A 113,186-nucleotide genomic window follows, 5' to 3' on the forward strand; every position below is an offset into this window, starting at 1 on the left:
CTAGTGTCGGCCAGCTGGCAGGATCTCGGCGGTGGTTGTTTTGTGCTGCCCAGCAGTGCCGCCAGGGCGCTGGTCAACATCGGATTAGTGGTGGGCGCGGAGCGGGCCCTTGTTGTCGACACCGGGTGCGGTCCCCGTCATGCCGCCGAGATCCTGACGGCCGTGCGTGAAGTCACTGGTCTACCGCTTCTCCCGCTGGTGGCCGTCAACACCCACGCGCACTGGGATCACTTCTTTGGAAACGCAACGTTCAAGGCTGCCGGGGTCACCGAGTTTTGGGCACACGCCGCCGCGGCCCTGGCCATGGCGGAGACAGGGGAGTGGCAGCGGCAGTTTGTCGCCGGCCACGAACCCGAGATGGCCGAAGGCATCGCTCCCCAGGCGGAAATTGTGGCGCCAACTCATCACATGACGGATGAAACCGTGGTGCTGGATCTTGGCGGTGTTGAGGTGAAGCTGTTCACGCTCGGTCGCGGACATAGCAGCGGGGATCTCATGGTCGGTGCGCCCGGCGTCTTGTTTGCCGGAGACGTTTTGGAGGAAGGTGCAGAGCCCGACTACGAGGACGCCTACCCTGGCGAATGGGTTGCCGTGCTGCACCGTCTTGCCACCATGGGCGGAACTTATCCGGTGATGGTGCCCGGTCACGGACGTCCGGTGGATGCCGCATTCGCAGCAACGATGGCCACGGTAGTGGCTGCCTCAATGCTGCCTCAAGGGAGGGGTGGACGGGTCTAGAGTTGGGCCAGTGAGTAAAACAGCTGACCCCGGAGACTTCAATCTGTGGTCCATCGCCGTTCCGGCGTTTGGGCCATCCTTGCTGTTTGGCATTGGTGAGGGCGCCATCTTGCCCGTTATCCCGCTCAGTGCCCGTGACATGGGGTCCTCCTTGGCCGGCGCCGCCTTGGTGGTTTCACTGATCGGCATTGGATCCCTGATTAGCAACATTCCGGCGTCAATCTTTACCGCCAAATTTGGCGAACGCCTCGGCATGCTGGGAGCGTCGGCCTTGAGTCTCGTGGCCATGCTGATCTGCGTGTATGCCCACAACCTCTTGATATTCGGGGCCGGGGTGTTCCTGATCGGCGTCGCCTCCGCAGTGTTCCATCTGGCCCGCCAGAGCTACCTCACCGAAGCAGTGCCGCCGCTGATGCGGGCCCGGGCCATGTCCACGCTGGGCGGGGTAGGGCGAATCGGACTGTTTGCCGGGCCCTTCATCGGGGCGCTGGTGATTCATTTGGCGGGGCTTCCCGGCGCGTACTGGGTGGCGGCGATCGCCGTTGCCGGCGCCGGGGTTGTGGCCTGGTGGCTGCCGGATCTGGTCAGCGCAGACGGCGCCACATCCGTGGGCCCCAAAGCCACTGTTTCATCATTGTTGGCCACTCACCGGAAGGTGTTTTTGACCGTGGGGATGGGCGTGCTGCTGGTCAGTTCGGTCCGTTCCTCACGCCAGGTGGTGGTGCCGCTGTGGGCCGACAACCTTGGGCTCAACCCGGCCGTGACATCCTTGATCTACGGACTCTCCGGCGCCATCGACATGCTGGTGTTTTATCCGGCAGGCAAGGTCATGGACAAGAAGGGCCGGATTGCGGTGGCCGTCCCCTCCATGGTGCTCATGGGCGTTGCACTTCTTCTCATGCCGCTCACCACCGGCGCCGTCTCGCTGCTGCTGGTGGCGCTGCTCATCGGCTTCGGCAATGGCATTGGTTCTGGATTGATCATGACGTTGGGAGCCGATTACTCACCGCGCAACGGCCGGGCCCAATTCTTGGGTATCTGGCGGTTCATGGCGGACACCGGCGGCTCGAGCGGGCCAGCGATTCTTGCCGGGCTGACGGCCGCCGTAACGCTTCCGTTCGGCATCGCCGCTACCGGTTTGCTGGGCCTTGGTGCTGCGGCAATGTTGGGATATTCGATCCCCCGCAACAAGCCTGTAGAGCGCTAGTGAGCTAGCGCTAGCTCCGGCGTCGTATCGGCAGGGTCAGCAACAGCGTGCTGGCAAACGTCAGGCCGTAACCAACCATGACTATTTGGCCCACGCCCACGAGGAAAAAGCTCGTAGTGCTGACGGCTTCGGCGCCCGTGACCTGGCGGTAGACCAGGGCGGCAGACGCCCCGGCCAGCACGGCGAGAATCCCAGGCAGGAAGGTCCACCAGCGAGCCGAGGCCCAGTGCTCGTTTGCGCCGAGCCATACGTTCCACTTGGGCCCGCTGCGCATGATCACCAATGCTGCCAAGGCGGTCCAGAAGGCCACAACGAAGAAGGCGGCAACGACGTCGGCCGGGCGGTGCCACTGGTTGATGAGCGTGGAGATGCCGGCCATGATGGCGTAGCTGCCACCCACCATTGCTGCGGCGGGGCGCCACCGCGGGGACACCACAAGGAATACGGCGGCCGCGGCGCTGGCGGCGAGCGTGCTGTGTCCGGACGGCAGCGAGTTTAGCGTGAGGGTGTTCACGCCAAGGTCGGGGCGGTCCGGCAAGAGGGCCTTGATGAGTTGGGTTGAGAGGTTCGCTGCGGCCATGGCGGCGATGGCGATGCCGGCTGCTTTCCAGCGGCGCCGGGCCAGGGTGACAAATAAAACCACCAGCGTTGCGAGGACCACGGAGGTTGCCGGCAGCAGATCGAGCACCTGTGCGGTTTGCGTACCGATCCGTTCGCGGGCCACGACGGCCTCCACCAACGCGGATTCGTCAATGAACTGGCCCGTCGTGGTTTCGACGAAGAATCGGTAGCTCAAGACCAAGGCGGCCAGACTTATGAGCGCCGCGACCAGGAATGGCCAGGCTGCAAGGCGCGCGCCAACACGGCCCGGGAGGCCTGAACGGTGGGATGCGGCGTGGTTAGTCATCGATTCTAGGTTCCCACAGATTCATGGGAGCTTGCTGACCTTGGGGCTACAGTGAAGACATGTTTTCACTCCCCCCGCTCGATGCCCTTCTCTCCGCAGCCCACGTAGTCTCCCTGCCGATGCGCGTGAAGTTCCGGGGTGTGGAGACCCGCGAGGTCATGGTTTTCGAAGGCCCCGCCGGGTGGGGTGAGTTTGGTCCGTTCCTTGAGTACGACGACGAAGAGTCCTCCCGCTGGTTGGCCTCGGCACTGGAGGCTGGCTGGCTTGGGCACCCCGAACCGGTGCGCGACTGGGTTCCGGTGAACGCGACGGTTCCGGCAGTTTCCGCGAACCAGGTGCCCGCCGTGCTGGATGCTTTTGACGCTGTGGACACCGTGAAGATCAAGGTTGCCGAGGCCGGCCAGTCCATGTCCGAGGACGCGGCGCGGGTGGGCGCGGTGCGGCATCTGCTGCCCGACGCCAAGATTCGGGTGGACGCCAATGGTGGCTGGGGTGTGGATCAGGCTATCTCGGCCCTGCGCATGCTGAGCGTGTTTGGGCTGGAATATGCCGAGCAGCCAGTTGCAACCATCGCCGAGATGGCGGCCGTGCGGAAGGCGCTTTCGGGATCGGTCCTGATCGCCGCCGATGAAAGCGTGCGCAAGGCCACCGACCCGCTCGCCGTGGCCCGTGCCGGAGCAGCAGATCTGATCATCGTCAAAGCCGCGCCACTTGGCGGAGTTCGGCGTGCACTGGAGATCGTCGCGGAAGCTGGCCTGCCCGCCGTCGTCAGTTCCGCCCTGGATTCCTCGGTGGGCATCAGTACCGGTCTGGCACTCGCGGCCGCCCTGCCGGAACTGCCGTTCGCTTGCGGCCTGGGCACGGTGTCGCTCATGGCCGCAGATGTTGCCTCCCCGAGCCTCGTGGCCGTGGCCGGTGGCATGGATGTGCGCAGCGTTGTGGCCGATCCGGATCTTTTGGCACAGTTCGCCGCACCCGCCGAGCGCCGTGACTGGTGGCTTGACCGCCTCCGCCGCTGCTACGCCCTGCTCTAACGCGAGGGGTGGATAGAGTAGGAGCGTGACTTTACTTAGCTCCATGGATGCTGCCCGCTACGTTGTCGACGCCCTGGAACGCGCAGGGATTGGCCATGTGGTCGTGGCACCTGGCTCCCGCAGCGCCCCGCTTGTCTACGCCCTGGCCGAGGCGGAAGCCGATGGCAGGTTGAGCGTCCATGTGCGCGTGGACGAACGAGTTGCCGGTTTTACGGCACTGGGCCTGGCCCTGGGCTCGGGTGTGCCAGCAGCCGTTGTCACCACCTCGGGAACGGCCGTGGGCAATCTGCTTCCGGCCGTGATGGAGGCAAACCACAGCGGAACCCCGTTGTTGGTCTTGTCCGCGGACCGGCCCGAGGAACTGCGTGGCACGGGCGCCAACCAGACAACGCACCAGCTGGATCTCTTCGGCGACCACGTGCGTTTCGCCACGGATGTCCCTGCCGGGGTGGACCCCAGCAGCGCCATCGCTACAGCCATGAGCGCGGCACGTGGTCGCCTTGATGGCATCTCCGCCGGTCCGGTGCAGGTCAACCTTGCCTTCCGAGACCCTTTGACGCCTGCTTTGGACGGCTCCGAATGGGAACGGCTCCTGCCGACAGTTGACGCACCGAAGGTGCCTGATTTGCCAGAGTTCGCGGACAGTGATTCCGACGGCGGCGCAATCGAGCGCGGCGACGTGGCCGGAGCCCTTCCCCTTCCATCGGGCGGTGTTCCGGAGCCCTTGGCGTCGAGCAGCCACAGGACTGTGGTTGTGGCCGGACATGGGGCCGGTGCGGACGCCGAATACTTTGCGCGAATGCTGGGACTTCCCTTGTTGGCAGAGCCCTCCTCCAATGCCCGGTTTGGCCCCAATGCCGTTGGCCCCTACCGCCTGCTGTTGGACAAGTTCGGTCCGGACAGCGCCTTGCCGATTGAGCGCGTGGTGCTTTTTGGTCGGCCAACGTTGTCCCGGCAGATCAGCGGACTGCTGGCCAATGCCGAACTTGAACGGGCGCTCTTCTTGCCCAAACCGGTGTCGTGGTTTGAGGCCGGGCATCGCACGGAGCTGATCCTGACCCAGTGGGACCAGTTGGTGGGTTTTGCCGGACAGGGCCCCGCGGGGTGGTTGGCCGCATGGCAGGAGGCGGCGGCCGGTGCCGAGACCGCGCTGGAGACCGTCCTTGAAGGCGCGGTGAGCAACGGTGGGGGACTGAGTGGACCGGACGTTGCCCGGCAGCTCTGGGCCCGGGCGCAACAGGAATCCGGCAGTAATCTCATGCTCGGGTCTTCAAACCCCGTCCGTGACGTTGACCTGGCAGGAAGGCCCACGCCGGAAAACAAGGTCACGACCTTCGCGAACCGAGGTCTTGCCGGCATCGACGGAACCATTGCCACGGCAACCGGCATCGCTCTCGCCACGGGTGCGGCAACCCGGGTGCTGCTTGGCGATGTGACGTTCTTGCACGATTCCGGGGCGCTGAATATCGGGCCAACCGAGCAAATGCCCAACCTTCAGGTCATCGTCCTCAACGATGGCGGCGGCGGCATCTTCAGCGTCTTGGAACACGGGACGCTCGCGCAGGCACCCAACTATGCGTCCGCCGTCGAACGCTTCTTTGGCACACCGCACACTGTGGATCTGGCCGCGCTGGCCGTTGCATACGGCTGGGGCCACACTCTGGTGCGGACCGCAGCCGAGCTTACCGATGCGCTGGCCGCATCCGTGGTGGGGCGGCACATCATCGAGGTGGCGGCGAGCCGTGACGGCCTGCGTGAGCTGCACCTGAGTATCAGCGCCGCCATAGCCACCCACTAGACGGCACTCGTAGTCTTGGTACAGCAGGAGTACAGCCCGCGCATAAGAATCCTTGATGGAGTGAATGCTATGACAAACTCACCGCATCCCGACCACGACCGAGGCCTCGAATTTGATCTGGGGACCCTGTTCACCCGGCGACATGCGCTGGGGCTAATGGTTGGCGCAGGGGTCGTTGCCAGCTTGGCGGCCTGCACCCCAGCCGTCCATGAAGCCACGGCCACCACTACCGCCGCGAGTACCGCGGCTGCCACTCCGACAACCACGAGTACGGCCGAAGCTACGGCCCAGGTGACGCGCGCCCTTGCCGAATGCACAGCCGCTACCGCCGACACCCCGGAGGAGACGGGCGGGCCCTATCCCGCCGATGGTTCCAATGGACCCGATGTCCTTACTGCCTCAGGCGTGGTCCGTCAGGATATCACTGCCAGTTTTGGCGCCTCTGCCACCAAGGCTGAGGGCGTTCCGCTGACAGTCACGTTGACGCTTTTGGACAATGCGCAGGGCTGCAAACCGCTCGCGGGGGCCGCCGTTTACGTGTGGCACGCCACCAGGGACGGCAAGTATTCGCTGTATGACCAGGGCTTGGAAAACGAGAACTTCCTGCGCGGCGTTCAGGAGGCCGATGCCAATGGTCAGCTCACCTTCACCACCATTTTCCCGGGTGCCTACAACGGCCGCTGGCCGCACATCCACTTTGAAGTATTTGAGAGCATGTCCAATGCCACCTCGGCCGGTCAGATCCTGCGCACGTCCCAGATTGCCATGACGGAGGCCTCCTGCAATGAGGTGTACGCGTCAACAGGGTATGAAACCAGCCAGCAGAATTTTCCCAACACCCCGCTTGCCGGTGACATGGTTTTTGGGGACGACGGCGGCATCCACCAATTGGCGTCGACCTCCGGTTCCGTGGCGGCCGGGTACACCGCAGCTTTGAACGTCATCATCTAACGCAAAAAACCGGGTCTCGCTAGGCTCGACCATGGATGGTCGAGCCTAGCGAGACCCGGTCATTTTCAGACGGTCCTAAAGGACCCTGCTGAGGAATTCCTTGGTGCGGTGATGCTGGGGATTGGCGATGATGTCGCGCGGGTTTCCGCTTTCCACCACGACGCCGCCATCCATGAATGTCAGGGTGTCGCCTACCTCGCGGGCAAAGCCAATCTCGTGGGTCACCACAATCATGGTCATGCCTGACTTGGCCAGGTTCTTCATGACTTCAAGGACGTCGCCCACCAGCTCCGGGTCAAGGGCTGAGGTGGGCTCATCGAAGAGCATCAACTCCGGCTCCATGGCCAGGGCGCGGGCAATGGCAACGCGCTGCTGCTGGCCGCCGGAAAGCTGCGAGGGGTAGAAATCGGCGCGGTCGGAAAGGCCCACCATTTCCAGCAGTTCGCGGGCCTTCAATTTGGCGGCAGCCTTGGACTGGCGCTTCACCTGGGTGGGTGCCTCGATGATGTTCTGCAGGGCTGTCTTGTGCGGGAACAGGTTGAAGCGCTGAAACACCATGCCGATTTCACGGCGCTGGGCCGCGATCTGTTTCGTGTTCATGTCATGCAACTTGCCGTTGACGTCCTTGAACCCAATCAGATCGTCGTGGACGTAGATACGTCCGGCGCTGATGGATTCGAGTAGGTTGATGCAGCGCAGGAGCGTTGACTTGCCGGAACCGGAAGGGCCAATGATGACCGAAACTTCACCCGGCTTGACCGTCATGTCGATGCCCTTGAGCACGTGGTGTTCACCAAAGAACTTGTGAACACCCTGAATCTCCACGAGCGGCTTGGGAGCAGCGTGTGTTGAGGTGGTGTCAGTCATTACTTGCCACCTTCCGTAGTTTCATCGATGCCGTCAACTGGCTTGGCGTGGGCAGCTGCCGCGGCGGCTGTGGCCTTAACGGGAGCCTTCATGACGTTGTCCACGCCCTTGCCGAAGTGCTTTTCAACGTAGAACTGGCCAACCATCAACACCGAGGTGATCACCAGATACCAGAACGCCGCAACCATCAACAGCGGAATCGGCAGGAAGGTCCGGCTCGCCAAGGCATTGGTCACGAACGTCAGGTCCAAGGTAAACGGTACGGCCAACACCAGCGAGGTGGTTTTGAGCATGCCGATGGTTTCATTGCCTGTGGGAGGAATGATCACGCGCATGGCCTGGGGCAGGATGATCCGCCACATGACCTTTGAGCGGCGCATGCCAAGGGCCTCGGCAGCCTCCATCTGACCGTTATCCACGGACTTCAGGCCTGCACGGAAAATCTCCGCCAAGTACGCTGATTCGTTGAGACCAAGGCCCACAATGGCGGCCACCGTTGCGTTGATCACCGTGGCGGTGTCCCAAGAAAAGAGTTCGGGGCCAAAAGGCACCCCAACGATGATCTTGGGATAAAGGGCACCAATAGATCCCCAAAACAGCAACTGCGTGTACACCGGGGTGCCGCGGAAGAACCAGACCCAGACCCAGGAAACGTACCGGAACAGCGGGTTGTCTGATTGTCGCATGAAGGCCAACAGGATCGCCAAAACAATGGCAATGACCATGGAAGTCACCGTCAGGATGAGCGTCCAGCCAACGCCTTGAATAACCAAGACGTCAAGGACATAAGCCCTGAAGGTTCCCCAATAGAACTTCTCATTGGTGGTCATGGACTGGATCGCCAGGATGACCACTAACAGAATGAATGCGGCACCGACCCACCGCCACGGGTGCCGGACGGGAACTGCGTCGATCAGCTCCACATCCGAACCGCCGCCGCTAGAAGGCCGACGTGAGGTTAGGCGGCTCAAGGGTTAGCCAGCCGTCGGGTTCAGGACGGCGGCCTTCAAGGCGCCATCCTGGTTGTTCCAGGTGGTCAGGATCTTGTCGTAGCTGCCATCTTCGATGAGCTTGTTCATGACCTTTTCAATGACTGCTGCGAAGGCGGCATCAGTCTTGGCAATAGCGATGCCCTGCTCGGCAGAGTCGTAGGTGTCGCCCAAGGTTTCCAGCTGGTCGTTGGTCTTGGCCAAGGCGTTGTTGATGATGGGAGTATCGGCGCTCATGGCGTCAATGGTGCCGCCCACCAGGCGTGTGGTGACTTCGGTCTGGTTCTTCAAGGAAACAATCTCGATGGCCGGCTTGCCATCAGCGACGCACTTTGCGGAGCGATCCTTCACATCTGGATCTTCCTCAACCGTGCCCGTCTGAACGCCGATCTTCTTGCCGCAGAGATCGTCCATGCTGATGCCCTTGGGGTTACCCTTCTGGACGGCCCACAGAACGCCGGCGTTGAAGTAGCTCACAAAGTTCACGGCCTTTGAACGCTCAGGGTTGATCGTGAAGGAAGAGATGCCCAGATCGTAAACGGTGCCGATCTTGGGGATGATGGAGGAGAAGTCAGCCGTGTGAACAACGGCCTTCTTGCCCAGCGTCGCCGCGATTGCCTTGGCAATGTCCACGTCGTAGCCGATCGGAGTCTGGCCGTCCTTGTCCAGGAATTCAGCGGGCTCGTAAGAAGTGTCCGAACCAATTTCAAGGGTTGCTTTGTCCTTCAGGGCTGCCGGCAACAGAGCAATCAGCGCGTCATCCTTAGCAACCGTGGTCGGGTCAAAAGCGGCAGCCTTCGAAGCAGCTCCGCTGCTATCGGTGTCGCCGTCCTGGGATGCGGTGGTGCAGCCGGTCAGGGCCAGTGCTGCGACGGCCGCGACTGCGGCCAGGCGAATGGTCAGCTTGGGTGAGATTTGCATGATATCCCTTTGTTTCTCGAGGCACTTGGTCCGTGGGGCACTGTCTATTGAAAACTAGTGTATCTCGCGGTGATTTGCATCACGGTAAACTACATTTGATTATTGAACAACTTACCAGTTTGTCTGGCAAGGGCTTTCTTGGGGTGCCTGTCCGGGATTCCGGACTGTCAAGAACAGCTCAGGGATGGTTGGGCAGGTTCAAGGCTTGAAGCATGGGCCGGAACTTGGCCCATGTTTCGGCCAGCTCGGCAGCCGGATCGGAAGCTTGAACAATGCCGGCCCCGGCATACAGGCGTACATGGTGCGCATCCTCGAGCATGGCTCCACGCAGGGCAATGCCCCATTCGCCGTTGCCGGCGCCATCCAGCCAGCCAACCGGCCCGGCGTAGGGGCCGCGGTCCATCTTCTCCAGTTCGAGGATGAGCGCCCCAGCATCCTCGCGGGGCGTTCCGCAGACCGCGGCTGTGGGATGCAGGGCCTCAACAAGGGCCAAAGACGTGGGCAGATGGCCGTTGGAGCTGGCCAGTTCAGCCGTGACATCGGATGCCAGATGCCACACATTGGGGAGCTCCAAAATGAACGGCTCGGCCGGGAAAGACAGGTCGGTGGCAAAGGGTGCCAGCTGACGGGTAAGCGATCGAACGGCAAAGTCATGTTCCTGACGTTGCTTGGCGGAGCCACCCAAAACGGCGGCGGCAAAGCCTGTGGAACCTGCAGGTTCATCCTCGCGGTCAAGGGTCCCGGCCAATACTCGGGCCTGGGCGGTGGAACCGTCCACCTTGATCAGAATTTCCGGCGTCGCACCCACCAGCCCGCGCACGGCGTAGGTCCAGCATTCATCGTAAAGACTGGCTAATCGTTGCAGAATTGAAACTCGCTGCACGGGTTCCGGGAATGTTGCCACAACATCCCGGGCCAAAACCACCTTATCCAGCCCGCCGCGCACAATTGCCTCCACGCCAGCGGCAACCGTTTCCTTCCACTGTGCCTCGGTCAGGGCGCCCGAACGCACGGTGCCCGTGGAGGGGGTGTCCGGCGTCGAACGTTCAGGAGAAGTTGCGGCCTCCCGCAACAGTTCCTCCCGCAACAGTGCAAGGGCGGATTCCGGGGTGGGGACCGTGCCATCAAGGTTCAGTTGGGTGAGCCAGACCATGCCGCCGGAGAATCCCACCACCAGGGCCGGAACGATCAGCAGTGATTCGAAGGCGCTGGTTTTGGAGAACGCGAAGGAGCCAAAGGCCATGGCGCCGGTGCCGGGCATGCGCACGGAATCGTCAACGGCGGCGAGGACCAACAGCTCTTTCCACCACTGTTCGGCGTCGGCGAATCGGGAAGGTCCGGTGCCGGTAAAGGAAGCGATCTCACCAAAGCCAAGCAAGCCTTCGCCACGGCGCAGCCAGCACAAGGGGTCCGAGGCGGAGGTTCCGTTCAAGAGACTGGCCGGTCCGGTGACGCCGAGTTCACCCAGCGTGGCCGGGTCCAAGGCCGTGGTCAGGGTGCGCAGCGGATGGGTGCCTAAGGAAGCAGTCATGATGATTCAAGATTACTCGCCCGGAACAGAAACCTGCTCCGGGGACGGTGTGGCGCGGTACCGCCCGGTGTGATGGCCCACAAGGACCGCCCTGCAATGGCCGAAAATGCGCGAACCGGAGCAAAGTTTGAGACACTAAAGGGGTGAATCGTGCATCCTTGGATAAGCGTCCGGAAGAAATGGCAGCCATGTTTGACGACGTGGCCCCGAACTACGACATTGTGAACGACATTCTGTCCATGGGTCAGACCCGTCGGTGGCGCCGCATTGTTGTTGACGCCGTTGGCGCACGAGCCGGCCAGCGCGTCCTGGATTTGGCGGCCGGTACAGGCACCTCCAGCGAACCCTACGCCGATGCAGGCGTGCACGTTGTGGCATGCGATTTCTCCGTTGGCATGCTCAAGGTCGGCAAGCGCCGCCGCCCCGACATTGACTTTGTCGCAGGGGATGCCACCAACCTGCCGTTCGCGGACAATTCCTTTGACGCCTCCACGATCTCCTTTGGGCTGCGCAACGTTGTCGATCCCAAGAAGGCCCTGCGCGAGATGCTGCGTGTGACAAAGCCCGGTGGCACGCTGGTGGTGGCCGAGTTCTCACACCCCACTTTCGCCCCGTTCCGAACCGTTTACACCGAATACCTGATGCGCGCACTGCCGCCGATCGCCAAGAAGGTTGCCTCCAACCCGGCCGCTTACGTGTATCTGGCCGAGTCCATCCGGGCGTGGCCCAACCAGGACAATTTGTCCGCTTGGCTCACCGAGGCAGGCTGGGAATCGGTGCAATACCGGAACCTCAGCGGCGGCATTGTTGCCGTTCACCGCGCCACCAAACCCCGCACAGCATGAAGGTACTTGTTGTAGGCGCCGGCCCCGCCGGATCCACCGCCGCTTATCATTTGGCCTCGGCAGGGCTTGAGGTCACCGTGCTGGAAAAAACCCGCTTCCCGCGCGAAAAAGTTTGTGGCGACGGGCTCACTCCTCGCGCCGTGCGTGAAATGCAGCTCATGGGTCTGCCGCACGATCCCGCCGAAGGCTGGCGCCGCAACAAGGGCCTGCGCCTGATTGCCGGTGGCCGCCAGATCGAGGTCCCGTGGCCCGAACTCAGCAACTTCCCTAACTACGGGCTCATTCGCACCCGCCTAGGCTTTGATGAATCACTGGCCGCCCACGCCCGGAGTGCCGGCGCCGTGATCCTAGAGGGCCACTCGGTCTCCACGGTTCTCACGGACGACGCCGGAACTGTCGTGGGTGCCCGGGCGTCGCTTTTGGATGACGCAGGTAGGAAGACGGGCGAAAGCGCGGACTTCTTCGCCGACATTGTCCTGGCCGCAGACGGAAATTCCACCCGCACGGCCGTCTCGCACGGCTTTGCCAAGCGCGATGACCGTCCCATGGGCGTTGCCTACCGCACCTACTTCACCTCACCGCGCCACGACGAAGAGTGGATGGAGGGCTGGCTGGAGCTGGCCTCCCCGGATGGCAAGGTGCTCCCCGGCTACGGTTGGGTGTTCGGCGTCGGCGACGGCACGGCCAACGTTGGCCTGGGAATCCTGAACTCCTCCAAGGAATTTGGCAAGCTGGATTACCGCCAAGTCTTGCGCGATTGGACGGCAGGCATGCCCGCCGAGTGGGGGTTCACCCCCGAAAACCAGGTTGGCCCCATCCGCGGGGCCGCGCTTCCCATGGGCTTCAACAGAACCCCGCATTACTCCGATGGCCTGATGCTGTTGGGCGATTCCGGCGGCATGGTGAGCCCCTTCAATGGGGAAGGTATTTCCTACGCCATGGAATCGGGCCGGTATGCGGCGGACTTCATCGTCCGGGCCGCCGGAACCAACTCCTCGTTGGCGGCCAACCATGCGCTCTCGGGCTATTCCGACTTCATCCGCGATCAATGGGGGAGTCACTTTACCCTTGGCCGGGCCTTCGCGTCCTTGATTGGCAAGCCCGGCATTATGAAACTGGCATTGCGCACGGGTATGCCCATGCCGATTCTGATGCGCTTTGTGGTTCGCCTCATGGCCAATCTCACGGACACAGGTGAACGTGGTTTTGAGGATAGAGTGATTCATCTACTGGAAAAGTTGGTCCCGGCCACCAGTAACCAGGAGACTACCCGCACGTCCAAGCAAGAATCCCTACCAATAGTTAGTGTTAAGCAGTGACTACTTCCGCGAACCAAAGCTGGACCCATGCCGGTCAAGGGCGCCCTGAACAGCACGATCCGAACCCCAGCACCATGGCCATTGCCACGGGGCTGCAACTGCCGGCAGGTTTTTCCGCCGTCGCAGAGGATCCTGATCTTGGCCCCTCCATCGCCCTGGGGATGGCGAAGGTTGAGAAAGTTTTGCGGGAGGCCATAGCGCACTCCGATCCGCTGGCGGACGCCACGAGCCGCCACCTTGTGGAAGCCGGAGGCAAGCGCATCCGCCCTCTGCTGGCGCTCCTTGCAGCCCACCTCGGGGATCCGGAACGGCAGGAAGTGGTGCAGGCCGCCGTCGTCGTCGAACTGACGCACCTGGCCACCCTCTACCACGACGACGTCATGGACTCCGCGCCCTACCGCCGCGGAGCACCCACGGCTCATGAAGTATGGGGCAACACCGTCGCCATCCTCACGGGCGATCTGATCTTCGCCCGCGCCTCGATCCTGGTTTCGCAGCTTGGTGGCAGGGCCCTGGAAATCCAGGCACGCACCTTTGAGCGCCTCTGCCTTGGTCAGTTGCATGAGACTGTCGGTCCGCGCGAGGACGAAGACCCCATTGAGCACTACTTGTCTGTCATCGCTGACAAGACGGCATCTCTGGTGGCCGCATCCGGACAGCTCGGCGCGATCTTTGCCGGCGTCCCGGAGGAATTGCAAAACGTCATGCTTGAATACGGCGAAAAGGTGGGCGTTGCCTTCCAGCTGGCCGATGACGTCATCGATGTGACAGGCATGAAGAAGGTTTCCGGTAAGTCCCCTGGCACGGATCTGCGTGAAGGCATCCCCACCCTGCCCGTGCTGTTGCTGCGCAAGGCTGTGGCCGCCGGTGATGCGGATGCAAGCGCCGTCCTGGCACTTGTTGACGGTGACCTGTCCAGCGACGAGGCCTTGGCCGAAGCCGTGGACGCTCTGCGTGGACACCAGGTCACGCTTGACTCGTGGGCCGTGGCACGCGAGTGGTCAGACTCCGCAATTGCGGCACTGGCGCCCATGCCCGAAGGCATCGTCAAGAGCGCGCTCATGAACTTTGCCGAAGCAGTGGTTTCCCGCGACGTCTAGTTCCTGAACCTCTAGGTTCTAACTCCTCGCTGCGGGAGATTGAGTTGCGGGAGATTGAAGGGGCTCGTGCGCTCCTCGCTGTCATTCCAGTGCATTGGTGCATTACGACGGCGGGCCTCGGCTTCGGCGGCCGTGGCCAGCCCGGCGTCGTCGACCGTGAGTAGCATGCCGCTGTGCTGGAGATTGAAGAAGCGGATGGCAATCCGGCGCCCATTCACGTTCCATACCCAGGCCTGGATGATGGGGTCGTGCCAAGGGTTGACGCCTTCACCGTAAATGGTGGTGAAATGCTGGCGGAAATCCTCAAAGCCCTGCCGGGTCGAGGGATTGTCGGTGTCCATGGCTGTGTAGAGCTGCATGCTGACGCCCAAGAAGCGGCCGTTGAAGGAGTTCCACGATGACGAGATCTCACCAGGCTGCTTGGTGGACAGCGCGTAGTGGTTCAACGGAGAGGCCGGCACGGCGTCATCCCAGCTGGCGCCCGAGGTGAACCCCAGCCGCTGGAACAAGGCCTTTCTGTCCGCTTCGGATCGGGGCCAGATGCCCTCGACCAGTTTTTCGACCAGCCCCACAACCACGGCCGGGTCCGGAATCAATGCGCTTGTCGGCTCCTGTGCGTCCATAACGCAACGCTACCTCCAGCGGATGAATATTCCCATAGCTGGAGGGGGCCAGTTCGGCCGCGGTTAGTCCTCTTCGGTGAAAACCCATTCCAGCATGTCAAACACAAACTCGCTGAACGTTCCTTCTTCATTGACCCACTCGCCCGTGGCATTGTTGCGGCGCCACACAATGGGATCCGGAACCTCGGCCTGGTCGGTGAGGATGCCCCAGGTGTAGGCCTCGTCCTCGTCCTCGAGAAACAGCAGGTAGCCGTCTTCGACTTCGAGTTCTTCCGGATCCCAGAAGTAGTAGTAGGCCTCCATGATGTCTTCACAGTTGCCCAAGGCGTGCAGGAACTCGCGCAACGCCAGTGGGACGGTGATCTTCAATTCCGTAAAGACTGCGTCCAGGTCAGCCCATTCGATTCCGTCGGCTTCCTGCCACGGTTCCTCCAGATACAGGGGCACCAGGCCGCGGAACTTCTCTACGAACATGTCAGACATTCAAATCTCCGAAAATTGGCGTGTACAACTCTGCGTTCAATTCTAGCTGCGGACGGCCCTGCGCGGTGTCCAGCTGCGGGCAGCCAGCGGACCGTGCCAACCGAAGTGCAGGCTCAGCATGCGCAGCATGAAAACGACCACGGCGGCGGCGCTTCCGGTTGCAAGGTTCAACCACCCCAGATGCCACAGTCCCGTGGCCAAAGCTGCCCCGATGAAGGCCGGGATGGCGTACAGATCCTTCGGGTCAAAGACGCTCGGCACCTCGTTGGCCGTAATGTCGCGCAGGATGCCGCCACCCACCGCGGTAGTGACGCCCAGCAGGATTCCGGCTACGGGGTTCATCCCCGCAGCAAGGGCCTTGAGCGTACCGGTGACGCAAAACAAGGCCAGCCCACCGGCGTCGAACGTGAACAACAGCCAACCGCTGCGCTGAACATTCTTGACCGTGAAATAGACCAGTGCGGAGGCCGCAAGGGATGGGACTAGGTAGATTGGGTGGCTGTATGCTGCTGGCGGTCCTTGATGGAGAATCACGTCCCGGATTACGCCGCCGCCAAGGCCGGCCATGGAGCCAAGCAGGACAGACCCGATCAGGTCAAAACCCTTGCGGGCGGCGAGCAGGCTGCCGGAGACGGCGAAGAAAAAGACGCCTAAAAGGTCAAGTAAGAGGGGTACGTCAACGGTCATGGATTCCATCTTTGCATCGACGTTGGGCAAGTATCTGCTTCCGATGGCCGTTTGTGGCTACGCTGGGCACTATGAACGCCTCAACGCCGTTGATCCACGTGCACGACTTCCACATGCACTTTGGCCAAAAGAAGGTCATTGAAGGACTGTCTTTTGATGTGGAACGCGGTGAGACGTTCGGTTTTCTGGGCAGCAACGGAAGTGGAAAAACGACGACGATCCGGGCTTTGCTGGGCATCTACCGTCCCACAGCGGGGACTTTGGAGATCAACGGCAAGGTGTTCAACGACGACTTTGGCTCGCGGCTCGGCTACCTGCCGGAGGAGCGCGGGTTGTACAAAAAAGAGTCTGTGCGCGATGTCATGGCCTACTTTGGCCGGCTCAAGGGGCTGTCCCGTGCAGATGCGCTGAACTTTTCCCAGCAGTATCTGAAGCGGGTGGACCTGACAGATAAGGCAAATGTGCGGGTCGACAAGCTTTCGGGCGGTGAGCAGCAAAAAATTCAGCTGGGCGTGACCATCATGAATGAACCCGAACTGCTGATCCTTGATGAACCAACCAAGGGATTCGATCCGGTCAACCGGCGCCTCCTGATGGACATCATCGAGGAACGCAAAGATGCCGGGGCAACTGTCATGATGGTCACCCACCAGATGGAGGAGGTGGAGCGGCTGTGCGATCGGATCATCCTGCTTAAAGACGGGAAAGCCCACGCCTACGGCACCATCGATGAGGTCCAAAAACAGTTTGGCGGCCGGACTATTAGGGTCAAATATGCCGGCAGCCTCCCCGATTCGCCGCACTACAAAATCACCAAGTTGGAGAACAACTACGCGGAGTTGTCCGTCGCGGATGCTGTCGATGAGGCTCAGGTGTTGAAGGAACTTGTCATGGCCGGGGTGGCTGTCCGTGGCTTCGAGGCCACCAGGCGCAGCCTCGATGACATCTTCATTCAGGTCTACGGCGAGGATGCAGCCGGTCCATCCCGTTCAGCCGCAGGGAAGGTGGCCTGAGATGGCACGGCACAACCTAGGTACCGTGGTGCATTTTGAATTCACCAGAACCGTAAAGAAGCGTCGCTTCTGGGTAGCGACACTGGCCATCCCGGTGTTGCTGGGGATCGTCTTTGCCCTGATTTTTGCTAGCAGCACCTCCACGCAGTCCCTCACCGATGCCCAAAAAGACCAGACGCTCGAATTCACCTACTCGGACGCATCGAAGCTGATCGACCCTGCCCTAGCCAAAGCCATGGGCGGCGAGGTCGAAGAGAACTCAAGCACCGCCGCGGACCGGGTCAGGGCCGGCAGCCTCCATGCGTACTTTGCCTTTCCCGCCAATCTGTTAGCTGAGCCGGTCTTGGTCTTCGGCACTGACCAAGGAATATTCAAGAACGGCAGCTACGACGCCGTCGCCAAGCAGCTGGTGGTTCTCTCGGCGCAAAAAGAGGTGGGGTCGCCCGAACTGGCGGCTGCGGTACAAGGTAACTTCAGCACGGATCTGCAAACCTTCAAGGACGGTGAACCGTCCGGGGGCCTGGCAACTGTGGTGCCGCCGCTGCTTTTCCTGGTGTTGTTTTACGTTGTGATCATCCTGCTGGCCAACCAAATGCTGGCCTCAACGCTGGAGGAGAAGGAAAACCGGGTCACCGAGATGATCCTGACAACCCTAAATCCCACAACGCTGGTGGTGGGAAAAATCATCTCCCTCTTCCTCGTGGGTGCTGTCCAATCCGTGGTTTTTGCTGCCCCCATGGTGCTGGGATATGTGTTCTTCCGCGATCAATTGGCCATGCCTGATTTCGACATCTCCGAGCTGCAATTCCAATTTCTCCCCATGGTGGTGGGTGCGCTGCTCTTCATCGGCGGCTTTATTCTGTTCACCGGAGTCCTGGTGGGCATCGGCGCGGTCATGCCCACAGCAAGGGACGCCAGTGCCGTATTTGCGCCGGTCATGATCATGATGTTCATACCCTTTTACATCGTGACCATGGTGGTCAGTGACCCTGGTGCCATGATTGTTCAAATCTTCACGTTCTTCCCGTTTACGGCCCCCATCACAGCCATGCTGCGCAACGCCTTCGGATCGCTCAACGGCGTCTCGGCGGCCATTGTGATTGCCGAACTGTTCATCTTTGGGATCCTGGCCCTGCGCCTTGCCGTGCAATTGTTCCGCTACGGATCGATCGAATACTCACGCAAGCTGTCGCTGCGCACGGCCTTCGCACGGAAAAAGTGAACCGCAAGCACCGTCGACCCACCCGGGTTGTGCCGTAGATTGGCAGCAGAAAAGCACCGCGAAAGGACACAAACCCATGGGGCAAGAAAAAGTCATGATTGCCTGCTCCCACGGCACCAACAACGCCGAGGGTCAGGAATGCATCAACCAGCTCAGAGCGGACATTGCCGCCCTGCGCCCAGGACTTTCCGTGCTGGAAGCTTATGTTGACGTGCAGGAACCGGCCCTTCCGGACGTGGTGGCCGGGCTGGCTCCCGGCGTCCAAGCCGTGGTTGTCCCGCTGCTGCTGACGGTGGGGTTCCACGTGCAGGTTGACATTGCCCAGGCTGTTGCAAGCCGGCCAAACACCTTCGCGGCGGAACCGCTGGGCCCGGATCCGCGGCTGGCGAAGCTGCTCGATGAGCGGGTGGGGGAGTTGCCCGCCGATTGGGGCATTGTGCTGGCCGCCGCGGGATCGTCACGGCCCGAGGCTGCCGAGCAGATTGAAGTGTTGGCCGCGGATCTGGCTGTCCGCCGCCCGCAACGTGTCCTTGCTGCCTATGGGGCCAGTGCCCGGCCATCGGTGCCCGAGGCCGTGGAGGCGCTGCGAGCAAACGGCGCAGCGGGGGTGGCCATTGCCTCCTACCTGCTGGCCCCGGGCTACTTTCATGACCAACTGGCAAAGGCTGGCGCAGAACTAGTTGCCGCGCCCCTGTTGCCCTCCATCCTGCTGGCCGAGCTGGCGCTGGAGCATTTTGACCGGGCCGTTTCCGCCGGTGCTGTTGCTGCTGGGGGCAATGCCGACTGAGCCCATTAGCGGCGGGCAACTCAAGCACACCCGGGGGTCAAATGGGGTGTATGACGAAATGTTGCCCAAGGTGAAGCCGCGTTTCATTTGTTGTTTGTCATGCAGTGGCCGCAACCTACGCTCGTCATATGACACAGACAGCTCTAGCCGGAGCGACAGCCTCTGGCACTGAAACTGCCGCAGCGCCAGCTTCCGCAGATGCGCCGGCGAAGCGCCCAGTACGGGCACGCCCGGCAGCCAAGCCGCACGGCCAGTGGAAGGTTGACGGCACCACGCCGTTGAACGCCAATGAAACCTGGAAGCAGGCGGATGGCGGGCTGAGCGTCCGCGAGCGGATTGAAACCATCTACGCCGATGGTGGCTTCGAGAGCATCGAGAAGACCGATCTGCACGGCCGATTCCGCTGGTGGGGGCTGTACACCCAGCGCAAGCAGGGGATCGACGGCGGCAAGACCGCAACGCTTGAGCCGCACGAGCTCGAGGACAAATACTTCATGCTCCGCGTCCGCATTGACGGCGGCGCGCTGACCACCGAGCAACTGCGCGTCATTGGGCAGATTTCCACCGATTTTGGCCGCGACACAGCGGACCTCACAGATCGCCAGAATGTGCAGCTCCACTGGGTGCGTGTTGAGGACGTGCCGGAAATCTGGAACCGTCTGGAGGCCGTGGGACTGTCCACCACCGAGGCATGCGGCGACGTGCCCCGCGTTATTTTGGGCTCGCCCGTGGCCGGCATCGCCAAGGATGAGATCATCGATCCCACGCCCTTGATCAAGGAGGTCAGTGCCCGGTTCATTGGTGATCCCGAGCTGGCCAATCTGCCACGCAAATTTAAGACGGCCATCACCGGCCACCCGTCCCAGGACGTGGTGCATGAGATCAACGACTTCGCCCTGGTCGGCGTCGTCCACCCCGAACTCGGTGTTGGCTACGACCTGTGGGTGGGTGGCGGACTGTCCACCAATCCGCGACTGGCCGAGCGTCTTGGCGTGTTCGTTTCGCCCGAGGTTGCCGCCGAAGTTTGGCTGGGCGTCACGAGCATCTTCCGCGACTACGGTTACCGCCGCATGCGCACCAAGGCCCGCCTGAAGTTCCTGCTGGCCGACTGGGGAACGGCCAAGTTCCGCCAGATCCTTGAGGATGAGTACCTCGGTCATAAGCTGCCCGACGGCGATCCCGCACCCAAGCCAACGTCACCGGGTGATCACATTGGTGTCCACGAGCAAAAGGACGGCAACTTCTTCATCGGTGTGACGCCAACGGTTGGCCGTGTTTCGGGAAGCATCTTGACCTCACTGGCCGATGCCCTTGAGGCCCACGGTTCCTTCCGTCTGCGCACCACACCGCACCAGAAGCTCGTCATTCTTGACGTGCCCAAGGAACAGGTGGAGCCGCTCATTGCCGTGTTGGACGGGCTTGGCCTGTCCGCCCGCCCGTCACTGTTCCGCCGTTCCACGATCGCCTGCACCGGCATCGAGTACTGCAAGCTGGCACTCGTCAATACCAAGGACACCGCCGCAACGACCATCACCGAGCTGGAAACGCGTCTGGCCGATCTTGTGGACACGAAAGTTCTCACCGAGCCGATCGCGTTGAACATCAACGGCTGCCCCAACTCCTGCGCCCGCATCCAGACCGCGGACATTGGCCTCAAGGGCATGATGCTTCCCACGGACGACGGCGGCACCGCCCCCGGCTTCCAGGTTCACCTGGGCGGCGGGCTGGCGACAGACAACCGGGTTGAGGCTGGCCTTGGCCGCACCATCCGCGGCTTGAAGGTCACCGCATCCGAGCTGCCCGACTATGTGGAGCGCGTTGTTCGTCAGTACGTAGGCTTGCGTCTTCCAGACGAGACCTTTGCAGAATTTGCCCACCGCGCCGATGAGGAGTTGCTGAAATGACAACAACCACAACACTGCGCTCGCACGAGGAACTGAAGGTCATCGCCGAAGCTGGCGCCGCCGAGCTCGCCTGGGATGCGTCAGCGCAGGAGGTCATCGCCTGGGTAGCGCGAAACTTCGCAACCGGTGCGGCCGCCGTCGCCTGTTCCATGGCCGACGCCGTGCTGCCGGCGCTGGTTGCCGATCAACTGCCCGGCGTGGACGTGCTGTTCCTGGACACGGGCTACCACTTCCCGGAAACCTACACGACGCGTGACGCCGTAGCCGAGAACCTGCGCGTGAATATTGTTGACGTGCTGCCGCTGAAAACGGTGGCGGAACAAGATTCGTTGCTGGGCAAGAACCTTTTTGCGAGCGATCCAGCCCAGTGCTGTGCGCTGCGCAAGGTTGAACCGCTGAGCCGTTCACTCTCCGGGTACGAGCTCTGGTTCACCGGAGTTCGCCGCGACGAGGCGCCCACACGCACCGACACACCGCTGGTGGTGTGGGATGAAAAGAACGGCCTGGTCAAGGTCAACCCCGTGGCCACCTGGACGTACGAGGAGCTCATTAGCTACTCCGATGACAATCTCCTGCCCATCAACCCATTGTTGAGCCAGGGCTACCCGTCCATCGGCTGCGCACCCTGCACGAACAAAGTGGCCCCCGGCGCCGACCCCAGGTCCGGACGCTGGGCCGGAACCTCCAAGACAGAATGCGGACTACACGTATGAGCACCCAAATTACTGACACCCCGTTGGTCGAGCCTGTCGAGACCCCTGTTGAGAATGTCGAGACCGTCGAGACCCTGAACTCGCTGGACCTGCTCGAATCCGAAGCCATTCACATCATCCGTGAAGTGGTTGCCGAGTTTGAGCGCCCCGCGCTGCTGTTCTCCGGCGGCAAGGACTCCGTGGTTATGCTGCACCTCGCCACGAAGGCCTTCTGGCCCGGCAAGGTTCCCTTCCCCGTGCTGCACGTGGACACGGGCCACAACTTCCCCGAGGTCATCGAGTTCCGCGACCGTACGGTTGAGCGGTTGGGCCTGCGCCTCGAGGTTGGTTCCGTGCAGGAATTCATCGATTCCGGCGAGCTGGCCGAGCGTGCCGACGGCACCCGCAACCCGCTGCAGACGGTGCCGTTGCTGGATGCTATCGCCAAGAACAAGTTCGACGCCGTTTTCGGTGGCGGCCGTCGTGACGAGGATAAGGCCCGCGCTAAAGAGCGCATCCTGTCCCTGCGCGACGAGTTTGGCCAGTGGGATCCGCGCAATCAGCGCCCTGAGCTGTGGAATCTTTACAACGGCCGTTACACCGTGGGCCAGCATGTGCGGGCGTTCCCCATCAGCAACTGGACCGAGCTGGATATCTGGCGCTACATTGCCCGCGAAAACATCGAGCTCCCGGGCCTGTACTACGCCCACGACCGCGAGGTCTATGAGCGCGACGGCATGTGGCGTGCCGTGGGCCCTGTATCGGAGCCCCGCCCCGATGAGGAAGTCATTATCAAGCAGGTTCGCTACCGCACCGTGGGCGACATGTCCTGCACCGGCGCCGTAGCCTCCGACGCGATCACCGTCCATGACGTGGTCCGCGAAGTTGCCGCCTCCACCCTGACAGAACGTGGCGCCACCCGGGCCGATGATCGCATCTCCGAGGCAGCCATGGAAGACCGCAAGAAAGACGGCTACTTCTAATGAGCACTGTTACTTCCCTCGAGCCAGTCGAGACTCCGCTGGCGCAGTCAACCCTGTTCCGTTTCGCGACGGCTGGCTCCGTCGATGACGGCAAGTCCACTCTGGTGGGCCGCTTGCTCCACGATTCCAAGGCCATCCTGGCTGACACGCTCGACGCCGTCTCCCGCACCTCGGCCGATCGCGGCTTCGGTGGCGAGAACGGCAGCACGCAGAAGATCGACCTGGCGCTGCTGACCGATGGCCTGCGTGCCGAGCGCGAGCAGGGCATCACGATCGATGTGGCCTACCGATACTTCGCCACTGACCGCCGCAGCTTTATCCTGGCCGATTGCCCCGGGCACATTCAGTACACCAAGAACACGGTGACGGGCGCGTCCACAGCGGATGCCGTCGTCGTACTTATTGATGCTCGCAAGGGTGTTCTGGAGCAGACGCGCCGGCACCTGTCCGTGTTGCGCCTGCTGCGCGTTCCCAACGTCATCATTGCCGTCAATAAGATCGACCTGGTCGGTTTCAGTGAGGACATTTTCCGCACCATCGAGACGGATGTTCAGGCGGTTGCCGCGAGCATTGGCCTGAACGATGTTGTCGTGATTCCGGTGTCCGCGCTGGAGGGTGACAACGTGGTGGAGCGATCCGCGCACACCGACTGGTACACGGGTCCCAGCCTGCTGGATCTGCTGGAAACGCTGCCCACCACCGATGAGCTGGAGCGCGGGCTGGAACCCTTCCGCTTCCCGGTTCAGCTCGTGGTTCGGCCGCAGGGTGCGTTGGCTCCCGAGCTTTTCGCCGCGGACGACGCCGGAGCCTCCTTCCGCGATTACCGCGCCTATGCGGGGCAGGTAGCCTCGGGCTCCGTCTCCGTGGGCGACGCGATCACCGTTCTGCCGGCGGGTCGCACCGCCACCGTGGTGGGCATCGACTTTGCCGGACGCTCACTTGAGCGTGCCGTGGCGCCGCAATCGGTGTCGCTGCGCTTGAGCGATGAGATCGACATTGCCCGTGGGGATGTCATCGCGGCCACCGGTACCTTTGGCGAGGTCAGCCAGGACTTGTATGCCGAGCTGTGCTGGCTCTCCACGAAGCCGCTGCGCGAGGGCGCCAAGGTGCTGATCAAGCACGGCAGCAAGACTGTCCAGGGCCTGATCCGCGCCGTTTCTGGCAAGTTGGACCTGGAAACCTTTGAGCTGCAGCCGGCCTCAGGCCTGGACTTGAATGACATTGGCACCGCCCAGATCCGACTTGCTTCGGCGCTGCCCATCGAGACATATGCGCTGCACCGCCGCACGGGTGCCTTCCTGGTGATCGATCCTCAGGATGGAAACACCTTGGCTGCGGGCCTCGTCAAGGACCACCCCGGTGACCACGAGGACGAGCGCTACAGCATCTAGTTCTTCCGCTGGTCGAGCCTGTCGAGACCTGATCCCGATCCCGTTTTCTGACCCCGGTATCCCGGGGTTCGAAAGCGGGATCGGGATCATTCTTCGTAGGTGACCCCATTGACGCATCCCACGAGGTTCGCAACGATTGAATCATCCGACTTTCACGGTTCGGAAACATCCAATTCAGGAGCGAACATCATGGCGACTCAAGTTTTCATCAACCTGCCCACCAAGGATCTTGATCGCTCGAAGGCGTTCTTCGAGGGGCTCGGGTGGCGGATCGAACCGAATTTCAGCGACGAAAAAGCGGCGTGTGTTGTCATCGACGAGAGTATCTACCTCATGATGCTGACCTACGACTTCTTCGCCACCTTCACCGACAAGCCCATCGTGGATCCGGCCACCGCGTTGCAGGTACAGACGGCACTCAGCCGCGAAAGTCGCGAAGACGTGGACGGCCTCCTGGAAAAGGCGCTGGCCTCCGGCGGCAAGGAGCCCCGGCCTGCCCAGGACATGGGCTTCATGTACTCTCGCGACTTCGAGGATCCCGACGGCAACTGGTTCAGCATCCTATGGATGGATCCGAAAGCGGCGGAGCAGGGCCCGGAGGCGTTCATGGCGGAGCAGCGGGGGGAGTGATCCGCTAGTCAGGTCTGTCGCCGCTGGTCGAGCTTGGCGAGACCCCTGTGTTATGGTTATTATCAAGTTGATAATAACTTCTCACGAGGGGGCGCCATGAACATCACGGACTGGCTTAGTGCCACGGCTTTCACACTCATCAACAACCCGGTCAGCTGGGTTGAGGTCATTGGATTTGTGACCGGAGCTGCATGCGTGTGGGGTGTGGCCCGGCAGAAGATCTGGAACTGGCCTGTCGGCATCCTGAACAACATTGCTTTCGTCACCTTGTTCCTCGGTGCCGGTCTCTATGGCGAAACCCTCCTGCAGATCATCTTCGCCGTGCTCGCTGTCTATGGCTGGATCAAGTGGTCGCGCGGTGCCAGCGGAAGCGCCGGCAGCAACGATCTTCCAATCCGCAGCGCAAGCCGCACGGAAGCTGGGGTGGGAGTCGCCGCCGTCGTACTGGCCACGGCGGCCATCGCGTACTTGCTGCACGCAGGCACGGACTCGCAGGTGCCCATCCCTGATGCGTTCGTGCTGGCGGCATCGCTCGTGGCTACGTACGCACAGGCCAAGAAGATCTTCGAGCACTGGTACGTGTGGATTGTGATCGATATTGTCTCGATCCCCTTGTACTTCAGCCGCGGCCTGGCGCTGACGGCCATTCTGTACATCGGTTTCTTGGCCCTGTGCGTCTACGGGCTGGTTGGGTGGAACCGCCTCCGGGCCACCAAAAACACCGAGCTCGCAACGGCAGGAGTCTGAGTATGTTCACGAATGCCTTGGTCATCGGAAAGTTCTACCCGCCGCACGCTGGCCACAAGCACCTGATCGAGGCGGCCGCCGCCGGAGCCGAGAATGCTTATGTCTTGGTGCAGGGGAGCCGCTTTGAATCACTCACTGCACAGCAGCGAGCCGACTGGCTGGCGGAAGAATTCGCCGAGCGGAATGTCACCGTCATCCCTGTTCGCAATGACTGCCCCGTGGACTATTCAAGTGACGAGATCTGGACGGCACAGCAGGAAAATATGCGGCTGGCCCTGAAGGTTCACGGGGTGAAGAGCATCGACGCGGTCTACAGCTCGGAACCCTACGGCGACCGCCTGGCGGCCGGGTTCGGAGCCGTCCATGTTGCCGTGGACCCGCAGCGGCTGACGCACAACGTCAGCGGAACCCTGTGCCGCGAGGATCTCGCGGCTGCATGGCAGCAGGTGCTGCCGGCGGCACGTCGCGGACTGGCCGTGCGGGTAATCGTTGTAGGTGCCGAATCAACCGGCACCACCACACTGAGCGAGGAACTGACTCAGCACTACCGCCAGCAGTTCCCGGCGCTGGCGGATGTTCCCGAACATGGCCGGTACTACACCTACGAAAAGCTCGAGGCACTCCAGGTCAGCAACCCGGCCGCCACTGTCGATGACCTGGTCTGGACAGATACTGACTTCGGCGTCATTGCGGCGCGGCAAACCGCCTTGGAGGAGGCAGCTGCGGAGGCTGCCCCGCTGGTGATCGCGGATACCGATGCCTTGGCCACAACACTTTGGGAGCGCTACTACTTGGGGGACGGCAGCTATGGATCGTTTGCCGCTCTTGCCCAACTGCCGCGCCGGGATGTGTATCTGCTGACCGACCACAACGGCGTTGATTTCGAGGACGACGGCTGGCGCGAAGGTGAACACCGCCGTCCCGAGATGACCGAATGGTTCAAGGAGACGCTTACCGAGGAGGGGCATTCGTGGATCCTTGTCACCGGCAGTCGGGAACGCCGCCTCGCCACGGCCACCGCCGTCATCGATGCCATCCTCACCCAGCAGGCAACGTTCGCCTCGCCTGAATGGGCTGGCCGCACCATCTTGAAAGAAGTGGCATGATCCCCGGCGGCTCCCACTACTCGCAGAGTGATGAAGCGAAGTTCCTTGCCGACTACGACCCGGCGGCGTTTCCTCCGGTTGCCCTGACAGTTGACCTCGTGGTGTTTGCGGTGATCAACAAGGTGCTCAATGTGGCCCTGATTGAACGTGGCGCCCAGCCGTTCCTTGGCCGTTGGGCGCTGCCCGGCGGATTTGTGGGACCCGGCGAAAATGCATTGCAGGCCGCTCATCGTGAACTGGAAGAAGAGACGGGACTTGCCCTGGCGGACCACCGCGTTCTCGTGGAACAGCTGGCCACGTACAGCGAACCGGACAGGGACCCGCGCATGCGGGTTGTCTCCGTGGCGCACCTAGTCCTCTGGGGCGGCGACGTGTTGGCGAGCGACGGCGGACAACTGCCGGTGTTGGCCGCCGGCACCGACGCCGCCGCGGCCACGTGGCAGCCGGTTCACGAATTGGATCTGGCCACGCTGGCCTTTGATCATGCCGATATTCTCAAGGCAGGGTTGGAGCGGCTGGCTGGACGCATGGAATATACAACGATTGCCACCCGTCTGGTCCCGGAGGAGTTTACGCTGGCTGCTTTGCGCGATGTGTACGGGGCCGTGTGGCAGGTGGAGCTTCCAGCAGGCAATTTCACCCGGAAGATGCGTCCTGCCTTGGCCCCGACGGGCGGTAAGGTGCAGGCAGTGGGGGCTCCGGCGTCGCTCTTCACCGTGGCCAGCGAGTGGATCTCGCCGCCGTGGATCCGGCCGCAGCGGTAAGTCTGCCACCCCCTGCGGGACCCCTGTGGAAACCCCCGATGGGAACGGAACAGTACGCGTGCTCGTTGGGCTGGACAAGGCCTGCGAAGGTGGGAGAATTTGAACAAGGGACGGGTGTGCCACCCGGCCTGACAATGTCAAGGGGGACACCATCATGAGCTTGGCCGTGGAGGACGCGGGATTTGTAGTGGACACAGGTCAATTCCAGGAACAGGCCTTGCAACACGCGGCCCAAGCCATTCGCAACACCATTCTTGGCCGCCTTCATGATGACGGACTCAACCACCATGACGTGCAGTTCCGAGTTAAAACGCCCGAATCTGCAGCTGAGAAAATGACTCGCCTGGATGACAATGGCGAGCTCAAGTACCCGGGTGGTCTGGAACGGCTCGATGACCTGATCGGAATGCGCGTCATCCTGTTTGTCGAGAGCGACATCGAGGCGGTTGCCATCGCCCTCAGTAGCCAATTCACCTGCCTTGACGATGAAGACAAAACGGCCATGATCCGCAAGAACGGCGGCATCGGCTACGCCGGTCGGCACCTGACACTTCAGGTCCCCGCCGAGAATACGCCCAGCGGCTGCAGCCAGCACGTTGGCCGTCGCTTCGAGGTGCAGATCCGCACGGTCCTCCAGCACGCCTGGGCCGAGTTTGAACACGACATCCGCTTCAAGGGATCAAGCGGGGACAACGCGGAAATCAGCCGCGCCTTCACCATGGCCTCCACCCTGATTGAGCTGGCCGACCAGCAGTTCGTCAACATCAGCGACATACTTAAGCGCATCCAATCCGAGGCTTCCACCGAGGTGGCTCCGGAGCCTAGAATGCTCGACGCCGGGGCCCTCCAAGGCGTGCTGACCCGCGCCTTCCCCGACTCCCGTAGCAGCAAGGTCAACCAGTATGACTGGATGGTCAATGTCCTGGCGGCGAATGGCATCGAAACGGTCAGCGCCGCGGAGGACTGGTTCAATGCCATCGATCCGCGCGAGGTCGCTAAGGTCATGGGCTACAGGTTCTCCCCGGGGCAGGTCCGCATCGCCGACGACCTCCTGCTGAAGTTCTTTGGCGAGTCCTATGTGGATGCCACCAAGGAAGTTGGCAGCGACACCAACCGGGAAACGAAACTGCGCTCGCGGTTGCGCCGGCTCCGCCCCGAACGCGACCAAGCCTAGAACCTCCGCGCTTACCCCTGTGTGGCGGCCCATTCGGCAACGCGCGCGGTACTTGCCTCCTCCGAGAGGTCCTCAACGCGGGTCATCACGGACCACCGGACACCAAAAGGATCCCGGATGCTGGCAAAACGGTCACCCGAGACAAAGTTTGTGGCGGGTTCCCGAATCGTGGCACCTGCCGTGACCGCCCGGGCAAGTACGGCATCGACGTCGGGGCAGTACAGGCCCAGCGAATAACAATCGTCATCGCCTTCCGGGGACGGAACCAAATGGTAGGCAGGACTTGGCTCGCCGAGTTGCATGCGGCCGTTGGCGAACTCGATCTCGGCATGGACCACCACGCCGTCGAACTCGGTGACCGAAACGGTCTGGGCCCCAAACACTTCCTGATAAAACGCAATGGCTTCGGCAGCCCGCGGGATGGTCAAGAACGGGGTAAGGCTCGTGAAGCCATTGGGCACCCCGTGGGTTGTGAACTTTCCGTGGGCGGCGGTCGCTGATTCTTGTGAGGTAGTCATGCAATAGAGGCTACGCAGCCGCTGCGGAAGTTGATTGTAGATTCACGACTTCATGATCCATAGACTGGCGAGGTGCCCAGCTCATTCAAGGGAATCCTGTATCCCGCTAGCCTTCCTACGTTTCACCGTCTGCCCGCGCCCCCATACCTTGACCACCTGGTTCAATGGTTTTGGATTCCGGAATGGGACATTGAGCCGGGCCGAACATCGCGCCAGGAGTTGATCGCTTTCGCTGCCTGCAATCTGGTGATCCAACGGGACCGGGTTGAACTCTCAGGTCCCACCACCCGACTCTCACACCAGGACCTGACGGGCCGGGGTTGGGCCGTGGGTGCACTCCTTAGACCGGCAGCCGTGCCGTTCTTCGCCGGGACTCCTGCCGAGCTGCGTGACGCCAAACGTGAGCTTGAGTTGCCGGCGCTCCGGGACGCCGTCGTTCAGGCCATGGAAGGACCGGGGACTCCTCCGGAAGCGCGACGAGAAAACGCCGTTGCTGCGTTTGCTGCTTGGCTAGCCGAACAGATCCCGGAAGTCCCACCGGAAGCCCTGCTTGCGAACGCCATGGCCGAACTCATCGCGGCAAACGCCAGCGTGGTGCGCATTGAGGACGCCGCAGATCAGCTGGCAATTTCAACGAGAACCCTGCAACGCCTGGCGCAAAAGTATGTGGGGCTAAGCCCATCTGTGTTGATTAGACGGCGGCGCTTACAGGAAGCGGCCGAACACACCCGGCTGAACCCAGACGTCGACTTGGCAAGCATTGCTGTTGAATTCGGCTACGTGGATCAGGCACATTTGGCCAACGATTTTCAGAAGGTTCTGGGCATAACGCCCGGCAGTTACCGGCGTTCGGTGAGTGGCGGTGGCCACTGACGGATCCGTTTATGACGCAGCGTGAATTCCCGTGACCCTTCGAGTCAGCTTCGTTGAGTGCCGCCGTCGTTTTCCCTACGGTTGAGCCATGTCTGAAAACTCGCCCGAGACGAATGAAGTCAAGACCACCCGCATCGTGGCCGGCCAAAAGCCCCGCCGCAAGATCCGCGGCATCGAGATCGCCGCGATCGTGGCCATCATCGCGCTGATCGGCTCCGGTGCTGCCGTAGCCTCCGTGGTGTCCCGCAACGACAATTCGGCCGTGGCTGCGCCCACCGAAGCCGGGACCTTGAAATTGGGCTACTTCGCCAATGTCACGCATTCCCCGGCTCTGATTGGCGTCAACAACGGCATCATTGCCAAGAGTCTTGGCGACACGAAGCTGGAAACGCAGGTGTTCAACGCGGGTCCCTCGGCCATCGAGGCGCTCAATGCCGGAGCCATCGACGCCGCCTACCTTGGGCCGAATCCCGCCATCAACTCCTTCGTGAAGAGCGGTGGGGAGTCCATCCGCATCATCGCCGGTGCAACAAGTGGCGGTGCGCAATTGGTGGTCAGACCAGAAATCACCACGGCCGCTGCGCTCAAGGGCAAGGTCCTGGCCACCCCGCAGCTGGGCGGCACCCAGGACGTGGCCCTGCGATCGTGGCTTGCCGGAGAAGGTTTCGCCACCACCCCTAGCGGCGGTGGCGATGTCACCATCAATCCCACGGACAACGCCAGCACCTTGAAGCTTTTCCAAGAAGGAAAGATCGACGGCGCCTGGTTGCCCGAGCCCTGGGCCTCACGACTCGTGATTGAGGCCGGCGCAAAGGTCCTAGTCAACGAGGCCGATTTGTGGGACAAGGGCGAGTTCGCCACCACCATTTTGATTGTCAGCAAGAGCTACCTTGAGAAACACCCCGACACCGTCGAGGCGCTGCTGGCGGGCAACGCCGAGTCCATTGACTGGCTCAATGCGCACCCCAAAGATGCCCCAACGGCCATCAATGCCGCCCTCAAAGCGCAGGCAGGCAAGGCCCTAGCTCCGGAGGTGATCGAGAGGTCCCTGACCGAGCTGAAATTCTCGACCGATCCGCTGGCCGCCACCTTCCCCAAGCTGCTTCAAGATGGCGTCACTGCCGGCGTTGGTACAGAGGCCAATCTGTCCGGAATCTTTGAGCTCGACCCGCTCAACAAGGTCTTGGCAAAGAACGGTCAGGCCGAGGTTTCCGCGGGCGGGCTGGACTGAACCGCAATTGTGACGCTACGTGAACTTGCGTGACCTCGAGCGTCGGCTTCATTGATTGGGCCCAACCGGATTCCTTACCGTTTAGATATGGAAAAAAGTGGAGGCTGGCGGCGCTGGCGTGGTCTGGAAATTCTGGTCCTTGCGGTCCTCCTCGCCTTGATCGGGGTGGGGGCTGTCGTGGCCGGCTCGGATAACACTGCCGAACAACCCACTACGGCAACAGGATTGAGAACACCATGACGCAGCTGCTGACCGCAGACGCGGCGACCGCAACGGCTCAAGGAGCCGAGAGCGCCAGCCGGGCACCCGTCGTCGTCCTTGAAAACTTGGGCAAGAGCTTTGGCTCCGGCGCCCCGGTGCTTGACGATGTGAACGCAACCGTCCATCAGGGCGAATTCGTGGCCCTGCTGGGGGCCTCAGGCTGTGGGAAGTCCACGTTGCTGAACATCATCTCCGGGCTGGATGTCCCCTCCGTTGGCGCCCTCGAGGTTCCTGTGGATGGTGCAGCGTTCATGTTTCAGGATTCATCGCTCTTTCCGTGGCTCACGGCGCGAGGGAATGTTGAGCTGGCGCTCAAGCTGCGAGGTGTGGGCAAAGCCGAGCGCAGAGTCCGGGCCACCGAACTGTTGGACTTGGTGAACCTTGGGCATTCGGTGGACAAGCGTCCACACGAGCTGTCCGGCGGCATGCGTCAGCGCGTTGCCCTGGCCAGGGCACTGGCGCAGGACCGGCCGTTGTTGCTCATGGACGAGCCGTTCGCCGCGCTCGATGCCATTACCCGCGACCTTTTGCACAACGAGCTGGAACGAGTTTGGAAAGAGACCGGCCGGACCATTATTTTTGTAACCCACAATGTGCGCGAAGCCGTGCGTTTGGGCCAACGGGTGCTGCTGCTTTCGTCCAAGCCGGGACGTGTTGTGGCCGAGTGGAACGTTTCCGAGGAGCACCGCACTAATGCTGCCGCGGCCGGGGAACTCACCTCCGACATCACCAGCCGATTGCGCCAGGAGATCCGCCGACATGCCTGAGACAGTAACCTCACCCATGATCAAGAGTGGAACCGACGAGGAGATGCGCTCCCTCGAGGCAGGACTGGATTCGCTCCAGTCCGACGCCGTGGAGCGCCGCCGGATCGACTTCTCACGCGTGCTGCTGCCGCTGGCAGCATTCATCGTCCTGCTGCTCGCGTGGCAGTTCTATGTTTCGCTCGGCCTGCGCCGCCGCGACCTAGTACCCGGCCCGCTAGATGTACTGGGATCGCTGGGGGCGCTATGGCAGGCAGGTTCGGCGCAGGAAGCCGTCTTGACGTCGCTGCAGCGTGGCCTCATCGGCTTCGCCGTCAGCATTGTGGTCGGTACACCGATCGGCCTGTTGCTTTCCCAGGTCCGGATCTTGCGCCGCGCCTTCGGCCCGCTGATTTCGGGACTGCAGGTACTGCCTTCCGTGGCCTGGGTGCCGGCGGCCATCATCTGGTTCGGCCTCACCGACGCCACGGTGTACTTCGTGATGTTCATGGGCGCCATCCCGTCCATCATCAACGGCCTCATCGCCGGGGTGGACCAGATCCCGCCGCAGTACCGCCGCGTTGGCCAGATCCTGGGCGCATCGCGCTGGGAAATGGCCATCAACGTGGTGCTTCCCGCCGCGCTCCCCGGTTATGTTGGCGGGCTCAAGCAGGGCTGGGCGTTCTCGTGGCGTTCCCTCATGGCCGCGGAGATCATCGCCATGGGCGGCTCTCTTGGCTTCGGTTTGGGTTCGCTGCTGGAACAGGGGCGTCAACTCTCGGACATGGGGATCGTCATGTCGGCCATCCTTGTCATCTTGTTCGTTGGCATCGCCGTGGAACTGCTGGTGTTTGCACCCGTGGAAAAGCGCCTGCTGCGCCGACGCGGATTGCTGGTTGGCAGCACCCGCTAGCCCGCCTCCAATATTTCGCCCCGTGACGCCACGTGAAGTGGTGTAACGCGTCTCTTGTTTCCTTATATTGCGCTTCTCTAAGGTTTTATTTCATGGCAATTGTGGATCTTTACCCAACCTCCCTGCGGCTCCTTGGCCGCCCCGTCCTTGTTGTGGGCGGTGGCACGGTTGCGGCCCGTCGGGCTAAGGCATTGCTCGACGCCGGAGCTCAGGTCACGCTCGTGGCCCCGGTTCTCTGCGCCCCGGCCAGGGAGCTCGCCGACGCCGGTCTGCTCACTTGGCATGCCCGTGGTTACGAAAGCGCCGACATGGTTGGTGCCTGGTACGCCGTTGCGGCCAGCAAGAATTCTGCGGTGGACGCCCTGGTGGCCGCCGATGCCGAATCTCACCGAACCTGGTGCGTGAACCATTCGGATGCCGAGGAATCGGCCGCGTGGACGCCGGCCGTGGCAACTGTTGAGGACATCAAGGTTGCCGTCAATGCCGGGGGAGACCCGCTGCGCGCAGTGGCCATCCGCAACGCCATCGCCGCTGCGCTGGAAAGCGGTGACCTGCCGTTGGCCCGTTACCGAACCGCCTCAGGCGGCCGGGTTGCCCTGGTCGGTGGTGGTCCTGGTGCCGAAGACCTCATCACCGTCCGCGGCCGCAGGCTCCTGGCCGAGGCCGATGTGGTTGTGGCCGACAGGCTTGGCCCCCGAGGCCTCCTGGAAACGTTGGGCAAGCACGTAGAGATCATCGAAGTTGGCAAGACTCCGGGACACCACCCGGTTCCCCAAGTTGAAATCAACGCCATCCTGGTCCGGGAGGCCCTGGCCGGAAAACGGGTGGTGCGCCTCAAAGGTGGCGACCCGTACGTGTTGGGTCGCGGCGGCGAGGAAGCCATTGCCTGCCGCGAAAACGGTGTGGACGTGGAAGTTGTCCCGGGTGTCACCAGCGCCGTCAGTGTTCCGGCGGCCGCTGGCATCCCTGTCACGCACCGCGGACTGGCCAAGGCTTTCACCATGATCAGCGGCCACGAGGAACTTGAAAACGTCCCGTCCGGCAGCGATCACACAGTGATTCTGCTCATGGGGGTGGGAACGCTGAACCGTTCCATGCCGATCCTTGAGGCGGCCGGCCGTGGAAAAGATTGCCCCGTGGCCATCATCGAAAACGGCTACTCGAAGGACCAACGCGTCACCATTGGAACGCTTGGCACCATCGTGGCCCTCGCCCAGGCCGGTCAGGTACGCAACCCGGCAGTCGTCGTCGTCGGTGATGTGGTGCGCGTCAGCCCGCTGGCACCGCCGGAATTGGCCACCGCCAATTACGGCACGCGGGAAACTTTCAGTTCTCTCTCTTAGACTTATGCATAAGCCCTTTGAACATACAGAAATGAGCACAGCCGTGTCATCAAGCACTTCAGTAGCGCCCGGAACGCAGGAGCGTCCGCTGCGCATCGCCGTCATTGGTTCCGGCCCGGCCGGCGTCTACGCGGCGGACATGATTACCAAGAGCGCCGAAGTGCGTGATGGTTTGGTCGTCAGCATTGACCTTTTTGACCGCTACCCGGCACCCTACGGCCTGATCCGCTACGGAGTTGCCCCCGATCACCCGCGCATCAAGGGCATCGTCAACGCCCTGTACAAGGTGCTGGACCGTGGCGACATCCGCTTCTTCGGCAACGTCGAATACGGCACGGATCTCTCCATTGAGGACCTGCAGAAGCACTACGATGCCGTTATTTTTGCTACCGGAGCCATCAAGGACGCGGACCTGAACATCCCGGGTATCGAGTTGGACGGATCCTACGGCGGTGCTGACTTTGTGTCCTGGTACGACGGTCACCCCGATGTTTCCCGCGAATGGCCGCTGAACGCGAAGGAAATCGCCGTGATCGGTAACGGCAACGTTGCCCTGGATGTTGCCCGCGTGCTGTCCAAGCATGCCGATGACCTGCTCATCACCGAGATCCCGGAGAACGTCTACGCCGGGCTGAAGGAATCGCCCGTCACGGACGTGCACATCTTCGGCCGTCGCGGCCCCGCCCAGGTGAAGTTCACGCCCATGGAGCTGCGCGAGCTGAGCCACTCCAAGGATGTCGACATCGTGCTTTACGAGGAGGACTTCGACTTTGACGAGGCCTCTGATGTTGCCGTGAAGACCAACAACCAGGTCAAGACCATGGTCAACACGCTCACCAACTGGCTCGTTGAGCAGGATGACGACGCCGCGGACCCCACCACGGGTGCCTCACGCCGCCTGCACCTGCACTTCCTCCACAACCCCGTTGAGATCACGGGCGAGGACGGCAAGGTCACGGGCATCAAGTTTGAGCGCACCGAACTCGACGGCACGGGCAATGCGCGTGGCACCGGCGAGTTCATCGACTATCCGGTCCAGGCCGTGTACCGCTCCGTTGGCTACTTCGGTTCGGCCCTGCCGGACGTTGAGTTTGATCACAAGCGCGGTGTTGTTACCAACGACGCCGGACGTGTGTTGGGTGCCGACGGCACCCACGTGCCGGGCATCTATGCAACGGGTTGGATCAAGCGTGGGCCTGTTGGCCTCATTGGCCACACCAAGGGCGACGCCCTGGAGACCATCACGCATCTCCTTGCCGACCGCGATCAGTTGCCCTTGGCTGCCGAAGCTTCCCCTGCGGCAGTGATTGAGCTGCTCGATTCCCGCGGCGTGGAATTCACCTCGTGGGAAGGCTGGCTTGAACTTGACGCCCACGAGAAGGCCTTGGGTGCAGCAGCGTCCGAGACCGGCCCGGTCCAGCGCGAACGCATCAAGGTCGTGCCCCGCGAAGACATGGTCAACGTTTCCCGCGGTGCCTCAGTAGCCAGCTAGTGCTCGCTGGTCGAGCTTGTCGAGACCAAGAATGCTTCAAAACGTCAGGTTCGTTCTGACCGTTTCCATCGCGGCGTCCGGGTCGTGGGCCTCAATGCCTGCAAGAAGGTCTTCATGACCTTCTTGTAGGCAGCCCACGCCCTGGTCGCCGCTTTGTTCGCTGAGGCAGTTGTTCGGTTTGAGGGACGGGTGTGACTTGCGGTGTCCGGGCGTCTACTTAATAGCTAGATGTTTGATGTCTAAGTTGAAGGGCGGCAAGGTAACGTAGGCGGATTTGATTCCCGCCTATGGATGTTCGCCGTTGGCGGTCGTAAGGTTGGAACAGATACTTGTGCTGGTCTCAAACAAAAGGTCTGGGGTGTTGGGGTGCGTGGTGACACAAAGTCATTGCTCCTGAACAGTTCCTTGATGCTTGCTGTGCGGATCGCGCTCGGAGTTGCGTTTGTCGTTGCCGCCCTGATGATCGTGGACTCCGCACGGGCGTCGGCCGCAACGGAACCGACCCCTGCAACGGGATCCGGCCTGCTTTCAGGCATTCTGAGCCCTGTCGAAAATGTCGTGGACAAGACCGTGAGTCAGGTGCCAGTCGTCGAGGCCGTGCCGATTGTCGGTCCCGTGATTGCTCCGGTTGGTACAGCCGCCGTCCCGATAGTGACGGCAGTGATTGCTCCGCCGGTGATCGTGCTGACGGTGGTAGAGGCCGTTGATGCAGTGACTGCACCGGTGCTTGAAACCGTGGGACAGGTGGTGGCCCCAGTGGTGCAGCTTGTGACCCCCGCTATTGATCCGGTGCCTGCAGTCGTAAATCCCGTTGTGGACAGTGTTGTTGGGGGAGTCGCTGGCGGAGTTGGTGGCTTGGTCGAACCCGTTGTACCGGCGCTGCCTGAGCTCCCCCGTGCTGTTCCCGTAATTCCCGTAGTTCCTGAAGTGCCCGGCGTGGTCCCGCCCGACATTCCTAGTGTCACCGGGGAAGTGCCATGCACTCCCAGCCTCCCGGCAATGCCAGCGTCCCTCGCATCAGCCACAAGCGCCACACAGTCCGGGCCAGAAACAGCAACCCGGACGCCGGTGGCTGTGGCCCACAGAATCCCTGCTAACGGGTTGGACGCTGCTGAACGGATCCCCGTGGGCTTCTGGGCAGTAGATGTACCAGCACTGTCCGGAGCCGGTTCACCTGGCAGCAGTACACATGACGCAGCGTGCAGTTCAAAGGCGGGACAAACGGTGGGGCCGTGCGCCCCTGCGGTGGTTTCCAATGTGGGTTCAGCGCCCTCCTGTACTGGTTCAGGCGGATCCTCGGGAACTGCTGCCAACGAAAACTTCTCAACATCGTTGAATTTTGCGGCTGAGCGCACGGCGATATCCAGCGCCGGTTGGCCTCTGCCTGCTTCCATGCCCTCCGACCCCGGATCATCACCTGACTAGATGACCGTCCGCCTTCCCAATATCCGGGCGGGCCACGCGGTATTTCCTTGTGATGCATTCGCAACCAAGGCCAAAAAATATTTGTCAGGAGTTGGACATCATGCATGTTGTTATTCGGCGATCGCTCTGTGCAGCGGTCTTTGCCAGCGGGCTTCTCGCCCTCGGCGCAGGTGCGGCCAATGCCGCAGATCAGTCCAGCGCAGGCGCCAGCTATTCTCTCGCTGTTGTGCAAAGCGCTTCCACTCACTCGGTTGTTCCCGCCGCCAGCGTGCCGACACTGAGTTCGGGAAATCAGGCTTTGGGTGCCGCAGAGTCGGCCCAACTGGCACTTGTCGGAAGTGGCTGGTGGCCAACTTACTCGGCCGAGCCGACACTGAGTTCGGGAAATCAGGCTTTGGGTGCCGCAGTGCCGGCCAACTTGGTACTTGCCGGAAGCGGCTGGTGGCCAACCTACTCGGCCGTTCCGGCTTCGGGTGCCGCAGCTCCGGCCCAACTGGTACCTACCGGAAGTGGCTGGTGGCCGACCTACTCGGTCGCGCAGACACTGGGTTCGGGGATTCAGTCCGTGGGTGCCGCAGCGCCGACCCAACTGGTACCTACCGGAAGTGGCTGGTGGCCAACCTACTCGGCCATGCGGGCCATTGTCGCAGGAATCGCAATGACCTTGATCTTGCGCAGGTTCCGCGGCGGGTCATAGGTACGTAGGGGTTGGCGCCGTCGTCCTGAACCAGCGATTCGGAATCCATGGGAACACGGGGACGGAATGCTGGTCAGGACTGCGGCGACAACCGCCGGACGGCAAGGGCCAGCCACAATTGAACGCGGTCGGGCGTCAACGCGGGGTCATATCCCGTGAGCTCGGCAATCTGGGTGAGCCTGTAACGGACGGTATTCCGGTGCAGGGCCAAGGCCTCCGCCACGGCTGCCACGGAACCATTGAGTCGGAGATATGTCTCCAAGGTGTCGACGAGTTCGGCGCCGTGAGCGTCATCGAAGGCAGTAAGCGGGCCCAATGCTTCAGCTGCCATATCGGCCATCGGAACATCGCCGCTGGCTAAGAGAAGGGAAGTAAGGCTCAATCGCTCCGGGACATTGACTTCCAGGCCGCGGGTGATGGCCTCCCGAGCCTCAAAATAACTCCATCGCAAACCGTTCGCCTGGGTATAGGCGCCGCCAATGCCTACGGGAGCGGTGATGCCAACATTATGCATCTGGTGGCTCAAGTCCCTGCCGAGAACGGCGGGGTCACCTGCCTGGGTGGGAACAACCAGCAGTAGTTCCTGCCTGCCCTCGGAACTAATCGTGGCAGCAACCGCACTCTCAAGTCCGGTGGGCAGCGTAATGGTTGAAAGAGTCGCAAACTTGCCTTCTTCCACGCTGACTAGAAGGACAAAGTTTTTCGCAGCCGGTGAGATGCCCAAGTTTTCGAGGCGTGCCGCTGAATCTGCGGCATTGAGTGTTCCCCGAACAATGTCGGCAATGGCCTGGCCGGCAATCTGACGGGCGCTTTGACGCCGCTGCACCAAGTTGTTCAACTCAATGCTGATGAGTCCGCGGGCGTAATCGACAATCCCGTCATCGTGGAATGGTTTGCACAGCCACAAGGTGCTTGCATCGCGCTTACCGGTGGACAGCGCAACTGCATGCCACGCGCCGTCGTCCGGGGTTGTACCTGTGGCGGTGGCGGCAACCTCACCGCCGTACTGGGTGATGACCAAATTGGCGGCCACCATGGCGGAGAGCTTCTGAAGCAACGCAGGCAATCCGCCGCCGGTCAACAGCGTCCTGGCCAGCACCTGGTGCTCCCGCAGAAGACGCTCAAGCTTGGTGTAATGGTCCGATGAACGGGCATCGGCAACGAGTTTTCCGATAGCAATGAAAGGGGTGCTGTAGGGGACCTCCACCACGGGAACGGACCAGCGGTTGGCCTCGGCGAGGAGTGCCGATGGGACAGAGTCGTGCTCAAAGCCAATGCCAAAACCAATTCCGACGGCGCCCGCCCGCTTGATCTGGCGCACAAAGGACCGCTGCGCGTCGGCGGTGCCTTGGCGTGCTCCCGTAGTGAGGACCAGCTCGCCGCCACTGAGGAACGACTGCGGATTTTCCAATTCGGTCACGGCCACCCAATCAATGGCCGCCGACAGGGGCGAGCGGGTCGATCCCATGTTCTTAAGTCGCAAGGTGGGAACGGCCAAAAGGTCTGCCAAGGAAAGTGCCATGTATCAACTATACAAACGCACTACGCAGAGGAGCGCCCGTGGTGCACTTGGCTATTCATGGTTGTGTTGTTGCTGGCCTAGGCTTTCGCATAAGCGGTACGTAATCCGCATCACTCACTTCAAACTTAAGAGGTTGAACACCGTGGTCCTGACCTTGCAGAACTTCATCAACGGAGAATTCGTCGCCGTCACCGGAACCGAATCCTTGGATATCGTCAATCCGAGCACGGGCGAGATCGTGGCCAAGGCGCCTATCTCCAGTCAAGCCGATGTTGACGCTGCAATGACAGCGGCGGCAACGGCGTTCAAGTCCTGGAAGCATGCAACGCCGGGGAAGCGCCAAAGTGTTTTGCTTCAACTTGCCGATGCCATCGAGGCCCGCAGCAGCGAGTTGGTTGAGGCTCAGCACCGCAATACCGGACAGGTCAAGGCCATGATCGCCGCTGAGGAGGTGGCCGCCGGTGCCGATCAACTCCGCTTCTTCGCTGGTGCCGCCCGCTTGTTGGAGGGTCGCTCCGCTGGGGAGTACATGGAGAACTTCACCTCTTATGTGCGCCGCGAACCCGTGGGCGTCATCGCCCAGGTAACCCCGTGGAACTACCCCTTCCTCATGCTGATCTGGAAGATTGGCCCGGCCCTTGCCGCTGGCAACACCGTGGTACTCAAGCCGAGCGACACCACACCCGAGAGCACGCTTGTCTTTGCCGACATCGCCAAGGACATCGTGCCTGCCGGTGTGCTGAACTTTGTTTTGGGCAATGGCGGCACCGGTGCCGCCATGGTCGATCACAAAACGCCCGCCATGGTGTCCATTACGGGATCGGTACGGGCCGGAATTGCCGTGGCCACGGGTGCCGCCAAGGGCCTCAAGCGCGCACACCTTGAATTGGGTGGTAAGGCTCCTGCCCTTGTCTTTGCTGATGCGAATATTGGAAAGACGGCCCAGGAAATTGCCGAGTACTCCTTCTTCAATGCCGGCCAGGACTGCACGGCCATCACCCGGGTGCTGGTTGAGGAATCCGCTCACGACGAGTTCGTCAGCGCTCTGGCCGCAGCTGCCACGGGCCTGGAGACGGGTAACCCGGATGAATCCAAGAACTACTTTGGACCGCTGAACAACGTGAACCATTTCAATGACGTGGTCAAGGTGGTGGAGAACATCCCCGATTACGCAACCATTGTCACCGGAGGCAAGCGTGTGGGTGAGAAGGGCTTCTTCTTCGAGCCGACAGTGGTTGACGGCGTCAAGCAAAGCGATGACATCGTCCAGCAGGAAACGTTCGGCCCGGTGATCACGGTGCAGACCTTCAAGACTGAAGAAGAAGCTGTCGAGCTGGCCAACGACGTTGACTATGCACTGGCCTCCAGTGTCTGGACGTCCAATCACGGCGTAGCAATGCGCGTCTCCCGAGACCTGGACTTTGGGGCCGTGTGGATCAATACCCACATCATGCTCACGGCCGAAATGCCTCACGGTGGCTTCAAACAGTCGGGCTACGGCAAGGACCTGTCCATGTACGGCGTCGAGGACTACACGCGGATCAAGCACGTCATGAGCAACCTGGACGCGTAGCTCCACCACGGCTGTACGGCGGTGCAATAACCGCCGAGAATTACCCCATTTTCGCCATTTTGAAAGGAATGTCCATGTCAGATATTCAGTACCGCCTTGCCCAGAAACGCCAAATTTTGGGGGCATTCCCCGGCCCGAAGTCCGCGGCCCTCGATGTCCGCCGCAAGGCCGTTGTTGCCGCCGGTGTAGCCTCCGGTGTGCCGGTGTACGTTGCCGATGCCGACGGTGGCATCCTCACCGATGTGGACGGCAACTCGTTCGTTGACCTGGGTTCAGGCATCGCCGTGACCAGTGTGGGCGCCTCGGATTCCAACGTGGTTGACGCTGTCCGCGAGCAGGTTGGGCACTTCACCCACACCTGTTTCATGGTCACCCCGTATGAAAGCTACGTCGCCGTGGCGGAAGAGCTGAACGCGCTCACCCCCGGCACCCATGAAAAGCGCACGGTGCTTTTCAACTCCGGCGCCGAGGCCGTGGAAAACGCGGTGAAGGTAGCCCGCCTGGCCACAGGACGCGACGCCATCGTGGCCTTCGATCATGCCTACCACGGCCGCACCAACCTGACCATGGCGCTGACCGCCAAGGCCATGCCGTACAAGACCAACTTTGGTCCGTTCGCCCCCGAGATCTACCGCGTCCCCATGAGCTACCCGTACCGCGAGGAAGCCGAGATCAAGGGTGAAGAAGCGGCCCGCCGCGCCATCACCATGATTGAGAAGCAGATCGGGGCATCCTCCGTTGCTGCCATCCTGATCGAACCCATCCAGGGCGAGGGTGGCTTCATCGTCCCGGCCGACGGTTTCCTGCCCACCTTGGCCGCCTGGGCCAAGGAAAACGGTGTGGTGTTCATTGCCGACGAGGTTCAGTCCGGTTTCTGCCGCACCGGGGCATGGTTCGCCTCCGAACATGAAGGCGTTGTCCCTGACATCATCACCATGGCCAAGGGAATCGGTGGCGGACTGCCGTTGTCAGCCATCACGGGCCGCGCAGATCTCATGGATGCAGTGCACCCCGGCGGTCTAGGCGGCACCTACGGTGGAAACCCCATTGCCTGTGCCGCGGCACTGGCAGCCATCAAGACCATGAAGGAACACGACCTCAACGGCCGCGCTGCAAACATTGAACGCATCGTCACCGACCGCTTCAACGCACTCGTTGAAGAAATGGGTGAGGCTGGCATTATCGGTGAGATCCGTGGCCGCGGCGCCATGATGGCGATCGAACTGGTCAAGCCTGGCACGGCCAACACCACCAAGGAAGTCAACGCGGAGGCCGCCAAGGCCATCGCCGCGGCATGCCTTGCGGCCGGCGTCATCATCCTCACCTGTGGCACCTACGGCAATGTCATCCGCCTTCTTCCGCCGCTGGTCATCAGCGACGAGTTGCTCAATGACGGACTGGACGTACTGGTGGACGCCATCCGCGCCGCCTAGCTCGTGTGCTAATTGTTGTGAGGTGAAAGGCGCCGCTGACGGGTATTGTCCCGATAGCGGCGCCTTTCCTTTTGTCCTCTGCAAGTAATTCAAGGTCACTGGGTATTCTGGGAGGAATATTCTGTTTTCGACTCGGCACTTTGGGGTGGCATGGGCAATCAGGGCTTTGATAATCGGTATCCGGCGTTGTTTCAGCCAGGCGGTGAAACATGGGCGGCGCCGGAGCCTCCTTCCGACGCAGCCGTTCCGCCAGCCGAGGTAACCCCTCCCGCCCCGGCAACGATCGACAATGACGTTGTTTTCCCGTCCAGTCCCGAAGAAAAACCAGTGAGCGTAGCCCAAACTCAGGGGCACGAGGTCCGGTGGACTGCCAGATCGTGGCTAATTTGCAGCGCGGCGGTCCTAGCGGCCTTTGCCGCCGCAGCATTCTGCTTTCTGGCCGTTTCTTTCATTCCGTCCTCGAGCAGGTGGGGTGCAGGGGAGGGTGGTCAGGGTGCTCCAGCAACCCCGTGGGGCTACACCATTCTTCAAGGCGCTCCGGCCTTGGTCACCGCCGCGTTAGCGATGCTCGCGGCTGCCTTTTTCCTGAGCTCACGCCATTATGGGAGTCAGTGGCTGCGTGGCGCTGCAGCACTCGTGGGGATAGTAGCGCTTGTTGGTGGAACCATTGCGTGCCTCAGCACTACGCTATGGCCTGAATTGTTCTACCAGTCCTTTCAGGAGCAAGAAAACGGGGTTCCCATCCAGTGGGCCATGGTGTGCCAGTGGTCCACTGCGCCGCTTCTTACTGTGGGTCTAAGCATGTTGGGCGTGGTTGCCGTTGCCCGCCCCAAAAGCAAGGGAAAGGCCGGCGTTTTTTCGGCCAAGACGGCCTTCGCAACGGGCATTGCGCTCGTAGCTGCGGCGTTGTGGGCCTGGTTTGCCACCTCCCTCTACCCGCTTCAGTCACGAGGGGAGACCATCACGACTGGCGACTATGAATACATGACGAATCCGTGGCCCAGTGCGGTGGCGCAGGCTGGGGAACCGCTCGCCATGGTGGGCGCCGGAATCCTCTTGTGGGGAGTGTTGATTCTGGCGACATCCGTGCCGGCGCCGGACACTGAAAGCACCGACGAGCAATTTGAACTTGGGGAAGAATCATGAGCAAACAAGGTTTCGACGCACGCTACCCGGCCATGTTCCAACCCGGTGGTGAACAAGGGACGACGCCGAAGCCCGTGTCCCAGCCGACGGCTCCGCGACCTGTCGTTGTCGAGCCGGAAACGCCCGCACCGGTCCATAAAGTCGAGTCCCCGGCAATAACTTCATCGCTGGCCTGGCGGCTTCCCGCGGCCCTTGGCGTTGTCCTGATGGCGGCCGCGGTCTTTTGCTTTACGGCTCAGTACTGGGGTCCCGTCACCGTTAGTTTTGAACAAGCATCGGTAGTCGGCTCCCAGAGCAACCCCTGGACCCTTATTCTCTTTCCACTGGCCGCGCCTTTCCTGACGGTGGGCCTTTCGCTTCTGATGCTGATCCTGTTCCTCTTTTCGCGCCAGAGTCGGGCCCATGAAGGTAGATTCCGGCCCTACCTCAGGATCATTGCCGCAGGACTGCTCATAGGCGCGTGGCTCACCCAATTCAGTCCTCAGATGTTCCCTGCCGTGTGGGGGCCCACCATGGTCATCGATGAGGAAACAGGCATGCCTGTTTCCTATATTTTGAGCATGCCCTTGTCCCTTGCGTTACCCGAGCTTGCCCCGGCCTTCTTGTGGGTGGGTCTGCTAACAGTTGCCGCACTTGTTGCGGTCCCCAAACTGTGGCAGTTCACCGAACCCGGGGAAACCCTGGCCTCTGTGGAATTCACGCCTCAACTTTCGTTCTTGCGAACCCGAGCACTTTGGGTTGGTGGGCTGTTTGTTGCAATCGCACTAGCGGCTGGGTTTGCGCCGCGAATCTTCCCTCTGGCAGCAGGGAGAACCGTGAGCCAAGAGGGTGGCATAACCACGCTGCAACCTTGGACGGACATTGTCACCGCACTCGCGCCTTGTTTCCTCGCTGCAGGACTGACCGTCCTGGCCGTGACGGCGCTCAGCACCGCATTGCGCACAGCGCTGGTGAGAAATCCGCGGGCGCAGCCGGTCGACGTCGAACCTTAACGAAGGGAGCTTCCCGAAGCCCTGTTCCCCCAAGGCGGTCCCCGCTGTACAGTCAGTGCTACGAATGCAAGGATGCCGCCAGCCTAGAGCTGGGAAACAGGACTACCAACGCCAACCGAGGGGTTAATTCATGAAATATGTTGTGGGATACCGGCCTGACGAACGCGGCGCCGATGCCGTTGCCCTTGCGGGGGTCATCGCCAGAACCCAGGGTGCGCAGCTTCATCTGGTCAACGTTGTCCACGGTGGAAAAGCGGCCGATCCGGACACGGAAAAGCAAGCCCTGGCCATGGTTCCGAAGGCTGTCGAGGCCACGTTCTCCACACGCATTGCCGAATCCTTCGTCCATGGCCTTATCGATGCAGCCAAGGAGGACGAGGCCGCGCTGATCGTGGTGGGAGCTGCCAGTAACGGGCTGTTCAAACGATTCACGGTGGGATCCGTGGCCAACGGGTTGCTACACGCGTCGCCGGTACCTGTGGCGCTGGCCCCACGCGGCTACAACCGCAAAGACAAGCTCACCCGGCTGACGGCCATGATTGGAACGCGGGAGGGCTGGCAGTCCGTGCTCGACGTCGGAGCTACCGCCGCCGGGCGCCGTCACGTTCCGCTGCGGTTGGTTTCCGTCGTGGAACTGGACCAGCTGGAGCAAACAGATTTCAGCCTGGACAATGCATTGAGTCCCGCACGGCAGCACGTGAACACGGTGCTCGCCAAGGCGGCGGCAGATATGCCGGACACGAAGGTCACTGTCACCCTGGCCCACGGGCGCAATATCGAAGAAGCCGTTGACGGGATCGGCTGGAAATCCGGGGAATTGGTCATTGTCGGTTCCAGCCGGCTGGCGGAGAACCGCAAAATCTTCCTCGGATCCACGGCGAATAAGATCCTGCGCGCGCTGCCCGTACCCATGGTGGTGGTTCCCCGAGACTTCCACAAGCAGGGGATCTAGCCCCATTTCTGGCGGAGCTACGCTTCTAGGAACGCGTCGCTGAACAGCAGTTGCAGGCCCTCCGCCATGGTGGGATGGGCAATAACAGCATCACGGAGCCGCTGATAGGGGAGTTTTCCGAGCATGGCCATCTGAACCACGGCGATCACTTCGCTTGAGTCGTGGCCCAGAAGCGAGACGCCCAGGATCTGGTCGCTGCCGCGCTCAACCACCGCCTGCCACAAACCGTCCAACTGGCCCACCGTCCGGGCCCGGGGAATCGCCGAGACGGGCATCCGCGCCATGCGGATGTCATGTCCGGCGGCCCGGGCCTCAGCCTCAGAGAGCCCAACGCGGCCCAGCTCGGGGGTTGTGAAAACACAATAGGGAATGAGCCTGTCCTTCGTGCTCAGCAGTGCCCCATCTTGCCCTGCGGACCCATCCTGCCTGGCGGCGAGATTGGCTTTCAGGATTCGAAAATCGTTCCAGGATGCGTGAGTGAACTGTGGCGTGCCAGCTACGTCACCAGCTGCCCAGACGCCGTCCGCCGTGGTCCGCAGAAATTCATCCACACGCACCAGATCCCGGTCTGCCAGTTCGACGCCGGCTGCCTCCAGTCTCAGCGCCGCAGTGACCGGCATGCGTCCCACCGCCACCAGGATTTCCGCGGCGGTCAGCTGCGAACCATCGGAGAGGGAAACAGTCACCGTGCCGTTGGAACGGGCCACTGATTCGGCGGAGACACCCAACCGCACGGACACGCCGTCGGCCTCTAACGCGGCCGCGACGGCCGCGGATACCTCGGCATCCTCGCGCGGCAACAGGGCGGATCCGCGCTGCACAACCGTCACGTCAACCCCCATGATGGCCAGCATGGAGGCGAACTCGCAGCCAATGTAGCCGCCGCCCATGATGACGATGCTCGTGGGGAGTTCGGCCAGCTCAAGGATGGTGGTGCTCGTCAAGGGCTGGGCGGCGCGCAGTCCGGGAATGTCAGGAACCAGCGGCACCATCCCGGTATTGAGAACAACGTTGGTGCCGCGCAGGGTGCGGTGGATGCCGGCGTCGTCGGTAACCTCTACCGTGCGTGGGCCGGTGAAATGTGCTTCGCCGATCACGAGATCCATTCCAGAGGCCAGGAAAGACTTGCGTTGGCCCGCCACCATGGTGCCGACCACCGTTTCCTTGCGGTCGCGCAACAGCCCGATATCAATAGCTGGGTTCCGGATGTCCAGAATGCCGAACTCTGCGGCCCGGCGGGTCATGGCCAGCAGCCGTGCACTGTTGACAAGGGTTTTGGTGGGGATGCAGGCCACATTGATGCACGTGCCGCCGATCATGCCACGCTCAACCATGGCAACCCGCTGGCCGGCGGCCGCCGAATCCATGGCCAGCGACTTGCCAGCTTTCCCGCCACCAATCACCAGCAGGTCAAATTCCTCCGGAGCCATCAGCATTCCTCTCGTGTGGGTCTGTTATTAGGCCTGAACCTGGATGTTTTTCCGCAATTTGGTGGTGCGTCGGTAGGTGACCAGCATGTCCACGATCAGAATACCGAGGGCCAACCAGACGATTGCGAAGCCAATCCACCGTTCCACGCTCATGCGCTCGCCCAGAAGATTGATGGCCACGAGGAACTGAATCAACGGGGTCATGAATTGCAGCAAGCCGATTCCCGTCATGGACAAGCGGCTGGCCGAGGCGCCAAAAAACAACAGCGGGACAGCAGTGACAATGCCGGCGGAGGCCATAAGCCAGAAGTGGCCGGGGCCCAGACCTGTCAACGTGGCCTGCCCCAGGACCGTCACAACGATCATGGCGACGATGGCCAGTGGGGTCAGCACGGCTGTTTCTACGCTCAGGCTCGTGATGGCATCGACCTTGCCGCCCACTCGGTTCTTGACGAATCCGTAGCTTCCGAAACTGGCGGCCAACACCAGGGCAATCCACGGCAACTTGCCATAGCTGAACGTCAAGACCACTACCGCCACGAAACCGATGCCCACGGCTACCCACTGCAGGGGCCGGAGCTTCTCCTTCAGCACCAGGACTCCGATCAGTACGGAGACCAGGGGATTGATGAAGTAGCCAAGGGAGGCCTCAATGGCATTGCCGCTGGTGACGGCAAAGACGTAGGTCAACCAGTTAATGACAATCAAAAATCCAGCAATTGTCAGCGTCCCCATGATGCGGCGGCTCTTGAACGCCGCCGCCATTTTTCCCCAACCGCGGCTGACCGTAATGATCAGGGCACAGAAGATCAGCGACCAGACCACTCGGTTGGCAACAATTTCAATGCTGTTGGCCGGTAGGAGCAGCATGAAGTAGATGGGCATCATGCCCCACAGCCCATAGGCTCCAATGCCATAAAGTACGCCCGTCGCGGCTTCTGATCTTGCGGGCTTGGCAGCTTTGGCGGTTTTTGGGTGGTTGGTGGGAATGCGGTCTGTCTTAGCTTGGCTGGGAGTCACAATCCCCATAACAACACTCATGGCCTTTATAGTCCACGTCCACTTGGCATTCATTGGACGTGGCGCTCATGGAGCCGGTGCGAAAAGCCTAGAACACGTGCTGGACGTTTCCACTCAAGACGGGCGCATTGTTGGCGCCGTTGGATTGGAAACCAAGGATTTTGACGGGGTTGCCTGTGGCGCTGATCGAGAGATTCGAGAGCGCGCAGCCAGTCAGCAACCATTGGTTGGCCCCATGATTATTGGCCTTGATGTTGGTGTACCAGAGGGTGTTGCCGGTGAACGTTGGTGGCAGCAAGCCATCAACCACCACTCCTGAGCCAGGGTCCATGATTGTGCCTCCAATGGGGAAGGCGGTGTTGGACGTCCACCGCACTCCGCCGCTCCCATTGCTGTGGTTAAACGTGTTGCCGGAGAGTGCGCCGTGGTTCCAGTTATCTGAGGTCTGGGCGCCGTAGGGGCTGGTTTTCGAAAACGCATAGTACGCGCCGTAGCAGTTGACCGCGATATTTGAGGTCGCCGTCAAATTGCCCGAGCTGTTCCAGATGGCCAGACGGTTGGCGGTAAAAATGTTTTCGGATAGCGAGCAGTACTCGGCCCGATCGGTGAACGAGACACCAAAGTAGCAACGGACAAAGTTGTTTCCCTGAATATGGCCTCGGTAGGCGAAGTAGTCGTCCCCGGTGGAGCCAGTGACCACAACGCCCGCGCCCAACCAGAAATTAAAATCGCAATTAGTAATGCGAAAACCAGTGCACCGGTTCAGCCGAATGGCCGTGTGGGCAAAATTTGCCGCTTGATTCAGGGAATCCTCGGTGCGGCCCTGAAAGGTCAAACCTCGGATGGTGATGCCAGTTTTGGACGCTGCCGTGAAAGCCGCCATGGCATCCGATGCAACGTTGATGATTGCACCGTTGCCCTCGATCAAGGTGTTGTTGGGCAGCTCGACGGGCGCCGTCAATGTGTAGCTGGCGCCGGCTACCAATTGAACCTGTGGTGTGGCGGCCAACGTCGCGGCCCAGTCGTCAGCTGGGCTCAGGACGGGCAGGGCCGAGTCACCTACGGGGGCTTTGGCTGGGGGAGGAAGGGTAATTGAGGCAAGGGCTCCGAGACCGGCAGCACCAGCGGTGGTCAGCAGGCCGCGCCGCCCCACGAAAGAAGGTAGACGTACCATGTAGGTTCTCCTAGAGAAATCGATCGGCAATGACGGTATTGATCTAATGTGAGCTACATTACACATCAAAAATCGGCTTTACGCGAGATCCGGCCAATTGTGACAGGCTTCCGCCTGTGGTCCGATCTAGGGATATTGACTTGGAATGTGGCGCAAAATTGGCGCTTTGGTGTGCAACAGTTGATCCATTACTAGGCTGATGTTGCGCTTCACAGTTCGGAAGGACTCCTTTCTTGGCTACTCACCTCGCCCCTCGCCCACTCCGCGTCGCCATTATTGGTTCTGGACCGGCGGGTGTCTATGCGGCCGACATCTTGACCAAGTCTCAAGAAGTTGCCGGTGGCGACGTTCAGGTCAGTATTGATCTATTTGAGTCTCAGCCGGCCCCGTATGGTCTCATTCGCTACGGTGTTGCGCCTGACCACCCTCGGATCAAGGGCATCATGAACGCGCTCCATAAGGTGTTGGACCGCGGTGACATCCGTTTTTTCGGCAATGTCACCTACGGCAGGGACTTGACTCTGGCCGATCTGCGAACCTTCTACGACGCCATCATCTTTGCAACGGGTGCCACCAAGGACGCGGTGTTGAATCTTCCCGGAATCGAGTTGGATGGTTCCTACGGCGGTGCTGACTTCGTTTCCTGGTATGACGGGCACCCGGATGTTTCCCGCGAATGGCCGCTCCATGCCAAGGAAATTGCCGTCATCGGCAACGGCAACGTTGCCTTGGATGTAGCCCGCGTGTTGTCCAAGCATGCCGACGATCTTTTGACGACCGAGATCCCTAGCAATGTTTACGCCGGCCTCTTGGAATCGCCGGTCACCGACGTGCATGTCTTCGGCCGCCGTGGACCCGCCCAGGTCAAGTTCACCCCTCTTGAGCTGCGCGAGCTCTCACATTCCCGCGATGTTGACATTGTGCTTTACGAGGAGGACTTCGACTTCGACGAGGCGTCGGATAAGGCCATCAAGAGCAACAACCAGATCAAGACCATGGTTAATACGCTCACCAACTGGCTTGTTGAACAGGGCGACGAAGGTGAAGAGAAAAGGGACCCGGCTTCGCGGCGCCTACATCTGCATTTCCTCCACACCCCGGTGGAGATCATCGGAACGGATGGGCAGGTCTCCGGTATCCGTTTTGAACGCAATGAACTCGACGGCACCGGTAACGCCCGCGGAACGGGGGAGTTCATCGACTACCCGGTTCAGGCTGTCTACCGGGCAGTGGGCTACCTTGGTTCCGAACTCCCCGAGATTGATTTTGACGCCCGGCGCGGCGTCATCCCGAACGACGGCGGACGCGTCTTGGATGCCCACGGCGCGCAGGTGCCAGGCCTGTATGCGACGGGTTGGATCAAGCGTGGGCCCGTTGGCCTCATTGGCCATACCAAGGGTGACGCCCTGGAAACCATTGGCTGTCTGCTGGAAGACAGGATCGACCTGCCCGTCGCCGCACGGCCCAACGAAGCGGAAGTCGTGGAGCTGTTGGAGTCCCGCGGTGTTAAATTCACAACGTGGGATGGATGGAACAAACTCGACGCCCACGAAAAACATTTGGGCGAGAGCTACGTCCCTGCGGCCGGCGTCGATGTAGTCCGGGAGCGAATCAAGGTTGTTGACCGTGACGAGATGGTAGACATCTCCAGGAAGTAGACGCGGCGCCGCCTGTCCGAGGGATGTTGTGTGACCCAAAATGACAGAATTTTCATCTCATTATTCGAGATAGAATCTCTCAAATACGATTATTCTGATAATGCTTCGCTACTGTTATTGGGTTCCAAAATACCTGAGGATTAAGCGATTTCCATGAACCTATTCAGAACCAAATCCATCGAGCATTCCCTTGCTGATGCCAACGAGCCCGGACACGGCCTCAAGCGATCACTGACCACCTGGGATCTGATGATCATGGGCGTCGCCGTGGCTGTCGGTGCCGGGATCTTCTCCGTCGGCGCCAACGCAGCGGCGAACCATTCCGGACCTGCTGTTTCCGTCTCCTTCATCTTGGCGGCCATCACCTGCGCCTTGGCCATCATGTGTTACGCAGAATTTGCCACGGCGATCCCTGTTGCCGGCAGTGCTTATGTGTTCACCTATGCCACGGTCGGCGAATTATTGGCGTGGATCATTGGCTGGAATTTGATCCTGGAACTATTGATGGCCGGGTCTGTGATTGCCAAGTACTGGGGCATCTATCTGAGCAACTTCTTCGAAGCTGTGAATTTGGATATTCCTTCCAACTTCGCACTCGGCCCGATCACCGTGTTCTGGGGTCCGCTGGTCGTTGTGGCTGTTTTCACCTTTGTTTTGGTGATGGGCACCAAGCTGGCGGCTCGTATTAACAACGTGTTTACGCTCATCAAGATCGGGATCGTCCTCTTTGTGATCGTTGTTGGCTTCTTCTACGTCAAGGCGGAGAACTACACCCCCTTCGTTCCGCCTTCCAAGCCTGCCGCGGTCACGGAATCCTCCTGGCAGCTGCAACCGTTCCTGTCGCTGATGACAGGCGCCGAGCCTTCGATCTACGGATTCGCGGGAATCGTCTCAGGTGCCGCCCTGGTTTTCTTTGCGTTTATTGGCTTCGATGTTGTTGCCACCAGCGCCGAGGAAGTTAAGAACCCGGCAAAGACCCTGCCCCGAGGCATCTTTGCAGGCCTTGCCGTTGTGACAGTGCTGTACATCCTCGTCACCCTGGCAGTTACCGGCATGGTGTCCTATGAGGACCTCGCCAAGGCTGACGATCCCTCACTTTCCACCGCGTTCTCTCTGGTGGGTGCTGACTGGGCAGTCGTTATCATCTCCTTGGGTTCCCTCATTGGCCTGACAACCGTCATCATGGTCCTGCTCATGGGTCTGGCCCGCGTCATGATGGCTATGAGCCGTGACGGACTCCTGCCTCGTGGGCTGAGCAAGACCTCAGAGAAGCACTCCACGCCTGCCCGCACCCAGATCCTCAGTGGTATCTTCGTTGGCATTCTGGCCGGTTTCACACCGGTGGAAGTACTCAGCGAAATGATCAACATTGGCACTCTAAGTGCCTTCGTCATGGTGAGCATCGGCATCCTGGTCCTGCGCCGCAAGCGGCCGGATCTCAAGCCTGCCTTCCGAGTTCCCTTTGGCCCGGTGATCCCGGTAGTTTCGGCACTTTTGTGCATCTACTTGATGTTGAATCTTGCCACTTTGACGTGGGTGTTCTTCGCCGTCTGGGTTGCTGTGGGACTGGTGTTTTACTTCAGCTACGGTCACTGGAACTCCCGTTTACGCCGAGAAGAAGCAGCCGGGCTCGCGGCAACGCAGCCCAGCAACCTCGGCTAGGGGCCAGTTAAGCGCGGAGCCTCTACTCTTGAGGCTCCGCGTACGCTGGAACGTATGAAGCGTGAAACGAGCAATGCCGCGATGGCGTTGAAAACCCTGGCCGATATGGCGCCGGAAGCAGTTCTGCTGGCCGGCGCCGGTAGGGCAATCCTGCTCCAATTGGCCAACCCGGCCGTGGGCTATGGGGTGGCGGACCATTCGAGTTTTTCCGCAGATCCACTGCGTCGCTTGCACGGGACCTTGAGTTACATCTACGCCCTGAGCAACGGCACACCAGCACAACGCAAAAGCGTGCGGCGCCAAGTTCAGCGCGCGCACCTGCCGGTCAAGTCCGGCGGGTCCCGGGACGCCCCCGCCTACAATGCTTCCGATCCACAGCAACAGCTATGGGTGGCCGCTACCCTTTATGATTCAGCACGCCAGGTGTATGAACTCGTATTCCCCGCTCTCTCGGACGGTGATGCGGAGTCCGTGTATCAAAGCTACGCCGTCCTGGGAACTGCCCTGGGGATGCCTGCGAATCTTTGGCCCGCATCCCGCGCAGACTTTGCATCCTATTGGGATGAGCAGCTTGAAACTTTGAGCGTCGATGATACCGTCGCGAGGGTTGCGGCTCAATTGTTGGCGGCTGCAAACACCCCTCGATGGATCCGCGTGCTCATGCCGTTGGCCCGCTTCCTCACTGCGGGATTGCTGCCTCCCAAAGTTCGGTACATGTACGGCTTTGCTTGGACATCAGGCAAAGAACGGATGCTCACCGGCCTCTTCAAACTTGTCTCGGTGTTGGTCAAGGTCACTCCCTACAAGATCCGCAGCGCTCCCATGCGCTATTACCTCCGGCGTATTCCCGGATAGCATTTCGGCGTAAGCGACGATCAACCCAGTCCCAACTCCCTCGCCGATTATGGTGCCGCGTAGCGAATGACCCAGTCAACGAGTGGTCGCAGTTGCTCCCAATATCCGGCAATGTGCTCCTGAGCGGCGGCAGTCTCCAGCCAATCCGGACTTCCCAGTGCCAACGAAGCGCTCAGCGTTTTGTGTTTGAGCAGCTCCGGTCGGGGGTGATCCTTGGGAAAGCCTCGTGGGATTGTCTTGAGTGTTTGTCCTTCAATGGCGAATCCCGACGCCACGAGCCCAGCCATGATGACTTCAAGGCCTTTGCCGCTGGCTGACGCGTCCACGGCGGCCCGGTACCGTGACAACTGCGCCGGGGCGACCGAATGATAGCCGCCACCCACGAGCAGGCCATCGGCGCTGACCTGCAGATAAAAACCCACACCTTCGTAGTTTGAAACGAACATGCCTTGGGCGGTTTTGTAGGGCTCCTTGTTGGGGGAGAAGCGCACGTCCCGGTAAGGGCGGAAGATCTTCCCGGGGCCAAACCGTGGTTCCAGCCCGCTTAGGAGAGCCGCAAGCGGGGCGTGCACATCGTCGTCGAACGTGTTTTTGTGCTCCAGCCACCACTCGCGATTGTTGTTGGCTTCAAGGCCCGCGTAAAAATCTAGGGCCGAGCCGGGAATGCCGCTAAAAGTGTCCATGCCTCTAGAGCTTATGGACAGCAGTGAAGCTGCGCCAGATGCCCGCCATGAAGGGTGGATATCCTCGGCGCTGGGAGCCGTTGTGGGGGAATGAAAAACACCACGCAGTTAACTGGACTTAGTCCAGAAAAGCTGTAAGGATGGTCACATGGTCAATGAACAAAAGCTCGAGGAGATGTTGCGGGCAGTGTCGCTGCGCGTAACCCGCCCCCGTGTTGCTGTTCTTGGCGCAGTCATTCTGGCGCCGCATGCCGACGCGGACACCATTATTGGCGCCGCTCGCGCGGAGTTGGGCAGCGTGTCCAAGCAGGCTGTCTACGACGTGCTCGCGGCACTGGTTGAGGCCGGGTTGGTTCGGCGCATCGAACCCTCGGGCTCGCCCGCACGCTTTGAAACCCGAGTGGGGGACAACCACCACCACGTGGTGTGCCGCACGTGCGGAGACATTGCGGATGTGGATTGCGCCCTCGGCGCTGCACCCTGCCTGCATGCCTCGAACAGCCATGGCTTCAGCATTGATGAGGCCGAGGTTATCTACTGGGGCACCTGCCCTGACTGCACCGCCAAACGACTTCTGAATGACAAAGAATTAACTACCGCTAGGAGCGATAAGTAAAGATGACTATCGAAAACACCGCGCCGCTGACCACCGCCGCTGGCGCGCCCGTCGCCAATAACCAGGACAGCCTCACGGCCGGTCCCCGCGGACCGATGCTGCTGCAGGACGTTTGGTTCCTGGAGAAGCTGGCCCACTTCAGCCGCGAAGTAATCCCCGAGCGTCGTATGCACGCCAAGGGCTCCGGCGCCTTCGGTACCTTCACGGTCACCAACGACATCACCAAGTACACCAAGGCGAGCATCTTCTCCGAGGTTGGCAAGCAGACCGAACTGTTTACTCGTTTCTCCACCGTTGCCGGCGAACGCGGCGCTGCCGACGCCGAGCGCGACATCCGCGGATTCTCCGTAAAGTTCTACACCGACGAAGGCAACTGGGACTTGGTGGGCAACAACACCCCCGTGTTCTTCTTCCGAGACGGCCTGAAGTTCCCCGACCTAAACCGCGCCGTCAAGCGCGATCCACGCACCAACCTGCGCAGCGCCGAGAACAACTGGGATTTCTGGACCAACCTGCCCGAATCCCTGCACCAGGTCACGATCGTCATGTCCGATCGCGGCATCCCGGATGGCTACCGCCACATGCACGGCTTCGGCTCGCACACCTTCTCCCTGATCAACGCCGAAGGCGAGCGTTCCTGGGTTAAGTTCCACCACGTCACCCAGCAGGGCATCAAGAACCTGAGCGACGACGAGGCCGGCGCACTCGTTGCCGCCGATCGCGAGTCAAGCCAGCGCGATCTGTTCGACTCGATCGAGAATGGTGACTTCCCGAAGTGGAAGCTCATGGTTCAGATCATGCCCGAGGCCGACGCCGAGACGTACAAGTACCACCCGTTCGACCTCACCAAGGTCTGGTCCAAGAAGGACTACCCGCTGATCGAGGTTGGCGAGTGGGAACTGAACCGCAACGCCGAGAACTACTTCGCCGACGTTGAGCAGGCTGCTTTCTCACCGGCCAACGTTGTCCCCGGAATCAGCTTCTCCCCGGACCGCATGCTGCAGGCTCGCCTGTTCTCCTACGGCGATGCTGCCCGCTACCGCCTCGGCGTGAACCACCACCAGATCCCCGTCAACGCGGCGCGCAACAACGTCAACACCTACCACCGCGATGGCCAGGGCCGTGTTGATGGCAACCAGGGCCGCACTCCGGGCATCGAGCCGAACTCCTACGGCCGCTGGCCGGAACAGCCCGCCTACGCCGATCCGGCACAGGCCATTGGCGCCGTTAGTGACCGTTTCAACTACCGCGAAGACGATGCCAACTACTTTGAGCAGCCCGGCATCCTGTTCCGCGAAAAGATGACGGAAGAGCAGCGCCAGGTGCTGTTCGAGAACACCGCCCGCGCCATCGATGGAGCCTCCGAGGCCACCATCGAGCGCCACATCTTCAACTGCACCCAGGCCGATCCGGCTTACGGCGCGGGTGTCCGCAAGGCCATCGAAGCCCACCAGGCGTCCAAGGCTTAGTCCTTAAAGACGTACGACGGCGGCACCTTAACTTTCGCTTTTCGCGGAAGCTAAGGTGCCGCCGTCGTCGGCGTTAAAAGCTAGTCAAGCAGGTGTTCGCGGCCAAACATGGCAGCGGCCGCGCGGGCTGAAGGGGTGCCAGCATCGAGATCGGCTCCGGCCACCACGAGCAGCGCAACCACAGCATCCTCACCCTTGAACAGGGCTCCGGCAATGGGGGACTGGTCCCGGGCGTTACGGATGTCAACGTTTGCGCCCCGGTCGATCAGCAGGGCTACAGTATCGGCCTGGCCCTTGTAAGCGGCCAGCATCAGCAGGGTATTGCTCTCCGGGTCCTGGACGTCAACGCTGAGTCCGTGGTCAAGGAACTCCGCCAGTTCGGCAGACTTCCCTTCGCGAGCAAGATCCATGGCAAGGGCAGTGACTGCAGCAGTCTGGTCTTCGTTGAGAGTTGAGTCATTGGTCATTTCTCCACAGTAGGCGATGGGCCGCCAGTATTCCTCTGCCGTCCTTATGCCAAAGGAAAATCAAGCCCGCCGTCAGCGACAAAGCTGGCCACCTGCTGGCGTTCATCGCCATGGTGGCGGGCAAAGATATGAATCGTCGCAGGTGCGGAGGTTGCCCACGCATCGGTGACCCACGAGGTGATGCCTTGAAAAGGCGGAACCGCACTGGTGGCCAGGCCCTCCATGGTGCCAGCCAACTCCACAAGTGAGTCCGGGTCCATGCGATCAAATAATGAATTAACTGAACAGGGAACTGCCGTCCAGTGTCCGCCGCGGAAGGATTCGCTTGAGTCGGGGCTCACGGCCTCGATCTGAAATGCGCGGTCCGCGGATTCTTGGATGCTGTCTTCGCCGGGCTGCGCCCCAGCAGCCTCAGCAGCCCCAGCAGAACCCCGCCAAGACCGCAGAGCCTCGTCCAGCTCCAGAGTGTCCTGGACCGCCACGCGTTCGTGAGCCGGTAAGCGGAGCACGGCAGCCGCCGTCGTACTGTCCGGGAAAGCGAAGAAGGCGTGGAGGGTCGGCGTGGACGTCTCAGCCAGCGGTTCGCCAATGGCGTCGCCGACGGGCTGCCAATGAAGGGCTATGTAGAGGTGTGCTGCCGTGGCTCCGGCCAGCTCCGTCAGTGCGCCGCGCAGGTGTCCATAGCAGCGCAGGAGGTCGGCGGCTGATTCGCGTCCGAACGCTATGGAGGGATCGTTAAGGCGGATGACGAAGTGCCCGGCAACGAGCGGGAATTTGGGCCTGCTAACGCTCCAGAACGTGGATGAATGCAGGTGCGTGCGAATCGGAGCCAAGGTAATCCCCTCCCAACGGATCAGCGCAGCATGGATGCACTGTCAGCATAACTGATGCGGCCAGCGACAGGACTAGGCTTGAGCAGTGCCAAAACTCCTCGCCGACATAACCCCGTTGAAAGAAAGTCCTGCCTTCAGGCGGCTCTGGATTGGCAACGGGCTCTCCTCTATTGGCACGCAGCTGACAGTGGTGGCCGTCAGCCTGGAAGTGTACGAACTCACCGGATCCACCCTGTCGGTGGGCATGTTGGGCTTGGCCGCCTTAATCCCGCTGGTCATTGCGGGGCTCTACGGCGGCGCCATCGTGGACACCCACGACCGCCGCAAAGTGGCCCTCTCCTCCTCAACGGTGCTGTGGCTCGTGACCGTCTGCATCGCGCTGCAGGCCTGGCTTGGGCTTGGCAACGTTGGTGTTCTCTACGGGCTCATCGCTATCCAATCGGCGGCGGCAGGGGTCAACGGTTCGGCCCGCAGCGCCATTGTGCCCAGGCTGGTGCGCCCGGAACTGCTGCCCTCGGCGAACGCGCTGAGCATGATCGTGATGGGACTTGGCACCACCATCGGCCCGTTGCTCGCGGGCATCCTGGTAGCCAACATCGGCTACGGCTGGACGTACACGGTGGATGTGCTGACGTTCACGGCCTCGCTGTGGGCGCTCTTCAAACTTCCGCCGCTGCCGCCCTTGCCCCGTGCCGGCGGTGTGCAACGCGCAGGGTTCAAGTCGGTGTTGGAAGGCTTCGCGTTCCTTGGCACCCGCAAGAATGTGCGCATGACGTTCCTCGTGGACATGTGCGCCATGGTCTTTGCCCTTCCGCGGGCGTTGCTACCCGCCATCGGCGCGGTCTGGTTGGGTGGTGGCGAGCAAACGGCCGGCATCCTCTTGGCCTCGATCGCCGCGGGCTCCTTCCTCGGCGCCCTGTTCTCCGGACCGCTCGGCGGCGTCCGGCGCCAGGGCCTGGCCGTGGTGTGGTCCATTACTCTGTGGGGTGCGGCCATCGCCGCGCTGGGCGGTTCCGTCTTGGCCGGTGGTCACACGGACGACGGCGCGACCTCGCCGTGGATTGTGGGTGCGGTTGCCGCTTTGGTGATGGCTGGGGTGGCGGACACCATCAGCTCGGTGTTCCGCTCCACGATCTTGCAATCGGCAACTCCTGACCACCTCCGCGGACGGCTGCAAGGCATCTTTGTCGTTGTGGTGACGGGCGGACCCCGGCTCGGAGACGTGTTTTCCGGCACCGTGGGCCAGTGGCGCGGTGAGGGGTGGGCGGCCGTGATTGGTGGCGTGCTGTGTATTGCCGCCGTCTGGGCCTTGGCGTTTTGGCAGCGCGGTTTCCTGCGTTATGACGCCCGCCACCCGGAACCGTGAGTGGGAACAAGCCACCAACCCGGTACGTTTTTACTTGTACGTAGTATCGAGCTGTACGTAGGAACGAGCAAGGAGCCGCACCCGTGCGCAAGAATTTCAATGGACTCAAGACCACAGCGCTCTTTGGTGTGCTGTGGGCGGTCCTGCTGGGCGTTGGTGGTGTCATTGCCGCGGGGACCCGCAGTACGGCGCCGCTCTGGCTCTTTGCCCTGATTGGTGTTGGAACCACGGCCTACGGGTATTGGAACAGCGGCAAAATAGCGATTCGGTCCATGCAGGCTTACCCTGTCACGGAGGCGCAGGCTCCCGTGATTTACCGGATCGTTCGGGAGCTCTCCGCGAAGGCTAACCAACCCATGCCGGCCATCTACGTCTCACCGACGGAGGCTCCCAATGCCTTTGCTACGGGGCGCAACCCCAAAAATGCCGCCGTCTGCTGCACCGAGGGGATTTTGACCATTCTCGATGAGCGTGAACTGCGAGGCGTCCTGGGCCACGAACTCATGCACGTCTACAACCGCGACATCCTCACCTCCTCCGTGGCGGCAGCGGTGGCTGGTGTCATCACCTCCGTAGCGCAGATGATGATGTTCTTCGGTGGCGGGGACCGCCGCAACGCCAACCCCTTGGCCATGATCGCCATGGCCCTGTTGGCGCCCTTGGCGGCGTCCATGATCCAGCTGGCTATCAGCCGCACCCGCGAATACGACGCCGATGAAGACGGCGCACAGCTCACGGAGGACCCACTGGCCTTGGCCTCAGCCTTGCGAAAGCTTGAACGCGGTGTCCAGATCGCGCCGCTGCCGCAAGAGCAAAAGCTCGTCAACGCCAGCCACCTGATGATTGCCAATCCCTTCGGCGGTGGCGGGGCTAAGAAGCTGTTCGCAACCCACCCGCCCATGGCCGAGCGAATTGCCCGGCTGGAGAAGATGGCTGGCCGCCCGCTTCAGTAACAGCCCTTTTATAAGAGCAGCCCGCTTGGGGCGGTAGTTACGCGAAGCTGGCCAGGATCAACGCCACGTGGGACAGGGACTCTGCATCCGTCGTTGCATGGGCCGAAAACCTGATGCGGTGCGGCCCATGGAGAGTCGCGGAGATCCCGGCCAACGCCAGTGCCTGATGAGCCTGTGCGGCATTGCCCTCAGGGAACCCGGCCACCACGATGCCGGCCCGCTGCTCGTCCTCCCGCGGCGAAAGAACGTCCACTCCGGCGTTCTCCAATTTCTCCGTCAAAACCGCGGTGGTGGCCGCAACGCGGGCGGCAATGGCGCCGATCCCGGCCTCCTCGATCAGCTCAAGAGCCGTTGCAAAGGATCCGGCGGCAAAGGGCGAAAGATTTGAAATACCGAACTTGCCCGCGTCAGAGCGCGAGGCGTGCACAACGCCGTCGTACTGGGAAGGATGCTCGACGCCGGTCCAGCCTCCGAGCGTCGGTGCGATCCGTTCCAGGCCTGCAGCGGAGAACGCCATGGCCCCGGATCCCCACCCGCCGCGAACCCACTTTTGGCTGCCCGTCACCACGGCGTCGGCAACGCTCCAATCCTGATCAATGACACCAAATCCCTGGATGCCGTCCACCAGCAGCAATCGATCCGCCCCGATCACCTCACGGATGCCGGCCAGATCGGCGCGGTACCCGGTCTGAAAATCAACGGCGCTGACAGCAACGGCCGTGACATCGGCAGTGAGCTCCTTGGCCACCAGCTCGGGTGTGACGAGGGTCAGGCTCCCTCCCATGACCGCCATCTCATTCAGGCCAGCCTGCTGCGCTCGCAGCCACGGATACGTGTTGGCCGGGAATTCGCCGGCGCTGACCAGAACTTTCCCTTTCAGACCAAAGGCAAGTTGGAACAACCCGTAGGAGGTGGCCGGTAGCAGGCTGATATTTTCCAGGCCAAACCCGGTCAGCCGGGCAAAAGAAGCACGCGCCCGTGCGTCCTCGCCGTGAAGGCGATCGCTGACGCCCACTGCACCCTCAGCGGCGTCGGCCATCAGTGCTGCGGCGGTCGCTAGGACAGGTTGCGAAGGCGGGCCAAAGCTGGCGAAGTTCAGGTATCCGGGCTGTTCATTAAAGGAAGCGAGATAGCTGGCGGGAAGTGTTTCGGTGCGTTGCATGGGCTTCCTGACGTGCGCGGAACAGGGCGATCCGGGCGGCGACGTCCAGCCGTCATTCACACCGGTTGCACAAAACGTTAGCTCATGAGGCCGGTAACTCTGTGTTGCCGGGGACGGCAGCCTCGCAATAGTTAGACTCATTCCCATGGACATCAGAGTGTGCACCGACGGGGATTGGGCCCGTATTTATGAGTTCTACCGGCTCACCATGGATGCCGGGCGAACATACTCGTTTCCGCCCAACCAAACCATCGACGAGGCGCGGCCATGGTGGATGGAGCCGCCACCGGGGCAGACAGTGGTTGCTCTCGACGGGCAGGAAATCATCGGCTCGGCGAAGATGGGTCCCAACCGGCCCGGCCGCGGCGCACACATTGCCACCGCGGCTTTCCTTGTTGACCCGAATCATCAAGGTCGGGGCGTTGGGCGGGCCTTGGGCGAGTACATGATCAACTGGGCACGCGAGGAGGGGTACCACGGCATCCAGTTCAATGCCGTCGTGGAGTCCAACCACCCGGCCGTCCATCTATGGCAGTCACTCGGGTTCGAGATCATCGGTACCGTCCCGGAGGCCTTCGATCACCCCGACGACGGTCTGGTGGGCTTGCATGTGATGTACCAGCGTTTGCGCTGAGCCTGGCTCGCGGACCCACAGATCAGCTCAGTGGTACAGAATGGAATCATGCGACTCATCTTGATCAGGCACGGACAAACACCGAACAATGTGCGCAGTCTTCTGGACACCGCCATTCCTGGACCCGGGTTGACGCCCTTGGGGGAGTTACAGGCGGCGGCCGTCCCGGCGGCTCTGGCCGGTCAAGACATTAATGCGCTCTACATCTCGAACCTGACCCGCACAGCCTTGACTGCTGCGCCGCTTGCCGCCGATCGCGCACTCGAGCCGCTGATGCGGGATGGGTTGCGGGAGATCAGCGCAGGTAGCCTCGAAATGAAGGGCGACCTGTCCTCGATAGAGGCGTATCTCCATGCCGTGAAGTCATGGCTCGGCGGGGACCTATCCGTACGGATGCCCGGCGCCGATAGCGGCTATGAGGTGCTGGAGCGCTTTGACGCAGTGGTTGAGGAAGCCGCCTCTGAAGAGACCGTGGCCATGGTCAGTCACGGCGCCATGATCCGTTTCTGGGCGGGTCACCGCGGGATCAACATCGACTGGTCGGACGCGAAATACCACGACCTCTCCAACACCGGAATCGTGACCCTTGACGGCGAGCCCACGGGCAACAACGCCCCCGGTGGGTGGCACATCCATTCATGGCAGGGCGCCCCGGCCGGTGGGCTTGACGGGCTGGATGCCGATGGCCCCACGGCGGAAATCACCACGGATGCGGGCTCCGCCCTCCGCGCCGGTGCCAGCGGGACGCAAGATCATTAAGAACCGCCAACGCTCAGGCGAATCGGATACCTCACCGGGCACCGCAGGCACCGCTCACACCCCGACGCCCTTCAGTACCGTGAATTTGTGGCGGATGAAGGGAATTAGCTGGGTGTGGCTGGGCACGGCCGCCGGTTGCATCGCGCTCCTTGCCGTCGGCGCACCCCTGAACATGAGCCTGTACCAAATGGTCCTGCCATTCGCCTTGGGCTTGGCCATTCTTCACGCGGCTTCACTGGGGCTGACGGCTGCGCGCCCCCTTGCCGGCGTCATTGTCTCGCTGGTTCCCATGGCCGTGTTGCCGTTGGTCTCGGACCCCGTCGGTGCGGCGCCGATGCCCTTCAGCGTGGTTGCCATCATCACCCAGGTCCTGGTGATCTGTGTGGCCGGGCTGCGCGCCCATTGGATGGTCCCGGCTGGAGCGTGGCTGGCCAGCGTCATCATTGGCGTTTCCCTGAATTACGTGACCATGCCCCACGGGCAGACCGAAGGCGCCCAGAATAACGTCGTCATTTTCGCGGCGGTATCGGGCGGGCTCATGGTGGCGGCCGTGGTGGCTCAGCAGTGGCGGCATATGCGTACGGAACTTGCCGCTGAACGCACGGTCAGTGCCGAGGAACAGTCCAGACGCAGGTTGGCAGAGGAACGCACTCGCATCGCCCGCGAGCTCCATGACGTGGTGGCCCATGGAATGTCGGTGGTGGTGGTTCAAGCAACCACCGCTAGCTACCGGCATCCAGGGCTCAGCGAGGAGCTAAAAAAAGAATTTGATGACATTGCCGCAAACTCTCGGCGCGCCATGACCGAAATGCGCAGCATGCTCGGCTCGCTGCGCAACTCCGACGCGGGCCCCCAGCTGGGGCCGCAGCCAACCCTTGGTGATCTCCCGCAGCTCTTTGCCTCGGCCCGCTCGGCGGGGATACATATCCCGGAACCTGAGTTGTCCGGCGTCGAACAGCATGACATTGGTGAGGTGATCGCCCTGACTGCCTACCGCATTGTGCAGGAGGCGCTGAGCAATGTCATTAGGCATGCGCCGGGGGCTACCGTGCACGTGGACTTTGAGATTTCCGGCGGCTGCCTGCGTGTTCAGGTAGTTAACTCCAGTTCTGATGTGGGCGCACTGATGGCCCAGTTGGACAAGGGATCGCACGTGGGACAGGGATTGATTGGAATGCGCGAGCGTGCGGCCATTGTGGGCGGCTCGGTTACTTGTGTTCCAACGCCCGACGGCGGATTCTCAGTCACGGCCCGGCTTCCCCTGGGTGCCAACAACAACTCAGCGGGAAAAACGAAAAACAACAACGAGGGACGTGCCCAGCCATGAGCATTCGAGTGCTGGTCGTCGACGACCAGGCCATGGTGAGAGAAGGATTCGCTGCGCTGCTTGGCGCCCAGGATGACATCGAGGTGGTGGGCCAGGCTGAAAACGGTGCCATCGCCGTGGAACTGTCCGCCGTCCACCACCCCGACGTGGTGTTGATGGATGTGCGGATGCCCGTCATGGATGGTTTGGAGGCAGCACGGCGGATCCTGGCGGAAACCCCTGATGCTGACACGACGCATGTGCTGATGCTGACAACCTTTGACGTGGATGACTATGTCTACGACGCCCTCAGAATCGGCGCGAGTGGATTCTTGCTCAAGGACGCGTTGGCGGATGAACTAGTGGCCGCCGTGCGGATCGTGGCCTCGGGAGAAGCGCTCCTAGCGCCCTCCGTGACGAAGCGTATGATCGAGCAATTTGCTGTCTCCAGGGCCCGGCCGGCGCTTTCGCGTGATCGGCTTGCAGGGCTCACGGAGCGTGAGCTCGAGGTGATGACATTGATTGGCAGGGGCCACTCGAATCAGGAAATTGCTGCCCTGCTTTTCATTGCCCAGCAAACCGTGAAGACACATGTCAGCAAGATTCTGGCGAAGTTGGAACTGCGCGATCGCGTCCAGGCCGTGGTCCTGGCCTATGACACGGGATTGGTTGAACCCGGAAGCTGAGCCTGAAATTACCCGCGGGCCACAGCCCCGCCCGCGGGTAATTTCGCCAAAGTTAGTCCAGCGGCTGCACCAGTTTGAACATGGCGCCCGTGCAATCGGTGAGCCCAGCAATCCGCCCGTACGGGGAATCCTCGGCGTCGTTGATGATCGTGGCACCCAAGGTGAGGGCCTTGGCGATGGTGGCGTCGACGTCGTCCGTCTGGAAATAAATCTGCCAGCTGGAGGGGACCTCATCGGGCAGGAAGGCTGCAGCGTCCATGATGCCGGCCAATTCCTTGTCGCCATCCACAAGGTTTGTGTAGCGGAACTCGGGGGAATCGCTCATGACCGAGGTTTGCAGGCCAAAAACGTCCTTGTAGAAGTCGACGACGGCGGCGTAGTCCTTGCTGTGGAGCTCGTGCCAGGCGGCTGCTCCCGCTTCTTCATGGGCCTGAAAGCCCGTGTGGCCACCGAATTCCCACATGCCAATGGAGGCTCCGCCGGGATCGCCGATCATGGCCATCTTGCCCTGCTCGGGAACGTCCATGGGCTCCATGTATGCGATGGCGCCGGCGTTCTTGGCTGCGTCCATTGTTGCCTCGATGTTGTCCACGCGGAGGTAGGTGGACCACATGTCCGGGTAGCCGTCACCGTCCTCCTGGCTCTGCATGAGACCGGCGACGGTTTTGCCGTCCTTGAAAGCCATGGTGTAGCCACCGTACTTTTCGGCGTCACCCGTCTCATAGCTCCAACCAAACAATGCGGCGTAAAACTCTTGCGACCTGGCCATATCCGAGGTCATCAAATCGATCCAGCATGGTGCTCCTGCGGGAATTCCCTGAGGGTTCATTGCGGCTCCAAACTTCGCTCAATTGTGGAAAATATTTCTATGGGCACGTTTCTAAAGTCATGTTTCTACAGGCAAAGGAAGACTATGCCCCGGAAGGTCTTGTGGGCAATAGCAAAAAGCGCCTGCCAGCTGAATGCTGCACCATATTCGGTGCAATTCAGTGGCAAGCGCTTTTTGGTGTTGCTGGGGGAGCGGCAATTAACGCATGTTGACGAACTGCAGGTCCGCTTCCTCAAACTTGCGCAGCAGGCCCATGACTTCCTGGAGATCGTCTCGGCTCTTGGAACTGACGCGCAGTTCGTCACCCTGGATGGTTGACTTCACACCCTTGGGGCCTTCGTCGCGGATCAACTTGTTGATCTTCTTCGCGATGTCCTGGGCGATGCCCTCAACGATCTCAGCCTCCAGGCGGTATTCCTTACCTGAGGCGAAGGGCTCGCCGGCGTCCAAGGACTTCAGGGAGATGCCGCGCTTGATCAGCTTGGATTCGAAGACATCCATGATTGCCATGACGCGTTCCTCGGAATTGGCCTTGAGCAGGATCTTCTCGCCACTGAAATCGATCTCGGCACCGACGCCCTTGAAGTCGTAGCGCTGGACTACTTCTTTCTGGGCCTGGTGCAGAGCGTTGGCGACCTCTTGCTTGTCGACCTTACTGACGACGTCGAACGTTGATTCGCTAGCCATGTTTTCCTCCACGTGTTCACAAAAAATAAATGGTTGATTTGCCACCAAGCTTAGCGCCCGAGGGGCCCAAAGCGAGCGAAGCGAGGTTTAGGGAGGGCGGTAAGCGTTAGCGCCCGAGGGGCGTGGGTGGGGCGAAGCGAGGTTTGGGGTGCTCACAGAGTCTTCAAAGGTTTTCGCAGGCGGGCATACATTTGGGCGGGGCAGAGTTGTTGGTGATGAGACCGTCAGCATCAGGAGGACAAATGACCACGGAAGAAAACACGCACCCCATACCTGCCACTCGCAAGCGGGTTGGCAAGAAGCGGGTTGCTAAGAAGACCGTAGGAACCACCATGGCTGCCGTCACGCTGGCGGCCGCTGCGGTTCTTGCCGGCCCGGGACTTGCCGGAGCCTCGGCGTCGACCCTTGATCCGGCCAGCATTATTGGGTCACCGCCAAACTCCGCGTCGAGCCGGATCGCTGGTGTCCAGGAGGATCTGGCACGGGCTGTGGCCTTGCACCAGGTCACCGCTGAGCAGGCCGCGTTCCTGCAACGGCAATTGGTCAAGAGAATCCAGGACGACGTGTAGTCGCCGGGCTCTTGATGGGCGCCGAAGGTCGGTTTTTAGCGGTTTTCGGAACTTTTTTGGACAGTTTTTGGGCAATTTTTCGGTAATGAGGGATCTCGATTCGATTATTGGGCAAATACCTTGTATTGTTTTAGTGCTTCCACTTCGTGGGGGCACAAGCCAGACCCGATGTAATTTGGGAATGGCAGGCCATGGCAGATTACCCGAGCGGCCAAAGGGGGCTGACTGTAAATCAGCTGGCAACGCCTTCACTGGTTCGAATCCAGTATCTGCCACCAGGGAAACCCGGGACCAAGCACCTAGTGCTTTGGTTCCGGGTTTTTTGTGTTCTGGGTGTTTGTGGCGCCCCGCGGCGAACTACAGTTAAGGCATGGAATACGTCGTGCCCCTGGTTATTGTGCTGGTCATCGTTCTTGCCGTGATTGTTGGATCCAAGGTCATGAGGCGGCGCGGCCAGTCCGGGCAGGAAACTGATCTGGGCACTGACCGGGGAGGACGCAAGTCGTCCAAGGCGGATCGTGAAATCACCCGAGAAAATGCCGAAGCCGCCAGTGCCCGGCTGAACCCCGAAACGCACCGGCGGGTCTACTCTTTGATTGCCCAGCGGCAGGTGCTCAACGCCGTGAAGGAATACCGCACGGCCACGCGCATGAACCTTGGCGACTCGGCGGCAGCTGTTGCGGCACTCGCGCAGTTTCCCCAGCCCACTCCGGAGAAGGCTCCGGCTCCGGCCATCAAAGAGGGGCCGCTCACGGTTGAGGACATCGTGAACGCAGCACCGACACCGACACCGGCACCGGCACAGGCACCGGCACAGACGCCAGCCCCCGAACTGCCGGAAGCTGACGTACCGGCTGTGCAGAGCCCCGCGCCCAGTACTTATCGCTACCGTGCCATCGTTTCCCAAGGTGGGGACGTCCGCGAGGTGGCCAGCACCCGTCTGAACGAGCAGATTTTCCGGCAGATCCGTGACCTGGCCCAATCCGGAAAATACGACGACGCGGCTCGCCTTTTGCGCGGCCACGCCGACATTGGCGAGGCCGAGGCGCGGGAGTTCGTCTCGATGATTGGCCCCGAGGACTAGAACCACCAGAAGCCACACAAGAATTGCCCGGCCCCGCGAGGGACCGGGCAATTCATTTTGCGTGAGGGTTTCTGTTACGAGGCGTCTTGGTCCAGCACGAACCCGTCCTGGTGATGGATCAGCTGGCGGCCCATGCCGGAGTTGAGCTGAATCCACAGGCACTGGCGGTCGTGGGACAGTGTCTCCACGCGTCCCTCCAGACGCCAGCCGCGCTCATTGACCAGCGCCACGGGCTCGTCCCGGGCCATGGCCGGCCAGACCTCGTTGTTGTCGGGGTTGATAAAAGTACGGTGGTGAATTCGGCGGGTCATGGGTTCTCCTTGGGTGAAAGTCATCGCTGCTTCCTTAAAACGAGTCAACACCGCCATCATGCGCTCGCCAGATGAACCGGCTGTGAACTCGGTGTGACTTTTCGCCCAAAATCCCGTGAAGGCGTACCTTGCGAGGACTCCTTTTCCGGCAACTGCCAATTATTCCCGCTCACGCGCTGGGCGAAACAGCTGGCCACGGCTCATGGCTGTCACGTACCGTAGGAGCATGGCTACAGTTGAAATCACCACCGAATCCTTTGGCACCACCATCGAGGACAACGACATTGTGATCGTTGATTTTTGGGCCTCCTGGTGCCAGCCCTGCGTTCGCTTCGCGCCCACCTACGAAGCTGCTTCCGAGAAGCATGACGACGTCGTGTTCGGCAAGGTTGATACCGAGGCCCAGCAGCAGCTCGCGGCAGAGGCTAACATCACCTCAATCCCCACCCTGATGGCGTTCCGCGAAAAGGTCTTGGTCTTTGCCCAGCCTGGCGCACTGAACGGAACCCAGCTTGATTCGGTCATTGACGCCGTCAAGGCTCTGGATATGACCGAGGTTCATGCTGCCGTCGCCGCCAAGCAGGCCGAAAGCCCCGCTGCCGAGTAACCTCAAGACATAAAATAGTTGTGGCCCCCAAAACGTAGCGTTTTGGGGGCCACAACCAATTAATCTGTGGGTGCTTAGATCCGTTCCAGTTTGGCGGGTTCTGCCAATAGGGCGCTCAGGGACTCGTTGAGATCCTGTACGGCGATGCCCTTGCTGTGCTTTTCCAGATCTTCCTCCGAAGCCCACTGCTCCGTCAGTACGATCTTCTCTTCCGATTCCTCGGTGATTTCATACTGGATGCAGCCGGTCTCTTCAACGACCTGCTCAACGGCAATGTCGAGGGCGAGCTTCACGCGGAAGAATTCGCCCTCATTGGGGATGAATGTGGCCTGTAGGTTGATGATCTCGCTCATGGCACAAGCCTAGGCGATGCAGATGCCCGGAGGGGAAGTCATTCCGCTCTATGAACGCCCGCCGTGTTGGCTAGTGTCCGCGGTGGTCCTGGATACTCATCCGCGGCCCGAACGACGGCTTGCGGAAACCGCTCAGAAACAGCATCCGTACTACCCGCTGCCTGTGCCCGCGCCACGGCTCAAGCAGTTCCAGCATGCCCGCGTCATCCACCGGCTTCCCTGCCAGCGCCCAGCCAACATAGGCGGCCAGGTGATAATCGCCCACCGCCACCTGATCGGGATCCCCGTGCGTTCGCTGAGTAACCTCGGCCGCCGTCCACACGCCGATGCCCGGAATGCTTTGCATCTTTGCGCCAGCTTCCGCAGCGGGTAGTTTCCCTAGACGTTCCAAGGCCGACGCCGAACGAAGCATCCGCATCACGGTCGCCGAACGCTGTGGCCCAACGCCAGCCTTGTGCCATTCCCATGACGGAATTTCCGCCCATTGTTGAGGAGTCGGGGCTACCAATAAATCCGCAGGAATCTGGCTATGTTCGCCCGCGCCGGGGGCTTGCGTGCCAAATTTTCGCAGCAACGTTGCGTACCCGCGGTGGGCCTCGAGGGTTGTGACCTTTTGCTCAAGGATGGCCGGCACGAGCGAATCAACCACCCGCCCTGTGGCGGGCAGGCGCAGTGCCGGGTGTCGGCGTCGGGCCTCCTTGATGCGAGGAGGCAGGGAATCGATGAATTCTGGTGCATCAAAGGGGGACCAGTCATCCCGCGCACCGAGTAGTGCAGGTGCGGTGGTGAGTGCGTGTTCGGCGCCGGGGCCCCAAGTCTGGGCGTGCAACTCGGTGCCACGTTGGGTGATGCCCAGGGTCGCGGGGCCATCTGGTGTGTTGAAGGCGAGCCAGGCTGTGCCGGGGGTCATTTGAATCGTACGGTCGCCCGGGCCGCGCCCAATGATGCCCAGAGTCTGGTGCAGATTGAACGGACGGCCGGAATCCCAGACCGCGGTGGGTCCTGAGGGCGGTGTGGCGGTCATGACTCAATGGTCGCACGGGAGTCTGACAGGAGGCTGGCCAAGTGGCCACACAAGTGCTAGCTTAACGTTTATCGTTATTATCGAACAACGTTAAGGTATGGGGAAATGGTTCTTTCAACGTGGTGGTCGTGGTTGCTCGTGCTGGTTGTCTTGGCCGTGGTGGCCTTGATTTTGTTTGCCCCGCGCCGCAAGCCCGACGAGCCGCGGGAGGGCAAGGATCCCGAGACGCTCGCCGGCGGAACCATGGTCCGCGCAACCCGCCGCATCGCGTGGCTCTATGTAGCCGCGTGCACTCTGGGCGGGCTCGTTTCCACCGCCGAAACACTCTGGGGCGAAGCGGTCACGGTGAAGCTGCCGGTGGCCGAGTTCTGGCCGACACTGCCGGATTCCGTCACCATCCAGACACCGCTGGCTGCAGTTGAGGCGGGCGGATTTACCTGGGCCACCGTGAGCGCCAGCGGCCTGGACCTGCAAACCCGCTTGATGCTCAGCGGTGCCGTTCTGGCGCAAGCTGCCCTGACGGTGGTAGCCGGGCTGGTCATCATCAAACTGTGCACCTCCGTCATGAACAAGACCCTGTTTGGCCCCCAACTCATCCGGGGAGCCCAGCAGCTTGCCGGTGTGGTGCTGCTCGGCGGCCTGGTGTGGCAGGGCTGCGAGGCCTTCGGTGGAACCCTGGCAGCAGAACAGCTCCTTGGGGCCAGCGCCTGGGGCATGTCCGGGGAGACCATTCCCTGGACGGACATTCACAACATCGTGGGTTTGCCGTCCGTGGCTTACGCGTGGGAATTCAACTTCTGGTTCATTGGCGCAGCGCTGGTGCTGATGGTTCTGGCCGAGCTGTTCCGCCAGGGCAGCAAGATTCAGAAAGAGACGGCGGGGCTCATCTAGTGGCTGACGACGAAGAAACCGGCATCCACTGCCGCCTGGACAGCCTCCTCGCCGAACGCGGCATGACCTTGACCCGACTAAGCGAGCTTGTGGACATCAGTATTGTGAACCTCTCGGTCCTGAAAAATGATCGGGCCAAGGCCATCCGTTTCTCCACCTTGCTCGCCATTTGTCAGGTCCTCGACTGCGAAGTGGGCGAGCTCCTGGAGCTGGCGTAGGTTCCGCCGCTGACAGGCACTCAACCCAACGGCTACCACACAGCTCAGGCGTTCGTGGTGAGCGGGCCCAGGGACTCGGCCTTGGGAGCTGCAAAAATCAGCTTGGCGGCACCTTGGAACCTGCCCGTTGCTTGGAGCCAGAACTTGGCAGGTGACAGGCCGCAGGCGCGCAGGGCCTGACCATGATCGAGGGCCATGACAGTTGCTGCGCCGGCCGCGATGACTCCCCAGATCAGCCCGACGACGAGTCGCACTGCGCCCGGCGTGTAGTGGAAACCCTGCCGTAGGCGGTCAATCTGAAAGCGGATGTGGTCCTGCTCATCCGTGGCGATTCGGCGGCCAATCCCGCGTAGTACGGGATCGGGCGCATGCTCCGCTAGCGCCGTGAAATAGCCCATGGCCACAGTTTCCGCAATCAGGAACAGGCCAAGTTCGGTGCGCAATCCGAGTATTCGGCGCAGGACAGTAAATGCGGCATCTGACCAATGCGCATCCAGAGTTGGAGCGTTGATACGCTCCAGACCGCGGCGGAACAGTTCGGAGTGTTTCTGCTCCTCATGCACGAGCAGTTCAAGCGCCGCCAGGTAGGTGGCATCGCCCTCCTGGGCGGCCTTGGCAAGCAGGCGCCGACCGTCGCCACTTTCGCCGAGTTCGAAGCGCTGGAATGATCGGGCAAACGCCTTGACCTCCCGTTCGCTCAGAAGGACGGGGGCATCCCATTCGATCTGGGACTCCAGCTCCCGATGCAGCGCAGGATTGCGTTGGAAGTGGGCCAGCCAGTTCGCGAAAGTCATTTGCTCAGCCTAGCTGGCCCAGAAAGCGCCAGGTGGTGGTTTTCCAGTAGCAAAGTAGAGCTTCCCCCAGTAGGGTGGCAGCAAACACTTCGGCAGGTGAATTGGGGGCACGATGCGGTTTGCTCAAGGGTCCGGTTGGCGGATGGGCATGGATGCGTCGTGGCCTCTTTCGGTCGCCCTCTTCGTCAGGGACGCCTTGGCGCTACCGGCTACAAGGCCCTTCTTTGTGCCGCCCGTGGTGCCCCAAATTCCGGAGCAAATCGCCGTGAGGGGGCCGCTGACGGACGTCGTTCTGGCCGATGAGTGGGCGCACTGGTTTGCCGATCTGGTCCGCACCCGCAGCGGGATCCGGTCTCTTGACGAGCTGTTGCTTGAGGAGCGGCACCCTGATTTCCAGGCTTCGGTCCAGAGGTGTTTCCTGGCAGCGCAGAGCGCAGCCGAACTTTTCAAGGTGGCCTTTCATGACGAGCTCATGCTGTCAGGCAAGAAACACAGCACCATCCCTTCCGCACTGGTCCGCACTCTTGAAAAGGAGCTGGGCCACCGCGCGGCACCCTTTGAGCTGGAGGTAAGGGTTGTTCCGGTTCAGGGTGAATGGCTCCACCGGCCCTTCCCGAAGCTGGTCCTGATGAGCAACACGGTGCAATTCAGCCCGGACGCACAGTATCGACTGCTTGGCCCCGTGCTCAGGGAACTGGCGCGCTAACGGGGCCTTGCCAGGCAATCTTTCCGGCCCCGGATGACAACTAGGCTGACAAGCCTTCGGCAGTCTGCTGCAGAATTTCCCGGCACGCCAAAATAGCCGGACGACGGCGGCTGGCCCGTCGGGCGGCCGTGAACACCGTCCGCCGGGGGAGCCCGGGCAGATCGAGCAGCGTCAACGCCGGTTCCCGCCCCGTCCACATCAAATCCGGCATCAGGGCCACGGCGTGGCCGGATTCGATGAGGCGCACCTGGGCCTGGAGATCGGCCGTCTCAAAACGCACATCCGGTTCGAAGCCGGCCTGTCGGCACGCCTGCTCGGCCCAATGCCGGGACGCTGCCCCTCGCGGTTCCATGACCCAGGGAAGTGTTGCGGTGTCCTCGAGGTGAGTGATCGGTTCGGGGCGGAGCCGGGTCACGGTCCCCGCAACGCCAGCGGGTGGGACGGCCAAGCGGATGGCATCGGTGGTCAACACCACGCGGTCCAGTTCGGGATGGCGGGGAGCTGCATGGCCCGGATACTGTTCCGCCACGACCATGTCGAAATCGCGGGCCCACGTTTCGTACAACGCTGTCTCCGGCTCGCGCTGGGTCATTTCGATACGCACGTCCGGGTAACTCTGCGACATGGCTGTGAGCAACTCAGGCAACAGGGCCAGCGCTGCAGATTGGAACACGGCCAGTTTTACCGTCCCGGCCACAGTGGTCAGCGAGGCTGCCATGTCGGCTTCCGCGCGCTCCAGCGATTCCACGATGTCCGCCGTATGGGCCACCAAGATCTCAGCTTGGGCGGTCAGCTGCACCCGCCGGCCCACCTTGCGGAGCAGTTTTACCCCCGCCTCCTTCTCCAATTGGGCCAGTTGCTGGGACACCGCCGACGGGCTGTATTGCAGGGCCAGGGCCACATCGGCCAGGGTTCCGCGGATGTGCAATTCACGCAGCACGCGCAACCGTTTTACGTCCAACATGGGGTACTCCAAATAGTTAAGTAAAACTGACTAATAATCTTCAAAAAACACCACTTTTACTTATTGAATATTAGCTCCATACTGGACTCAAGGAAACCCGCTGGCGTCATTGAGGACACGGCGAACGGGCCCGTAAAACAAACGTGAACACCGGAAGAAAAGAACGCACCAGACATCATGACAAGCACCGTCCCAGCGGCCACCGCCGCGAACATCCCGGTACCCGGCAACGACCTTGCCGAGGAGACCATCGCCCTCGTTCGGCACTGGCTCACCGAAGCCGCCAAGTTCCCCGCTGACGTGTCCGCCCAGCGGCTGGCTGGCGTCTTGAAAGACCCCAATGGCCTGGACTTCACGGTCGGCTTTGTGGACGGCGTCATCCGCCCCGAGGACCTCGCAGTTGCCGGGCGGAATCTTGCCGCGTTGGCTCCGAAGGTACCTGCCTTCCTGCCCTGGTACATGCGCGGCGCCGTCCGCCTGGGTGGTGTCATGGCCCCCGTTCTGCCGCAACTTGTTATCCCCATTGCCCGAAGGGTGCTGCGCGATATGGTGGGTCACCTGATCGTTGATGCCACTGACGCCAAGTTGGGCCCGGCCATCGCCAAAATCCGGGCAGGCGGAGCTGATCTGAACATCAACCTCCTAGGCGAAGCAGTCCTCGGCGAAAGCGAAGCCAATCGCCGCCTCGACGGAACCCTGAAGCTACTGGCGAGGGACGACGTTGACTACGTCTCCATCAAGGAATCCTCCACCGTAGCCCCGCACTCCGCCTGGGCATTCGACGACGCCGTCAACCATGTGGTGGACAAGCTCACTCCGCTTTACACGCTGGCCAATTCCTTCGCCAAGCCCAAGTTCATCAACCTGGACATGGAGGAATACAAGGACCTCGGCATGACCATCGCCGTCTTCAAGCGCATCCTGGATAAGCCGGAATTCAAGAACCTCGAGGCCGGAATCGTCCTGCAGGCATACCTGCCCGATACCCTCGCCGCCATGATCGACCTTCAGGAATGGGCCGCCGCGCGAACGGCCGACGGCGGTGCACCCGTCAAGGTGCGCATCGTCAAGGGTGCGAACCTCCCCATGGAACAGGTACAGGCGTCCGTGTTTGGCTGGCCGCTGGCCACCTGGGGCACCAAGCAGGACTCCGACACGAACTACAAGCGCATCGTGAACTACGCGCTGACACCCGAGCACATCAGCAATGTGCACATCGGCGTGGCCGGCCACAACCTCTTCGACGTGGCCCACGCCTGGCTCCTGGCCAAGGATCGCGGGATCAGCACGGCGTCCGGACAGCTGGAATTTGAGATGCTGCTGGGCATGGCCACAGGTCAGGCCGAGGCGGTCCGTCGCGATGTTGGCTCCCTTCTGCTCTACACACCCGTGGTCCACCCTGGCGAGTTCGATGTGGCCATCGCCTACCTGATCCGCCGTCTGGAGGAGGGTGCCAGCCAGGACAACTTCATGTCCGCAGTCTTTGAACTCTCCGAAAATGAGGCCCTTTTTGAGCGCGAGAAGAACCGTTTCCTAGCTTCCCTCGCCACGCTCGACACCGCAGTTCCGCCCTCCAACCGGCTGCAGGACCGTTCACTCCCGGCTGCTGCCCCCGCTGCCGACGGCTTCGCGAACACCCCGGACACCGATCCAGCCTTGGCCCCGAACCGAGTATGGGGCTCCGGCATCTTGGCCCGCATCCCCGGTTCCACTCTGGGAATCGACCTCGTCAACGCCACCACCGTCACCGACCTTGGTGAGCTGAATGCGATCGTGGAGACCGCCGTCGAGCATGGAAAAGCGTGGGGCGCCATGACCGGCGCCGAGCGCGCGGCCGTGCTGCACCGTGCAGGCGAGATCCTGGAATCCCGCCGCGCCGAGCTGCTGGAGGTTATGGCCGCAGAAACGGGCAAGACCCTCGATCAGGGCGATCCCGAAGTCAGCGAGGCCATCGACTTCGCGCATTACTACGCCGAACGCGCCAAGGATCTGGAAACGGTCGACGGCGCAACGTTCGTCCCAGCAAAACTCACCGTCGTGACGCCGCCCTGGAATTTCCCGGTAGCCATCCCGGCCGGGTCTACGCTTTCGGCACTCGCCGCGGGCTCCGCCGTCGTTATTAAGCCAGCACCTCAGGCGCAGCGTAGCGGCTCCATCATGGTGCAGGCGTTGTGGGATGCGGGCGTTCCGCGCGAGGTTTTGGCGCTGGTTCAGTTGGGCGAAAACGAGCTGGGCCGGGCGCTCGTCGCTCACCCGTCCGTTGATCGCGTCATCTTGACCGGCGGCTACGAGACCGCCGAACTGTTCCGCAGCTTCCGCACCGACCTGCCGCTGCTGGCGGAAACCTCTGGCAAGAACGCCATCATTGTCACGCCCAGCGCGGACCTTGATCTCGCGGCCAGGGACGTTGTCCAGTCCGCGTTTGGGCATGCCGGGCAGAAGTGCTCCGCAGCCTCACTGGTGATCATGGTGGGCTCCGTGGCGAAATCCAACCGGTTCCGGAACCAGTTGTTGGATGCCGCCGCCAGCCTCAACGTTGGCTACCCGGAAACGGCAACGAGCCAGATGGGGCCCGTCATCGAACCGGCGGCCGGCAAGCTGCTGGGCGCCCTGACCACCTTGGACTCAGGCGAAGCCTGGGCCATTGAACCCCGCCAACTCGATGAATCCGGGCGCCTCTGGTCCCCGGGCGTGCGCACCGGCGTCGCAGCAGGTTCGCACTTTCACCTGACCGAGTTCTTCGGGCCGGTACTTGGCGTAATGCACGCAGAAACGCTCGAGGAAGCCATCTCGATGGTCAACGCGATCGACTACGGGCTTACTTCGGGGCTGCACTCTTTGGACTCCGCGGAGATTGGGCTGTGGCTGGACACCGTCCAGGCTGGCAATCTCTATGTGAACCGCGGCATCACCGGCGCCATTGTGCAGCGCCAGCCGTTTGGCGGCTGGAAGAAGTCGGCAGTTGGTGCCGGAACCAAGGCCGGCGGGCCCAACTACCTAGCCGGTCTCGGTTCGTGGAAGCCGGCTGAATCCACTGCCACCGCGCCGCTGGGCGACAACGCGCGCAAGATGCTCACGGCCGGCACGTCACTGTCTTCCGACGAGCTTTCTTTCCTGACACGGTCGCTGCACAGCGACGCCGCCGCCTGGGCTTCGGAGTTTGGGGCAGCCAAGGATGTTTCCGCACTGTCAGCCGAGCGCAACGTGTTCCGTTACATGACCCTGAACCCGCTGGTTCGTCTGGCAGAGGGCGGTTCCATCGCGAAGCTCATGCGCGTACTTGCGGCAGGAATCCTGGCCGGAGCTACCCCGGAAGTCTCCTCCGGCGTCGAACTTCCCAGCGCACTGAGGGCGCTGCTGTTGAGCTTGCGCATCACCGTCACCGCCGAGAATGACGCCGAGTGGCTCACCACCGCGCGCCGCTTCGGCGCCGGGCGGATTCGCTTGATTGATGGCGATGCTTCCGCCATTTATGAGGCAAGCGGCGGGCGTCCAGACCTAGCGATTTACCACGGCGAGGTCACCGAAGCCGGGCGCATTGAGATGCTGCCGTTCCTGCACGAACAGGCAGTCAGCATCACGGCGCACCGCTTCGGCACCCCGAACCACCTCTCGGACGGTCTGATCTAGCAGCATCGATCGGTCAATCGTTTCGGTGATCGAGCCTGTCTGCTTCGGTGGTCGAGCTTGTCGAGATCCATGCACCGGGTCTCGACAAGCTCGACCAGCGGCCGCCAGCGGATTACGCCTGGGAAACGCGGACCATGTTTCCGGACGGGTCGCGGAAGGCGCAGTCGCGCGGGCCCCACGGCTGGTCCACGGGTTCTTGGAGAACCTCGGCGCCGGCGGTCACGGCCTGATCAAAGGTGGCGTCGAGATCGGAGGCGCTGAAATTGATCATGGGCAGCACACCCTTGGCCAGGAGTTCAGCCATGGCGTCGCCGTCTTCCTGAGAGCGCCCCGCGTGCGGTTCGGACAGGACGATTCCCAGGCCCGGCTGTGAGAGCGTGCCCATGGTGACCCAGCGGAAATCGCCATTGCTGACATCGTTCTGAACCTCAAGGCCCAGCGCGTCCCGGTAGAAGGCGATGGCGTCATCGGGGTTGGTAACTGTCAAATGCGTGTATTGCAGTGAAATAGTCATGACACTTACGTTATGACCTCAGGGCCCCGGGTGCTTCTTCATTTCTGCTCGACTTGCCAGAACCGTCGCGCGCCGGCCGGGTAGTCACCCTGACAAAGCATGGCGGCATGGCTTCGATGGCCTTGTGGTCCCGGGCCTTGTAGCTACTCGGTGCCTCACCCATGATTTCCGTGAAGCGGCTGCTGAAGGAGCCAAGCGAGGTGGCGCCCACGGCCATGCACGCATCGGTGACGGAATAGCCGGCACGCAGCAACGCCGAAGCCCGTTCGATCCGCCGTGTCATGAGGTAGCTGTACGGCGTTTCACCATAGGCAGCCCGGAACTTGCGGGAGAAATGGGCCGGGGACATGAACGCCTTCGCCGCGATGGTTGGCACGTCCAACGGCTCCGCGTAGTACCGATCGATCATGTCACGGGCCTTGCGCAGCAGCGTGAGTGTTGCCAATTCCTCCGGCGTCACAGCTGTTGCCGTTCGTGGGAGCTAACGCGGCGTTCCAGCAGGTCCATCCACACCTCAACATCCTTGGGCGAGCCGAACCGCACCACCTGAAGCCCTGGATACTCGTATTCCAGCTCCGGCACCGCCGTCCTTAGTGAATGGCGGGTGCGCCATCCCCAACGGATGATGTGGTCATCGTCGATGAAAATGCTCCAGAGCGGGCCTTCAAAGTTGCCGTTCCACAGTTCCACGCGCCGCAGCCGGCGTCGGACTGTGCGCCGGATGAGCCTCCACATGGAGACCGGCACGGGGAAATCCAGCCACAGCAGGGTGTCGGCGCGTTCGGCCAAGAGGGGCCGTATTGCAGAATATTGCCACTCGGTGGCCCAGCCCGGCGCATCGGTGAGACGTTCGACGTCGGCCGCGAAGTCCGCGCGCGGCTCCCAGTTTGGTCCGTGGAACAGACTGTCGAGCTCGGTGTAGCGAAGGCCCAACGATGTGGCCGTGCGTGCGGCCAGTGAGGTCTTGCCCGAACCAGACACTCCAGCCACCAGCAAGCGACGCGGCAGGTGGGGCAGGGGATCCGAGGCGGAGAGCATCCTTGATTCTAAAACGTAGCCAATGATTGTTGCCACGCCGCGGGGCAAAGCTGCCCCGAGGGTCAGCCTCGCGGGGTGGTTTCGGCGAAGTTCTTGAACGCCTCCATGGACTTGTAGCTCTCTTTTTTGAAGCTGGAGCCAAAGAGGAGCCCTATGACTTTCATGAAGCCCTTCAGCTCGAAGATGTTGTGCGCCACCCACTTCGTTGATGTGCCGTCAACGTCGATGAATTGGTTGTTGCAGATATTGTGCACGCCCTTGGCATCGTAGCTGCCATCAAAATGATCCGGCAATTGCCGTCGGACAATGGTTTCCACCATTTCCAAGGTGCCGCGGCCGCGTTTGTAGACGAGCTTCGAGGTTGCGCCGTTTTGTCCGGGGGTACCCGTCAGAGGCTCAAAGGAGAGCAGCCCTTTCTGCCATTGCGACAAGAGGCTCGGATCGTCGAAAAGTTCAATGAATCGATCCCGCGGAACGTTGACAACAATCTCTTGGGTGTATTCCATGGGCGTATCTTATACCGGGGCCGCCGCCGGGCGCGGATGCAAGGTTGGATTGGGCACTAAGACGTAATGGTCGGTAGTCACCAGTGCGGCCGGGGGACTACGTTTGAGTCTATGAAGTATGCGAACTCCGTCTTGGACCTCATTGGCAACACTCCCTTGGTGAAATTGAACAAGGTGACCGAGGGCATCCAGGCCACCGTTTTGGTGAAACTTGAGTACATGAATCCCGGCGGATCCGCCAAGGACCGCATCGCCGTGAAGATGCTCGACGAGGCTGCCAAAGAAGGCAAAATCAAGCCCGGCGGCACGGTCGTGGAACCCACCAGCGGCAACACCGGCGTCGCCATGGCCATGGTGGCCCAGGCCCGCGGGTACAAGTGCGTATTTGTGGTCCCGGACAAGGTGGGCGAGGACAAGCGCGCCGTCCTGCAGGCCTACGGAGCCGAAGTAGTGGTGACCCCCACGGCGGTCGCCGCCGACAGCCCGCAGTCCTACTATGGTGTCTCCGACCGTCTCGTCAAGGAGATTCCCGGTGCCTACAAACCCGATCAGTTCTCCAACCAAAACGGACCGCTGAGCCATTACGAATCGACCGGCCCCGAGATTTGGCGCGATACCGAAGGCAAGGTCACGCACTTTGTCGCCGGCGTGGGCACTGGCGGCACCATTTCCGGCACCGGCCGCTTCCTGCGTGAGGTCTCCGCTGACCGTCCCGAGGCCGACGGCGGCGAGGTCCAGATCATCGGTGCCGACCCGGAAGGCTCTGTCTACTCCGGCGGCACCGGCCGACCGTATTTGGTAGAAGGCGTGGGTGAGGACATCTGGCCCCCGTCCTACGACAAGAACGTCCCGCACCAAATCATCGCCGTCACGGACAATGACAGCTTCGCCATGACCCGCCGCCTGGCGCGCGAGGAGGGTCTGCTGGTGGGAGGTTCCTCCGGCATGGCCGTCGTGGCCGCGCTGGAAGCCGCGAAAGACCTCGGGCCGGAAGCCGTCGTCGTCGTTCTTCTGCCTGACAGTGGACGCGGCTACCTGGCCAAGATCTTCGATGACAAGTGGATGCAGTCGTACGGCTTCTTGAAGGTCACCGACGAGCCCGCCATTGGCGATGTCCTCAAGGCCAAGACCGGACAGCTGCCGGATTTGGTGCACATCCACCCGAACGAGACCGTGCGCGACGTCATCAACCTGATGTCGGAATATGGCGTCTCCCAGATTCCCGTGCTGTCCGCCGAACCGCCTGTGGTGATGGGTGAGGTCATCGGCTCTGTCGATGAGCGCACCCTGACGGGCAAGCTGTTCCGCCACGAGGCCAAGCTGACGGACAAGATCACCGAACACATGCAGCCGCTGCTGCCCATCATCGGTTCGCTGGAACCGATCTCCGCCGCGCGCACCAAATTGCAGGACGTGGACGCGCTGATGGTGACGTTTGTGGGGGCGCCCGTTGGCGTTCTGACGCGCCACGACCTACTTAACTACCTCAACGACTGACCGTTTCCAGACGAAGGAACAAGACCATGACTGAAGGCTTCAACACCCGCGCCGTCCACGCCGGACAGACCCCCGATCCCACCACCGGCTCCGTGATCCCGCCGCTGTACCAAACCACAACGTTCGCCCAAGACGGGATTGGCAAGCTGCGCAACGGCTACGAATACGGCCGCGGCACCAACCCCACCCGCGATGGCCTGCAGGCACAGCTCGCAGCACTTGAAGGCGGCGAATTCGCGTTCAGCTTCGCCTCAGGCCTGGCTGCCGAAGACGCCCTGATCCGTGCGCTGCTGGTCCCCGGTGATCACATCATCATGGGCAACGACGTCTACGGTGGAACGTACCGGCTCATCAACCGGGTTCTGTCGGTCTGGGGCATCAGCAACGCCGCAGTGGACATGAACGACGCCGATGCGCTGGCTGCCGCTGTTGCCGCCGGCGGTCCCGAGGGCAAGACGAAGATGATCTGGGTGGAGACGCCGTCGAACCCCATGATGAAGATCACCGACATTGCCGCGCTCGCCGAGGTGGCTCACGCCGCCGGCGCGCTGCTGGTGGTCGATAACACCTTTGCCTCGCCGTACCTGCAGAACCCGCTCGCCCTGGGCACCGACATCGTGGTGCATTCCACCACCAAGTACATTGGCGGACACTCGGATGCTTCCGGTGGCGCCATCATTTTGTCCGACGCCGAGGCTGCCGAGAAGATCGGCTTCGTCCAGTTCGCCGTGGGCGCAGTTTCCGCACCGATGGAGGCCTGGCTGACCACGCGTGGACTCAAGACGCTCGGCGTTCGCATGGACCGTCACTGCAGCAACGCGCAGACCATCGCGGAATGGCTGCTGACCCGGCCCGAGGTTGAGAAGGTGCTGTACCCGGGCCTGCCCGACCACCCGGGCCACGAGCTGGCCGCCCGCCAGATGCGCGGCTTCGGCGGCATGATCTCGGTGCAGTTCAAGGGTGGCGAGGCTGCTGCGCGCAAGGTGGCGGAGTCCACTCACTTGTTCACGTTGGCGGAGTCACTGGGCGGCATTGAATCGCTCATGAACTACCCGTCCGATATGACCCACGCATCCGTCAAGGGCACCGAGCTGGCCGTGCCGGAGAACCTGATTCGTTTGTCCGTGGGCATCGAGGACATCGCTGACCTCATTGCCGATCTGGACCAGGCGCTCAACACCCTGGGTTAGGCCCCGCCCGTTCCCCTCCAAACTCAACGCTCCATCAGATATGGGGCACTTTTCATGAACGCTCTTGCAGTTAACGCTGCGAGAGCGTTCTTGTTTGCGGGGAAGCTTCATCGATACCTACACCATCACTCTGTTAAAAGGTATGACAATTAGGTAACAGTTAGCTGATTTGCATATCGATTCGGTATCGTTTTAGGGTTAGTCATGCCCTGCGGGGCGGGCGGCACTCTTTCGCCCACGATTGCCCGGGCCTTCCAACACCACGCACCGTCATGCGGAAGGCCACGGAAACAACCTCCATTTATATAGGTTCGACGGTGGCGCGCGGATGTCCGGGGACGGATGGAGCGAGGGTGGCCTTTGGGAGAACGCATCGATGAAGAACTTCAAAATGACTAAGAATATTGGCCGAGTCTTGGCTGTTGGCGCCCTTGTTGGCGGCGGCCTGGCCGTAGCTGGAACCGGCGCAAACGCGGCCGACGGCAGCACCTGGGATGCACTGGCACAGTGTGAAAGCGGCGGCAACTGGGCCATCAACACCGGTAATGGCTTCTCCGGCGGACTTCAGTTCACGCCGAGCACCTGGGCAGCCTTCGGTGGAACCGGCGCTCCTGAAAACGCTACGCGTGAGCAGCAGATCGCTGTGGCCGAGAATGTTCTGGCCGGTCAGGGCTGGGGAGCATGGCCTTCCTGTGCGGCACAGCTTGGCTTGAGCGGCGGCGGTGGCGAGGCTTATTCACCGGCTGCTGTTCCTGCCGCCCCGGCCCCGGTAGCTGCGCAGGCCGCTGAAGTAGTGCCCGTTGAGCAGGCCCCCGTAGTAGAGGCCCCTGTTGAGCAGGCCCCAGTAGTGGAAGCACCGGTTGAGCAGGCTCCCGTTGAGCAGGCTCCCGCCGCAGCAGAGGTAGCCCTGAGCGGCGAGACGTACACCATCGAGTCCGGCGATACCCTGAGCACCATTGCTGACAAGCTGGGCGTCGTTGGCGGCTGGGAAGCCCTTTTCCAGGCCAACGCCGACACGGTTATCCACCAGGACCTGATCTTCACGGGCGCAGTACTTCAGCTCCCGGCCTAGTCCCCACGCCCTCCCCAGCCTCGTTCTTCGGCCGGGGCCCCTCGGGCGCGTGGGCCCACCACACCGAACGCGGCATCACTTTAGGGCTAGTAACGCCAAACGCTCCATCACTTCACATGAAGTGATGGAGCGTTTACGATTTAAGGCCGGAAAGTGATGCCGCGTTCGGGAGGCGGTGGGTTACACGCGGGAGGCTGCGGCACCTACCCGAGTGTCGGTGTCGTACGTGTAAACCTGCTTGCCGCCGATAAACACCGTCAGCGCGGTCTGCATGACGTCCAGAGGATCCCCGCTCCACAGCACCAGGTCGGCGTCCTTACCAACCTTCAGCGAGCCGATCCGCTCAGCCAAGCCCAGCACCTTGGCCGGGTTGATGGTGATGGCGCGCAATGCCACGTCCCGGTCCAGGCCTTCCTTCACGGCAAAGGTGGCCTGGTGGACCAGGAAGTTGATGGGCACAACCGGGTGGTCGGTGATGATCGAAATCTCCACTCCTGCGGCGGCCAACTTGCCCGGGTTGGCAATGGAGCGGCCACGCAGTTCCGGCTTCGACTTGGTAGTGAATAGCGGACCGATCAGCACTGGCGTGCCGCGCTTGGCCAGCACATCGCCCAGAATATGGGCCTCGGTGCCGTGATCAATGACCAGTTCGTAGCCGAATTCGTCGGCCAGGCGCATGGCCGTGGCAATGTCGTCGGCCCGATGGCAGTGCTGGCGCCACGGAATCTCGCGACGCAACACCATGGCCAACGCCTCCATCTGGGCATCGCGCGGCCGCGGTTCGGGCAGCGCCATCCAATTTTGGGCAGCCATGAAAGCCTGACGGATAATCAGCGCCGTGCCCAGCCGGGTGGAGGGCGTCTTCTTCATCTCGCCATAAACGTTCTTGGGGTTCTCGCCCAGGGCGGATTTCAGCCCACTGGGGGAGCGCAGTACCATCTCCTCGATGTAGCGCCCGTGCGTGTGCATGGCCACGGCCAACCCTCCGATGGGATTTCCGGAACCCGGGTTCACGTTGACGGCCGTGATGCCACCAGCGAGGGCGTCGTTGAAGCCCGGGTCGAAAGGGTCGACGGCGTCAATGGCACGCACCGCCGCCATGACGGGATCGGTCATTTCATTGACGTCACTCGTGGAACCCACCTCGCCCTCGGGGTGCATGCCCAGGTGGACATGGGCGTCGATGAAGCCGGGCAGCAGCCACTGGCCTTTCGCATCAAGTACATCTGCACCATCAGGGACCTGGATGGATGCGCCGAGGCCAAGAATCTTGCCGCCTTCAACCAGCACGGTGCCGTCAAACGGTTCGCCTTCCACGGGTACCACGTGGGCGTTGACGATGGCCAAAACCCGCTTCTTGGCGACGGCTGCAGCCTCACGAATGGCCGCGCTGATCGAGGCTGTATTGGCCGCAGGCTTCACCGGCACAGCCTTGCCGGACTTTTTACCGGGCTTGGCGGCGACGGATTTGGCCACGAGGAGACCACCTGGTTTTCCTGCTGGCGCAGCCGCCCGGCGGGTGACCCGACCTGGCACAAAGGCGCCCTCTGACGTTCCGCCGGGCTTCGGGGTGGGTGCTGAGGGTGTCATGACGGCCTTTCGTTTGCCAATGGTGAACTATTCCAAGCTACAACGTTTACTTCTGCACCGGGCCACTGGGGGAGGCATGCCAAACGGTGCCCCACTTTCCTGTATGCGCTGAACTCGGAGTGAGTTTTGCGCATAGAGGACGGTCTACTTTCTGTATGCGCTGAACCCGCGGTGAGTTTTGCGCCCGGGTCAAGATGCGCCGGACTCGCCATGGGTTTTGCGCATAATGGTTCGCCCCGACGCATAGGCTGAGGCGATGCATAAGAAAACCGCCCTGATCACCGGCGTTGGTCGCACGGTGGGTATTGGTGCCGCCGTTGCCCGCGCGCTCGCCGCCGACGGCTGGAATCTGGTCCTCAATTACTGGCAGGCCTATGACGAACGCATGCCCTGGGGTATCCAACCGGAGGACATCGACACGCTCACGGCCGAGCTTGAGGCAGCCGGCGCGCAGGTGTGGGCCCTGCCGGCGGACCTGGGCGACCCGGCCGCCGTCGAACGTCTCATGGCACAGATCGCCAAGGAAGCCGGGCCGCTGACGGGCATGGTCATGTCCCATTGCGAATCGATCGATTCGGGGATTCTGGACACCTCGCTGGAGAGTTTTGAGCGCCACTTCGCCGTCAATACCCGCGCGAACTGGCAGCTCATTGCCGCTTTTGCCCGGCAGGCAACGGACGACGGCGGAGCCTTGGTTGCGCTGACAAGTGACCACACAGCATTCAACCTTCCGTACGGCGCCTCCAAGGGTGCCCTTGACCGGATTGTCATTGCCGCCGCGCGTGAACTGGGTGGGCAGGGCATCAGTGCCAATGTGCTCAACCCCGGTCCCGTGGACACTGGCTGGATGGACGAAGAGACACGAACCGCCATGACGGCGTTGCAACCGAGTGGGCGGCTGGGCACCCCTGCCGATGTTGCGCCGACCGTTGCCTTCCTGCTCTCTCCGGGCGGGCGCTGGGTGAGTGGCCAACTGATCAAGGCCGACGGCGGCTTCTCCTCCTAGCATCGGGGCCGAGTCACCGCATCGGCTGCAGATTCAATTCATGCCGCCTTCTGTATCACCCCTATCAACGGGCACAAGTACAGGCGGCGTGTCAGGAAGCCGTCAAGATTGCCCGGGACGGCGTTAAGAACGCGTAAAAACAAGCTCCAAACCCACTCCCCGGGTGTGCGATTGAGTCAAGACATCAACGCACATTGGGAAAGTAGGACTGCTGTGGTTTTAGTGACGTGGTTAATTCTGGGGTTGGTGGGGCTGGCCTTGCTGGTGTACCTGCTGGCCGCCCTGATCCGCCCAGAGAAGTGGTGAGCGGACACCATGAACCTTAATATCTTCTCGCTGGCCACCCAACTGGCCGTATTGATAACGGTGTTGGCTGCCCTGCACCAACCCCTGGGCAAGTATCTCGCCACAACGTTCACCAGTCACAAGCATCTGGTGGTGGAACGAGGCCTTTACAAACTCTCCGGCGTTGACCCCCAAGCAGACCAGCACTGGAAGGTGTACCTGCGCTCGCTGTTGGCGTTCAGCATCGTGTCAGTAGTGGTGCTGTTTCTAGCTCAGCTGCTGCAGGGAATCCTGCCCTTCAACCAGGGTCTGGGGGCAGTAGACCCGTGGGTTGCCATGAATACGGCGGTCTCCTTTGTCACCAACACCAACTGGCAAACATATGTCCCGGAAACCACGATGGGCTTCGGCATCCAGATGATGCTGCTCGCGGTTCAGAACTTTCTCAGCGCAGCCGTGGGACTGGCCGTTGTGGTGGCGTTGATCCGGGGCCTGGTCAGGGCCCAAACCAGCAATCTCGGTAATTTCTGGGTTGACCTGACACGCGGCACCCTGCGTGTATTGCTGCCGCTGGCTGTGATTGGTGCCGTGGTTCTGATGATCACCGGCGTCATCCAGAACTGGGGCGGCACCAGCATCCACACCGTCGTCACGGGTGCCGAGCAGACGGTTCCGGGTGGTCCGGTGGCCTCGCAGGAAGCCATCAAGCTCCTAGGCACCAACGGTGGCGGCTACTTCAACGCCAACTCGGCTCACCCCTTTGAAAACCCCAGCGCGATCAGCAGCTTGTTCCAGGTGTTCCTGATACTGCTCATCCCGTTCTCCCTGCCAGCCATGTACGGACGCATGGTGGGAGACAAACGTCAGGGCTACACAGTACTGACAGTGATGGTGGCCTTCTGGCTCGGTTCCACTGCCTTGATGGCCTGGGCCATCGCAGCCTTCAACGGCAGCGGCACCAGCGTGGGTGAAGGATTTGAGCAGCGTCTGGGCGTTGCACCCAGCGCCTTGTTCGCAACAGCCACTACGCTCACCTCAACCGGCGCCGTCAACGTTGCCCACGATTCCCTGCCGCCCTTGGCCGGCGGCTTGGCCATGCTGAACATGATGCTGGGTGAGATTGCTCCCGGCGGCGTGGGCTCAGGCCTCTACGGGATACTGATCCTCGCCGTTGTGGCGGTGTTTATTGGTGGCCTTATGGTGGGCCGCACCCCGGAATTCCTGGGCAAGAAGATCGGCGCACCCCAGATGAAGCTCGTGGCGCTGTACATCCTGGTTACCCCCACGCTCGTGTTGTTGGGCACGGCCATCACGGTGGCAACACCGTCACTCGCCGCGGCAGCCCCTGCCGAGGGTCCGCACGGTTTTAGCGAGATTCTCTACGCCTTTACCTCCGCTGCAAACAACAACGGCTCCGCCTTTGGTGGCATCACCAGCTCCGGTCCGGGGCTTGCCACCCTGTTGGCGCTGGCCATGTTGATCGGCCGCTTCCTGCCCATAGCGCTGGTCCTGGCGCTCGCAGGCTCCCTAGCGAAGCAACGCAAAATCCCCGCCACCACAGGAACCCTCGCCACACACGGACCGCTCTTCGCCGTGCTCTTGGGCGGTATCTCCTTGATCCTGACCGCACTTACCTACTTCCCGGCGCTCGCCTTGGGCCCGGCTGCTGAAGGACTGCTGAAATGAAGCTAGACACACTACTTGCGGCGCTTCCCCTAGCCTTCCGCAAGCTTGATCCACGCCAAATGATCCACTCGCCTGTCATGTTCACCGTGCTGATCGGCTCCATTGTCTGCACGGCCGTGAGTATCCAGCAGCTGGCCATTGGCTCCGATTCGGCCGTATTTTCCATCATCGTCACGGTGTGGCTGTGGCTGACTGTACTGTTTGGCAACTTGTCCGAGGCCATCGCCGAGGGCCGCGGCAAGGCGCAGGCAGACAGTCTGCGTGCCGCGCGCACCTCAGTCATGGCACGACGCCGGACCCCCGCCTTGGTGCCTGCCGGAGGGTCCGGCGTGGGCCGGGACGGCAACGAAGAAGGCTATGAAGAGGAGCTGGTGGCCGGCACCGACCTTGAAGTGGGTGACATCGTCATCTGTGAAGCGGGGGAGCTGATCCCCAGCGACGGCGACGTCATCGAAGGCCTGGCCAGCGTGGACGAATCGGCCATCACCGGCGAATCCGCCCCCGTCATCCGTGAATCGGGCGGGGATAGAAGTTCGGTCACCGGTGGCACCATGGTGCTCTCGGACCGGATCGTCATTCGCATCACGGCAGCCAGCGGCAAGACGTTCCTGGACAGGATGATTTCCCTGGTGGAAGGCGCCACCCGGCAAAAGACGCCCAACGAAATCGCCCTGAACGTGCTGCTCGCCTCGCTGACTATCGTGTTCGTGGTCGCCGTCATGACACTTGCCCCCATGGCGAACTTCGCTAGCGCCCTGCCCACCCCGGTGGTGCTGGTGGCGCTGCTGGTCTGCCTGATCCCCACCACCATCGGCGCCCTGGTCCCGGCCATCGGCATCGCCGGTATGGACAGGCTCATCCAGCGCAACGTCCTGGCCACCTCCGGCCGGGCCGTGGAAACAGCCGGCGACATCACCACCCTCCTGCTCGATAAGACAGGCACCATCACCTACGGCAATCGCCGCGCCGTTGCCTTCATAGCGGCCGACGGCGTGAACCAGAATCTGCTCATCGAGACGGCACGCTTGTCCTCGCTGGCAGACGAAACACCCGAGGGCCGCTCCATTGTTGAGTTGGCCATTGTTGAGTTGGCCGAGGGCCCAGAGAAGCAGGCTGACCAGAACGCCACAGCAGCGCTTACCTCGGATGTCGATGTGATCGAGTTCAGCGCCGTCACCCGCATGAGCGGGCTCAACCTGCCGGTGGGCCACCCTGCCAACCCGGGCCAAACAAACCTTGAGGTACGCAAGGGGGCCGCGTCCGCCGTCGAACGCTATGCAAAGGAACGCGGCGGATTCCTGCCCCAAGAACTCGAAGATGCGGTGCTGGCAATCTCCGGGACAGGGGGAACCCCGCTGCTGGTGGCCACGTACGACGGCGAGCGCGCGCGGGTATTGGGCGTCATTCACCTGGCCGATGTGGTGAAGCCGGGCATGAAGGAACGGTTCGCCGAACTGCGGGCCATGGGCATCAAGACCATCATGATCACTGGCGATAACAAGATCACCGCTGCCGCCATTGCAGCCGAGGCAGGGGTGGATGATTTTGTTGCCGAGGCCACCCCGGAGGACAAGTTGGCTGTCATCAAGGCCGAGCAGGAGGCGGGCCGGTTGGTGGCTATGACGGGTGATGGCACCAATGATGCCCCGGCGCTGGCTGCGGCTGATGTGGGTGTGGCCATGAATTCGGGCACCAGTGCGGCCAAGGAAGCGGCCAACATGGTGGATTTGGATTCGGACCCCACCAAGCTCATTGACATTGTGGGCATAGGCAAGCAGTTGCTGATCACGCGCGGTTCGCTGACCACTTTTTCGGTGGCGAACGATGTGGCCAAGTACTTTGCCATTGTGCCGGCCCTGTTTGCCGCCACGTTCCCCGGGCTGGGGCTGCTGAACATCATGGGCCTGTCCTCACCCGAGAGCGCCATCCTCTCTGCCGTCATCTTCAATGCACTGGTGATTGTGGCGCTGGTTCCGCTGGCGTTGCGGGGCGTGAAATACCGGGCTGTCTCCGCGGCCCGTGCGCTGTCCAGGAACCTGCTCATCTTTGGCCTGGGCGGCGTCATCGCCCCGTTCATCGGTATCAAGCTCATTGACCTGTTGGTCTCCCTCATCCCCACGATTGGTTAGAAATATGAACGCCTATGGACGTCAGCTCTTCACGGCTCTGCGGTTCCTGCTCTGTGCCACCCTGTTGTTGGGCCTGGCCTATCCGGTGCTGGTTTTTGGCTTGGGTCAGCTCGTGGCTCCGGCCCAGGCCAACGGCTCCATCATCACCACCGGCGGCCAAGCTGCCGGCTCCTCGCTGCTGGCCCAGCCCGTCACCGGCACCGCCTACTTTTTCCCGCGACCCTCCGCGGTGGGCTGGGATCCGGCGACGTCGTCGGCCACCAATCTGGGCCCCAACCAGGTTGCGCTGGTTGAGGCGATGGACAAGAGCAGGACAGAGGTTGCTGACAGGGAGAACGTGGACCCGAGCACTGTTCCCATCGACGCCGTGACGACCAGTGGATCAGGGCTGGATCCCGATATTTCGACGGCCTACGCCGCCCTGCAGGTGCCCCGCGTTGCTGCCGCCAACGGCCTCAGCGACGAAGCCGTGCGGGCGCTGATTGTGAAGAGCACAAGCGCTGGGGTGAACGCTTTTCTGGGCCAGCCCTCGGTGAACACCACCACCTTGAATGCTGCCCTGGCCGACGTGAAGAAATCAGCCACAGGCCTGCGAGAATAAACTATGACGCGCGGTATATTGAGGATTTTCCTGGGGGCTGCCCCCGGTGTGGGCAAGACCTACTCCATGCTGGATGAAGGTCATGCCCAGGCCGCAGCTGGCGTTGACGTGGTGGCAGGAATTGTCCTTGACCACGGCCGGGAACAAACCCGCGCGCAACTTGCCGGGCTTGAGGTCCTACCAGCCCGCACCGTCAACTACCGCGGGACTGATTTTCCGGAGCTGGACGTCGCCGCCCTGCTGGCCCGCAAGCCGGCGCTGGCGCTGGTGGATGAATACGCCCACTCCAACATTCCAGGGTCAGGCAACGCCAAGCGCTGGCAGGACGTCGAAGAGCTCCTAGCTGCCGGCATCGATGTGTATTCCACGGTCAACGTCCAACACCTGGCCTCGCTGGGGGATGTGGTGGAATCCATCACCGGCGTCCGCCAGCAAGAGACGGTGCCCGACGACGTGGTCCGCCGGGCAGACCAAATAGAACTCGTTGATATCCCTCCTGAACTGCTGCGCCAGCGGCTCAGTACCGGCCATGTGTATGCCGCTGACAAGGTCGACGCCGCGCTGGCCAACTATTTCAGGCTCGGCAACCTCACGGCCCTGCGCGAACTGGCGCTGCTGTGGCTGGCCGACAGAGTGGAAGAGGGCGTGGCCGCCTACAGGGAAAGCCACGGCATTGCGGCCAGCTGGCCCACCCGCGAACGTGTCGTGGTGGGGCTGCCGGGCGGGCCCGAGGGGGAGGTGTTGCTGCGCCGCGCCGCACGAATTTTGAGCCGGGTCAGCGGCGGAGAATTACTCGCCGTGCACGTGCCTCGGTCCGACGGCGTGGCCGGGGACGCGCCGTCGGCCCTTGAAAGTCAGCGGCAACTCGTGACGGATCTTGGCGGTACGTACCATTTTGTTGGTGGGGAGGACCCGGCACGGGCGCTGTTGGATTTTGCCAAAAACGTTGGGGCAACCCAAATTGTCATTGGTTCTTCACGGCGGAAACCGCGCCTAGGATTCCTTGCCAGCCCCGGAGTTGGGGCCAGGGTGGTGAAGGGTGCCGGTGACATTGATGTGCACATGGTTCCGCACCCCCTGAGTGGTTCGGGGCGGACGGTGCGCAACCGTAGCGAGCTGAATCGGACGCGCGTCATTGTAGGTTTCATTCTTGCCGTGGCGCTGCCTGTCTTGGTGCAACTGTGCACGGGACACCTGAGCCTGCAGACCATCATGGTTGTCCAGTTGGCCGCAACTATTGCCGTTGCGCTGGTGGGGGGACTCTGGCCGGCTGTGTTGGCTGCCCTATGGGGAATCCTGATACTGAATTTTTATTCGGCCGATCCAATAGGCACGCTGCACATCAATGACCCCGAGAATCTGTTGACCTTATTGGTGTTTCTGCTGGTCGCCGTGGCCGTATCCCTCGCCGTGGATCAATCCGTGCGGCGTTCGCGGGAGGCTCTGCGGGCCGGCGCGGAGGCCGCCATTCTCAGCGAATTGGCCCGCGGAATCCTGGCTTCCCAAGACACCGTGCAGGTCTTCCTTGAACAAGTTCGCGACCACTTCGGCATGAGAGCGGTGGTGCTCTTTGCCGCCTCAGGCAGCCCCGCAACGTGGCGTCCGGAGGGTTCGGTAGGGGAGGATCCGCCTGCTTCCCCGGACGACGCCGATACCGTGGAGGCTGTCTCGGAGCACTGGACGCTAGGCCTGTCCGGAAGAGTCTTGCCAGCCAGTGATCGGCGGTTACTCAGTGCCTTCGGCGCGCACCTGATGGCCCTGGAACAACGTGAAGCCTTGAACCAGACCCAGCGCGAGAACGTGCAGTTGAGCCAGGACAACAACATCAGGACCTCCGTTCTACGGGCCGTTTCCCATGATCTGCGCACACCTCTGGCCGGGATCAAACTTGCCGTCAGCAGCCTGCGCCAAACCGAGGTGACCTTCAGTCCGGCAGATGAGGCCGAGCTGTTGGCTACGATTGAGCACTATTCAGACAGGATGGATGCGCTGGTGGGGAATTTGCTGGACATGTCCCGGCTGAGTGCCCAAATGGTCAGCCCGGTCGTTGGCCCGGTGACGTGGCAAGAGGTACTCCCTGCCGCCTTGCACGGAGTCCCTATGCAACGCGTGCGCCGCGAACTCCCGCCCAACATGCCAGCCATCGAGGCGGATCCGGGCCTGCTGGAGCGGGTCATTGCCAATATTGTTGAGAACGCCGTGAAGTATGCGCCGGATTCGGAGATCTTGGTGGTGGGTTCCGTGGGCGGCAGTGGCAGTGCCACCATCAACGGGCGCCCGGCCAGTGAATTGCGGGTGGTTGACCGCGGGGTGGGAGTACCGGCCGCCGAGGTGATGGCGATGTTCCAACCCTTCCAACGGCTCGACGACGTCTCTTACGGACCGCAGGGCGGCACTGGCGTGGGCTTGGGGTTGGCCGTAGCCAAGGGATTCACCGAAATCATGGGCGGCGTCCTAGCCGCCGAACAAACTCCCGGCGGTGGGCTGACCATGATCATCCGCATGCCACTGTCCACCGGAATTGTGAGAACACTTTGAGGACCCAGCCGTGACCACTGTCTTGATTGTTGATGACGAACCCCAAATCCTTCGGGCCCTGCAGATCAACCTGCACGCCCACGGGTACACGGTGGTTCCGGCGCACAACGGAACCACGGCGCTAGCCGCCGCGCAAACGCACGCGATTGACGTCGTCGTACTTGATCTGGGATTGCCTGACATGGACGGTCTTGACGTCATTGCCGGGTTGCGCGGCTGGAGCGAGGTGCCCATTATTGTGCTCTCGGCCCGGCACGGTTCCCATGACAAGGTGGAGGCGCTCGACGCTGGCGCCGATGACTACGTGACCAAGCCGTTCGGGCTGGATGAACTGCTCGCCAGGCTGCGGGCGGCGACGCGGCGCTCTGGGCAGCAGAGCGCCGAACCGCGCGTGGAGACGGCGGAGTTCACGGTGGATCTGGCCAATAAGCAGGTGTTCCGCCATGGCGAACCGGTCCGAATGACACCCACCGAGTGGAGCGTGCTGGAGCTGTTGGTGCGCAATCCCGGCCGGCTGGTCAGCCAGCAACAGATTCTCTCGGAAGTGTGGGGGCCTGCGTATGCGAAAGAGACCCACTATTTGCGGGTGTACATGGCCCAGCTTCGCAGGAAACTGGAGAGCGATCCCGCCGCGCCCGTGCACCTGCTCACCGAAGCCGGTATGGGGTACCGCTTCGCGCCGTAGGGCCCGCCTAGCCGGAAGCACGTTGTAAGAAGAGGTGGCACAATTGCAAGGCGCCACCTCTTTTTACACATCGTTTACAAGGAACTCATGAAGATCTCAGCACCACCCGTCGGCAGGGCGCGTTCCATCGCCCTGATCTCACTGTTCCTTGCCTCCTTCATGGAGCTTTTGGATGCCACCATTGTCAACGTCGCCCTGCCCGACATTGAACGCGCGCTTGGCGCCCAGAACGCCGAACTGCAGTGGATGGTTGCCTCCTACACGCTGGCGCTGGCTATTGGCCTGATCACCGGGTCCCGGCTGGGAGACATCTACGGACGCAAAAAGGTCTTCATCATTGGGCTTGTCGCCTTCACCGTGGCCTCCGTGTTGTGCGGTGCGGCCATGAATCCGGAGATGCTCATTGCCTCCCGTGCACTGCAGGGCTTCGCCTCTGCGGCCATGATTCCCCAGGTGCTCTCCAGCCTGCAGGTCATGTACAAGCCGTCCGAACGTGCCGGCGCCATGGCCGGCTTCTCGGCCTTGGCTGGCGTTGCGGCCGTATCCGGCCCCATCCTTGGCGCCGTGCTGACCAATGCCGATCTCTTTGGCTGGGGCTGGCGCACGATCTTCTTCGTCAATATCCCCGTTGGCATCTTCGCCGTGATTTGCGCGATCAAATTTGTTCCCGAATCCAAGGCGCCGGTGCGGCACAAACTTGACCTGTCCGGCGTCGTTATTCTTGCCGTGGGCATGATGGCCATCCTGTACCCGTTGACCATGGGCCGCGAGGAAGGCTGGCCGCTGTGGACCTACCTTTCCATGGCGTTCGGTGTGTTGGTGCTGGCCGGCTTCGTGGTGCTCCAGCGCCGCGAGGAAAAGAACGGTGGTGAGCCGTTGGTGGCAGTGTCCCTGTTCAAGAGCCGCCCGTTTGCCGCTGGCATTGCCATGATGTTCCTGTTCTTCATCCCCATGAATGGCTTCTTCCTGATCCAGACCCTGTTCCTGCAGATCGGCCTTGAATACCCGATTCTGAAGGCCGGGCTGACCATGATTCCGTTTTCCATCATGGTGCCGGTGCTGGCTGGTATTTCAGCGGCGATCCTTGCCAAGAAGATCGGCCGTGTGGTGCTGCAGTTGGGCCCGTTGGTCATCGCAATCGGCTTTATTGTCCTCATCTTCACGGTTCAGTCCGTGGGCGGAACGGTCACCCCTTGGCACCTGCTTGCAGGATTGGCCCTGAGTGGCGCCGGCTTCGGAATGGTCGTGGCGCCCGTGGGCATCTTTGTCCTCTCGGAAGTCCCCACCAAATTTGCCGGCAGCGCCTCCGGCCTGTTCAACACCACCAGCCAGCTCGCCGGCGCACTGGGTGTTGCCATCATCGGCACCATCTATTTCAACTCACTTGACTCCAGCACGGGGACCAGCCAGTCCGCAGTGTTCATCGATGCCTTCACCTTCACCATGTGGATCATGGCCGCTGGCATGGTCCTGGCCTCGATCGCGGCAACGTTCCTGCCACGGTGGGCCAGCGAGTCCGATGTCTCCGGTGCCGTTGAGCTGGTCGACGCCTAAGAAGTACGACGGCGGGCCCTCGGGCCGCGTGGGCCCGGCACCTCTGGCTTAGGGTTTAGATATGAAATCCTTGCTGCCCCAGACTGGCTCCGTGCTGGCTATTTGCCGGGTCCACCAGCTGATCACGACAAAAACTGGTTTTGGTGTCACGGCCATTGATAAGCGCGCCATTGAAGGGCCCGTCAACTTGCGCACGTTCGGTGTATTTGGTGACGTGCAGGCCGATACTGAACACCACGGTGGGCCGGATCAAGCCGTTTACGCGTATTCGCAGGAAGACGCCGATCATTGGAGCGCCGAGCTGGGACGCTCCATTCCGCCGGGGCTGTTTGGCGAAAACCTCCGCACCCAAGGGGTGGCGACAACTCATGCCGTGATCGGCACGCGGTGGCGGATCGGCAAGGCCCTGCTGGAGGTGACCTCGCCTCGCGTCCCCTGTGCAACCTTTGGTGAGCGGATGGACGAGCCCCGCTGGGTCAAGCGATTCACCCAGGCCGGACGCGTGGGCACGTACCTACGAGTGTTGGAGATCGGCAAGGCTCAGGCGGGCGACGCCGTCGTGGTTGAGCACGTGCCGGACCACGGAATTACGGTGGGTAAGTTCTTCAGTGACCCCACAGTGGAAGACGTTCATACGCTTCAGGCGCTGCATGATTCGGGTGCGCTGACGCTGGGCAACCACTACTGGCCATACTTCCGTCGGATACTGGCAACTGAGGGCTAAACGGTGGTGTGCCGAACCTCACTGGCCGGCATCGACTTTAGCTATGTCGCGGCGGTAAGGTATGCCCTATGATTTAAATATCCCCCACTCCGGTATCTCCTTTTATTTTCTGCCCAATTTTTGAGGCAGGAGCCTGAAGTGTTTGGGGCCCGCAATGTTTTTGTGCGGGCAAGTAGCGTTCATAGGGGATTGCCGGCAAAGAAACGCCATGCGGTGTTGGTTTTTTCAACATCGGCGACCGTAACCACGGTGCATACATGGCGCGAGATCCTGCCCGGGATGCCGAGTAGCGGCTGGATTTCTGCATTGCGGCAACCTCGCCGCTTGGCCCTATGAATGAGGACATCTTGACCATGCCCGAAAACTTGACAGAAACTTCCCCGGAGACCGAGGAAGAAATCGAAACTACTTTCGCCGACTTGGGTATTGACGGCCGCGTGCTGTCTGCCCTGAGCGACGTTGGCTACGAGAAGCCCTCACCCATCCAGGCCGCAACCATCCCATTGCTGCTCGAAGGCCGCGACGTTGTTGGCCTCGCCCAGACCGGTACCGGTAAGACGGCAGCATTCGCCGTTCCCGCCCTGTCCCGCATGGCTGAGCTGATGGACCTCAACGGTCCCACCAAGGACACTCAGATCCTGGTTCTGGCTCCGACTCGCGAGCTGGCCCTTCAGGTTGCTGAAGCGTTCACCTCCTACGCCAAGTACATGGACAACTTCTCCGTACTCCCCGTTTACGGTGGATCTGCTTACGGCCCGCAGCTGGCCGGCCTGCGCCGCGGCGCACAGGTTGTTGTAGGAACCCCCGGTCGTGTCATCGACCACCTCTCCAAGGGCTCCTTGGACCTCTCCAACCTCCAGTACCTAGTCTTGGATGAGGCCGATGAGATGCTGCGCATGGGCTTCGCCGAAGACGTAGAGAAGATCTTGGCTGAGACCCCGAAGGAGAAGCAGGTTGCCCTGTTCTCCGCAACGATGCCGGGCCAGATCCGCCGCATCTCCAAGCAGTACCTGAACAACCCGGCCGAGGTCACGGTTAAGTCCAAGACCACCACCGGTGCCAACACCCGCCAGCGTTACCTGCAGGTCATGGGCCCGCACAAGCTCGACGCCCTGACCCGTGTGCTTGAGGTTGAGCAGTTCGAGGGCGTTATCGCGTTCGTTCGTACCAAGATGGCCACCGAAGACCTCGCCGACAAGTTGAAGTCACGCGGCTTCCAGGCTGCCGCCATCAACGGTGACATTCCTCAGCAGCAGCGTGAGCGCACCATTGAGGCTCTCCGCGATGGCAAGATCGACATCCTGGTTGCCACCGACGTTGCTGCCCGTGGTTTGGACGTTGAGCGCATCACTCACGTCATCAACTACGACATCCCGCATGACACCGAGTCCTACGTGCACCGCATTGGCCGTACGGGCCGCGCCGGCCGCTCGGGTGACGCGATCTTGTTCATGACTCCTCGCGAGAAGTACTTGCTGCGTGCCATCGAGAAGGCTACTCGCCAGCCGGTGGATCAGATGCACCTGCCGTCCGCTGAAACCATCAACTCCCTTCGCCTGGGCAAGTTCGCTGAGAAGATCACCGAAACCTTGGCTAGCAAGGATGTTGCTAAGTTCCGCGACCTGATCGCTTCCTACGAGCAGGAGCACGATGTGCCTGCCTCGGAGATCGCCGCAGCCTTGGCCGTTATGGCACAGGGTGGCCAGCCGTTGCTCGTCAACGACCTGCCGGCCGCACCGGAATACCAGAAGAAGGAACGCTCCAAGGACGGCTTCGGCTCACGTGGCCCGACCCGCACCCTGACCGAGGGCAACGCCACCTACCGTATCTCGGTAGGCCGTCGCCAGCGCGTCATGCCCGGTTCCATCGTTGGCGCTATTGCCAACGAAGGCGGCCTGTCCTCCTCGCAGATCGGCGGAATCGACATCCGCTCGGATCACACCTTGGTGGAACTGCCGGCTGAGCTGAGCAAGGACCAGTGGAAGGCACTGAGCCGCACTCGCATCAGCGGTGAGCTCATCAACCTGGAACTGGACAATGGCCGTCGTCCCGCAGGCGCTGGCGCTGGCGCCGGAGCCCCGTACAAGGCCCGCGAAGACCGCGGTGACCGTGGCCAGGGTGGCTTCAAGAAGAAGTTCGACGGCGACCGTGGCGGCTACCGCGGCGGCGACCGTGACCGTGGTGCTGACCGCGGTGCAGAGCGTGGCGGCTTCAACAGCGACCGCGGCCAGGGCCACACCGGTCATGGTGCCGGCGACCGCCGTCCCCGCCACGAAGGTGGACAGAGCTTCAACAGCAAGGGCAAGTGGTAAACACCTCGCCCTAAGGCACTAAAACGGCCGGTCATCCGCAAGGGTGACCGGCCTTTTTTGATGCCCGATTTCGCTGGCTATTTACCGACTATTTACCAACAAAGCTGCTGTGTGACGCAAGTCATGCGGAGCTTGTCTGGTGACGAAAGTTCCTTGATTTCTAGGGAAATTTCGGGCGGGTTGACCTTTTCTTTACGAGTGAAACGACGGCATCATGTCCATCTCCGGCGGTCGCGGAGATTGCCGATTTCACATCCGGCAAAAGCACTGGTAAAGTATTCTCTCGTTGCCCCCCTAGCTCAGTGGTAGAGCGCGTTCTTGGTAAGAACGAGGTCACCGGATCGATTCCGGTGGGGGGCTCGGAAATGAGAAGGCTCGTGTCAAGACGGTTTTGGCCGGGGTGACACGGGCCAGACTCATTTATGGCGGCATAGCTCAGTTGGTTAGAGCGCACGACTCATAATCGTGAGGTCCCGAGATCGAGTCTCGGTGCCGCTACCGCAGAAATTCCCCGGAAACCCTATGGTTTCCGGGGTTTTTTGTTTCCCGACCTCCCAGTTTTCACAGAGACTCGTGGCGTAAGCTGCCCCCAAAGGTTCAAACGAATATGAGGGAGCAGTCATGACCAAGGTCTTGATAATTGGCGGGCACGGAAAAATCGCGTTGTTGATGGCGCCGTTGTTGAGTGCTGCAGGCATGGAGGTCACCTCCGTGATCCGCAATGCCGCCCAGATCGATGCCGTGGCGGCAACAGGAGCAACACCTTTGGTGCACGACGTCGTCTCTTCCTCAGTTGCCGAACTCGCCGACCTTTTTGCCGGTCAGGACGCAATCATCTGGTCCGCCGGGGCAGGCGGGGGAAGCCCGGAGCGCACCTATGCCGTGGACCGGGACGCGGCCATCGCCTCCATGGACGCAGCAGTGCAGGCCGGGGTCCCGCGCTACATCATGGTGTCCTACCTGGGGGCCCGCACAGACCACGGCGTGCCGCCGGACAACAGCTTCTTCGCCTACGCCGAGGCCAAGGCGGCCGCCGATGCGCACCTGCGCACGCTCAGTGCCCTGGCCTGGACCATTTTGGCCCCTGGCCCACTCACCTTGGATGAGCCCACGGGTCTGATCGACCCAACCCCGGCGGTGGATCGGGACCCTTCAGACGCCGGCAAGACCTCTCGTGCCAATGTTGCGCTCATGGCAGCTGCCGTGGTGCAGCACCCGAAAACCATCATGCGCACCATCGAGTTCAGTGATGGACAGACGTCAATAGCTCAGGTGCTAACGCCGTAAAGTAAATTGCGTGGAACAGCTCGTATTGATCATTGGACTCTTATTCGCCACCGTGCTTGCCGTCGGTTTGGGGGACAAGCTCCGGCTGCCCTACCCGGTACTCATGCTCATCATGGCTGGCGCGCTGACGTTCATTCCCGGGTTCCCCGATCTGCGGATCGATCCAGAGCTGATTTTGCCCATCTTCTTGCCGCCGCTTCTGTTTGCCACGGCGCAAAAGAGCTCATGGTCGGTCTTTAGGATCCGTTGGCGCACCATCCTCATGCTGGCCGTAGCCCTAGTGGTGGTGTCCACGGCCATGGTGGCAGGAGCAGCCTGGCTGCTGATTCCCGGCATCGGCATCCCTGCGGCCATTGCCTTGGGTGCCATGGCGGCCCCACCGGACCCGGTAGCCGTGGAGTCTGTTGCTAAGCGCGTTCACATGCCCCGGCGCTTGATTACCGTTCTGCAGAGCGAAGGCTTGTTCAACGATGCGGCCGCCATCGTGATCTTCCAGGCGGCCGTCGCGGCCGCAACGGACGGGCAGCCATTCGGCGTGGGCGTGGTGGGAAAGTTCGTTTTGGGTGCAATCATCGCCGTCGCGGTCGGCTTGCTCATGGGACGCGTGACGAGTTTGATCACCAAACTGATCGCATCCTCCGTGGCCCGCAGTGCCGTGACCTTGGTCGTCCCGTTTGCTGCATACATCCTAGCCGAAGAGGTCCACGCATCGGGAGTCATTGCCGTGGTCGTGACGGCGTTGGAAATCAAGCGCCATGCGAGGGCCGAAGACGCAACCGAACGCATCACCCGCGCGGCCTTCTGGGACGTTGTGGAGTTGCTGGTGACGGGTTTGGCGTTCGGTCTGGTGGGACTGGAGGTTCGCGAGGTCATTCGGGAAGAAGGATCAGATATTTGGGGCATGCTTCCAATGGCCATCGGTATCAGCGTGCTGGTGATTCTGGTCCGTTTCCTGTGGTTTACCATGATGGCGATGCTCTCCAAGAAACGCGACGGAGACCTTCCTCCCGCCGGTTTCAAGGACGTCATCATCCTGACGTGGTGCGGCATGCGTGGGCTGGCCACCTTGGCTTTGGCACTGGCATTGCCGACGCTGTTGCCCTCAGGGGAAGCGTTCCCGGGCCGGCACGAGATCATCGTTGCTGCCTGCGCCGTTCTCCTGACAACGCTGGTGCTGCCGGGGCTCACCCTCCCGTGGCTCATGCGCGTGCTCAAAGCAACGGACGACGGCGTCGAGGAACGTGAAGCGGCCAAGCTCATGGCCCTGCGTGCTCAGGAGGCCGCTGTCGCAGCGCTGAGGGACAACGAGGTCATCAAAAACCTGCCGCCGGAGAAGACTGCGCTGGTCAAGGCACGTATGCAACGCCTACATGCCGAACTGCTCGACGGCAGCCTAAAAAACGAGGGCCTGGATGAGCGCCGCCGTCGTGGTCGTGAACTAGCCATCGCCGTCCAGACCATTGCACTGGATGCTGCTCGGGCCGAGGTGCTGATGGCCCGCAATGAACCCGAGACAGATCCCGAGGTCGCCGACCGCGTTTTGCGGCAACTGGATCTTCGCACCATGATCATGCCGGACTGAGCCCCACACGCCTCAGGCGGAGAGAGCCAGCTTTGCTGCGGGTTCGGAAACGGCCGGGCGAGCTAATCCGTAGTGCTCCCGCAGCGTCTTTCCGGTGTACTCGGTGCGGAACAGTCCACGTTCCTGCAGCAGCGGAACCACCTTGTCGACAAAGTCATCCAATCCGCCCGGGAACGTCGGCGGCATAATGTTGAAACCGTCAGCAGCTCCCGTCGTGAACCACAGCTCGATCTCGTCCGCGACCTGTGCCGGTGTGCCGATGAATGTGAAGTGGCCTCGAGCCCCTGCCAATTTCTCGGTCAGGGCGCGGATGGACAGCGATTCTTTCCGCGCAACATCAACAATCAGCTTCTTGCGGCTTTGCGCCCCATCTGTGCCTTCCGGCAGTTCCGGAAGCTGCGCATCCAAGGGGTAGCCGGACAGATCGAAGTCCAGCTGCTGGGATAGCTGCTGCACCCCGTATTCGGGGTTGGCCAGCGAATTGAGGTAGTCGTACTTTTCCTGCGCTTCTTCCCTCGTCTCCCCGATGTAGGCGCTGATGCCGGGAAGAATCAGCAAGTCGTCTTGGGAGCGGCCAAAGGCGCCGAGGCGACCCTTCAAATCGGTGTAGAACTCCCGCGCGGACTCAACGCTCAAATGAGCCGTGAACACTGCCTCAGCGTGCCGGGCGGCAAACTCCTTCCCGGCCTCGCTGGAACCGGCCTGGACCAGCAGGGGGTGGCCCTGAATGGGGCGGGGCAGATTGAGCGGGCCACGCACCTGGAAGTGTTTGCCCTCGTGATCGATCTGGTGGATCCTTTCCGGATCGCTGTAACGGCCCGTCTCCTGATCGGCAACCACTGCGTCGTCGGCCCAGCTGTCCCAGAGCTCCTTAGCGGTATCGAGGAATTCATGAGCCCGTTCGTAGCGCGCCGCATGAGCGGGACGGTCGGCTAGGTTGAAGTTCTTCGCCTCGCCTTGTCCGGCCGAGGTGACAATGTTCCATCCGGCGCGTCCACCACTGATCCGGTCCACGGAGGCCAGCGCCCGGGCCAGTGAGTACGGCTGGTTGTATGTTGTGGAGGCCGTCGCAATCAGCCCGATCCGCTCGGTGGCCGTAGCAAGCGCCGAGAGCAGGGTGAGGGGCTCAAAGGAGCTGTAAGCGTTGAACTCGATATTGCTCGAGATGGCCAGGCCATCCGCGAGGAACAGCGAATCGAGCTTGCCGCGTTCGGCCGTCCTGGCAATAGTGAGGTAGTGCTCTAGGCTCAACTCCGCACGGGGATCTACGTCCCGGTGACGCCAAGAGGCTTCGTGGTGACCGGTGCCGTGAATAAAGGCATTCAGATGAAGTTGTCGTTTTTGCTGTGTCATGGCTAGTTCGCCGGCGCAATCACGGAGTAGGCAGCGGAATCGCCCTTCAAGGACTGGCTGGACTGCCCTGTTATATTCACCGGGATGTCGCCAGCAATCGTGACGCGGTTCAGGGTGCGCGGTGCGCCGTCATAGTTGTCCGGGGCGTAGTGCTGGGTGATGCGGTTGTCGAAAAGCACCACCTGGTTGGGTTCCCAATTCACCCGCACGATGTTCTCGGGCCGGGTCACGTAGGCCTGCAGCAGGCGGATAATGTCCTTGGATTCGGTGTTGGACAGGCCAACGATCCTCAGCCGCTGGGCGAAGCCGCCAATGAACAGTCCGCGTTCCCCGGTCAGCGGGTGGACCCGGACCACGGGATGGACGGATTCAAAAATCTGGCGGGTGAATTCGGCACGACGTTCCGTGGCGTTCGCGTGCTCAAGATTCTTGGGCACGGAGTAGTCGTAGTCGTTCGTGTGGACGGCCCACAATGCGTCGGCAAACGCCCTGAGCTCCGCGGGGAGGTCCTGGTAGGCCGCGGCGGTGGAGGCAATTAGCGTTTCACCGCCGTAGGGCGGAAGCGTAATGCTGCGCAGCGTGGACGCCTGCGGGGGATTGTGCACGAACGTGACATCCGTGTGCCACGTGTTGGCGGAGCCGTTTTCGCTGTCCACGGGGAGGACATTCGCGGCACCGTCCACCGAGGCCACGGTTGGATGGGCTGCGGTCAGCGGGCCAAAGTGGCTGGCAAAGCGGACCTGCTCCTCATCTGTGGTGATGTTGGCTTCGCGGAAGACGAGGGCCTTGTGTTCGTTGAGGGCCGCGCGGATCGCCGCTACCCGGGCCGGACTGAGCGGGCCGCTCAGATCCAGTCCGCGAATTTCGGCTCCGATCCGGCCTCCCAGCTTGGTGAACGTCAGGGTTTCGGTGGCGACGGGGGTTTCTGTAATGACTGACATGACATATTCCTTAGCTTTGGTGGTTGAAGTGTTTAGGAGTTGAGGGAGGTTCGCCACTGGGAAAAGTGGCGTTCGGCTGCGACCAGTAGGACATTCACGAGCAGTCCCAACAACGAGACTGTGAGAATGCCTGCGTACATTTGCGGAATCAGGAAGCTGTTCTGGGCATTGGTGATGAGGTAGCCCAGACCCGCCTTGGCGCCCACCATTTCGGCAGCAATCAGGACCAGGATGGCGGAGGTTCCAGCCATGCGAATACCCGTGAAAATGGTGGGTACTGCAGAGGGCAATATGACCTTCCAGAACAGGGCCGGGCTGCGCAGGCCCAGCGATCTGGCGGCACGCACCAAGAGCGGGTCCACGGTGCGCACCCCGGCGATGGTGTTCAGCAGGACGGGAAAGAATGCCGCAAAGGCCACGATGGTGATCTTGGATTCCTCGCCGATCCCCAGCAAGAGCGTGAAGACCGGGAGTAGCGCCAGCGCCGCGGTGTTGCGGAACAACTCCAACAAGGGGTTCAGGAAGGAATGCAGTGGCCGGTACCAGGCAATGACCAGCCCTAGGGAAATTCCAAGGACGACGGCGATGCTGAAGCCAGCTGCCGACCGAGTCAGGCTCGCGGCTATGTGGCTTTGCAGTGATCCCGTGGAGATCAGTTCAGCGCCGGCGCTCAAGACCTCGTGCAGCGGCGGCAGAAACACGCGGGTGGAGTCGCTGGCCAGATAAGTTGGCCCCAGCTCCCATAACGCAAGGAACAAGATAATGGCCGCTGATTTCCATAGCCAGGATCCGGCAGTGGTGAGTGTCCGGCGTAAGCCGAGTTGCGCCGTCGTCCGGGTCTTGTCAGGCTGATCCTGGGTGGGGACCTTTGCACTGGAAGGTACCGCGATCGCTGTGGTGGGGCGTTGTGTTGTCAGGGTGCTCATCAGGCAGCGCTCCTTTGGCTGGGCAAGGGCTGGCCTGCGGGGAGTTCGTCAGGGGCGGTGCCGTCAGGGAGGACCTTGCGGTGGCCGGCATTCTGGGCGGCCTGGACCTCGTCGTGGAGCAGGGACCAGACCTTGTGCCGGTGTTCAATGAACAGGGTGGTGGAGCGGATATCTGCCTGATCGTCCCGCTCGCCCAGATTGATGTCGACGATGGCCTTGAGCCGGCCGGGCCGGGAGCTCAGGACGGCAACGCGTTGGCCAAGGTAGACGGCCTCGTCGATGCCATGGGTGATGAAGACGATCGTTTTTCCGGTCTCCTTCCAGATCCGCAGCAGTTCATCCTGGAGCTGTTCGCGCGTTTGGGCATCGAGCGCCGCAAAAGGTTCGTCCATCAGCAGGATGTCCGGTTCATAGGCGAGGCTGCGGGCAATCGCGACGCGTTGCTTCATGCCACCGGAAAGCTCATGGGGGTACCTCTCGGCAAAGCCGCTCAGACCCACCAAATCAAGGTAGTCGCGGGCCTTCGCGGCACGCTGGCGCCGGTTGAGGCCGGACCCTTCGAGGCCAATGGAAACGTTCGTTGCTGCCGTGCGCCAAGGGAACAGGGCATATTGCTGGAAGACCACGGCTCGGTCCTGGCCGGGGCCGGTGACCTCCTTGCCGTCCACCAAAACCTGCCCGGCGGCTGGCCGGGTAAGCCCTGCCAGCAGGTCAAGGAGCGTGGTCTTGCCGGAACCGCTGGGTCCAACAATGGTCAGGAATTCACCCGGGCGGACATCGAGGTTGAAGTCATCCAGGACCACCAGCGGGCCGGGGTTACCTTTGCTGGCCCGGACGGTGAACTCCTGGCGGACATGGCGGAGGCTGATTTTCGCGGTCATGGTCATCCCTTCGATTCCGGAGTTGAAGTTGAGGCAACCGAGCCGGCCGCCAGTTCGTTGAACTCGTTCGTGTAGTACTTGCCCGGCTGCAATTCCCCACTGATCAGCCCGGCGTCTTTGAGATAGCCAGCCCAGAGCGTGAAGTGCTTATCCTCGATGATTCCGGCGTTGGGAACACCCACGCTCTTCCAGTACTGCAGGGCTTCGGTGCTTTCGCTGCGGCCCCGGGCCTGAATGATCTTGGTGAAACGGGCTATGACGTCCGCACGCGGCGTTGTGCTTTCCCACTCGATGGCCTTGGCAACACCCGTTGCGAAGGTTCGTACCGTCGTGGGGTTTCCCTTGATGAAGTCATCGCGGAACACGTATTGGCCGCCAGGGAAGGAGCCGAAGAATTCCACATCGGTGAAGAGTGCACGGAGACCGCCCGTGGCCAGGGCTTTGTCCTGCAGCACGGAGCCGAGGGAACCGGCGTCGACCTGGCCACGCCGGATGGCCTGTTCGGTGTCATTGGGAGGCAGTACCACCAGTTGTACCTGTTTGATCTCGGCCTCATCGAGTCCGTTGTTGGCGAGATACGTCCGGATGACGGCCTCTGATTGGCCCCCAAGGGTGTTGACCCCGATCTTTTTACCGATGAGGTCCCTGGCCGTTCGGATGGGGCTGTCCTCGCTCACATAGAATCCGGTGAAGGTCTTGGCATCGGAACCGTAGTAGTTCACAACCCCGGTGATCTTGGCGCCGGCGTCGGCCAGCTTGACCACGGCTCCGGTGAATGCACCACCAACGTCGGTCTGGTTGGTGGCGACGGACTGAATGTCCTGCGGGCCGCTGATGGTGTTTCCCACCCACTCCAGCGTGAGGCCGTCAAGGTAGCCCAGATCCGCGGCGAGCTCGGGCAACGTGACCGAATTTGCAGATCCTTGGTACTTCAAGGTGGTGACCTCCGCGCCACCGCCGCTGGCTGTTGCCGGTCCGCCGCAACCGGCGACTGCCATCGAAAGGACGACGGCGGTCGCTGCGGTGACGAATGGGAGGAAGCGTTTCATGGTGTCCAGTCCTGTTGTTGGCCCTGCGTCTCGGTTGAGGGTTCGGGTGCGGTTTCTCGTTGGTGGTGTGAACGATGTAAACGGACTTTCCGGACGGGCGCAATCATGTTTGACGCCGCGGGAAACGGTGGGAAACTTGCGGCAAAGAAGGGCAATGCGGTGTCACATTTCGCTTGTGACGGGGGATTTCCTGATGTGACAAAAGCCTTGACCGGGCCGGTGCCCCGTGGTTCCGAAACGCTATCCGCCACAAGGTCCCTTGACGTGCCGCTGGGACAGGCGTCGAATGTAGACACTGTGTTGTGTTGTGTATTGCGTCGGTGTCAGGAGCCGGTCATGAATTCACCTCTCGCGTGGTTCCAAGGCCTCATTCCGCCTTCGCCGGTTGACGACGTCGGGCTGGCCCAGCAGGCTCGACTGACGCAATGGCGCACCGGGACGCTTGCGGCGCTCGCGGTAACGGTGTGGATCGCCATGGCGGAGGTGGACAGGCTGATTGCCGATTCGGCCACCTCCACTGGCAGGAGCGCATCGGCCAGCTCGTTGCAGGCACTCGACCCCCGCCTGGGCCAGGAAAATTGGGGTCTTTGGCTGAGCCTGCCGGCGGACATTCGTCAACAGGTTTGTGCGCTGTTGGGTATTTATACCGGTCTTGATGCCATCTTCGCGATCTTGTACATCAAGTTGCTGTTCGGGTTCTTCTCATCAAAATTCATGGCGACACTTGCAGTTGGTGCTGTTGCCGCGGGGGAGCTGGCGGAACTGATCTTGCAAGTCCAAGGCATCGCGCACTTGCGGTCAGGGGTACTTCCAGAGATTCTGGCCTCCACGTTGATTGCCTCCGGCGTGAAATGGGCGGGCCTTGCCATGCTGGTGTTGTTTGTTTTCATTTACGACGATTTCCGGACCTCGGTGGCCAGCGGTTTGCGGCGTGTCTGGAAGGCGTTGTTCTTTCACCGGATCTCCGTGGTGGTCGTCGTTGCGATTGGATCGTTGGCGCTGGTTCCCATCCCCGGGGTGAACGACCAGATGCCTGATACCCAGCGGGCTTGGGTGGATGCAGATTCGTCCAAGTTTGTTGTCACGAGTTTTGCGGCCTTGTTGATCTCAGGGGGCTTGTTTTATCTGGGGCGCCGTCGCAGCGAGTTGGCGTGGTCGCTGTATTTTGCTGTCCCCGATACGCCGAACGAAGCACCCAAATACTGGATGTGGGCGTTGCCGCCGGCGCTGCTGGGACTGGCCATAGCCTTCGTCCTGATGACAACGGGGCTCACGGTTCCCCTGAGCTGGCAAACTTTGCTGGCCGCGGGAGTGCCGTTGGCAGCAGCAGGGCTGAGCCTTGGCCTGGTCAGACTCTTCGGGCCCGGGTTGCCGATCGAGCCGAGGCCCTCCGATCCGCTCCGGGCGGTGGACACCTGGCGTTGTGGGGATGTGCTGGCGATGATCCTGTTGGCTGTTTCAGGAACGGCAATTGTGAGGGCGTTTGCGGCTCCTCTCGCGCTGGGCGCAGCCGGAGCCGTGGACTTCGACGCGTCCCTCTGGGCCGGCGTCGGATATTTCGTGGTGGGCGTGCTAATCGTGGCACTGGCCTTTCCTGCTGGTGCATTCGTGGTGAGGTGCCTCTGGGACGGTGTCCTGAACCCTCGGGTGATGGCAGGAACTCGCACACGCGCCGTCACCGTCATTCTTGGCCTTGCTTTCGCTGCTCTGGGGTTCGCCTTTGCCGTGAACCCCACAGCCTTCAGCGGGTTTGTCGGAGTCCCCGGAACCGCACTTCTCACCCTGGGGGCGTGGGCCATGGTCATCGGGCTCAGTGTTGTGGCGCTCCAGCGGCAAATGCCGCTACAAGTGTTCAAGCGCATGGGTCTTCGGGCAAACCCTGTCATCACCTTGCTTGCCGTGGTGCTGGCGGTGGGGTCGTTGAATGGTGGGAACCCGGCCCTTCACCATGTGCGGGAGACTGCACTTTCTCCGGCCGTTGCAGCGGATTTGATGGATCGACCAGTCGTAGCGCAGGTATTTGACGCGTGGCTGGAACGGAGTTCTGCTTGCGGGCTTGATGTCACGTCCACCAACGAGGCGCCCATTGCGCATCAGGTGCGTCCCCTGATTCTTGTTGCCGCTGAAGGTGGCGGAATTCGCGCCGCCAGCTGGACGGTGAGGGCCTTTGAAAAGCTATCCAGCGTGGGTGCTTGCGGAAGCGATTCGGTGATGTTGTCCTCTGGCGTCAGTGGTGGATCCCTGGGATTGACCCTGAGCCGGCTCTACGGGAAGGACGCAGTGGCAACGATGAAGGCATTGGCTCAACCGGGACCGCTGGGGGCCGCCGTTACCGGCGCCCTAGTCGGCGACATGGTGGGTTCCGGCACCGGGCTCATGATCCCCACGCGGTTCGAGGATCCGGCCACAGGCCATGAAGTCGTGGCATGGAATGACAAGGCCGGTCTGGTGGAATCTTTGTGGGAGGAGTCAGCCGGGAAGCTGGCCGCACCTTTCAGTGCCGAGATTGCTGGCCCTACCGGCGCGCTAATGCTGAATTCAACAGACACAGGAACTGGCTGCAGGGTGGTCATCAGCCAAATGGACCTTCCCAGCGACAGCGCAAGCCAAACCGCAGGCCCGGCGAGCGGGTTGTCCTGTACCGCCGGACAAGGATTTCCCTTGTCGGTAGATCTCTTCGATCAACAGGCACAATGCCCTCTCCAGCTGCGCTGGTCCACGGCAACATTGCTTTCGGGTCGATTCCCCATCATCTCCCCGGCGGGGCGGGCGCCGGTGATGGCGGCCGACTCGACCGGGGCCATCAAGTGCCAGATGAAGTCCGGTTTCCAGCTCATCGACGGCGGTTATTCCGAAGGGTCTGCGCTGGGGACCGTCAGTGACTTGTGGACCAGCCTGCAAGATGAGGTCCTGAATCACAACGCGTGCGTCATGGCAGCCGCCGCCCTGCCGCCAAGGCAGGAACAGGGCCTCGATGATCCTTGTGCCGGGGCTGATGCTGCAGGAGACATTGTTGTTCCGGTGTTTTTGTTCCTGCAAAACTCGCCGGGCTCGGACATTGTTGGCCAGCAACCCAAAGCAGCGGGGGAGTTGGCAGTTCCCTTGGCGGGCCTGAAGGCAGCGAAACTGCAGATCGGATCGGCCGCTTGGATCCAAAGGCTGGAAGCCGGTGCCAATGTCTGTCCCTCGACGGCGGAGAGCAGCGACTGCGTGAAGGCCACGGCAGAGGTGCGGGCAGCGTTAGGCAACCGTTCCGTCGTCGTGGTGGCCACCAACAGTGTTCCGGCCCTTGCGGCGCCCCTTGGCTGGTCACTGTCGGACATGAGCCAACATCAGCTTGAAAAAGCCATGGACGAGGAGGCGCTCGTGACAAAGGATGACGCTGACAGGCAATCTTTTGCAAAGCTGCTGGCGTACCTTCGAAGCTAGGGATTCTGGTGCAATCCGCCAGTAAAAGTTGCGTTGCTTTGTTGCAGGCCACAAAGCAACTTTTTGCCCATCCGTATACGGTAGAGGTATGTCTAGCTCCGTTGGCAATGAAGCCGCTATCGCACCTGTCCGCACTCGTAACATTCCCGCAGAAATTGCCCGCTCGTGGCTTCTGGTTCCGGCAACGCGCCCTGAGATCTTTGACGAGTCAGCCAACTCGCGTGCTGACGCTATTGTCTTGGACATCGAAGACGCTGTAGACCCCAAGAAGAAGGACGCCGCCCGCGCGGACGTCATCTCATGGCTGCGCAACGGCGGCCAGGCCTGGGTGCGTATTAACGATGTCCAGTCGGCGTTCTGGGCCGACGATGTCGCCAACCTGCGCAACGTCCCCGGCCTGCTCGGCGTCATGCTGGCCAAGACCGAAAACGCAGAACAGGTCAAAGAGACTTACCACCGCCTTGATGGCAAGACCCGGGTCTTGGCCCTTGTCGAATCCGCCGTGGGCATCGAAGAAGCCAACAACATTGCCCGCGCCGAGGGAGCCTTCCGTCTGGCTTTCGGTTCCGGTGACTTCCGCCGCGACACCGGCATGTCGGCCGATCGCGAAGCCATGGCCTACCCGCGCGCCAAGCTCGTCGTGGCCAGCCGAGTCGGCAACCTGCCCGGCCCCATCGACGGCCCCACGGTTGGCACCAACCACCCGATCCTGCGCGAGCAGTCGGCCATTACGGTCTCCATGGGCATGACAGGCAAGCTGTGCCTGGCCACAGATCAGACCACCATCATCAACGAAGTCATCAGCCCCACACCTTCCGATGTCGCTTGGGCCACGGACTTCATGAACGACTTCAACGCCCGCGGTGGCGTCATCCGCGACGGTTCCGACCTGCCTCGCCTGGGCCGCGCCGAGAAGATCATGAAGCTGGCCATCGCCTACGGCGTCCAGCCCTCGCTCTAACCAACCCGGTGGTCGAACCTGTCGAGACCGGCCTGGTCCGGGGGATCTCATGGAGTCCCTCCGGGCCGGCGCTCTCGCTCATCACGGACGACGCCGATGCGCAGCTGCCTTTGGCGGCTGGGCAATGGCTGAGGTTTGAGGTGCTTTCCGGGGATGGGATTGCGGCTCGTTACTGTCTTGGGTATACCAGCGTCCAAGGCCCGGAGGAGTCGGCTCACGTTCGCTGTCCCAGCGGTCAACCAGCCGAGCGGGGCTTTCAGTGCGGTGCCTGCTTTGCCCGGGACGACTTGCGGCATATGCACGATTTTCACCGCAGCGGCCATGCCCCGCCCGGGATGCGCAGTTATTTGGCCCAACAGCATTGGCTGTACATCGCAACGTTTGCCGACGGAACTACCAAGGTTGGCACGGCCTCGAATCTGAGCAAGTGGCGGCGCCTGGCCGATCAGGGGGCGCTCGTGGCCCGGTATGTTGCCCTGGCACAGGACGGCGCCATTGTGCGGTTGCTCGAGGACTCCGTCACCAAGGAACTTGGGGTCACACAGTTTGTGCGCGCGGCGAGCAAAACGGCGTCTCTTCTGACACCCCGCACCACGGCGGAACTTGAGCAGCGCAACCGGGAGGTGTCCGGCGTCGTGCGTGAATTTCTTGGGCAGCACTCCCTCGCCGGATTTGAAACCATAGATGAGCAATGGCACGGCAGCGAGTTCGCCCGCGCCATCAGTGACGGCGGACCAAGGATCGCCTATCCGCGGCCGCTGGACGCGGGCAAGCATGGCATGAGGCTCGATTCCATGCTTGGCGCTAACGCCCTGGTGTCCCTCGACGATGCCGAGGCCGCGTTTGTGGTTGACCTTGGCGGGCTCAAGGGGCGTCGGATTACCTTTGGCGCGTTCACCACGGATGTCCCGGCGCTGCAGGAATCACTTTTCTAGGAGCTTCTCCCCAGCCGGTAGCGTCTCCCAGGCTCCCACCGCTCGCAAGCTCGCGGCGGGCCCCTCGGCCGGTAGACTGGATCCTGTGATTAACGACTTCTGGGAAACCGCTCCGCCCGCCTACAAATACGCCGTTTTCGGGGGCATGGGGCTGACCTTTATCGGCATTGTCATCATCGTGATTGGCGCGATTACTTCCACCGCCTCCATGACGTACATTGCCCTGCCGTTCATCGGCGTAGGGCTGCTGGCCCACATGGCATCGCTGGGCCTGCGTGGCCGCAATATCCGCAAGGAATTGAAGGCCGCTGAAAAGCGCGCCGCAGAGCGCGACGCAAAGTAGCGGGGAGCGACTACAAAAAGCCGGCGTTCGCGGGTTCGGTCGGTGTTAGAACACCCTCCGAACCCGTGAACACCGGCTTTTTCCATGAAACACCGTGGCGCGTTAGTGCTCCGCGGGTTCAGGATTGGCGATGGCACCACGCAGCGCCCACAAGCACATCAGTGCCGCACCGAGCATGAGGCCAACGCTGACCAGGGCCACGGTCCCTTGGCCCGAATCGAAGGCATGCTTGGCGGACTCCAACAATGCAGCGCCCTGCTGTTCGGGGAGCTTTGCGGCAACGTCCATGGCGCCACCCAGGGTTTGGGAAGCCGCATCGGTGTCCTCCGCGGCCAAGCCCGCCGGAACCGCAACGTTCATCCTGTAGGCCGCAGCCAGGACGCTGCCCAAAATGGCTGTACCCAGGACTGACCCCACCTCGTAGGCCGTTTCCGAGATAGCCGAGGCGGCGCCGGCCTTGGCCGGGGGAGCCGCAGCCAAGATCAGGTCGTTGGAAATGGTCTCAGCCATGCCAACACCGGCTCCGAGCACGGCGAATGCGACGATGATGCCAAGCACCGAGCCATCCGTATTCAGCCACACAATCAAGAATCCCGTGGCGTTCAGGAGCAGGCCTCCGGCTACAAGGAACTTCGGCTTGAAGCGGCCGGCCAAGGAAGCTGCCAGAAGTCCCGAGACGATGGTGATGGCCAAGCCAGGCACCAAAACGTAGGCGGCATGGGTGGGGGAGAGCCCCACCACCAGCTGCAGATGTTGCGTGACGAAGTACAAGAATCCCACCAGGGCAAAAATACTCAACAGGTTGGCGCTCACGCTTCCGCTGAAGACAGGATTCCTGAACAGCGTCACGTCCATCATCGGGTTCTTGCGGCGTAGCTGGCGGCGCACAAACACCACGCCCAGCACAATACCGACCGCGATGAGTGCAAAGTTAATGACTGAGAAGCCTGATTGGGCCATTTCCTTGATGCCGAAGATTGTCGGGACCATGGCGCCAAAGGTCAGCAGGATACTCACCACATCAATTTTGCCAGGGTTGGGGTCCTTGGACTCAGGGACAAAGATCGGGGCCAGAATCAGGAACGGGACCAGCACCGGCACCGACATCAGGAACACGGCGCCCCACCAGAAGTGCTCCAGGATGAAACCACCCACAATGGGTCCCAAAGCGGCGCCGCCGGAGAAGCCTGCGGCCCAGATGGCAATGGCCGTGCGTCGCTGGGCTGGGTGCAGGAACAGGTTGCGGATCAAGGACAACGTTGAGGGCATCAGCATGGCGCCGAAGAGGCCAAGCAGGGCGCGGTAGCCGATGAGCGCCCCGGCGTTGGGGGCAAACGCCGCAAAGACCGAGACGATCGCGAAGCCGATGCTACCGATCAGCAGCATCCGGCGACGACCAAATCGATCGGCCATGCTGCCCATGGGAACCAGCAGGGCCGCCAGAACCAGCGGGTACACGTCAATGATCCACAACAATTCCGAGGCGGATGGCACCAGGGCCAGTGAGATCGAGGGGATCGCGAAACTCAGTACCGTGTTATCAACCGAGACCAACAAAACAGGCAGCATCAAAACGATCAGGGCAATCCAGGTGCGGATTCCTGCGCGCTGCGGAGTTTGGACGGGTGCGGTGGGAAGAATTGTT

The 113,186-nt window shown here is 61.7% G+C and carries 107 protein-coding genes and 3 tRNA genes (2 of these 110 running past the window's edge); 75 read left to right on the forward strand and 35 right to left on the reverse strand.

Annotation, left to right across the window (positions count from 1 at the left end):
* The 3 genes in view from ACP7B9_RS00295 to ACP7B9_RS00305 are tightly spaced (at most 38 nt apart) and all read left to right on the forward strand, a layout consistent with a single transcriptional unit that may run on beyond the window.
* A protein-coding gene (locus tag ACP7B9_RS00295; protein ID WP_425859720.1) for a dihydrolipoamide acetyltransferase family protein crosses the window boundary here: on the forward strand, nt 1-4 show its final stretch. It extends 1,253 nt beyond the left edge of the window; the window shows 4 of its 1,257 coding nt (coding positions 1,254-1,257); its start codon lies off the left edge, out of view; its stop codon occupies nt 2-4.
* Between the two features lie 38 nt (nt 5-42).
* Entirely contained in the window at nt 43-738 is a 696-nt protein-coding gene (locus ACP7B9_RS00300) for an MBL fold metallo-hydrolase (protein WP_425859722.1), read from the forward strand.
* A 10-nt stretch (nt 739-748) separates the two neighbouring features.
* The gene (locus ACP7B9_RS00305; protein WP_425859724.1) at nt 749-1,945 is read left to right on the forward strand and encodes an MFS transporter; all 1,197 of its coding nucleotides are present in this window, start codon (nt 749-751) and stop codon (nt 1,943-1,945) included.
* A 10-nt stretch (nt 1,946-1,955) separates the two neighbouring features.
* Here the strand turns inward: ACP7B9_RS00305 and ACP7B9_RS00310 are convergent, their stop codons facing one another.
* On the reverse strand, nt 1,956-2,852 hold the full coding sequence (locus ACP7B9_RS00310; protein ID WP_425859726.1) for a phosphatase PAP2 family protein: 897 nt from the start codon (nt 2,850-2,852) through the stop codon (nt 1,956-1,958).
* 59 nt (nt 2,853-2,911) lie between these two features.
* Between ACP7B9_RS00310 and ACP7B9_RS00315 the strand changes: the two genes are divergently transcribed.
* From ACP7B9_RS00315 to ACP7B9_RS00325, 3 genes are all read left to right on the forward strand, one after another.
* Nucleotides 2,912-3,886 carry an o-succinylbenzoate synthase gene (locus ACP7B9_RS00315; RefSeq protein WP_425859728.1) on the forward strand — a complete coding sequence of 325 codons (975 nt, stop codon included), beginning with the start codon at nt 2,912-2,914 and terminating at the stop codon, nt 3,884-3,886.
* Nucleotides 3,887-3,929: 43 nt separating this feature from the next.
* The gene (menD, locus tag ACP7B9_RS00320; RefSeq protein ID WP_425860708.1) at nt 3,930-5,684 is read left to right on the forward strand and encodes a 2-succinyl-5-enolpyruvyl-6-hydroxy-3-cyclohexene-1-carboxylic-acid synthase; all 1,755 of its coding nucleotides are present in this window, start codon (nt 3,930-3,932) and stop codon (nt 5,682-5,684) included.
* Nucleotides 5,685-5,753: 69 nt separating this feature from the next.
* Complete coding sequence (locus tag ACP7B9_RS00325; protein ID WP_425859730.1) at nt 5,754-6,635, forward strand: intradiol ring-cleavage dioxygenase; 882 nt, start codon at nt 5,754-5,756, stop codon at nt 6,633-6,635.
* A 75-nt stretch (nt 6,636-6,710) separates the two neighbouring features.
* On the opposite strand, the gene ACP7B9_RS00330 is transcribed toward ACP7B9_RS00325, so the two are convergent.
* From ACP7B9_RS00330 to ACP7B9_RS00345, 4 genes are all read right to left on the reverse strand, one after another.
* Nucleotides 6,711-7,502 (reverse strand): amino acid ABC transporter ATP-binding protein, encoded by a 792-nt coding sequence (locus ACP7B9_RS00330; protein WP_425859732.1) that lies wholly within the window; start codon nt 7,500-7,502, stop codon nt 6,711-6,713.
* Entirely contained in the window at nt 7,502-8,473 is a 972-nt protein-coding gene (locus ACP7B9_RS00335) for an amino acid ABC transporter permease (RefSeq protein WP_425859734.1), read from the reverse strand. The genes ACP7B9_RS00330 and ACP7B9_RS00335 overlap by 1 nt, the downstream gene beginning before the upstream one ends.
* A gap of 3 nt (nt 8,474-8,476) precedes the next feature.
* A complete protein-coding gene (locus ACP7B9_RS00340; RefSeq protein ID WP_425859735.1) occupies nt 8,477-9,412 on the reverse strand; it encodes an ABC transporter substrate-binding protein in 936 nt (311 codons plus the stop codon).
* Between the two features lie 178 nt (nt 9,413-9,590).
* On the reverse strand, nt 9,591-10,943 hold the full coding sequence (locus tag ACP7B9_RS00345; protein WP_425859737.1) for an isochorismate synthase: 1,353 nt from the start codon (nt 10,941-10,943) through the stop codon (nt 9,591-9,593).
* Nucleotides 10,944-11,086: 143 nt separating this feature from the next.
* On the opposite strand from ACP7B9_RS00345, the gene ACP7B9_RS00350 reads away from it, so the two are divergent.
* The 3 genes from ACP7B9_RS00350 to ACP7B9_RS00360 are packed head-to-tail and all read left to right on the forward strand — an operon-like array spanning nt 11,087 to nt 14,207.
* Nucleotides 11,087-11,788 (forward strand): demethylmenaquinone methyltransferase, encoded by a 702-nt coding sequence (locus tag ACP7B9_RS00350; RefSeq protein ID WP_425859739.1) that lies wholly within the window; start codon nt 11,087-11,089, stop codon nt 11,786-11,788.
* On the forward strand, nt 11,785-13,107 hold the full coding sequence (locus ACP7B9_RS00355) for a geranylgeranyl reductase family protein (protein WP_425859740.1): 1,323 nt from the start codon (nt 11,785-11,787) through the stop codon (nt 13,105-13,107). The genes ACP7B9_RS00350 and ACP7B9_RS00355 overlap by 4 nt, the downstream gene beginning before the upstream one ends.
* The gene (locus ACP7B9_RS00360; RefSeq protein WP_425859741.1) at nt 13,104-14,207 is read left to right on the forward strand and encodes a polyprenyl synthetase family protein; all 1,104 of its coding nucleotides are present in this window, start codon (nt 13,104-13,106) and stop codon (nt 14,205-14,207) included. Before ACP7B9_RS00355 ends, ACP7B9_RS00360 begins: the two co-directional genes overlap by 4 nt.
* An 11-nt stretch (nt 14,208-14,218) precedes the next feature.
* On the opposite strand, the gene ACP7B9_RS00365 is transcribed toward ACP7B9_RS00360, so the two are convergent.
* The 3 genes from ACP7B9_RS00365 to ACP7B9_RS00375 form a co-directional block, all read right to left on the reverse strand.
* Nucleotides 14,219-14,830 carry a hypothetical protein gene (locus ACP7B9_RS00365; RefSeq protein ID WP_425859743.1) on the reverse strand — a complete coding sequence of 204 codons (612 nt, stop codon included), beginning with the start codon at nt 14,828-14,830 and terminating at the stop codon, nt 14,219-14,221.
* A 63-nt stretch (nt 14,831-14,893) separates the two neighbouring features.
* Nucleotides 14,894-15,313 (reverse strand): hypothetical protein, encoded by a 420-nt coding sequence (locus tag ACP7B9_RS00370; protein ID WP_425859745.1) that lies wholly within the window; start codon nt 15,311-15,313, stop codon nt 14,894-14,896.
* 42 nt (nt 15,314-15,355) lie between these two features.
* A complete protein-coding gene (locus ACP7B9_RS00375) occupies nt 15,356-16,000 on the reverse strand; it encodes a trimeric intracellular cation channel family protein (protein WP_425859746.1) in 645 nt (214 codons plus the stop codon).
* Between the two features lie 71 nt (nt 16,001-16,071).
* On the opposite strand from ACP7B9_RS00375, the gene ACP7B9_RS00380 reads away from it, so the two are divergent.
* The 12 genes from ACP7B9_RS00380 to ACP7B9_RS00435 all read left to right on the forward strand — a co-directional run bounded on the left by ACP7B9_RS00380 (nt 16,072) and on the right by ACP7B9_RS00435 (nt 28,413).
* The gene (locus ACP7B9_RS00380; RefSeq protein ID WP_425859747.1) at nt 16,072-17,013 is read left to right on the forward strand and encodes an ABC transporter ATP-binding protein; all 942 of its coding nucleotides are present in this window, start codon (nt 16,072-16,074) and stop codon (nt 17,011-17,013) included.
* 1 nt (nt 17,014) lies between these two features.
* Nucleotides 17,015-18,235, forward strand: a complete 1,221-nt coding sequence (locus ACP7B9_RS00385) for an ABC transporter permease (RefSeq protein ID WP_425859748.1) — start codon at nt 17,015-17,017, stop codon at nt 18,233-18,235.
* A 76-nt stretch (nt 18,236-18,311) separates the two neighbouring features.
* Nucleotides 18,312-19,022 carry a sirohydrochlorin chelatase gene (locus tag ACP7B9_RS00390; RefSeq protein ID WP_425859750.1) on the forward strand — a complete coding sequence of 237 codons (711 nt, stop codon included), beginning with the start codon at nt 18,312-18,314 and terminating at the stop codon, nt 19,020-19,022.
* 128 nt (nt 19,023-19,150) lie between these two features.
* Nucleotides 19,151-20,926, forward strand: coding sequence for a nitrite/sulfite reductase (locus ACP7B9_RS00395; protein WP_425859752.1), 1,776 nt, complete (start codon nt 19,151-19,153; stop codon nt 20,924-20,926).
* Nucleotides 20,923-21,639, forward strand: a complete 717-nt coding sequence (locus ACP7B9_RS00400) for a phosphoadenylyl-sulfate reductase (protein ID WP_425859754.1) — start codon at nt 20,923-20,925, stop codon at nt 21,637-21,639. The genes ACP7B9_RS00395 and ACP7B9_RS00400 overlap by 4 nt, the downstream gene beginning before the upstream one ends.
* Nucleotides 21,636-22,601 (forward strand): sulfate adenylyltransferase subunit CysD, encoded by a 966-nt coding sequence (gene cysD, locus ACP7B9_RS00405; RefSeq protein ID WP_425859755.1) that lies wholly within the window; start codon nt 21,636-21,638, stop codon nt 22,599-22,601. Before ACP7B9_RS00400 ends, cysD begins: the two co-directional genes overlap by 4 nt.
* Complete coding sequence (locus ACP7B9_RS00410) at nt 22,601-23,992, forward strand: sulfate adenylyltransferase subunit 1 (protein WP_425859757.1); 1,392 nt, start codon at nt 22,601-22,603, stop codon at nt 23,990-23,992. The genes cysD and ACP7B9_RS00410 overlap by 1 nt, the downstream gene beginning before the upstream one ends.
* Before the next feature lie 189 nt (nt 23,993-24,181).
* On the forward strand, nt 24,182-24,622 hold the full coding sequence (locus ACP7B9_RS00415) for a VOC family protein (protein ID WP_425859758.1): 441 nt from the start codon (nt 24,182-24,184) through the stop codon (nt 24,620-24,622).
* A 96-nt stretch (nt 24,623-24,718) separates the two neighbouring features.
* Nucleotides 24,719-25,369 (forward strand): nicotinamide riboside transporter PnuC, encoded by a 651-nt coding sequence (gene pnuC / locus ACP7B9_RS00420; protein WP_425859759.1) that lies wholly within the window; start codon nt 24,719-24,721, stop codon nt 25,367-25,369.
* Nucleotides 25,370-25,371: 2 nt separating this feature from the next.
* On the forward strand, nt 25,372-26,475 hold the full coding sequence (locus tag ACP7B9_RS00425; RefSeq protein WP_425859761.1) for an AAA family ATPase: 1,104 nt from the start codon (nt 25,372-25,374) through the stop codon (nt 26,473-26,475).
* Nucleotides 26,472-27,239 carry an NUDIX hydrolase gene (locus ACP7B9_RS00430; RefSeq protein WP_425859763.1) on the forward strand — a complete coding sequence of 256 codons (768 nt, stop codon included), beginning with the start codon at nt 26,472-26,474 and terminating at the stop codon, nt 27,237-27,239. The genes ACP7B9_RS00425 and ACP7B9_RS00430 overlap by 4 nt, the downstream gene beginning before the upstream one ends.
* A gap of 154 nt (nt 27,240-27,393) precedes the next feature.
* Entirely contained in the window at nt 27,394-28,413 is a 1,020-nt protein-coding gene (locus ACP7B9_RS00435; RefSeq protein WP_425859765.1) for a GTP pyrophosphokinase, read from the forward strand.
* A gap of 11 nt (nt 28,414-28,424) precedes the next feature.
* Here ACP7B9_RS00435 and ACP7B9_RS00440 read toward each other — a convergent pair whose 3' ends face one another.
* Complete coding sequence (locus tag ACP7B9_RS00440) at nt 28,425-28,931, reverse strand: VOC family protein (protein ID WP_425859767.1); 507 nt, start codon at nt 28,929-28,931, stop codon at nt 28,425-28,427.
* A gap of 72 nt (nt 28,932-29,003) precedes the next feature.
* On the opposite strand from ACP7B9_RS00440, the gene ACP7B9_RS00445 reads away from it, so the two are divergent.
* The 9 genes from ACP7B9_RS00445 (at nt 29,004) to ACP7B9_RS00485 (ending at nt 37,909) form a co-directional block, all read left to right on the forward strand.
* On the forward strand, nt 29,004-29,804 hold the full coding sequence (locus ACP7B9_RS00445; protein WP_425859769.1) for a helix-turn-helix domain-containing protein: 801 nt from the start codon (nt 29,004-29,006) through the stop codon (nt 29,802-29,804).
* A gap of 88 nt (nt 29,805-29,892) precedes the next feature.
* Nucleotides 29,893-31,035, forward strand: coding sequence for an ABC transporter substrate-binding protein (locus ACP7B9_RS00450; RefSeq protein WP_425859771.1), 1,143 nt, complete (start codon nt 29,893-29,895; stop codon nt 31,033-31,035).
* Between the two features lie 87 nt (nt 31,036-31,122).
* On the forward strand, nt 31,123-31,275 hold the full coding sequence (locus ACP7B9_RS00455; protein WP_425859772.1) for a hypothetical protein: 153 nt from the start codon (nt 31,123-31,125) through the stop codon (nt 31,273-31,275).
* On the forward strand, nt 31,272-32,063 hold the full coding sequence (locus ACP7B9_RS00460; protein WP_425859774.1) for an ABC transporter ATP-binding protein: 792 nt from the start codon (nt 31,272-31,274) through the stop codon (nt 32,061-32,063). The genes ACP7B9_RS00455 and ACP7B9_RS00460 overlap by 4 nt, the downstream gene beginning before the upstream one ends.
* The gene (locus tag ACP7B9_RS00465; RefSeq protein ID WP_425859775.1) at nt 32,056-32,952 is read left to right on the forward strand and encodes an ABC transporter permease; all 897 of its coding nucleotides are present in this window, start codon (nt 32,056-32,058) and stop codon (nt 32,950-32,952) included. The genes ACP7B9_RS00460 and ACP7B9_RS00465 overlap by 8 nt, the downstream gene beginning before the upstream one ends.
* 92 nt (nt 32,953-33,044) lie before the next feature.
* The gene (cobA, locus tag ACP7B9_RS00470; protein WP_425859777.1) at nt 33,045-34,295 is read left to right on the forward strand and encodes a uroporphyrinogen-III C-methyltransferase; all 1,251 of its coding nucleotides are present in this window, start codon (nt 33,045-33,047) and stop codon (nt 34,293-34,295) included.
* Between the two features lie 31 nt (nt 34,296-34,326).
* Nucleotides 34,327-35,787 carry an FAD-dependent oxidoreductase gene (locus ACP7B9_RS00475; RefSeq protein WP_425859779.1) on the forward strand — a complete coding sequence of 487 codons (1,461 nt, stop codon included), beginning with the start codon at nt 34,327-34,329 and terminating at the stop codon, nt 35,785-35,787.
* A 366-nt stretch (nt 35,788-36,153) separates the two neighbouring features.
* Nucleotides 36,154-37,212, forward strand: a complete 1,059-nt coding sequence (locus ACP7B9_RS00480) for a hypothetical protein (RefSeq protein ID WP_425859781.1) — start codon at nt 36,154-36,156, stop codon at nt 37,210-37,212.
* A gap of 100 nt (nt 37,213-37,312) precedes the next feature.
* Nucleotides 37,313-37,909: a hypothetical protein gene (locus tag ACP7B9_RS00485; RefSeq protein WP_425859783.1), complete on the forward strand. Its 597-nt coding sequence runs from the start codon at nt 37,313-37,315 to the stop codon at nt 37,907-37,909.
* 73 nt (nt 37,910-37,982) lie between these two features.
* Here the strand turns inward: ACP7B9_RS00485 and ACP7B9_RS00490 are convergent, their stop codons facing one another.
* Nucleotides 37,983-39,431: a PucR family transcriptional regulator gene (locus ACP7B9_RS00490; RefSeq protein ID WP_425859785.1), complete on the reverse strand. Its 1,449-nt coding sequence runs from the start codon at nt 39,429-39,431 to the stop codon at nt 37,983-37,985.
* 142 nt (nt 39,432-39,573) lie between these two features.
* On the opposite strand from ACP7B9_RS00490, the gene ACP7B9_RS00495 reads away from it, so the two are divergent.
* The 5 genes from ACP7B9_RS00495 (at nt 39,574) to ACP7B9_RS00515 (ending at nt 45,527) form a co-directional block, all read left to right on the forward strand.
* Nucleotides 39,574-41,004 (forward strand): gamma-aminobutyraldehyde dehydrogenase, encoded by a 1,431-nt coding sequence (locus ACP7B9_RS00495; protein ID WP_425860710.1) that lies wholly within the window; start codon nt 39,574-39,576, stop codon nt 41,002-41,004.
* Nucleotides 41,005-41,078: 74 nt separating this feature from the next.
* Nucleotides 41,079-42,437 carry a 4-aminobutyrate--2-oxoglutarate transaminase gene (gene gabT, locus ACP7B9_RS00500; RefSeq protein WP_425859786.1) on the forward strand — a complete coding sequence of 453 codons (1,359 nt, stop codon included), beginning with the start codon at nt 41,079-41,081 and terminating at the stop codon, nt 42,435-42,437.
* 327 nt (nt 42,438-42,764) lie between these two features.
* Complete coding sequence (locus tag ACP7B9_RS00505; RefSeq protein ID WP_425859787.1) at nt 42,765-43,583, forward strand: hypothetical protein; 819 nt, start codon at nt 42,765-42,767, stop codon at nt 43,581-43,583.
* Nucleotides 43,580-44,575: a hypothetical protein gene (locus ACP7B9_RS00510; RefSeq protein ID WP_425859789.1), complete on the forward strand. Its 996-nt coding sequence runs from the start codon at nt 43,580-43,582 to the stop codon at nt 44,573-44,575. The genes ACP7B9_RS00505 and ACP7B9_RS00510 overlap by 4 nt, the downstream gene beginning before the upstream one ends.
* 130 nt (nt 44,576-44,705) lie before the next feature.
* The gene (locus ACP7B9_RS00515) at nt 44,706-45,527 is read left to right on the forward strand and encodes a universal stress protein (protein ID WP_425859790.1); all 822 of its coding nucleotides are present in this window, start codon (nt 44,706-44,708) and stop codon (nt 45,525-45,527) included.
* A 17-nt stretch (nt 45,528-45,544) separates the two neighbouring features.
* Here ACP7B9_RS00515 and ACP7B9_RS00520 read toward each other — a convergent pair whose 3' ends face one another.
* The 3 genes from ACP7B9_RS00520 to ACP7B9_RS00530 form a co-directional block, all read right to left on the reverse strand.
* On the reverse strand, nt 45,545-46,957 hold the full coding sequence (locus ACP7B9_RS00520; protein ID WP_425859791.1) for a dihydrolipoyl dehydrogenase family protein: 1,413 nt from the start codon (nt 46,955-46,957) through the stop codon (nt 45,545-45,547).
* A 27-nt stretch (nt 46,958-46,984) separates the two neighbouring features.
* Nucleotides 46,985-47,998, reverse strand: a complete 1,014-nt coding sequence (gene rarD, locus ACP7B9_RS00525; protein ID WP_425859793.1) for an EamA family transporter RarD — start codon at nt 47,996-47,998, stop codon at nt 46,985-46,987.
* 67 nt (nt 47,999-48,065) lie between these two features.
* Nucleotides 48,066-49,151, reverse strand: coding sequence for a hypothetical protein (locus ACP7B9_RS00530; RefSeq protein ID WP_425859794.1), 1,086 nt, complete (start codon nt 49,149-49,151; stop codon nt 48,066-48,068).
* Between the two features lie 233 nt (nt 49,152-49,384).
* Between ACP7B9_RS00530 and ACP7B9_RS00535 the strand changes: the two genes are divergently transcribed.
* From ACP7B9_RS00535 to ACP7B9_RS00545, 3 genes are all read left to right on the forward strand, one after another.
* Entirely contained in the window at nt 49,385-50,809 is a 1,425-nt protein-coding gene (locus ACP7B9_RS00535) for an FAD-dependent oxidoreductase (RefSeq protein ID WP_425859796.1), read from the forward strand.
* A 153-nt stretch (nt 50,810-50,962) separates the two neighbouring features.
* Complete coding sequence (locus tag ACP7B9_RS00540) at nt 50,963-52,471, forward strand: amino acid permease (RefSeq protein ID WP_425859797.1); 1,509 nt, start codon at nt 50,963-50,965, stop codon at nt 52,469-52,471.
* Between the two features lie 54 nt (nt 52,472-52,525).
* Nucleotides 52,526-53,326, forward strand: a complete 801-nt coding sequence (locus tag ACP7B9_RS00545; protein WP_425859798.1) for an oxygenase MpaB family protein — start codon at nt 52,526-52,528, stop codon at nt 53,324-53,326.
* 47 nt (nt 53,327-53,373) lie between these two features.
* Here ACP7B9_RS00545 and ACP7B9_RS00550 read toward each other — a convergent pair whose 3' ends face one another.
* Nucleotides 53,374-54,009 (reverse strand): DUF2461 domain-containing protein, encoded by a 636-nt coding sequence (locus tag ACP7B9_RS00550; RefSeq protein ID WP_425859800.1) that lies wholly within the window; start codon nt 54,007-54,009, stop codon nt 53,374-53,376.
* 148 nt (nt 54,010-54,157) lie between these two features.
* On the opposite strand from ACP7B9_RS00550, the gene ACP7B9_RS00555 reads away from it, so the two are divergent.
* Together ACP7B9_RS00555 and ACP7B9_RS00560 are read left to right on the forward strand one after the other, a co-directional pair.
* The gene (locus ACP7B9_RS00555) at nt 54,158-54,625 is read left to right on the forward strand and encodes a Fur family transcriptional regulator (RefSeq protein WP_425859801.1); all 468 of its coding nucleotides are present in this window, start codon (nt 54,158-54,160) and stop codon (nt 54,623-54,625) included.
* Between the two features lie 2 nt (nt 54,626-54,627).
* A complete protein-coding gene (locus tag ACP7B9_RS00560; RefSeq protein WP_425859802.1) occupies nt 54,628-56,094 on the forward strand; it encodes a catalase in 1,467 nt (488 codons plus the stop codon).
* Between the two features lie 80 nt (nt 56,095-56,174).
* On the opposite strand, the gene ACP7B9_RS00565 is transcribed toward ACP7B9_RS00560, so the two are convergent.
* Together ACP7B9_RS00565 and ACP7B9_RS00570 are read right to left on the reverse strand one after the other, a co-directional pair.
* The gene (locus tag ACP7B9_RS00565; RefSeq protein WP_425859804.1) at nt 56,175-56,561 is read right to left on the reverse strand and encodes an ankyrin repeat domain-containing protein; all 387 of its coding nucleotides are present in this window, start codon (nt 56,559-56,561) and stop codon (nt 56,175-56,177) included.
* A 44-nt stretch (nt 56,562-56,605) separates the two neighbouring features.
* Nucleotides 56,606-57,394 (reverse strand): hypothetical protein, encoded by a 789-nt coding sequence (locus ACP7B9_RS00570; protein ID WP_425859805.1) that lies wholly within the window; start codon nt 57,392-57,394, stop codon nt 56,606-56,608.
* An 85-nt stretch (nt 57,395-57,479) separates the two neighbouring features.
* Between ACP7B9_RS00570 and ACP7B9_RS00575 the strand changes: the two genes are divergently transcribed.
* Nucleotides 57,480-58,760, forward strand: a complete 1,281-nt coding sequence (locus tag ACP7B9_RS00575) for an MFS transporter (RefSeq protein WP_425859806.1) — start codon at nt 57,480-57,482, stop codon at nt 58,758-58,760.
* Nucleotides 58,761-58,843: 83 nt separating this feature from the next.
* Entirely contained in the window at nt 58,844-59,713 is an 870-nt protein-coding gene (gene htpX, locus ACP7B9_RS00580; protein ID WP_425859807.1) for a zinc metalloprotease HtpX, read from the forward strand.
* 37 nt (nt 59,714-59,750) lie between these two features.
* On the opposite strand, the gene ACP7B9_RS00585 is transcribed toward htpX, so the two are convergent.
* Nucleotides 59,751-60,875, reverse strand: a complete 1,125-nt coding sequence (locus tag ACP7B9_RS00585; RefSeq protein ID WP_425859809.1) for an aminotransferase class V-fold PLP-dependent enzyme — start codon at nt 60,873-60,875, stop codon at nt 59,751-59,753.
* 145 nt (nt 60,876-61,020) lie between these two features.
* Here ACP7B9_RS00585 and ACP7B9_RS00590 point away from each other — a divergent pair, with 145 nt between their 5' ends.
* From ACP7B9_RS00590 to ACP7B9_RS00605, 4 genes are all read left to right on the forward strand, one after another.
* Nucleotides 61,021-61,509, forward strand: coding sequence for a GNAT family N-acetyltransferase (locus tag ACP7B9_RS00590; protein ID WP_425859810.1), 489 nt, complete (start codon nt 61,021-61,023; stop codon nt 61,507-61,509).
* Nucleotides 61,510-61,557: 48 nt separating this feature from the next.
* A complete protein-coding gene (locus ACP7B9_RS00595; protein WP_425859812.1) occupies nt 61,558-62,268 on the forward strand; it encodes a histidine phosphatase family protein in 711 nt (236 codons plus the stop codon).
* Nucleotides 62,269-62,362: 94 nt separating this feature from the next.
* Nucleotides 62,363-63,595, forward strand: coding sequence for a sensor histidine kinase (locus tag ACP7B9_RS00600; protein ID WP_425859814.1), 1,233 nt, complete (start codon nt 62,363-62,365; stop codon nt 63,593-63,595).
* Nucleotides 63,592-64,260 carry a response regulator gene (locus ACP7B9_RS00605; RefSeq protein WP_425859816.1) on the forward strand — a complete coding sequence of 223 codons (669 nt, stop codon included), beginning with the start codon at nt 63,592-63,594 and terminating at the stop codon, nt 64,258-64,260. Before ACP7B9_RS00600 ends, ACP7B9_RS00605 begins: the two co-directional genes overlap by 4 nt.
* A gap of 52 nt (nt 64,261-64,312) precedes the next feature.
* Here the strand turns inward: ACP7B9_RS00605 and ACP7B9_RS00610 are convergent, their stop codons facing one another.
* Nucleotides 64,313-65,089: a VOC family protein gene (locus ACP7B9_RS00610; protein ID WP_425859818.1), complete on the reverse strand. Its 777-nt coding sequence runs from the start codon at nt 65,087-65,089 to the stop codon at nt 64,313-64,315.
* Between the two features lie 198 nt (nt 65,090-65,287).
* Nucleotides 65,288-65,776 (reverse strand): YajQ family cyclic di-GMP-binding protein, encoded by a 489-nt coding sequence (locus tag ACP7B9_RS00615; protein ID WP_425859820.1) that lies wholly within the window; start codon nt 65,774-65,776, stop codon nt 65,288-65,290.
* A gap of 242 nt (nt 65,777-66,018) precedes the next feature.
* Here ACP7B9_RS00615 and ACP7B9_RS00620 point away from each other — a divergent pair, with 242 nt between their 5' ends.
* The 3 genes from ACP7B9_RS00620 to ACP7B9_RS00630 all read left to right on the forward strand — a co-directional run bounded on the left by ACP7B9_RS00620 (nt 66,019) and on the right by ACP7B9_RS00630 (nt 67,429).
* A complete protein-coding gene (locus ACP7B9_RS00620; protein WP_425859821.1) occupies nt 66,019-66,345 on the forward strand; it encodes a hypothetical protein in 327 nt (108 codons plus the stop codon).
* 193 nt (nt 66,346-66,538) lie between these two features.
* Nucleotides 66,539-66,623 (forward strand) — tRNA-Tyr (locus tag ACP7B9_RS00625).
* A 92-nt stretch (nt 66,624-66,715) separates the two neighbouring features.
* Nucleotides 66,716-67,429, forward strand: a complete 714-nt coding sequence (locus tag ACP7B9_RS00630) for a hypothetical protein (protein ID WP_425859823.1) — start codon at nt 66,716-66,718, stop codon at nt 67,427-67,429.
* A 74-nt stretch (nt 67,430-67,503) separates the two neighbouring features.
* On the opposite strand, the gene ACP7B9_RS00635 is transcribed toward ACP7B9_RS00630, so the two are convergent.
* Nucleotides 67,504-67,764, reverse strand: coding sequence for a hypothetical protein (locus ACP7B9_RS00635; RefSeq protein ID WP_425859825.1), 261 nt, complete (start codon nt 67,762-67,764; stop codon nt 67,504-67,506).
* A 202-nt stretch (nt 67,765-67,966) separates the two neighbouring features.
* On the opposite strand from ACP7B9_RS00635, the gene ACP7B9_RS00640 reads away from it, so the two are divergent.
* Nucleotides 67,967-68,347 (forward strand): thioredoxin family protein, encoded by a 381-nt coding sequence (locus ACP7B9_RS00640; RefSeq protein WP_425859827.1) that lies wholly within the window; start codon nt 67,967-67,969, stop codon nt 68,345-68,347.
* A gap of 74 nt (nt 68,348-68,421) precedes the next feature.
* On the opposite strand, the gene ACP7B9_RS00645 is transcribed toward ACP7B9_RS00640, so the two are convergent.
* Nucleotides 68,422-68,700, reverse strand: a complete 279-nt coding sequence (locus tag ACP7B9_RS00645; RefSeq protein ID WP_425859829.1) for a putative quinol monooxygenase — start codon at nt 68,698-68,700, stop codon at nt 68,422-68,424.
* A gap of 70 nt (nt 68,701-68,770) precedes the next feature.
* Complete coding sequence (locus tag ACP7B9_RS00650) at nt 68,771-69,724, reverse strand: DNA-3-methyladenine glycosylase family protein (protein ID WP_425859831.1); 954 nt, start codon at nt 69,722-69,724, stop codon at nt 68,771-68,773.
* Between the two features lie 105 nt (nt 69,725-69,829).
* On the opposite strand from ACP7B9_RS00650, the gene ACP7B9_RS00655 reads away from it, so the two are divergent.
* Both ACP7B9_RS00655 and ACP7B9_RS00660 read left to right on the forward strand, forming a co-directional pair.
* Nucleotides 69,830-70,615: a hypothetical protein gene (locus ACP7B9_RS00655; protein WP_425859833.1), complete on the forward strand. Its 786-nt coding sequence runs from the start codon at nt 69,830-69,832 to the stop codon at nt 70,613-70,615.
* Entirely contained in the window at nt 70,615-70,833 is a 219-nt protein-coding gene (locus ACP7B9_RS00660) for a helix-turn-helix domain-containing protein (RefSeq protein ID WP_425859835.1), read from the forward strand. Before ACP7B9_RS00655 ends, ACP7B9_RS00660 begins: the two co-directional genes overlap by 1 nt.
* A 44-nt stretch (nt 70,834-70,877) precedes the next feature.
* Here the strand turns inward: ACP7B9_RS00660 and ACP7B9_RS00665 are convergent, their stop codons facing one another.
* Nucleotides 70,878-71,627: a ferritin-like domain-containing protein gene (locus tag ACP7B9_RS00665; RefSeq protein ID WP_425859837.1), complete on the reverse strand. Its 750-nt coding sequence runs from the start codon at nt 71,625-71,627 to the stop codon at nt 70,878-70,880.
* A 112-nt stretch (nt 71,628-71,739) separates the two neighbouring features.
* Here ACP7B9_RS00665 and ACP7B9_RS00670 point away from each other — a divergent pair, with 112 nt between their 5' ends.
* Nucleotides 71,740-72,333: a hypothetical protein gene (locus ACP7B9_RS00670; RefSeq protein ID WP_425859839.1), complete on the forward strand. Its 594-nt coding sequence runs from the start codon at nt 71,740-71,742 to the stop codon at nt 72,331-72,333.
* Between the two features lie 40 nt (nt 72,334-72,373).
* Here ACP7B9_RS00670 and ACP7B9_RS00675 read toward each other — a convergent pair whose 3' ends face one another.
* Nucleotides 72,374-73,297, reverse strand: coding sequence for a LysR family transcriptional regulator (locus ACP7B9_RS00675; protein WP_425859840.1), 924 nt, complete (start codon nt 73,295-73,297; stop codon nt 72,374-72,376).
* 177 nt (nt 73,298-73,474) lie between these two features.
* On the opposite strand from ACP7B9_RS00675, the gene ACP7B9_RS00680 reads away from it, so the two are divergent.
* Nucleotides 73,475-76,927: a bifunctional proline dehydrogenase/L-glutamate gamma-semialdehyde dehydrogenase gene (locus ACP7B9_RS00680; RefSeq protein WP_425859842.1), complete on the forward strand. Its 3,453-nt coding sequence runs from the start codon at nt 73,475-73,477 to the stop codon at nt 76,925-76,927.
* Nucleotides 76,928-77,039: 112 nt separating this feature from the next.
* Here ACP7B9_RS00680 and ACP7B9_RS00685 read toward each other — a convergent pair whose 3' ends face one another.
* The 4 genes from ACP7B9_RS00685 to ACP7B9_RS00700 all read right to left on the reverse strand — a co-directional run bounded on the left by ACP7B9_RS00685 (nt 77,040) and on the right by ACP7B9_RS00700 (nt 78,985).
* The gene (locus ACP7B9_RS00685) at nt 77,040-77,441 is read right to left on the reverse strand and encodes a VOC family protein (RefSeq protein ID WP_425859844.1); all 402 of its coding nucleotides are present in this window, start codon (nt 77,439-77,441) and stop codon (nt 77,040-77,042) included.
* A 10-nt stretch (nt 77,442-77,451) separates the two neighbouring features.
* A complete protein-coding gene (locus ACP7B9_RS00690; protein WP_425859846.1) occupies nt 77,452-77,901 on the reverse strand; it encodes a helix-turn-helix transcriptional regulator in 450 nt (149 codons plus the stop codon).
* The gene (locus tag ACP7B9_RS00695; RefSeq protein ID WP_425859848.1) at nt 77,898-78,479 is read right to left on the reverse strand and encodes an AAA family ATPase; all 582 of its coding nucleotides are present in this window, start codon (nt 78,477-78,479) and stop codon (nt 77,898-77,900) included. Before ACP7B9_RS00695 ends, ACP7B9_RS00690 begins: the two co-directional genes overlap by 4 nt.
* 62 nt (nt 78,480-78,541) lie before the next feature.
* Nucleotides 78,542-78,985: an SRPBCC family protein gene (locus ACP7B9_RS00700; RefSeq protein ID WP_425859850.1), complete on the reverse strand. Its 444-nt coding sequence runs from the start codon at nt 78,983-78,985 to the stop codon at nt 78,542-78,544.
* A gap of 111 nt (nt 78,986-79,096) precedes the next feature.
* Here ACP7B9_RS00700 and ACP7B9_RS00705 point away from each other — a divergent pair, with 111 nt between their 5' ends.
* From ACP7B9_RS00705 to ACP7B9_RS00715, 3 genes are all read left to right on the forward strand, one after another.
* Nucleotides 79,097-80,482, forward strand: a complete 1,386-nt coding sequence (locus ACP7B9_RS00705) for a cystathionine beta-synthase (protein WP_425859852.1) — start codon at nt 79,097-79,099, stop codon at nt 80,480-80,482.
* The gene (locus tag ACP7B9_RS00710) at nt 80,479-81,672 is read left to right on the forward strand and encodes a cystathionine gamma-synthase (protein ID WP_425860712.1); all 1,194 of its coding nucleotides are present in this window, start codon (nt 80,479-80,481) and stop codon (nt 81,670-81,672) included. Before ACP7B9_RS00705 ends, ACP7B9_RS00710 begins: the two co-directional genes overlap by 4 nt.
* Before the next feature lie 391 nt (nt 81,673-82,063).
* On the forward strand, nt 82,064-82,744 hold the full coding sequence (locus ACP7B9_RS00715) for a transglycosylase family protein (RefSeq protein ID WP_425859854.1): 681 nt from the start codon (nt 82,064-82,066) through the stop codon (nt 82,742-82,744).
* A 180-nt stretch (nt 82,745-82,924) separates the two neighbouring features.
* Here ACP7B9_RS00715 and ACP7B9_RS00720 read toward each other — a convergent pair whose 3' ends face one another.
* Entirely contained in the window at nt 82,925-84,334 is a 1,410-nt protein-coding gene (locus ACP7B9_RS00720) for an amidohydrolase (protein ID WP_425859856.1), read from the reverse strand.
* Between the two features lie 256 nt (nt 84,335-84,590).
* On the opposite strand from ACP7B9_RS00720, the gene ACP7B9_RS00725 reads away from it, so the two are divergent.
* The 14 genes from ACP7B9_RS00725 to ACP7B9_RS00790 all read left to right on the forward strand — a co-directional run bounded on the left by ACP7B9_RS00725 (nt 84,591) and on the right by ACP7B9_RS00790 (nt 100,723).
* On the forward strand, nt 84,591-85,340 hold the full coding sequence (locus tag ACP7B9_RS00725) for an SDR family oxidoreductase (RefSeq protein WP_425859858.1): 750 nt from the start codon (nt 84,591-84,593) through the stop codon (nt 85,338-85,340).
* Nucleotides 85,341-85,553: 213 nt separating this feature from the next.
* Nucleotides 85,554-85,646: a K(+)-transporting ATPase subunit F gene (gene kdpF, locus ACP7B9_RS00730; RefSeq protein WP_425859859.1), complete on the forward strand. Its 93-nt coding sequence runs from the start codon at nt 85,554-85,556 to the stop codon at nt 85,644-85,646.
* Between the two features lie 9 nt (nt 85,647-85,655).
* Nucleotides 85,656-87,311 (forward strand): potassium-transporting ATPase subunit KdpA, encoded by a 1,656-nt coding sequence (gene kdpA, locus ACP7B9_RS00735; RefSeq protein WP_425859861.1) that lies wholly within the window; start codon nt 85,656-85,658, stop codon nt 87,309-87,311.
* Nucleotides 87,308-89,440 carry a potassium-transporting ATPase subunit KdpB gene (gene kdpB, locus ACP7B9_RS00740; protein ID WP_425859863.1) on the forward strand — a complete coding sequence of 711 codons (2,133 nt, stop codon included), beginning with the start codon at nt 87,308-87,310 and terminating at the stop codon, nt 89,438-89,440. The genes kdpA and kdpB overlap by 4 nt, the downstream gene beginning before the upstream one ends.
* Nucleotides 89,441-89,444: 4 nt before the next feature.
* The gene (gene kdpC, locus ACP7B9_RS00745; RefSeq protein ID WP_425859865.1) at nt 89,445-90,041 is read left to right on the forward strand and encodes a K(+)-transporting ATPase subunit C; all 597 of its coding nucleotides are present in this window, start codon (nt 89,445-89,447) and stop codon (nt 90,039-90,041) included.
* 3 nt (nt 90,042-90,044) lie between these two features.
* Nucleotides 90,045-92,579 (forward strand): DUF4118 domain-containing protein, encoded by a 2,535-nt coding sequence (locus ACP7B9_RS00750; protein WP_425859867.1) that lies wholly within the window; start codon nt 90,045-90,047, stop codon nt 92,577-92,579.
* Between the two features lie 10 nt (nt 92,580-92,589).
* A complete protein-coding gene (locus ACP7B9_RS00755) occupies nt 92,590-93,264 on the forward strand; it encodes a response regulator (RefSeq protein WP_425859868.1) in 675 nt (224 codons plus the stop codon).
* A gap of 87 nt (nt 93,265-93,351) precedes the next feature.
* Nucleotides 93,352-94,818: an MFS transporter gene (locus ACP7B9_RS00760; protein WP_425859870.1), complete on the forward strand. Its 1,467-nt coding sequence runs from the start codon at nt 93,352-93,354 to the stop codon at nt 94,816-94,818.
* A 61-nt stretch (nt 94,819-94,879) separates the two neighbouring features.
* A complete protein-coding gene (locus ACP7B9_RS00765) occupies nt 94,880-95,542 on the forward strand; it encodes an MOSC domain-containing protein (RefSeq protein WP_425859872.1) in 663 nt (220 codons plus the stop codon).
* Nucleotides 95,543-95,895: 353 nt separating this feature from the next.
* Complete coding sequence (locus ACP7B9_RS00770) at nt 95,896-97,854, forward strand: DEAD/DEAH box helicase (RefSeq protein ID WP_425859873.1); 1,959 nt, start codon at nt 95,896-95,898, stop codon at nt 97,852-97,854.
* 288 nt (nt 97,855-98,142) lie between these two features.
* Nucleotides 98,143-98,214: transfer RNA gene (locus tag ACP7B9_RS00775), tRNA-Thr, on the forward strand.
* Nucleotides 98,215-98,278: 64 nt separating this feature from the next.
* A tRNA-Met gene (locus tag ACP7B9_RS00780) sits at nt 98,279-98,352 on the forward strand.
* A 123-nt stretch (nt 98,353-98,475) separates the two neighbouring features.
* Nucleotides 98,476-99,141, forward strand: a complete 666-nt coding sequence (locus tag ACP7B9_RS00785; protein ID WP_425859874.1) for an NAD(P)H-binding protein — start codon at nt 98,476-98,478, stop codon at nt 99,139-99,141.
* Between the two features lie 10 nt (nt 99,142-99,151).
* The gene (locus ACP7B9_RS00790; RefSeq protein WP_425859876.1) at nt 99,152-100,723 is read left to right on the forward strand and encodes a Na+/H+ antiporter; all 1,572 of its coding nucleotides are present in this window, start codon (nt 99,152-99,154) and stop codon (nt 100,721-100,723) included.
* A gap of 12 nt (nt 100,724-100,735) precedes the next feature.
* On the opposite strand, the gene ACP7B9_RS00795 is transcribed toward ACP7B9_RS00790, so the two are convergent.
* From ACP7B9_RS00795 to ACP7B9_RS00815, 5 genes are read right to left on the reverse strand one after another with little or no spacing between them, the layout of a single operon-like run.
* The gene (locus ACP7B9_RS00795) at nt 100,736-102,076 is read right to left on the reverse strand and encodes an LLM class flavin-dependent oxidoreductase (protein ID WP_425859878.1); all 1,341 of its coding nucleotides are present in this window, start codon (nt 102,074-102,076) and stop codon (nt 100,736-100,738) included.
* 2 nt (nt 102,077-102,078) lie between these two features.
* A complete protein-coding gene (locus ACP7B9_RS00800) occupies nt 102,079-103,017 on the reverse strand; it encodes a TauD/TfdA dioxygenase family protein (protein WP_425859879.1) in 939 nt (312 codons plus the stop codon).
* Between the two features lie 32 nt (nt 103,018-103,049).
* Nucleotides 103,050-103,943: an ABC transporter permease gene (locus tag ACP7B9_RS00805; RefSeq protein WP_425859881.1), complete on the reverse strand. Its 894-nt coding sequence runs from the start codon at nt 103,941-103,943 to the stop codon at nt 103,050-103,052.
* On the reverse strand, nt 103,943-104,824 hold the full coding sequence (locus ACP7B9_RS00810) for an ABC transporter ATP-binding protein (RefSeq protein ID WP_425859883.1): 882 nt from the start codon (nt 104,822-104,824) through the stop codon (nt 103,943-103,945). The genes ACP7B9_RS00805 and ACP7B9_RS00810 overlap by 1 nt, the downstream gene beginning before the upstream one ends.
* 2 nt (nt 104,825-104,826) lie before the next feature.
* Nucleotides 104,827-105,873, reverse strand: coding sequence for an ABC transporter substrate-binding protein (locus ACP7B9_RS00815; protein WP_425859884.1), 1,047 nt, complete (start codon nt 105,871-105,873; stop codon nt 104,827-104,829).
* Nucleotides 105,874-106,209: 336 nt separating this feature from the next.
* Between ACP7B9_RS00815 and ACP7B9_RS00820 the strand changes: the two genes are divergently transcribed.
* From ACP7B9_RS00820 to ACP7B9_RS00835, 4 genes are all read left to right on the forward strand, one after another.
* Nucleotides 106,210-109,302 carry a hypothetical protein gene (locus ACP7B9_RS00820; protein WP_425859886.1) on the forward strand — a complete coding sequence of 1,031 codons (3,093 nt, stop codon included), beginning with the start codon at nt 106,210-106,212 and terminating at the stop codon, nt 109,300-109,302.
* Between the two features lie 88 nt (nt 109,303-109,390).
* Nucleotides 109,391-110,263 (forward strand): HpcH/HpaI aldolase/citrate lyase family protein, encoded by an 873-nt coding sequence (locus ACP7B9_RS00825; protein ID WP_425859888.1) that lies wholly within the window; start codon nt 109,391-109,393, stop codon nt 110,261-110,263.
* An 8-nt stretch (nt 110,264-110,271) separates the two neighbouring features.
* The gene (locus ACP7B9_RS00830; protein ID WP_425859889.1) at nt 110,272-111,198 is read left to right on the forward strand and encodes a DUF2797 domain-containing protein; all 927 of its coding nucleotides are present in this window, start codon (nt 110,272-110,274) and stop codon (nt 111,196-111,198) included.
* An 85-nt stretch (nt 111,199-111,283) separates the two neighbouring features.
* Nucleotides 111,284-111,541: a DUF3188 domain-containing protein gene (locus ACP7B9_RS00835; protein ID WP_425859891.1), complete on the forward strand. Its 258-nt coding sequence runs from the start codon at nt 111,284-111,286 to the stop codon at nt 111,539-111,541.
* 102 nt (nt 111,542-111,643) lie between these two features.
* Here ACP7B9_RS00835 and ACP7B9_RS00840 read toward each other — a convergent pair whose 3' ends face one another.
* On the reverse strand, nt 111,644-113,186 hold the 3' portion of the coding sequence (locus ACP7B9_RS00840) for an MFS transporter (protein WP_425859892.1). The gene runs 8 nt beyond the window's last position; the window shows 1,543 of its 1,551 coding nt (coding positions 9-1,551); its start codon lies beyond the right edge, outside the window; the stop codon is at nt 111,644-111,646.

It is taken from the genome of Arthrobacter sp. TWP1-1, from assembly GCF_049897845.1.
Taxonomy (GTDB): domain Bacteria; phylum Actinomycetota; class Actinomycetes; order Actinomycetales; family Micrococcaceae; genus Specibacter.

Coding starts and splice junctions, on each gene's coding strand:
- ACP7B9_RS00340 (WP_425859735.1), bottom strand. CDS start 9,412: ATGCAAATCTCACCCAAGCTGACCATTCGCCTGGCCGCAGTCGCGGCC.
- ACP7B9_RS00600 (WP_425859814.1), top strand. CDS start 62,363: ATGAAGGGAATTAGCTGGGTGTGGCTGGGCACGGCCGCCGGTTGCATC.
- ACP7B9_RS00595 (WP_425859812.1), top strand. CDS start 61,558: ATGCGACTCATCTTGATCAGGCACGGACAAACACCGAACAATGTGCGC.
- cobA (WP_425859777.1), top strand. CDS start 33,045: ATGGCAATTGTGGATCTTTACCCAACCTCCCTGCGGCTCCTTGGCCGC.
- ACP7B9_RS00435 (WP_425859765.1), top strand. CDS start 27,394: ATGAGCTTGGCCGTGGAGGACGCGGGATTTGTAGTGGACACAGGTCAA.
- ACP7B9_RS00430 (WP_425859763.1), top strand. CDS start 26,472: ATGATCCCCGGCGGCTCCCACTACTCGCAGAGTGATGAAGCGAAGTTC.
- ACP7B9_RS00315 (WP_425859728.1), top strand. CDS start 2,912: ATGTTTTCACTCCCCCCGCTCGATGCCCTTCTCTCCGCAGCCCACGTA.
- kdpB (WP_425859863.1), top strand. CDS start 87,308: ATGAAGCTAGACACACTACTTGCGGCGCTTCCCCTAGCCTTCCGCAAG.
- ACP7B9_RS00530 (WP_425859794.1), bottom strand. CDS start 49,151: ATGGTACGTCTACCTTCTTTCGTGGGGCGGCGCGGCCTGCTGACCACC.
- ACP7B9_RS00750 (WP_425859867.1), top strand. CDS start 90,045: ATGACGCGCGGTATATTGAGGATTTTCCTGGGGGCTGCCCCCGGTGTG.
- pnuC (WP_425859759.1), top strand. CDS start 24,719: ATGAACATCACGGACTGGCTTAGTGCCACGGCTTTCACACTCATCAAC.
- ACP7B9_RS00700 (WP_425859850.1), bottom strand. CDS start 78,985: ATGGAATACACCCAAGAGATTGTTGTCAACGTTCCGCGGGATCGATTC.
- ACP7B9_RS00465 (WP_425859775.1), top strand. CDS start 32,056: ATGCCTGAGACAGTAACCTCACCCATGATCAAGAGTGGAACCGACGAG.
- ACP7B9_RS00425 (WP_425859761.1), top strand. CDS start 25,372: ATGTTCACGAATGCCTTGGTCATCGGAAAGTTCTACCCGCCGCACGCT.
- ACP7B9_RS00670 (WP_425859839.1), top strand. CDS start 71,740: ATGCGGTTTGCTCAAGGGTCCGGTTGGCGGATGGGCATGGATGCGTCG.
- ACP7B9_RS00635 (WP_425859825.1), bottom strand. CDS start 67,764: ATGACTTTCACCCAAGGAGAACCCATGACCCGCCGAATTCACCACCGT.
- ACP7B9_RS00325 (WP_425859730.1), top strand. CDS start 5,754: ATGACAAACTCACCGCATCCCGACCACGACCGAGGCCTCGAATTTGAT.
- ACP7B9_RS00815 (WP_425859884.1), bottom strand. CDS start 105,873: ATGAAACGCTTCCTCCCATTCGTCACCGCAGCGACCGCCGTCGTCCTT.
- ACP7B9_RS00685 (WP_425859844.1), bottom strand. CDS start 77,441: ATGACTATTTCACTGCAATACACGCATTTGACAGTTACCAACCCCGAT.
- cysD (WP_425859755.1), top strand. CDS start 21,636: ATGAGCACCCAAATTACTGACACCCCGTTGGTCGAGCCTGTCGAGACC.
- ACP7B9_RS00620 (WP_425859821.1), top strand. CDS start 66,019: ATGACCACGGAAGAAAACACGCACCCCATACCTGCCACTCGCAAGCGG.
- ACP7B9_RS00455 (WP_425859772.1), top strand. CDS start 31,123: ATGGAAAAAAGTGGAGGCTGGCGGCGCTGGCGTGGTCTGGAAATTCTG.
- ACP7B9_RS00665 (WP_425859837.1), bottom strand. CDS start 71,627: ATGACTTTCGCGAACTGGCTGGCCCACTTCCAACGCAATCCTGCGCTG.
- ACP7B9_RS00655 (WP_425859833.1), top strand. CDS start 69,830: ATGGTTCTTTCAACGTGGTGGTCGTGGTTGCTCGTGCTGGTTGTCTTG.
- ACP7B9_RS00450 (WP_425859771.1), top strand. CDS start 29,893: ATGTCTGAAAACTCGCCCGAGACGAATGAAGTCAAGACCACCCGCATC.
- ACP7B9_RS00365 (WP_425859743.1), bottom strand. CDS start 14,830: ATGGACGCACAGGAGCCGACAAGCGCATTGATTCCGGACCCGGCCGTG.
- ACP7B9_RS00610 (WP_425859818.1), bottom strand. CDS start 65,089: ATGAACCCTCAGGGAATTCCCGCAGGAGCACCATGCTGGATCGATTTG.
- ACP7B9_RS00680 (WP_425859842.1), top strand. CDS start 73,475: ATGACAAGCACCGTCCCAGCGGCCACCGCCGCGAACATCCCGGTACCC.
- ACP7B9_RS00400 (WP_425859754.1), top strand. CDS start 20,923: ATGACAACAACCACAACACTGCGCTCGCACGAGGAACTGAAGGTCATC.
- ACP7B9_RS00645 (WP_425859829.1), bottom strand. CDS start 68,700: ATGAGCGAGATCATCAACCTACAGGCCACATTCATCCCCAATGAGGGC.
- ACP7B9_RS00380 (WP_425859747.1), top strand. CDS start 16,072: ATGAACGCCTCAACGCCGTTGATCCACGTGCACGACTTCCACATGCAC.
- ACP7B9_RS00695 (WP_425859848.1), bottom strand. CDS start 78,479: ATGCTCTCCGCCTCGGATCCCCTGCCCCACCTGCCGCGTCGCTTGCTG.
- ACP7B9_RS00485 (WP_425859783.1), top strand. CDS start 37,313: ATGCATGTTGTTATTCGGCGATCGCTCTGTGCAGCGGTCTTTGCCAGC.
- ACP7B9_RS00820 (WP_425859886.1), top strand. CDS start 106,210: ATGAATTCACCTCTCGCGTGGTTCCAAGGCCTCATTCCGCCTTCGCCG.
- ACP7B9_RS00605 (WP_425859816.1), top strand. CDS start 63,592: ATGAGCATTCGAGTGCTGGTCGTCGACGACCAGGCCATGGTGAGAGAA.
- ACP7B9_RS00490 (WP_425859785.1), bottom strand. CDS start 39,431: ATGGCACTTTCCTTGGCAGACCTTTTGGCCGTTCCCACCTTGCGACTT.
- ACP7B9_RS00390 (WP_425859750.1), top strand. CDS start 18,312: ATGGGGCAAGAAAAAGTCATGATTGCCTGCTCCCACGGCACCAACAAC.
- ACP7B9_RS00370 (WP_425859745.1), bottom strand. CDS start 15,313: ATGTCTGACATGTTCGTAGAGAAGTTCCGCGGCCTGGTGCCCCTGTAT.
- ACP7B9_RS00640 (WP_425859827.1), top strand. CDS start 67,967: ATGGCTACAGTTGAAATCACCACCGAATCCTTTGGCACCACCATCGAG.
- ACP7B9_RS00800 (WP_425859879.1), bottom strand. CDS start 103,017: ATGTCAGTCATTACAGAAACCCCCGTCGCCACCGAAACCCTGACGTTC.
- ACP7B9_RS00715 (WP_425859854.1), top strand. CDS start 82,064: ATGACTAAGAATATTGGCCGAGTCTTGGCTGTTGGCGCCCTTGTTGGC.
- ACP7B9_RS00520 (WP_425859791.1), bottom strand. CDS start 46,957: ATGGCTCCGGAGGAATTTGACCTGCTGGTGATTGGTGGCGGGAAAGCT.
- ACP7B9_RS00765 (WP_425859872.1), top strand. CDS start 94,880: ATGAAATCCTTGCTGCCCCAGACTGGCTCCGTGCTGGCTATTTGCCGG.
- ACP7B9_RS00555 (WP_425859801.1), top strand. CDS start 54,158: ATGGTCAATGAACAAAAGCTCGAGGAGATGTTGCGGGCAGTGTCGCTG.
- ACP7B9_RS00540 (WP_425859797.1), top strand. CDS start 50,963: ATGAACCTATTCAGAACCAAATCCATCGAGCATTCCCTTGCTGATGCC.
- ACP7B9_RS00395 (WP_425859752.1), top strand. CDS start 19,151: ATGACACAGACAGCTCTAGCCGGAGCGACAGCCTCTGGCACTGAAACT.
- ACP7B9_RS00590 (WP_425859810.1), top strand. CDS start 61,021: ATGGACATCAGAGTGTGCACCGACGGGGATTGGGCCCGTATTTATGAG.
- ACP7B9_RS00560 (WP_425859802.1), top strand. CDS start 54,628: ATGACTATCGAAAACACCGCGCCGCTGACCACCGCCGCTGGCGCGCCC.
- ACP7B9_RS00355 (WP_425859740.1), top strand. CDS start 11,785: ATGAAGGTACTTGTTGTAGGCGCCGGCCCCGCCGGATCCACCGCCGCT.
- ACP7B9_RS00585 (WP_425859809.1), bottom strand. CDS start 60,875: ATGCAACGCACCGAAACACTTCCCGCCAGCTATCTCGCTTCCTTTAAT.
- ACP7B9_RS00330 (WP_425859732.1), bottom strand. CDS start 7,502: ATGACTGACACCACCTCAACACACGCTGCTCCCAAGCCGCTCGTGGAG.
- ACP7B9_RS00675 (WP_425859840.1), bottom strand. CDS start 73,297: ATGTTGGACGTAAAACGGTTGCGCGTGCTGCGTGAATTGCACATCCGC.
- ACP7B9_RS00725 (WP_425859858.1), top strand. CDS start 84,591: ATGCATAAGAAAACCGCCCTGATCACCGGCGTTGGTCGCACGGTGGGT.
- ACP7B9_RS00510 (WP_425859789.1), top strand. CDS start 43,580: ATGAGCAAACAAGGTTTCGACGCACGCTACCCGGCCATGTTCCAACCC.
- ACP7B9_RS00565 (WP_425859804.1), bottom strand. CDS start 56,561: ATGACCAATGACTCAACTCTCAACGAAGACCAGACTGCTGCAGTCACT.
- ACP7B9_RS00515 (WP_425859790.1), top strand. CDS start 44,706: ATGAAATATGTTGTGGGATACCGGCCTGACGAACGCGGCGCCGATGCC.
- ACP7B9_RS00415 (WP_425859758.1), top strand. CDS start 24,182: ATGGCGACTCAAGTTTTCATCAACCTGCCCACCAAGGATCTTGATCGC.
- ACP7B9_RS00630 (WP_425859823.1), top strand. CDS start 66,716: ATGGAATACGTCGTGCCCCTGGTTATTGTGCTGGTCATCGTTCTTGCC.
- rarD (WP_425859793.1), bottom strand. CDS start 47,998: ATGAGTGTTGTTATGGGGATTGTGACTCCCAGCCAAGCTAAGACAGAC.
- ACP7B9_RS00615 (WP_425859820.1), bottom strand. CDS start 65,776: ATGGCTAGCGAATCAACGTTCGACGTCGTCAGTAAGGTCGACAAGCAA.
- ACP7B9_RS00475 (WP_425859779.1), top strand. CDS start 34,327: ATGAGCACAGCCGTGTCATCAAGCACTTCAGTAGCGCCCGGAACGCAG.
- kdpC (WP_425859865.1), top strand. CDS start 89,445: ATGAACGCCTATGGACGTCAGCTCTTCACGGCTCTGCGGTTCCTGCTC.
- kdpA (WP_425859861.1), top strand. CDS start 85,656: ATGAACCTTAATATCTTCTCGCTGGCCACCCAACTGGCCGTATTGATA.
- ACP7B9_RS00650 (WP_425859831.1), bottom strand. CDS start 69,724: ATGACCGCCACACCGCCCTCAGGACCCACCGCGGTCTGGGATTCCGGC.
- ACP7B9_RS00375 (WP_425859746.1), bottom strand. CDS start 16,000: ATGACCGTTGACGTACCCCTCTTACTTGACCTTTTAGGCGTCTTTTTC.
- ACP7B9_RS00385 (WP_425859748.1), top strand. CDS start 17,015: ATGGCACGGCACAACCTAGGTACCGTGGTGCATTTTGAATTCACCAGA.
- ACP7B9_RS00760 (WP_425859870.1), top strand. CDS start 93,352: ATGAAGATCTCAGCACCACCCGTCGGCAGGGCGCGTTCCATCGCCCTG.
- ACP7B9_RS00345 (WP_425859737.1), bottom strand. CDS start 10,943: ATGACTGCTTCCTTAGGCACCCATCCGCTGCGCACCCTGACCACGGCC.
- ACP7B9_RS00785 (WP_425859874.1), top strand. CDS start 98,476: ATGACCAAGGTCTTGATAATTGGCGGGCACGGAAAAATCGCGTTGTTG.
- ACP7B9_RS00410 (WP_425859757.1), top strand. CDS start 22,601: ATGAGCACTGTTACTTCCCTCGAGCCAGTCGAGACTCCGCTGGCGCAG.
- menD (WP_425860708.1), top strand. CDS start 3,930: ATGGATGCTGCCCGCTACGTTGTCGACGCCCTGGAACGCGCAGGGATT.
- ACP7B9_RS00770 (WP_425859873.1), top strand. CDS start 95,896: ATGCCCGAAAACTTGACAGAAACTTCCCCGGAGACCGAGGAAGAAATC.
- gabT (WP_425859786.1), top strand. CDS start 41,079: ATGTCAGATATTCAGTACCGCCTTGCCCAGAAACGCCAAATTTTGGGG.
- ACP7B9_RS00825 (WP_425859888.1), top strand. CDS start 109,391: ATGTCTAGCTCCGTTGGCAATGAAGCCGCTATCGCACCTGTCCGCACT.
- ACP7B9_RS00550 (WP_425859800.1), bottom strand. CDS start 54,009: ATGGACACTTTTAGCGGCATTCCCGGCTCGGCCCTAGATTTTTACGCG.
- ACP7B9_RS00720 (WP_425859856.1), bottom strand. CDS start 84,334: ATGACACCCTCAGCACCCACCCCGAAGCCCGGCGGAACGTCAGAGGGC.
- ACP7B9_RS00440 (WP_425859767.1), bottom strand. CDS start 28,931: ATGACTACCTCACAAGAATCAGCGACCGCCGCCCACGGAAAGTTCACA.
- ACP7B9_RS00805 (WP_425859881.1), bottom strand. CDS start 103,943: ATGAGCACCCTGACAACACAACGCCCCACCACAGCGATCGCGGTACCT.
- ACP7B9_RS00810 (WP_425859883.1), bottom strand. CDS start 104,824: ATGACCGCGAAAATCAGCCTCCGCCATGTCCGCCAGGAGTTCACCGTC.
- ACP7B9_RS00310 (WP_425859726.1), bottom strand. CDS start 2,852: ATGACTAACCACGCCGCATCCCACCGTTCAGGCCTCCCGGGCCGTGTT.
- ACP7B9_RS00705 (WP_425859852.1), top strand. CDS start 79,097: ATGAAGTATGCGAACTCCGTCTTGGACCTCATTGGCAACACTCCCTTG.
- ACP7B9_RS00795 (WP_425859878.1), bottom strand. CDS start 102,076: ATGACACAGCAAAAACGACAACTTCATCTGAATGCCTTTATTCACGGC.
- ACP7B9_RS00545 (WP_425859798.1), top strand. CDS start 52,526: ATGAAGCGTGAAACGAGCAATGCCGCGATGGCGTTGAAAACCCTGGCC.
- ACP7B9_RS00460 (WP_425859774.1), top strand. CDS start 31,272: ATGACGCAGCTGCTGACCGCAGACGCGGCGACCGCAACGGCTCAAGGA.